General features: G+C 68.7%; 113 protein-coding genes and 2 pseudogenes (1 of these 115 cut by a window edge). 71 read left to right on the top strand and 44 right to left on the bottom strand.

Annotated elements, in window-relative coordinates; genetic code table 11:
- The 3 genes in view from AC5Y3P_RS15320 to AC5Y3P_RS15310 are tightly spaced (each overlapping or abutting the next) and all read right to left on the bottom strand, a layout consistent with a single transcriptional unit that may run on beyond the window.
- Positions 1–442, bottom strand: partial view of an ABC transporter permease gene (locus tag AC5Y3P_RS15320; RefSeq protein WP_500046762.1) — the 5' portion only. The gene continues 425 nt to the left of window position 1, outside the view; the window shows 442 of its 867 coding nt (coding positions 1–442); it begins with the start codon at positions 440–442; the stop codon falls past the left edge of the window.
- Positions 439–1,512 carry an ABC transporter permease gene (locus tag AC5Y3P_RS15315; protein ID WP_500046761.1) on the bottom strand — a complete coding sequence of 358 codons (1,074 nt, stop codon included), beginning with the start codon at positions 1,510–1,512 and terminating at the stop codon, positions 439–441. Before AC5Y3P_RS15315 ends, AC5Y3P_RS15320 begins: the two co-directional genes overlap by 4 nt.
- Positions 1,500–3,092: an ABC transporter substrate-binding protein gene (locus tag AC5Y3P_RS15310; protein WP_500046760.1), complete on the bottom strand. Its 1,593-nt coding sequence runs from the start codon at positions 3,090–3,092 to the stop codon at positions 1,500–1,502. The genes AC5Y3P_RS15315 and AC5Y3P_RS15310 overlap by 13 nt, the downstream gene beginning before the upstream one ends.
- Positions 3,093–3,276: 184 nt before the next feature.
- Between AC5Y3P_RS15310 and pyrH the strand changes: the two genes are divergently transcribed.
- The 5 genes from pyrH (at position 3,277) to rlmN (ending at position 7,932) form a co-directional block, all read left to right on the top strand.
- Positions 3,277–4,005, top strand: coding sequence for a UMP kinase (gene pyrH, locus AC5Y3P_RS15305; RefSeq protein WP_500046759.1), 729 nt, complete (start codon positions 3,277–3,279; stop codon positions 4,003–4,005).
- 48 nt (positions 4,006–4,053) lie between these two features.
- Positions 4,054–4,611, top strand: a complete 558-nt coding sequence (frr, locus tag AC5Y3P_RS15300) for a ribosome recycling factor (RefSeq protein ID WP_500046758.1) — start codon at positions 4,054–4,056, stop codon at positions 4,609–4,611.
- Between the two features lie 18 nt (positions 4,612–4,629).
- Positions 4,630–5,493, top strand: a complete 864-nt coding sequence (locus tag AC5Y3P_RS15295) for a phosphatidate cytidylyltransferase (RefSeq protein WP_500046757.1) — start codon at positions 4,630–4,632, stop codon at positions 5,491–5,493.
- A 91-nt stretch (positions 5,494–5,584) separates the two neighbouring features.
- A complete protein-coding gene (locus AC5Y3P_RS15290) occupies positions 5,585–6,688 on the top strand; it encodes a glycosyltransferase (RefSeq protein ID WP_500046756.1) in 1,104 nt (367 codons plus the stop codon).
- A 152-nt stretch (positions 6,689–6,840) separates the two neighbouring features.
- Positions 6,841–7,932, top strand: a complete 1,092-nt coding sequence (gene rlmN / locus AC5Y3P_RS15285) for a dual-specificity RNA methyltransferase RlmN (RefSeq protein WP_500046755.1) — start codon at positions 6,841–6,843, stop codon at positions 7,930–7,932.
- A gap of 162 nt (positions 7,933–8,094) precedes the next feature.
- Here rlmN and AC5Y3P_RS15280 read toward each other — a convergent pair whose 3' ends face one another.
- Genes AC5Y3P_RS15280 through AC5Y3P_RS15270 form a run of 3 tightly spaced genes read right to left on the bottom strand, consistent with a single transcriptional unit; the run spans position 8,095 to position 10,508 of the window.
- A complete protein-coding gene (locus AC5Y3P_RS15280; RefSeq protein ID WP_500046754.1) occupies positions 8,095–8,349 on the bottom strand; it encodes a DUF2631 domain-containing protein in 255 nt (84 codons plus the stop codon).
- 24 nt (positions 8,350–8,373) lie between these two features.
- Positions 8,374–9,675 carry a cryptochrome/photolyase family protein gene (locus tag AC5Y3P_RS15275; protein WP_500046753.1) on the bottom strand — a complete coding sequence of 434 codons (1,302 nt, stop codon included), beginning with the start codon at positions 9,673–9,675 and terminating at the stop codon, positions 8,374–8,376.
- 17 nt (positions 9,676–9,692) lie between these two features.
- The gene (locus AC5Y3P_RS15270) at positions 9,693–10,508 is read right to left on the bottom strand and encodes an N-acetylmuramoyl-L-alanine amidase (RefSeq protein WP_500046752.1); all 816 of its coding nucleotides are present in this window, start codon (positions 10,506–10,508) and stop codon (positions 9,693–9,695) included.
- A gap of 79 nt (positions 10,509–10,587) precedes the next feature.
- Between AC5Y3P_RS15270 and AC5Y3P_RS15265 the strand changes: the two genes are divergently transcribed.
- Positions 10,588–12,117, top strand: coding sequence for a serine/threonine-protein kinase (locus AC5Y3P_RS15265; protein ID WP_500046751.1), 1,530 nt, complete (start codon positions 10,588–10,590; stop codon positions 12,115–12,117).
- 14 nt (positions 12,118–12,131) lie between these two features.
- On the opposite strand, the gene AC5Y3P_RS15260 is transcribed toward AC5Y3P_RS15265, so the two are convergent.
- Genes AC5Y3P_RS15260 through AC5Y3P_RS15245 form a run of 4 tightly spaced genes read right to left on the bottom strand, consistent with a single transcriptional unit; the run spans position 12,132 to position 16,140 of the window.
- Positions 12,132–12,953 (bottom strand): M14 family zinc carboxypeptidase, encoded by an 822-nt coding sequence (locus tag AC5Y3P_RS15260; RefSeq protein ID WP_500046750.1) that lies wholly within the window; start codon positions 12,951–12,953, stop codon positions 12,132–12,134.
- Positions 12,947–14,392: a serine/threonine-protein kinase gene (locus AC5Y3P_RS15255; RefSeq protein WP_500046749.1), complete on the bottom strand. Its 1,446-nt coding sequence runs from the start codon at positions 14,390–14,392 to the stop codon at positions 12,947–12,949. The genes AC5Y3P_RS15260 and AC5Y3P_RS15255 overlap by 7 nt, the downstream gene beginning before the upstream one ends.
- 24 nt (positions 14,393–14,416) lie before the next feature.
- Entirely contained in the window at positions 14,417–15,058 is a 642-nt protein-coding gene (locus AC5Y3P_RS15250; protein WP_500046748.1) for a TetR/AcrR family transcriptional regulator, read from the bottom strand.
- Positions 15,055–16,140 carry an oxygenase MpaB family protein gene (locus AC5Y3P_RS15245; RefSeq protein ID WP_500046747.1) on the bottom strand — a complete coding sequence of 362 codons (1,086 nt, stop codon included), beginning with the start codon at positions 16,138–16,140 and terminating at the stop codon, positions 15,055–15,057. Before AC5Y3P_RS15245 ends, AC5Y3P_RS15250 begins: the two co-directional genes overlap by 4 nt.
- A gap of 94 nt (positions 16,141–16,234) precedes the next feature.
- On the opposite strand from AC5Y3P_RS15245, the gene dxr reads away from it, so the two are divergent.
- The 5 genes from dxr (at position 16,235) to AC5Y3P_RS15220 (ending at position 22,649) form a co-directional block, all read left to right on the top strand.
- A complete protein-coding gene (gene dxr / locus AC5Y3P_RS15240) occupies positions 16,235–17,410 on the top strand; it encodes a 1-deoxy-D-xylulose-5-phosphate reductoisomerase (protein ID WP_500046746.1) in 1,176 nt (391 codons plus the stop codon).
- Positions 17,407–18,624: a M50 family metallopeptidase gene (locus AC5Y3P_RS15235; protein ID WP_500046745.1), complete on the top strand. Its 1,218-nt coding sequence runs from the start codon at positions 17,407–17,409 to the stop codon at positions 18,622–18,624. Before dxr ends, AC5Y3P_RS15235 begins: the two co-directional genes overlap by 4 nt.
- A 9-nt stretch (positions 18,625–18,633) precedes the next feature.
- Entirely contained in the window at positions 18,634–19,806 is a 1,173-nt protein-coding gene (ispG, locus tag AC5Y3P_RS15230) for a flavodoxin-dependent (E)-4-hydroxy-3-methylbut-2-enyl-diphosphate synthase (RefSeq protein WP_500046744.1), read from the top strand.
- A gap of 42 nt (positions 19,807–19,848) precedes the next feature.
- Positions 19,849–20,703 carry a GNAT family N-acetyltransferase gene (locus AC5Y3P_RS15225; RefSeq protein WP_500046743.1) on the top strand — a complete coding sequence of 285 codons (855 nt, stop codon included), beginning with the start codon at positions 19,849–19,851 and terminating at the stop codon, positions 20,701–20,703.
- A gap of 131 nt (positions 20,704–20,834) precedes the next feature.
- Positions 20,835–22,649 (top strand): penicillin-binding transpeptidase domain-containing protein, encoded by a 1,815-nt coding sequence (locus tag AC5Y3P_RS15220; RefSeq protein ID WP_500046742.1) that lies wholly within the window; start codon positions 20,835–20,837, stop codon positions 22,647–22,649.
- A 10-nt stretch (positions 22,650–22,659) separates the two neighbouring features.
- Here the strand turns inward: AC5Y3P_RS15220 and AC5Y3P_RS15215 are convergent, their stop codons facing one another.
- Positions 22,660–23,445, bottom strand: coding sequence for an IS5 family transposase (locus AC5Y3P_RS15215; protein ID WP_500046775.1), 786 nt, complete (start codon positions 23,443–23,445; stop codon positions 22,660–22,662).
- Positions 23,446–23,566: 121 nt separating this feature from the next.
- Here AC5Y3P_RS15215 and AC5Y3P_RS15210 point away from each other — a divergent pair, with 121 nt between their 5' ends.
- Both AC5Y3P_RS15210 and AC5Y3P_RS15205 read left to right on the top strand, forming a co-directional pair.
- Entirely contained in the window at positions 23,567–24,991 is a 1,425-nt protein-coding gene (locus AC5Y3P_RS15210) for an RNA-guided endonuclease InsQ/TnpB family protein (protein WP_500046741.1), read from the top strand.
- A gap of 74 nt (positions 24,992–25,065) precedes the next feature.
- Positions 25,066–25,656, top strand: a complete 591-nt coding sequence (locus tag AC5Y3P_RS15205; RefSeq protein WP_500046740.1) for a DUF1707 SHOCT-like domain-containing protein — start codon at positions 25,066–25,068, stop codon at positions 25,654–25,656.
- Here AC5Y3P_RS15205 and AC5Y3P_RS15200 read toward each other — a convergent pair.
- Positions 25,646–26,101, bottom strand: a complete 456-nt coding sequence (locus AC5Y3P_RS15200; RefSeq protein ID WP_500046739.1) for a nuclear transport factor 2 family protein — start codon at positions 26,099–26,101, stop codon at positions 25,646–25,648. The two genes, AC5Y3P_RS15205 and AC5Y3P_RS15200, sit on opposite strands and share 11 nt — an antisense overlap.
- A gap of 19 nt (positions 26,102–26,120) precedes the next feature.
- Complete coding sequence (locus AC5Y3P_RS15195) at positions 26,121–26,504, bottom strand: PaaI family thioesterase (RefSeq protein WP_500046738.1); 384 nt, start codon at positions 26,502–26,504, stop codon at positions 26,121–26,123.
- A 101-nt stretch (positions 26,505–26,605) separates the two neighbouring features.
- Between AC5Y3P_RS15195 and map the strand changes: the two genes are divergently transcribed.
- The 4 genes from map to AC5Y3P_RS15175 are packed head-to-tail and all read left to right on the top strand — an operon-like array spanning position 26,606 to position 30,246.
- Positions 26,606–27,463: a type I methionyl aminopeptidase gene (gene map / locus AC5Y3P_RS15190; protein WP_500046737.1), complete on the top strand. Its 858-nt coding sequence runs from the start codon at positions 26,606–26,608 to the stop codon at positions 27,461–27,463.
- A gap of 1 nt (position 27,464) precedes the next feature.
- Positions 27,465–28,952, top strand: coding sequence for a cobyric acid synthase (locus tag AC5Y3P_RS15185; RefSeq protein ID WP_500046736.1), 1,488 nt, complete (start codon positions 27,465–27,467; stop codon positions 28,950–28,952).
- 9 nt (positions 28,953–28,961) lie between these two features.
- The gene (locus AC5Y3P_RS15180) at positions 28,962–29,621 is read left to right on the top strand and encodes a hypothetical protein (RefSeq protein ID WP_500046735.1); all 660 of its coding nucleotides are present in this window, start codon (positions 28,962–28,964) and stop codon (positions 29,619–29,621) included.
- Between the two features lie 58 nt (positions 29,622–29,679).
- Positions 29,680–30,246, top strand: coding sequence for an alpha/beta fold hydrolase (locus AC5Y3P_RS15175; protein ID WP_500046734.1), 567 nt, complete (start codon positions 29,680–29,682; stop codon positions 30,244–30,246).
- Positions 30,247–30,259: 13 nt separating this feature from the next.
- Here the strand turns inward: AC5Y3P_RS15175 and AC5Y3P_RS15170 are convergent, their stop codons facing one another.
- The 5 genes from AC5Y3P_RS15170 to AC5Y3P_RS15150 all read right to left on the bottom strand — a co-directional run bounded on the left by AC5Y3P_RS15170 (position 30,260) and on the right by AC5Y3P_RS15150 (position 37,912).
- Positions 30,260–31,252 carry an SGNH hydrolase domain-containing protein gene (locus AC5Y3P_RS15170; protein WP_500046733.1) on the bottom strand — a complete coding sequence of 331 codons (993 nt, stop codon included), beginning with the start codon at positions 31,250–31,252 and terminating at the stop codon, positions 30,260–30,262.
- A gap of 39 nt (positions 31,253–31,291) precedes the next feature.
- Entirely contained in the window at positions 31,292–32,554 is a 1,263-nt protein-coding gene (locus AC5Y3P_RS15165; RefSeq protein ID WP_500046732.1) for an acyltransferase family protein, read from the bottom strand.
- 138 nt (positions 32,555–32,692) lie between these two features.
- Positions 32,693–34,465, bottom strand: a complete 1,773-nt coding sequence (gene ngg / locus AC5Y3P_RS15160; protein WP_500046731.1) for an N-acetylglutaminylglutamine synthetase — start codon at positions 34,463–34,465, stop codon at positions 32,693–32,695.
- Entirely contained in the window at positions 34,462–36,267 is a 1,806-nt protein-coding gene (locus tag AC5Y3P_RS15155) for an N-acetylglutaminylglutamine amidotransferase (RefSeq protein ID WP_500046730.1), read from the bottom strand. The genes ngg and AC5Y3P_RS15155 overlap by 4 nt, the downstream gene beginning before the upstream one ends.
- 109 nt (positions 36,268–36,376) lie before the next feature.
- The gene (locus AC5Y3P_RS15150) at positions 36,377–37,912 is read right to left on the bottom strand and encodes an amino acid permease (protein ID WP_500046729.1); all 1,536 of its coding nucleotides are present in this window, start codon (positions 37,910–37,912) and stop codon (positions 36,377–36,379) included.
- Positions 37,913–38,063: 151 nt separating this feature from the next.
- On the opposite strand from AC5Y3P_RS15150, the gene AC5Y3P_RS15145 reads away from it, so the two are divergent.
- The 3 genes from AC5Y3P_RS15145 to AC5Y3P_RS15135 are packed head-to-tail and all read left to right on the top strand — an operon-like array spanning position 38,064 to position 41,540.
- A complete protein-coding gene (locus AC5Y3P_RS15145; protein ID WP_500046728.1) occupies positions 38,064–39,437 on the top strand; it encodes a glutamine synthetase family protein in 1,374 nt (457 codons plus the stop codon).
- Positions 39,424–40,179 (top strand): gamma-glutamyl-gamma-aminobutyrate hydrolase family protein, encoded by a 756-nt coding sequence (locus AC5Y3P_RS15140; protein ID WP_500046727.1) that lies wholly within the window; start codon positions 39,424–39,426, stop codon positions 40,177–40,179. Before AC5Y3P_RS15145 ends, AC5Y3P_RS15140 begins: the two co-directional genes overlap by 14 nt.
- A complete protein-coding gene (locus AC5Y3P_RS15135; RefSeq protein WP_500046726.1) occupies positions 40,176–41,540 on the top strand; it encodes an aldehyde dehydrogenase family protein in 1,365 nt (454 codons plus the stop codon). Before AC5Y3P_RS15140 ends, AC5Y3P_RS15135 begins: the two co-directional genes overlap by 4 nt.
- Positions 41,541–41,679: 139 nt before the next feature.
- On the opposite strand, the pseudogene AC5Y3P_RS15130 reads toward AC5Y3P_RS15135, so the two are convergent.
- Positions 41,680–43,037: pseudogene (locus tag AC5Y3P_RS15130) on the bottom strand (IS1380 family transposase).
- 125 nt (positions 43,038–43,162) lie between these two features.
- Between AC5Y3P_RS15130 and AC5Y3P_RS15125 the strand changes: the two are divergent.
- The 6 genes from AC5Y3P_RS15125 to AC5Y3P_RS15100 all read left to right on the top strand — a co-directional run bounded on the left by AC5Y3P_RS15125 (position 43,163) and on the right by AC5Y3P_RS15100 (position 46,960).
- Positions 43,163–43,936, top strand: coding sequence for a 3-oxoacyl-ACP reductase (locus AC5Y3P_RS15125; RefSeq protein WP_500046725.1), 774 nt, complete (start codon positions 43,163–43,165; stop codon positions 43,934–43,936).
- An 86-nt stretch (positions 43,937–44,022) separates the two neighbouring features.
- The gene (locus tag AC5Y3P_RS15120) at positions 44,023–44,349 is read left to right on the top strand and encodes an ArsR/SmtB family transcription factor (RefSeq protein WP_500046724.1); all 327 of its coding nucleotides are present in this window, start codon (positions 44,023–44,025) and stop codon (positions 44,347–44,349) included.
- Between the two features lie 70 nt (positions 44,350–44,419).
- A complete protein-coding gene (locus AC5Y3P_RS15115; protein WP_500046774.1) occupies positions 44,420–45,088 on the top strand; it encodes an energy-coupling factor ABC transporter permease in 669 nt (222 codons plus the stop codon).
- Positions 45,085–45,426 (top strand): PDGLE domain-containing protein, encoded by a 342-nt coding sequence (locus AC5Y3P_RS15110; protein ID WP_500046723.1) that lies wholly within the window; start codon positions 45,085–45,087, stop codon positions 45,424–45,426. The genes AC5Y3P_RS15115 and AC5Y3P_RS15110 overlap by 4 nt, the downstream gene beginning before the upstream one ends.
- A gap of 2 nt (positions 45,427–45,428) precedes the next feature.
- A complete protein-coding gene (cbiQ, locus tag AC5Y3P_RS15105) occupies positions 45,429–46,205 on the top strand; it encodes a cobalt ECF transporter T component CbiQ (protein ID WP_500046722.1) in 777 nt (258 codons plus the stop codon).
- Positions 46,202–46,960, top strand: coding sequence for an energy-coupling factor ABC transporter ATP-binding protein (locus AC5Y3P_RS15100; RefSeq protein WP_500046721.1), 759 nt, complete (start codon positions 46,202–46,204; stop codon positions 46,958–46,960). Before cbiQ ends, AC5Y3P_RS15100 begins: the two co-directional genes overlap by 4 nt.
- Before the next feature lie 93 nt (positions 46,961–47,053).
- Here the strand turns inward: AC5Y3P_RS15100 and mtr are convergent, their stop codons facing one another.
- Together mtr and AC5Y3P_RS15090 are read right to left on the bottom strand one after the other, a co-directional pair.
- Positions 47,054–48,469 carry a mycothione reductase gene (gene mtr, locus AC5Y3P_RS15095; protein ID WP_500046720.1) on the bottom strand — a complete coding sequence of 472 codons (1,416 nt, stop codon included), beginning with the start codon at positions 48,467–48,469 and terminating at the stop codon, positions 47,054–47,056.
- Entirely contained in the window at positions 48,466–49,464 is a 999-nt protein-coding gene (locus AC5Y3P_RS15090; RefSeq protein ID WP_500046719.1) for an alpha/beta hydrolase, read from the bottom strand. The genes mtr and AC5Y3P_RS15090 overlap by 4 nt, the downstream gene beginning before the upstream one ends.
- 114 nt (positions 49,465–49,578) lie before the next feature.
- On the opposite strand from AC5Y3P_RS15090, the gene mqo reads away from it, so the two are divergent.
- Genes mqo through AC5Y3P_RS15055 form a run of 7 tightly spaced genes read left to right on the top strand, consistent with a single transcriptional unit; the run spans position 49,579 to position 58,259 of the window.
- Positions 49,579–51,105: a malate dehydrogenase (quinone) gene (gene mqo / locus AC5Y3P_RS15085; RefSeq protein ID WP_500046718.1), complete on the top strand. Its 1,527-nt coding sequence runs from the start codon at positions 49,579–49,581 to the stop codon at positions 51,103–51,105.
- Positions 51,102–51,578: a GNAT family N-acetyltransferase gene (locus tag AC5Y3P_RS15080; RefSeq protein WP_500046717.1), complete on the top strand. Its 477-nt coding sequence runs from the start codon at positions 51,102–51,104 to the stop codon at positions 51,576–51,578. The genes mqo and AC5Y3P_RS15080 overlap by 4 nt, the downstream gene beginning before the upstream one ends.
- The gene (locus AC5Y3P_RS15075; protein ID WP_500046716.1) at positions 51,578–53,437 is read left to right on the top strand and encodes a magnesium chelatase subunit D family protein; all 1,860 of its coding nucleotides are present in this window, start codon (positions 51,578–51,580) and stop codon (positions 53,435–53,437) included. Before AC5Y3P_RS15080 ends, AC5Y3P_RS15075 begins: the two co-directional genes overlap by 1 nt.
- Positions 53,438–53,450: 13 nt before the next feature.
- Positions 53,451–54,065 (top strand): cob(I)yrinic acid a,c-diamide adenosyltransferase, encoded by a 615-nt coding sequence (cobO, locus tag AC5Y3P_RS15070; RefSeq protein WP_500046715.1) that lies wholly within the window; start codon positions 53,451–53,453, stop codon positions 54,063–54,065.
- Positions 54,062–55,432 carry a cobyrinic acid a,c-diamide synthase CobB gene (locus tag AC5Y3P_RS15065; protein WP_500046714.1) on the top strand — a complete coding sequence of 457 codons (1,371 nt, stop codon included), beginning with the start codon at positions 54,062–54,064 and terminating at the stop codon, positions 55,430–55,432. The genes cobO and AC5Y3P_RS15065 overlap by 4 nt, the downstream gene beginning before the upstream one ends.
- Positions 55,429–56,634, top strand: a complete 1,206-nt coding sequence (gene cobA, locus AC5Y3P_RS15060) for a uroporphyrinogen-III C-methyltransferase (RefSeq protein ID WP_500046713.1) — start codon at positions 55,429–55,431, stop codon at positions 56,632–56,634. Before AC5Y3P_RS15065 ends, cobA begins: the two co-directional genes overlap by 4 nt.
- A gap of 59 nt (positions 56,635–56,693) precedes the next feature.
- Positions 56,694–58,259: an MFS transporter gene (locus AC5Y3P_RS15055; RefSeq protein ID WP_500046712.1), complete on the top strand. Its 1,566-nt coding sequence runs from the start codon at positions 56,694–56,696 to the stop codon at positions 58,257–58,259.
- A 4-nt stretch (positions 58,260–58,263) separates the two neighbouring features.
- On the opposite strand, the gene AC5Y3P_RS15050 is transcribed toward AC5Y3P_RS15055, so the two are convergent.
- The gene (locus AC5Y3P_RS15050) at positions 58,264–59,430 is read right to left on the bottom strand and encodes an FAD-binding domain (RefSeq protein WP_500046711.1); all 1,167 of its coding nucleotides are present in this window, start codon (positions 59,428–59,430) and stop codon (positions 58,264–58,266) included.
- Positions 59,431–59,503: 73 nt separating this feature from the next.
- Between AC5Y3P_RS15050 and AC5Y3P_RS15045 the strand changes: the two genes are divergently transcribed.
- Together AC5Y3P_RS15045 and AC5Y3P_RS15040 are read left to right on the top strand one after the other, a co-directional pair.
- A complete protein-coding gene (locus AC5Y3P_RS15045) occupies positions 59,504–61,012 on the top strand; it encodes an MFS transporter (RefSeq protein WP_500046710.1) in 1,509 nt (502 codons plus the stop codon).
- Between the two features lie 28 nt (positions 61,013–61,040).
- Positions 61,041–62,810, top strand: coding sequence for a proline--tRNA ligase (locus tag AC5Y3P_RS15040; protein WP_500046709.1), 1,770 nt, complete (start codon positions 61,041–61,043; stop codon positions 62,808–62,810).
- 24 nt (positions 62,811–62,834) lie between these two features.
- Here AC5Y3P_RS15040 and AC5Y3P_RS15035 read toward each other — a convergent pair whose 3' ends face one another.
- The 4 genes from AC5Y3P_RS15035 to AC5Y3P_RS15020 are packed head-to-tail and all read right to left on the bottom strand — an operon-like array spanning position 62,835 to position 65,757.
- Positions 62,835–63,788 carry a hypothetical protein gene (locus tag AC5Y3P_RS15035; RefSeq protein ID WP_500046708.1) on the bottom strand — a complete coding sequence of 318 codons (954 nt, stop codon included), beginning with the start codon at positions 63,786–63,788 and terminating at the stop codon, positions 62,835–62,837.
- Complete coding sequence (locus AC5Y3P_RS15030; RefSeq protein WP_500046707.1) at positions 63,785–64,759, bottom strand: hypothetical protein; 975 nt, start codon at positions 64,757–64,759, stop codon at positions 63,785–63,787. Before AC5Y3P_RS15030 ends, AC5Y3P_RS15035 begins: the two co-directional genes overlap by 4 nt.
- 39 nt (positions 64,760–64,798) lie before the next feature.
- On the bottom strand, positions 64,799–65,266 hold the full coding sequence (locus AC5Y3P_RS15025) for a ferritin-like domain-containing protein (RefSeq protein WP_500046706.1): 468 nt from the start codon (positions 65,264–65,266) through the stop codon (positions 64,799–64,801).
- Positions 65,263–65,757 carry a hypothetical protein gene (locus AC5Y3P_RS15020; RefSeq protein ID WP_500046705.1) on the bottom strand — a complete coding sequence of 165 codons (495 nt, stop codon included), beginning with the start codon at positions 65,755–65,757 and terminating at the stop codon, positions 65,263–65,265. Before AC5Y3P_RS15020 ends, AC5Y3P_RS15025 begins: the two co-directional genes overlap by 4 nt.
- 154 nt (positions 65,758–65,911) lie before the next feature.
- Here AC5Y3P_RS15020 and rimP point away from each other — a divergent pair, with 154 nt between their 5' ends.
- Positions 65,912–66,439, top strand: coding sequence for a ribosome maturation factor RimP (rimP, locus tag AC5Y3P_RS15015; protein ID WP_500046704.1), 528 nt, complete (start codon positions 65,912–65,914; stop codon positions 66,437–66,439).
- Positions 66,436–67,446, top strand: coding sequence for a transcription termination factor NusA (gene nusA, locus AC5Y3P_RS15010; protein ID WP_500046703.1), 1,011 nt, complete (start codon positions 66,436–66,438; stop codon positions 67,444–67,446). Before rimP ends, nusA begins: the two co-directional genes overlap by 4 nt.
- Before the next feature lie 5 nt (positions 67,447–67,451).
- On the opposite strand, the gene AC5Y3P_RS15005 is transcribed toward nusA, so the two are convergent.
- Positions 67,452–69,233, bottom strand: coding sequence for a serine/threonine-protein kinase PknD (locus AC5Y3P_RS15005; protein WP_500046702.1), 1,782 nt, complete (start codon positions 69,231–69,233; stop codon positions 67,452–67,454).
- 180 nt (positions 69,234–69,413) lie between these two features.
- Here AC5Y3P_RS15005 and AC5Y3P_RS15000 point away from each other — a divergent pair, with 180 nt between their 5' ends.
- The gene (locus AC5Y3P_RS15000; protein ID WP_500046701.1) at positions 69,414–69,689 is read left to right on the top strand and encodes a type II toxin-antitoxin system Phd/YefM family antitoxin; all 276 of its coding nucleotides are present in this window, start codon (positions 69,414–69,416) and stop codon (positions 69,687–69,689) included.
- Positions 69,686–69,943, top strand: coding sequence for a Txe/YoeB family addiction module toxin (locus AC5Y3P_RS14995; protein WP_500046700.1), 258 nt, complete (start codon positions 69,686–69,688; stop codon positions 69,941–69,943). The genes AC5Y3P_RS15000 and AC5Y3P_RS14995 overlap by 4 nt, the downstream gene beginning before the upstream one ends.
- 27 nt (positions 69,944–69,970) lie before the next feature.
- Here the strand turns inward: AC5Y3P_RS14995 and AC5Y3P_RS14990 are convergent, their stop codons facing one another.
- Both AC5Y3P_RS14990 and AC5Y3P_RS14985 read right to left on the bottom strand, forming a co-directional pair.
- A complete protein-coding gene (locus tag AC5Y3P_RS14990; protein WP_500046699.1) occupies positions 69,971–70,963 on the bottom strand; it encodes an aldo/keto reductase in 993 nt (330 codons plus the stop codon).
- Positions 70,964–70,996: 33 nt separating this feature from the next.
- Positions 70,997–71,392, bottom strand: a complete 396-nt coding sequence (locus AC5Y3P_RS14985) for a MerR family transcriptional regulator (protein ID WP_500046698.1) — start codon at positions 71,390–71,392, stop codon at positions 70,997–70,999.
- Between the two features lie 129 nt (positions 71,393–71,521).
- Between AC5Y3P_RS14985 and AC5Y3P_RS14980 the strand changes: the two genes are divergently transcribed.
- The 7 genes from AC5Y3P_RS14980 to AC5Y3P_RS14950 all read left to right on the top strand — a co-directional run bounded on the left by AC5Y3P_RS14980 (position 71,522) and on the right by AC5Y3P_RS14950 (position 79,301).
- Positions 71,522–72,688 carry an ABC transporter permease gene (locus tag AC5Y3P_RS14980; protein ID WP_500046697.1) on the top strand — a complete coding sequence of 389 codons (1,167 nt, stop codon included), beginning with the start codon at positions 71,522–71,524 and terminating at the stop codon, positions 72,686–72,688.
- A complete protein-coding gene (locus AC5Y3P_RS14975; RefSeq protein ID WP_500046696.1) occupies positions 72,681–73,286 on the top strand; it encodes a TetR/AcrR family transcriptional regulator in 606 nt (201 codons plus the stop codon). Before AC5Y3P_RS14980 ends, AC5Y3P_RS14975 begins: the two co-directional genes overlap by 8 nt.
- Entirely contained in the window at positions 73,283–73,720 is a 438-nt protein-coding gene (locus AC5Y3P_RS14970) for a YlxR family protein (RefSeq protein ID WP_500046695.1), read from the top strand. The genes AC5Y3P_RS14975 and AC5Y3P_RS14970 overlap by 4 nt, the downstream gene beginning before the upstream one ends.
- Positions 73,721–73,821: 101 nt before the next feature.
- Positions 73,822–76,518: a translation initiation factor IF-2 gene (infB, locus tag AC5Y3P_RS14965; RefSeq protein WP_500046694.1), complete on the top strand. Its 2,697-nt coding sequence runs from the start codon at positions 73,822–73,824 to the stop codon at positions 76,516–76,518.
- Entirely contained in the window at positions 76,519–77,004 is a 486-nt protein-coding gene (gene rbfA / locus AC5Y3P_RS14960) for a 30S ribosome-binding factor RbfA (RefSeq protein WP_500046693.1), read from the top strand.
- The gene (locus tag AC5Y3P_RS14955; RefSeq protein ID WP_500046692.1) at positions 76,979–77,989 is read left to right on the top strand and encodes a DHH family phosphoesterase; all 1,011 of its coding nucleotides are present in this window, start codon (positions 76,979–76,981) and stop codon (positions 77,987–77,989) included. The genes rbfA and AC5Y3P_RS14955 overlap by 26 nt, the downstream gene beginning before the upstream one ends.
- Positions 77,982–79,301, top strand: a complete 1,320-nt coding sequence (locus AC5Y3P_RS14950) for an MATE family efflux transporter (protein WP_500046691.1) — start codon at positions 77,982–77,984, stop codon at positions 79,299–79,301. Before AC5Y3P_RS14955 ends, AC5Y3P_RS14950 begins: the two co-directional genes overlap by 8 nt.
- 9 nt (positions 79,302–79,310) lie before the next feature.
- Here AC5Y3P_RS14950 and AC5Y3P_RS14945 read toward each other — a convergent pair whose 3' ends face one another.
- Positions 79,311–79,691, bottom strand: a complete 381-nt coding sequence (locus AC5Y3P_RS14945; RefSeq protein ID WP_500046690.1) for a hypothetical protein — start codon at positions 79,689–79,691, stop codon at positions 79,311–79,313.
- 57 nt (positions 79,692–79,748) lie between these two features.
- Complete coding sequence (locus AC5Y3P_RS14940; protein ID WP_500046689.1) at positions 79,749–80,510, bottom strand: enoyl-CoA hydratase; 762 nt, start codon at positions 80,508–80,510, stop codon at positions 79,749–79,751.
- 48 nt (positions 80,511–80,558) lie between these two features.
- Here AC5Y3P_RS14940 and AC5Y3P_RS14935 point away from each other — a divergent pair, with 48 nt between their 5' ends.
- Positions 80,559–80,825 (top strand): DUF2277 domain-containing protein, encoded by a 267-nt coding sequence (locus tag AC5Y3P_RS14935; RefSeq protein WP_500046688.1) that lies wholly within the window; start codon positions 80,559–80,561, stop codon positions 80,823–80,825.
- Positions 80,826–80,836: 11 nt separating this feature from the next.
- Positions 80,837–81,382: a DUF1802 family protein gene (locus AC5Y3P_RS14930; RefSeq protein ID WP_500046773.1), complete on the top strand. Its 546-nt coding sequence runs from the start codon at positions 80,837–80,839 to the stop codon at positions 81,380–81,382.
- On the opposite strand, the gene AC5Y3P_RS14925 is transcribed toward AC5Y3P_RS14930, so the two are convergent.
- Positions 81,371–83,047: a CocE/NonD family hydrolase gene (locus AC5Y3P_RS14925; RefSeq protein WP_500046687.1), complete on the bottom strand. Its 1,677-nt coding sequence runs from the start codon at positions 83,045–83,047 to the stop codon at positions 81,371–81,373. The genes AC5Y3P_RS14930 and AC5Y3P_RS14925 overlap by 12 nt on opposite strands.
- 9 nt (positions 83,048–83,056) lie before the next feature.
- Positions 83,057–83,686 (bottom strand): TetR/AcrR family transcriptional regulator, encoded by a 630-nt coding sequence (locus AC5Y3P_RS14920; RefSeq protein ID WP_500046686.1) that lies wholly within the window; start codon positions 83,684–83,686, stop codon positions 83,057–83,059.
- A 50-nt stretch (positions 83,687–83,736) separates the two neighbouring features.
- On the opposite strand from AC5Y3P_RS14920, the gene AC5Y3P_RS14915 reads away from it, so the two are divergent.
- Positions 83,737–84,891, top strand: coding sequence for a sulfotransferase family protein (locus tag AC5Y3P_RS14915; RefSeq protein ID WP_500046685.1), 1,155 nt, complete (start codon positions 83,737–83,739; stop codon positions 84,889–84,891).
- Complete coding sequence (locus AC5Y3P_RS14910) at positions 84,872–85,948, top strand: DUF7064 domain-containing protein (protein ID WP_500046684.1); 1,077 nt, start codon at positions 84,872–84,874, stop codon at positions 85,946–85,948. The genes AC5Y3P_RS14915 and AC5Y3P_RS14910 overlap by 20 nt, the downstream gene beginning before the upstream one ends.
- Here AC5Y3P_RS14910 and AC5Y3P_RS14905 read toward each other — a convergent pair.
- Positions 85,936–86,499 carry a DUF3558 domain-containing protein gene (locus AC5Y3P_RS14905; RefSeq protein WP_500046683.1) on the bottom strand — a complete coding sequence of 188 codons (564 nt, stop codon included), beginning with the start codon at positions 86,497–86,499 and terminating at the stop codon, positions 85,936–85,938. The two genes, AC5Y3P_RS14910 and AC5Y3P_RS14905, sit on opposite strands and share 13 nt — an antisense overlap.
- Positions 86,500–86,604: 105 nt before the next feature.
- Here AC5Y3P_RS14905 and pptH point away from each other — a divergent pair, with 105 nt between their 5' ends.
- The 4 genes from pptH to AC5Y3P_RS14885 all read left to right on the top strand — a co-directional run bounded on the left by pptH (position 86,605) and on the right by AC5Y3P_RS14885 (position 89,612).
- Positions 86,605–87,564 carry an ACP phosphodiesterase PptH gene (pptH, locus tag AC5Y3P_RS14900; RefSeq protein ID WP_500046682.1) on the top strand — a complete coding sequence of 320 codons (960 nt, stop codon included), beginning with the start codon at positions 86,605–86,607 and terminating at the stop codon, positions 87,562–87,564.
- Positions 87,561–88,223, top strand: a complete 663-nt coding sequence (pptT, locus tag AC5Y3P_RS14895) for a 4'-phosphopantetheinyl transferase PptT (protein ID WP_500046681.1) — start codon at positions 87,561–87,563, stop codon at positions 88,221–88,223. Before pptH ends, pptT begins: the two co-directional genes overlap by 4 nt.
- Positions 88,220–89,110: a tRNA pseudouridine(55) synthase TruB gene (truB, locus tag AC5Y3P_RS14890; protein WP_500046680.1), complete on the top strand. Its 891-nt coding sequence runs from the start codon at positions 88,220–88,222 to the stop codon at positions 89,108–89,110. The genes pptT and truB overlap by 4 nt, the downstream gene beginning before the upstream one ends.
- A gap of 79 nt (positions 89,111–89,189) precedes the next feature.
- Positions 89,190–89,612, top strand: coding sequence for a CBS domain-containing protein (locus AC5Y3P_RS14885; protein ID WP_500046679.1), 423 nt, complete (start codon positions 89,190–89,192; stop codon positions 89,610–89,612).
- 10 nt (positions 89,613–89,622) lie between these two features.
- On the opposite strand, the gene AC5Y3P_RS14880 is transcribed toward AC5Y3P_RS14885, so the two are convergent.
- The gene (locus tag AC5Y3P_RS14880; protein ID WP_500046678.1) at positions 89,623–90,159 is read right to left on the bottom strand and encodes a DUF4333 domain-containing protein; all 537 of its coding nucleotides are present in this window, start codon (positions 90,157–90,159) and stop codon (positions 89,623–89,625) included.
- A 50-nt stretch (positions 90,160–90,209) separates the two neighbouring features.
- The gene (gene mntR / locus AC5Y3P_RS14875) at positions 90,210–90,932 is read right to left on the bottom strand and encodes a manganese-binding transcriptional regulator MntR (RefSeq protein WP_500046677.1); all 723 of its coding nucleotides are present in this window, start codon (positions 90,930–90,932) and stop codon (positions 90,210–90,212) included.
- A gap of 37 nt (positions 90,933–90,969) precedes the next feature.
- On the opposite strand from mntR, the gene AC5Y3P_RS14870 reads away from it, so the two are divergent.
- From AC5Y3P_RS14870 to AC5Y3P_RS14845, 6 genes are all read left to right on the top strand, one after another.
- Positions 90,970–91,944, top strand: a complete 975-nt coding sequence (locus AC5Y3P_RS14870; protein ID WP_500046676.1) for a bifunctional riboflavin kinase/FAD synthetase — start codon at positions 90,970–90,972, stop codon at positions 91,942–91,944.
- 95 nt (positions 91,945–92,039) lie between these two features.
- Positions 92,040–92,309: a 30S ribosomal protein S15 gene (gene rpsO / locus AC5Y3P_RS14865; RefSeq protein ID WP_500046675.1), complete on the top strand. Its 270-nt coding sequence runs from the start codon at positions 92,040–92,042 to the stop codon at positions 92,307–92,309.
- On the top strand, positions 92,306–92,803 hold the full coding sequence (gene lppU / locus AC5Y3P_RS14860) for an LppU family putative lipoprotein (RefSeq protein ID WP_500046772.1): 498 nt from the start codon (positions 92,306–92,308) through the stop codon (positions 92,801–92,803). The genes rpsO and lppU overlap by 4 nt, the downstream gene beginning before the upstream one ends.
- 263 nt (positions 92,804–93,066) lie before the next feature.
- On the top strand, positions 93,067–95,307 hold the full coding sequence (locus tag AC5Y3P_RS14855) for a polyribonucleotide nucleotidyltransferase (protein WP_500046674.1): 2,241 nt from the start codon (positions 93,067–93,069) through the stop codon (positions 95,305–95,307).
- On the top strand, positions 95,285–96,610 hold the full coding sequence (locus AC5Y3P_RS14850) for a M16 family metallopeptidase (RefSeq protein WP_500046673.1): 1,326 nt from the start codon (positions 95,285–95,287) through the stop codon (positions 96,608–96,610). The genes AC5Y3P_RS14855 and AC5Y3P_RS14850 overlap by 23 nt, the downstream gene beginning before the upstream one ends.
- 6 nt (positions 96,611–96,616) lie before the next feature.
- A complete protein-coding gene (locus tag AC5Y3P_RS14845) occupies positions 96,617–97,639 on the top strand; it encodes a nitronate monooxygenase (protein WP_500046672.1) in 1,023 nt (340 codons plus the stop codon).
- Positions 97,640–97,652: 13 nt separating this feature from the next.
- On the opposite strand, the gene AC5Y3P_RS14840 is transcribed toward AC5Y3P_RS14845, so the two are convergent.
- Positions 97,653–97,895, bottom strand: coding sequence for a hypothetical protein (locus AC5Y3P_RS14840; protein WP_500046671.1), 243 nt, complete (start codon positions 97,893–97,895; stop codon positions 97,653–97,655).
- Between the two features lie 265 nt (positions 97,896–98,160).
- Positions 98,161–98,673 (bottom strand): nitroreductase/quinone reductase family protein, encoded by a 513-nt coding sequence (locus AC5Y3P_RS14835; protein WP_500046670.1) that lies wholly within the window; start codon positions 98,671–98,673, stop codon positions 98,161–98,163.
- A 313-nt stretch (positions 98,674–98,986) separates the two neighbouring features.
- Here AC5Y3P_RS14835 and AC5Y3P_RS14830 point away from each other — a divergent pair, with 313 nt between their 5' ends.
- On the top strand, positions 98,987–99,373 hold the full coding sequence (locus AC5Y3P_RS14830; RefSeq protein ID WP_500046669.1) for a hypothetical protein: 387 nt from the start codon (positions 98,987–98,989) through the stop codon (positions 99,371–99,373).
- 35 nt (positions 99,374–99,408) lie between these two features.
- On the opposite strand, the gene AC5Y3P_RS14825 is transcribed toward AC5Y3P_RS14830, so the two are convergent.
- Together AC5Y3P_RS14825 and AC5Y3P_RS14820 are read right to left on the bottom strand one after the other, a co-directional pair.
- The gene (locus AC5Y3P_RS14825) at positions 99,409–100,134 is read right to left on the bottom strand and encodes an anti-sigma factor (protein WP_500046668.1); all 726 of its coding nucleotides are present in this window, start codon (positions 100,132–100,134) and stop codon (positions 99,409–99,411) included.
- Positions 100,124–100,699 carry a sigma-70 family RNA polymerase sigma factor gene (locus tag AC5Y3P_RS14820; RefSeq protein ID WP_500046667.1) on the bottom strand — a complete coding sequence of 192 codons (576 nt, stop codon included), beginning with the start codon at positions 100,697–100,699 and terminating at the stop codon, positions 100,124–100,126. Before AC5Y3P_RS14820 ends, AC5Y3P_RS14825 begins: the two co-directional genes overlap by 11 nt.
- 278 nt (positions 100,700–100,977) lie before the next feature.
- Here AC5Y3P_RS14820 and AC5Y3P_RS14815 point away from each other — a divergent pair, with 278 nt between their 5' ends.
- Positions 100,978–101,520, top strand: coding sequence for a fasciclin domain-containing protein (locus tag AC5Y3P_RS14815; protein ID WP_500046771.1), 543 nt, complete (start codon positions 100,978–100,980; stop codon positions 101,518–101,520).
- Positions 101,521–101,591: 71 nt separating this feature from the next.
- Here the strand turns inward: AC5Y3P_RS14815 and AC5Y3P_RS14810 are convergent, their stop codons facing one another.
- Together AC5Y3P_RS14810 and AC5Y3P_RS14805 are read right to left on the bottom strand one after the other, a co-directional pair.
- Positions 101,592–102,947 (bottom strand): TIGR01777 family oxidoreductase, encoded by a 1,356-nt coding sequence (locus tag AC5Y3P_RS14810; RefSeq protein WP_500046666.1) that lies wholly within the window; start codon positions 102,945–102,947, stop codon positions 101,592–101,594.
- Positions 102,948–103,001: 54 nt separating this feature from the next.
- Entirely contained in the window at positions 103,002–103,334 is a 333-nt protein-coding gene (locus AC5Y3P_RS14805) for a MerR family transcriptional regulator (protein ID WP_500046665.1), read from the bottom strand.
- Between the two features lie 135 nt (positions 103,335–103,469).
- Here AC5Y3P_RS14805 and AC5Y3P_RS14800 point away from each other — a divergent pair, with 135 nt between their 5' ends.
- Both AC5Y3P_RS14800 and AC5Y3P_RS14795 read left to right on the top strand, forming a co-directional pair.
- A complete protein-coding gene (locus tag AC5Y3P_RS14800; RefSeq protein WP_500046664.1) occupies positions 103,470–103,892 on the top strand; it encodes an Hsp20/alpha crystallin family protein in 423 nt (140 codons plus the stop codon).
- Between the two features lie 577 nt (positions 103,893–104,469).
- Entirely contained in the window at positions 104,470–104,823 is a 354-nt protein-coding gene (locus AC5Y3P_RS14795) for a J domain-containing protein (RefSeq protein ID WP_500046663.1), read from the top strand.
- Positions 104,824–104,876: 53 nt separating this feature from the next.
- Here the strand turns inward: AC5Y3P_RS14795 and AC5Y3P_RS14790 are convergent.
- Positions 104,877–105,375: pseudogene (locus AC5Y3P_RS14790) on the bottom strand (DUF4334 domain-containing protein).
- 93 nt (positions 105,376–105,468) lie between these two features.
- Here AC5Y3P_RS14790 and dapB point away from each other — a divergent pair.
- The 5 genes from dapB (at position 105,469) to AC5Y3P_RS14765 (ending at position 108,875) form a co-directional block, all read left to right on the top strand.
- Complete coding sequence (dapB, locus tag AC5Y3P_RS14785; RefSeq protein WP_500046662.1) at positions 105,469–106,206, top strand: 4-hydroxy-tetrahydrodipicolinate reductase; 738 nt, start codon at positions 105,469–105,471, stop codon at positions 106,204–106,206.
- The gene (locus tag AC5Y3P_RS14780; RefSeq protein WP_500046661.1) at positions 106,203–106,673 is read left to right on the top strand and encodes a hypothetical protein; all 471 of its coding nucleotides are present in this window, start codon (positions 106,203–106,205) and stop codon (positions 106,671–106,673) included. Before dapB ends, AC5Y3P_RS14780 begins: the two co-directional genes overlap by 4 nt.
- Positions 106,670–107,125: a flavodoxin family protein gene (locus AC5Y3P_RS14775; protein ID WP_500046660.1), complete on the top strand. Its 456-nt coding sequence runs from the start codon at positions 106,670–106,672 to the stop codon at positions 107,123–107,125. Before AC5Y3P_RS14780 ends, AC5Y3P_RS14775 begins: the two co-directional genes overlap by 4 nt.
- A 39-nt stretch (positions 107,126–107,164) precedes the next feature.
- The gene (locus AC5Y3P_RS14770) at positions 107,165–107,620 is read left to right on the top strand and encodes a hypothetical protein (protein WP_500046659.1); all 456 of its coding nucleotides are present in this window, start codon (positions 107,165–107,167) and stop codon (positions 107,618–107,620) included.
- Between the two features lie 91 nt (positions 107,621–107,711).
- Positions 107,712–108,875, top strand: coding sequence for a CynX/NimT family MFS transporter (locus AC5Y3P_RS14765; RefSeq protein WP_500046770.1), 1,164 nt, complete (start codon positions 107,712–107,714; stop codon positions 108,873–108,875).
- A 4-nt stretch (positions 108,876–108,879) separates the two neighbouring features.
- On the opposite strand, the gene AC5Y3P_RS14760 is transcribed toward AC5Y3P_RS14765, so the two are convergent.
- Complete coding sequence (locus AC5Y3P_RS14760; RefSeq protein WP_500046658.1) at positions 108,880–109,614, bottom strand: dienelactone hydrolase family protein; 735 nt, start codon at positions 109,612–109,614, stop codon at positions 108,880–108,882.
- An 87-nt stretch (positions 109,615–109,701) separates the two neighbouring features.
- On the opposite strand from AC5Y3P_RS14760, the gene AC5Y3P_RS14755 reads away from it, so the two are divergent.
- Both AC5Y3P_RS14755 and AC5Y3P_RS14750 read left to right on the top strand, forming a co-directional pair.
- Positions 109,702–110,502, top strand: a complete 801-nt coding sequence (locus AC5Y3P_RS14755; RefSeq protein ID WP_500046657.1) for a thymidylate synthase — start codon at positions 109,702–109,704, stop codon at positions 110,500–110,502.
- A complete protein-coding gene (locus AC5Y3P_RS14750) occupies positions 110,499–110,981 on the top strand; it encodes a dihydrofolate reductase (RefSeq protein ID WP_500046656.1) in 483 nt (160 codons plus the stop codon). Before AC5Y3P_RS14755 ends, AC5Y3P_RS14750 begins: the two co-directional genes overlap by 4 nt.
- Positions 110,982–111,034: the final 53 nt, after the last annotated feature.

Genomic DNA, 111,034 nt, shown 5'->3' with positions numbered 1-111,034 from the left:
CCAACGGGGCGCCGCGCCACATCGCAGCGATCACAATGCCCACCACCAGGTGCGGCAGCGCGTTGAAACCGTCGACCACCCGCATGGTGACGGCGTCGAACCAGCCGCCGACCAGCGCGGCCACCGTGCCGATGGTGACCCCGATCAAGGTGGCCGCCACCGCGCAGATGGCCGCGATCAGCAGCGAGATCTGCAACGCCTGCGCGCAGCGGACCACCAGGTCGTAGCCGAAGTGGTCGGTGCCGGCCAGGTGCGTGGCGCTCGGCGGCTGCAGGGCGGCGGCGAAGTCCGCGGACTGCGGGCCGGCCAACGCCGGGATGGCCAGCGCGGCGGCGGCGATCAGCAGCAACACCAGCGCCGGCCACGCCCACAGCGCTGCGCGGAGCCGACCCAGCCGGCCCGCGCCGACGTCGGGGGCAGTCGGCAGGAAGGTCGCGGTCATGCGCGCATCCCGATCCGTGGATCGATGAACACTGCGGCGGCATCGGAGAGCGCCGAACCCAGCAGCACCGCGGCGGCAGCGCCCACGGTGAGCGCGGCCAGCAGCGGGAAGTCAAGCGCGGCAGCTGAATCCACCAGCACCGCGGCCACCCCCGGCCAACCGAACACGGTCTCGACGATCGCGGCGCCGGCGATCAACTCCGGCAGCCGGGTGCCCAACAAGGCGAACGTCGGCAACACCGACACCGGTGCGATATGCCCGCGCAGCAGCGGCCAACCGTGCACCCCGCGGGCCCGGGCGGCCAGCACGGCATCCGAAGCGCACGCGTCGAGCACCGCCGCGCGGGTGGTCAGCAGCAGCCACGGGATCTGCGAACAGACCAGCGCGATCAGCGGCAAGATCAGGTACGTCGGCAGGGTCGCAGCGCTGTAGTCACCGCCCGGCGGGCGGGCACCCGAGGTGGGAAACCAGCGCAGCGCCACCGCGAACACCGTCACCAGAGCCAGCGACACCACAAACGGCGGCACCGAGGCGAACACCACGGCGATGTTCGAGCACAACCGGTCGACCCAGCCGCGGCGCATGCCGGCGATACAGCCGAGCAGGATGGCCAGTGTCGCGGCCAGCAGCAGCGCGGTGCCGGACAGCAGCACGGTGAACGGCATCCGGTCGGCCAGCACCGCGGCCACCGGCTGCGACTGCGTCGAGGACCAGCCCAGGTCACCCTGTACGGCGCCGCTGAGCCACTGCCACCAGGCCTGCCACCACGGCTGATCCAGGTCGTAGGCAGCGCGCATGGCTTCGCGCTGGGAGGGGGTGGCGCGCTGATAGTTCGCACCCAGATGGGCCGCCAGCGGGTCGAACGGCGACAACGACGCCACCGCGAACATCGCGAAGGACACCGCCGCGGTCACCGGGACCGCGATCGCGGTCCGAATCACCAACAGCCGCAGCGCCAAACGCATTCGGCGCGGGGTTCGCGGTGCCGGTCCGCCCGGCGGTGCGGGGCCGCCCGGCGGTGCGCCGGCAGCGCCCTTGGCCGCGGGTTGCCGCCGGGTCAGCGTGTCCATGCGTCCAGCCGCCACCACGGGCCCCAGGCCACGCCGTGCGAGTGCGGCTCCAGGATCGGCGGGGTCTGATTCCAGCCCAGATTCCGGTAGGCGTAGGTGTGGTCCAGGAAGGTCAGGAACACGCTGGAGGGCTGCTCGACGTAGCGGGCCTGGATGTCGCGGTAAAACTGATCCTTGGCTGGGCCGTCGGGGGACTGCCGGGCCTTGTCGAGCAGATCGTCCAGGCCGGGCGCGGTGAAGTTGCCCGGATTGGAGTACGGCGAGGAGTCCGGCAGCCGGGTGTGCAGGGTGTCGTACACCTGGGCGTCGATGCTGTAGGGCGTGGCGCCACCGCCGAGCAGCACCGCGGCGTCGGCGAACCGGGTGTCGATCTCGTCCCAGCTGGTGCCGCGGGTGCGCACCGTGATGCCCAGCGGCTGCATGGCAGCAGCGAACGCCACCGCCAGGTCCCGGCGCAGGCTGTCCGATGCGTTGTAGAGCAGCTCGAATTCGGCTGGCTGGCCGTCCTTTTCGCGCAGGCCGTCCGGTCCGGCAGTCCAGCCGGCGTCGTCGAGCAGCGTCGCGGCGCGTTCGGGGTCGAAGGCGAAAGTGGCCTCGGGTTGGTAGGCCGGACCGTAGATCGCGGCGACCGGGGTGTGCGCGGGCCGGCCGTGACCGTCGAGCACATCGGCGATGACCGTCTCTCGGTTCACCACGTAGTTCATCGCGAGCCGGGCCTGCGGGTCGGCGGTGAACGGGTTGCCGGCCGGGAACGACACCGCGCGCCAGTCCGCGGATTTCACCGCCACGGTTGCCACGTCGTCGCTTCGGACCGACTCGATCAGCTTCGGCGGCAGGTTGGCGCCGTCGACCTCACCGGTGCTGATGCGCTGCGCGCGGGCGTTGTCGTCGGGGGTGTGGCTGTAGACGATCCGGGCGAGTTGCGGGCGGGTACCCCAGTAGTCGTCGCGGGCCACCAACACAGCTTGGTCGGGCCGCAGGCTTTCCAGTCGGTACGGACCGGTGCCCACCGGTTCGGTGTTCAGCGCCCAGTCGGCGGCCGGTTCGTCTTCGACCCGCTCGGAGGGTGCGATGCCGACCAGCAGATAGGGCGCCGGGTCGGCCTCGGTGTCCATCGTGACGATGACGGCGTCGGGGCCGTCGGCGCGCACCTCGGTGACCGGGGCGACGTCGGTCGCGATCTCGGAGGCCACCGTCGGGCTCTTGAGCGCGGCGTAGGTGGCGACGACGTCGGCGGCGTCGAAGCTGGTGCCGTCGGAGAAGGTCACCCCGCTGCGCAGCGGTAGCCGCCAGGTGCGTGGCGCGACCTTGGTGGGGAGTTCGGCGGCCAGCGCCGGCACCAACTCGGGCAGGTGGTCGTCGGAGTCGGCCTCGGGCCGCAGCAACCCCTCGTAGATCGGGGACACGCCGAGCTGGGCGTACCCGGACAGCGGGTTGTAGCCGCCGAGGTCGTAGGCCTCGGCCAGGACGATCTGATCGGTGGGCCGGTCGCCGGCCGGCGAGCATGCGGTCAAGGCCAATGCCGCGGCTGCTGCCGCGGTGAGGAACGCGCGGGCCGACATGGCCACCTTTCGATTCATCTGTTCAGGTAGACAGGCGATGTTACCCGGTTCGACGCTGCCCACCGGGTCCGGATCCGACACGTGCGCCCCGCGACATGCCGAGCGCACTCGATGAGGCAGGATGATGCCTGGCCGTCCTGGCCGGGCCGGGATGGTTCTCGTTCCGTACGGACTTCTTCGAGCCTGATGGGGGCCGCGACTGATGACCACTGCCGCCGAAATCCGTCCCAAGTACACGCGGGTGCTGCTCAAGCTCGGCGGGGAGATGTTCGGCGGCGGCGAGGTGGGACTGGACCCGGATGTGGTGTCCCAGGTGGCCCGTCAGATCGCCGAGGTGGTCCGCAGCGGTGTGCAGGTGGCGGTGGTGATCGGCGGCGGCAACTTCTTCCGCGGCGCGCAGTTGCAGCAGCGCGGGATGGAACGCACCCGCAGCGACTACATGGGCATGCTCGGCACCGTGATGAACAGCCTTGCGCTGCAGGACTTCCTGCAGAAGGAAGGCATCGACACCCGGGTGCAGACCGCGATCACCATGGGCCAGGTGGCCGAGCCCTACATACCGTTGCGCGCGGTGCGGCACCTGGAGAAGGGCCGCGTGGTCATCTTCGGCGCCGGCATGGGTCTGCCGTATTTCTCCACCGACACCACCGCCGCGCAGCGCGCCCTCGAGATCGGTGCCGAGGTGGTGCTGATGGCCAAGGCGGTCGACGGGGTGTTCACCGACGATCCGCGGTCCAATCCGGATGCCGAACTGCTCACCGCGATCAGCCATCGTGAGGTCATCGACCGCGGCCTGCGGGTGGCCGATGCCACCGCGTTCTCGCTGTGCATGGACAATGGCATGCCGATCCTGGTGTTCAACCTGTTGACCGACGGCAATATCGCGCGCGCCGTGGCAGGTGAGAAGATCGGAACACTGGTCACCACCTGACCCCAGGTGGCTGATGGCAACAGTTGGGCGGCGACGGGAGAGGGAACAGTGATCGACGAGGTGCTCTTCGACGCCGAGGAGAAGATGGAAAAGGCCGTCGCGGTGGCCCGTGAGGATCTCTCCGGCATCCGTACCGGCCGCGCGAATCCGGGCATGTTCAACCGGATCAACATCGACTACTACGGCGCGATGACTCCCATCACCCAGCTGTCCTCGATCAACGTGCCGGAGGCCCGGATGGTCGTGATCAAGCCGTATGAGGCCAGCCAGCTGCGCAACATCGAAGATGCGATCCGCAACTCGGATCTGGGCGTGAACCCCACCAACGACGGCACCATCATCCGGGTCACCGTCCCGCAGCTGACCGAGGAGCGTCGCCGCGACCTGGTCAAGCAGGCCAAGGGCAAGGGTGAGGACGCCAAGGTGGCCATCCGCAACATCCGTCGCAAGGCGATGGAGGAGCTCAACCGGATCAAGAAGGACGGCGAGGCCGGCGAGGACGAGGTCGGCCGCGCCGAGAAGGATCTGGACAAGTCCACCCACACCTACACCGACCAGATCGACGAGTTGGTCAAGAGCAAGGAAGGCGAGCTGCTGGAGGTCTGAGACCGCCAGTGAGTCACCGTGTCTGAAACCGAGAGCGGCTCGGCCGCCGCGCCGCCACCCAAGGCATCGCGCGCCGGGCGTAACCTGCCCGCAGCCATCGCCGTCGGCGTCGCGCTGGGCGGGTCGCTGATCGCGATCCTGCTGCTCAAGCCCTACATCTGGATCGGCGTGGTGGCCGTCGCGATCGCGATCGCCACCCACGAGGTGGTGCGCCGGCTGCGCGAGGGCGGATTCTCCATCCCGGTGATCCCGCTGCTGATCGGCGGCCAGGCGATGATCTGGCTGACTTGGCCGTGGGGTCCGGCCGGCGCACTGGGCGCGTTCGGCGGCACGGTCCTGGTGTGCATGGTGTGGCGGCTGCTGTCCCAAGGGCTGAGTGAGGCGCCGCAGAACTATCTGCGCGACGTATCCGTCACGGTGTTCCTGGCCGCCTGGATCCCGCTGTTCGGCGCGTTCGGCGTGCTGCTGGTCTATCCCGACGACGGCTGGGCCCGGGTGTTCTGCGTGCTGCTGGCCGTGGTGTTCTCCGACATCGGCGGCTACACCGCCGGGGTGCTGTTCGGTAAGCACCCGATGGTGCCGGCGATCAGCCCGAAGAAGTCCTGGGAGGGCTTCGCCGGGTCGCTGATCTGCGGCACCGGGATGGCGGTGCTGGCGGTGACGTTGCTGATGGACAAGCCGTTCTGGGTCGGCATCCCGCTGGGCATCTTCCTGGTGATCACCGGAACCCTGGGCGATCTGGTGGAGTCCCAGGTCAAGCGTGACCTCGGGATCAAAGACATGGGCACGCTGCTGCCCGGGCACGGCGGCATCATGGACCGGATCGACTCGATCCTGCCGGCCGCGGCGGCCAGCTGGATCGTGCTGACGCTGCTGGCCTGACGCGGGGGTGACGCGGTAGTTCACCGGCGCTTCGCATGGCGGACGCGGCGGCGTCACCGCGGCCACATCCGGTTCCGGTCTGCTGGACCGAGTGCGTGTGGTTCAGGTGGCCAACTTCTACGGCCCGCGATCCGGCGGTCTGCGGACCGCCGTCGACCAACTCGGGGCGCAGTACAGCGCGGTCGGCCATCAGGTCTTCCTGGTGGTGCCGGGCGCGCGGCGAGAACACCGCGTGCTGCCGTCCGGGGTGACTCGAATCTCGGTGCCGGCCCGCCAAATTCCATTCACCGGCGGCTACCGGGCCGTGCTGCCCGGGCCGGTGACCGAGATCCTGGACGAACTGGCACCCGATGCGTTGGAGGTCTCCGACCGGTTCACGTTGCGCTCGCTGGGCCGCTGGGGCGCGCGCCGCGGGGTGCGCACGGTGATGATCTCGCATGAGCGGTTGGACCGGCTGACCGGCCAGATTCTGCCGCGGACCATGGCTCGCTTGCTGGCCGACGTCGCCAATCGGCGCACCGCTCGCGACTACGACACCGTGCTGTGCACCACCGCGTTCGCGCGCGCCGAGTTCGACCGGATCGGCGCCGACAACGTGATGACCGTCCCGCTGGGCGTCGATCTCGACGTGTTCCACCCCGTACATTTCTCCACCGCGCTGCGGGACCGCTGGGTTTCGCCCGGCCAACTGCTGTTGGTGCACTGCGGTCGGCTGTCCATCGAGAAGCGGGTCGACCGCAGCATCGCGACTGTGGCCGCGCTGCGGGATCGCGGTGTGGGCGCCCGGTTGGTGATCGCCGGGGACGGCCCGCTGCGCTCGCGGCTGCAACGGCAGGCCGCCGGGCTGTCGGTCGAGTTCACCGGTTTCCTCGGTGAGCGCACGGACGTCGCAACGCTTTTGGCGTCCGCGGACGTGGTGCTCTCACCCGGCCCGCACGAAACGTTCGGCCTCGCCGCGCTGGAGGCGCTGGCCTGCGGCACCCCGGCGGTGGTGTCGCGCACCTCGGCGCAATCGGAGATCCTGTGCCCGGACAGCGGGGTCTGCGCCGACAACGACCCGCGGGCGTTCGCGGCCGCGGTGACCGGCCTGATCGAACGGCCCGAAGCGCAGCGCCGCAGTGCTGCCCGCTCCCGGGCCGAGAAGTTCAGCTGGCCGTCGTCGGCGGCCGGCATGCTGAGTGCGCTCGGGGCATGAGGCGTCGGCGCTGACCTCTGCACGCGAAATTTTCAGAAGAAACCGGTGCGCAGGTACCGTGATGTGGTGAGTCAGATCCCGAACACCGCCCTGCGGCGCACCGTCGTCGCGGTGTTCGGTTGCGTTCAAGGCGATCCCACGGCAGTGACGCCGTGAAGCAGGAACTGGTCTTCGAGGCGCCTCGCCGGGCGTTGCCGCCACGGCATTTCGCCGATCTGGACGCGGCCGGGCGGGTCGCGGCGGCTGCCGAATTGGGGTTGCCGGCATTTCGGGCCAAGCAGCTGGCCAACCAGTACTACGGGCGGCTGATCGCTGACCCGGCGCAGATGACCGATCTGCCCGCCGCGCTGCGGGAACAGGTTGCCGCAGAACTGTTTCCGGCGTTGTTGACCCCGGTCCGGCAGGTCCAGTGTGATGCCGGGGAGACCCGCAAGACGCTGTGGCGGGCACACGACGGCACCACCTTCGAGTCGGTGCTGATGCGTTATCCGGATCGGGCCACGGTGTGCATCTCGTCACAAGCCGGCTGCGGGATGGCCTGCCCGTTCTGCGCCACCGGTCAGGGCGGGTTGACCCGCAACCTGTCCACCGCCGAGATCCTCGAGCAGGTCCGGGTGGCCGCGGCCACCATGCGCGACGAGTTCGACGGCCGGCTGTCCAACGTGGTGTTCATGGGCATGGGTGAACCGTTGGCCAACTACTCGCGAGTGCTTGCGGCCGTGCAACGCATCATCGACGCGCCGCCGAACGGTTTCGGGATCTCGGCGCGTTCGGTGACGGTGTCCACCGTCGGCCTGGCACCGGCGATCCGTCGGCTGGCCGATGAACGGCTCGGCGTCACGCTGGCGCTGTCACTGCACACACCCGACGACGAGTTGCGCGACACCCTGGTCCCGGTGAACAACCGCTGGGCGGTCGACGAGGCACTGGCCGCCGCGCGCTACTACGCCGACGTCACCGGGCGGCGGGTGTCGGTCGAGTACGCCTTGATCCGGGACGTCAATGACCAGCCCTGGCGGGCCGATCTGCTGGGCAAGAAACTGCACGCGGTGTTCGGTCCGCTGGTGCACGTCAACTTGATTCCGTTGAACCCGACGCCGGGCAGTGAGTGGGACGCCAGCCCCAAGCCGGTCGAGCGGGAGTTCGTCCGACGGGTGCGGGCCAAGGGGGTGTCGTGCACGGTGCGGGACACCCGCGGCCGGGAGATTGCAGCGGCGTGCGGCCAGCTAGCGGCGGAAGGGTAGCGGTCAGCGGTCAGTGCGCGTCAAAAGTGTGCACAGATGACACCGCTGCGGGCCGGCATTTGCAATATGCACATGCCGCCGCTCAGCGGTGACACTAATGCACGCAACTCGGTCCCTGGCGACCAAGGTTCGCTAGCCGCCGACGCAGCAGACGGTCAGCGGTCAGCGGATGAAGCCGCGCCGACGACCCCACCAGTCGCGGAAGATCATCCCGAGGATCGCGATGACGAAGCCGAGCACCCAGATGTTCTCCACGTTGCTCTCGTGGTGGCCATCCAGCGTCAGCAGCAGGAATGCGACGATCAGAAATCCGGCGACGTACCAGGTGCGGTGGCTGAACTTGCTCCAACCCCACTTCGCCGACGGAACCTCGGCCTCGTCGACATCGCTGTACCGCTCGACTTCAGTGCTGACCATGCCCGACATTGTGGCATACCGGTTTCAGCCGATCGCGGCGTAGCGGCGCAAAGCCTCCGCGCGCTCCACTGCGTGGTCGACGATCGGCTCGGGGTAGTCGACGGTCCCGGCCTCCGGCACCCAGCGCCGGACGTAGTCGCCGGTGGGATCGAACTTGGATTGCTGGGTGGTGGGGTTGAACACCCGGAAGTAGGGGGCGGCATCGGTGCCGCTGCCGGCAGCCCACTGCCAGCCGTGCTGATTGCTGGCCAGATCAGCGTCGAGCAACTGCTCGAGGAACCACCGCGCGCCCCACTGCCAGGGCAGATGCAGATCCTTGACCAAGAACGACGCGGTCAGCATTCGGACCCGGTTGTGCATGAACCCGGTCTGACGCAGCTCGCGCATGCCGGCATCGACCAGTGGGAAACCGGTGCGGCCCGCTGTCCAGGCCGCGAACACCTGCTCGGCTTCGGGGCCGACGTCCACTTCGATGCCGTCGAAAGCCGGGTTGAAGTTCTGCCACGCGGTGTGCGGCCAGGCCGCCAGTACCGACCCGTAGAAGTCCCGGAATGCCAGCTCGCGCAGGTAGGCCTGCGGACCCGGCTCGGCTGCGCCGAGATCGGCGGCCAGGGTGCGCGGGTGCACGACCCCGAAGTGCAGGTACGCCGACATCCGGCTGGTGGTGTCCAGATCGGGGCGGTCCCGATCGGTGGCGTAGCCGGCGAGGTGCTCGGCGACGAACTGTCGCCAGCGTTGCCGGCCGGCCTGCTCGCCGGCCGGCAGGCTCAGTGCGACACCCTCATCGGGCAGCTCGCAGCTGTGCAACCCGAGCTCAGCCGGGTCCACCCAGTCGGCCGATGCCACATCGGTGTCGGCGGGCCGGCGCCAACCGTGCTCGCACCAACGCCGGTAGAACGGCGTGAACACCCGGTAGTGCGAGCCGTCGTCCTTGACCACACGCCCCGGCGACACCAGATACGGCGAGCCGGTCGCCACCAGCGGTGTCGGGCCGAGACGAGCGCGAACGGCGTCGTCGCGGCGGACGCCGAACGGGGTGTATTCAGCCGAGATGTGCACCGACTCGGCGCCGATAGCGTCGGCCAGCTGTGGGATGCGCCGCTCCGGGCGACCGTCGAGGATCAACAGCCGGCCGTGGAGGTCGTCGCGCAGTGCACGCAGGCAGTCGTAGAGGAACTGGCGCCGGCGCGGACCCGCCGAGGCGATCAGCCGAGGATCGAGTACATGGCAACCCAACACCCGCGCGCCGTCGGCGCCGGCTTCGGCCAGTGCCGGCAGATCGTGCAGGCGCAGATCGCGGCGAAACCACAGCAGCCGCACCGGCATTGCGCTCCCGACCCGGCTCAGCGGCCGGCCTGGATGGCGGCGATCCGGTTGTCGGCGTCCGGTCCGCAGATCATGTTCATGGTGATCGTTCCGGCGTCCATCTGTTCTTTGACGCGGGCCTGGAGATCACCGGACTTCACGTGGGCGTCCAGGCTGGCGCCCGGGCAGGCGGTGCCGGCGAAATCCTTGTGCGCACCCAGGGTGTCCGGCGAGACCGCGATGCCGTAGGTCTGCGCGGCCCAGGCGAACACCTTGGCGGCAGCGTCGAGTTGGGCTTCGGAGACCTCTTCTTCGTCGAAGTTGCCCTCGGCCACCACCAGGAAGTGCCCGGTCGGGTCGTACTCGGTGGCGGTGTCACCGACCAGCAGTGGGTCGCGCAGTTCGTAGACGTTGCCGTTGCGGTCGACGCTGAAGTGGTAGGCGATGTCGATCCAGCCCTGTTGATCCTGGTGGTAGCTCTGATGCTGTTGCAGACGCGCGACCGCGTTGCTGTTGGAGCCGAGGAACGCCGCGGTGTGATGGATCGTCATCCGGACCGGTGTGTGCGGGGTGCCCGCGCCGCGCGGCGGTTGGGCGCCCCAGGACTCCCGGCACAACACATCGAGCGAAACCGGCGCTGCCGGTGGGGGAGGCTCGGGGCTCGCGGCGGGCTCTGGTGCCGGCTCAGGTGACGGCGACGCGGGCTGCGGTGAGGTCTCGGTCGGCGTTGCGCGGGCCTGCTGATCATTGCGCGCGCATGCCGCCATGACCGCGGCCAACCCGGCGCCGGTGGCCAGCAACAGCCGGCGACGAGTCAGCGGTTGCAGGCGGGTGATCTGCTCGGAAGCGTCCACGCCGTCACCCTACGCAACCGCGGTCTCCGGTACGGCGCGACCGCGCCGGAATGTCGCTGCCGCTGGGTAGGATCCGGCCATGGACTTGGCCGAGGGGGCGGTGTTCGCCGGGTACACGATCGTGCGACCGCTGGGGCGCGGCGGAATGGGGGAGGTTTACCTTGCCCGACATCCACGGCTACCACGGCAGGAGGCGCTGAAGATCCTGTCCGCGAGCGTGAGCGCCGATGCCGAATATCAGCAGCGGTTCGTGCGGGAGGCTGACATCGCGGCATCGCTGTGGCATCCGCACATCGTGGCGGTGCACGACCGGGGTGAATTCGAAGGTCAGCTTTGGATTGCGATGGACTACGTCGAGGGCACCGACGCGGCCCGGTTACTGCGTGACCGTTACCCGCGCGGGCTGCCGCCACACGCGGTCACCGAGATCGTGTCGGCGATCGCCGAAGCGCTGGACCATGCGCACCAGCGGCGCCTGCTGCACCGCGACGTCAAACCGGCGAACATCCTGCTCACCGAACCGGATTCCGGGCCGCGCCGGATCATGCTGGCCGACTTCGGAATTGCCAAAGCGGCCAATGAGAGCAACAACCTGACCGCGACCAACATGGCGGTCGGCACGGTCGCCTACGCTGCGCCTGAACAGCTCACGGGTGATCCGATCGACGGGCGGGCAGACCAATACGCGTTGGCCTGCACGGCGTTTCAGCTGCTCTGCGGTCAGCAGCCCTACGCCAGCTCCAACCCGGTCGTGGTGATCGGTCACCACTTGTCTTCGCCGCCGCCGCGTCTGGCGAGTCTGCGGCCCGACCTTGCGCCGTTCGATGCGGTCCTGGCCAGGGCGATGGCCAAGGACCGTGATCAGCGCTACGGCAGTTGTCGCGAGTTCGCGGCTGCGTTGGCGGCCGCACAAACCACGACCGCGGCGGCCGCCGCGCACACCCTGCTGGCCGCCGGGCCACCTCCGGCACCGGTATCGGCACCGCCGGCTTACCCGCCGCAGAGCTATGCACCGCCCCCGGCGGCCGCGCCGCCGTCGTCGGGGATGCGGCCCGCGGTCCTGGTCGCCGCGGCGGCGGTGGCACTGTTGGCGGTCGGCGTGGTGGCGTTCATGGGAACCAAGCTGGCGCAGACGAATTCGGATTCCTCGGCGTCCACCGTCCGGCAGACCGCCACGCACACCATCACCGACCGGCGTACTTCAGAGCCGGAGCAGACCAGGACGACCACCGCCACGCCGACCCGCACGCCGACCAGCACCCGGCCCGCCAAACCGTACGGGGATCTGGGGCTTTCGACGCCGATGAGCCAACCGGCCTGCGACGGTCAGGGCATCGTGATCCTGGGTTCGGTCACCACGCCGGGGCAGTATGCGCAGGGTGTGCAGCGGCTGCTCAACGCCAACCCCGGCGCGTCGTATCTGCGCACCGACCAGACCTGCCCGTCGTTGCGGGCCACCGACGACAGCGGCAATGCGATCTATGCGGTGTACCGCCCCGGTGGCCGCACCGAGGGCCAGCTGTGTTCAGCGGTTCGTAGTGCCGGCGGTGACGCGTACGGCAAGTGGCTCGACACCACGACCGACCCGAATTTCTACCTGACCTGCTGAAAGCGCGCCTCGGCTCAGCCGGCGATCGCCTGCAGCAGCCCGGGACGGACGCGGTCCCAGGCCTGCTGCTGGTCAGTTCCTCTGCGCAATTCGATGGTGAGCAGCGCGATGCCTTGGTCACGTCCGATGTAGGAACCCAGTGAGCCCGGAGTCGCGGCGAAGGAGCTCGAATCCTGAACCGGCAGCCCCGTCGCTGTGCCAAATCTTTCGGCGATATCGCGCGCCGGCCCGTCGAAGTTGATGAATTCGTCGTCCACCCACGAATGCGCCGAGACCACCAGGTCGGGTTGGATCCGAGCGATGGTGTCGGCCAGCAGCTCGGCTTCTGGTTCGCTCAGAGGTTCACCGGTGCTGGAGTTTGCGGCGTCGAAGTTGCTCGCCGGGAAGTTGCGGTTGATGTCGATGCCATTGGCGTTGCCGCGGGTGCCGGCTGCTCGGCCATCGGGGTTGGCATCTTCGATCACGGTCAGGGTGACCTCGTCGGCGAGATGATCGGTCAGAAAAGCAGCGGGCAACTGCGTTGCCACGAACCGACCTTCGGGCTCATCGCCGTGCACGCCGCCGATCACCAGGACCCGTCTGGGGCCGTGGCCCAGCGTGCGGGCCGTTATCGGCTTGCCTTGCACCGAGTTTCCAAGAACTTCTGTCTGATCGTGGACGGCTTCGGTGGGGCGCGGTTCAGACTGAGTGGCCACGGGTGACGCGGCCGAGACCGATGAACTCGACGGTTCGGCCGGTGGACTGTCCGGAGCCGTTGGGCCGCACCCGATTACCGTCGAGATCACACCCGTGACCAGCAGCAGAGACGGCCACCGTCTGGTACCCGAGGTCAACATGGTGCGACGCCCGGGCCGCTCACCTGCAGGTACACCGAGTTCACGTAGGCGCCATTGGCCAATCGGTACCAGAGATCACTGGCACCCTGACCGTCACTGGAACGCTCGTCGCCGCGCACCGTGCACACCAGCGCCACGGAGTTGCCGTCGTACAGATCCTTCGGCACCAGCCGCGGCGCCTCGACGTACGGAGCGGTGCGCTGCTTGACACCGCAGGTGCCGCCTTCATCGCAGGTACCGACAACCACGCCGCTGGGCTTGGTTGCCGTCGGTGTGACGGTGGTGGCCGCCGCGGCCGTCTCCGTCGGATCGACCGTCATGGTGTGGGTGACCACCGAGGGACGCTGCGGGCTTGGGGTGGTCGCGGGTTTGGCGGCGGTTTCGGTCGTCGTCTTTTGCGTCAACAGCACCGCTACCAAGCCGACCAGGACCAGTGTCAGAAGCGCGCCTGCGGCACCAAGCACGATCAAGGTCTTGTTCGTACTGTGGCCGACGGGCCCGGGTGCCGGGACGGTGGGGGACGAAACCGCAGCTTGCGGGGGTGTCCACGGGGCGGCCGCCATCGTGGGTGCCGCGTGTGGTGAAACGGCCGGGCCGCCCTGGGCGCGCTGAGCCAAGGCGCGCGCGAACTCGCCGCAGTTGGCGAAGCGGTCTGCGGGTCGTTTGGCCAAGCCGCGAGCAAGCACGTCGTCGAGCGCCGTGAGCTCTGGACGTTTGGTAGCCAACGACGGGGGAGGAGCGTTGAGATGGCGGCCGATGACCACCGCGGCGTTCGAGTCGCGAAACGGGGGCGTGCCGGTCAGCAACTGATACGCCGTCGCGGCTAGCGCGTACTGATCGGCCCGTCCGTCCAGCTGTTCCCCGGTTAACTGCTCGGGCGCGGCGTAGTCGACCGTCCCGACCGTCATGTTGGTCTGGGTCAAGCCGCTTTGGTCATCGGTGCTGCGAGCGATTCCGAAGTCGGTCAGCAGGATTCGTCGCTCGGTGCCGTCGTCACCACGAGTCAACATGATGTTCGCCGGTTTGACGTCGCGGTGCAGCAGGCCCTTGTTGTGCGCGTGGTCCAGCGCCGAGGCAACCGCCGTAACGATCTCAACGGCCAGGTCGACCGGCATTCCGCCGGGGTACTGGTGGGTCAGCAGGTCGCCGGCGTCCTGACCGTCGACGAAGTCCATCGCGATCCACAGCTGCCCGTCGTGTTCGCCGCGGTCATGGACCCCGACGATGTGCGGATGCCACAAGGTTGAGGCCAGGTCGGCTTCCCGTAGGAACCGTTCCCGGAACATGCTGTCGGCCGAGATGCTGGTGGACAACAACTTCAGGGCGTCCTGTCGAGGTAATCGCGGGTGTTGCGCCAAGTACACCCGGCCCATCCCGCCGGAGCCGAGCTGCCGCACGATGGTGTATCCGGCAAACGATGCACCCACCCCCAACTGCATTTCCGGATCGTACCGCCGAATCGCTCAGCCGGGCGCCGGTCCCGCTTTGGCGCGCAGCGCCCGATAGGCGGCCGGCCCGACGATGCCGGCCAGCTCGTCGGGATCCCATTCGGTGTCCGAGTCGAGCATCACCCGGGTCGCGGTCTCACACATGCCCAAGAACAGCTCGGTCATCACCGGCAGTATCCGGTCGAGGTCATCGACGCCCCAGCGTTCGAACAGTGGCCGCATGACCGCCGCAACCCTGTCGGCAAGCTCGGCGCGACCGCGTGAGATGGCTTGGGCGAGAACCGGATCGGGATCCGACGTGTAAATGATGCGCCAGGACGCCGGACGTTCGCGCACGTCGGTCAGCAGCGAAGCGAAGCCGTCGACGAACATCTGCTGCACCGAACTGGTCTTGAGCGGCGGCAAGATGGCCAGCAGCCGGCTCAGCGCGACCTCGGATTCGCGCTCCAGCAGGGCGGCCAGGATGTCGCCGCGACTGGGATAGCAGTCATAGATGACCGGTCGGCTCACCCCCATCCGGGCTGACAGTGCGGCCATGGTGACCGCCGAAAGTCCTTGTCGGGCAGCGATGTCCAGCGCCGCGTCGAGGACCTGCGGCCTTCGTCGTTCCGGGCCCAGGTGCGCGGCGCGGGCGCCGGTGTTCGGTTTGGGTGTCACCCGATGGCACCCAACAGTGGCTGGGATTCGATGATGCCCTCGTCGCTGGGTGGCTCACCGTGCCCGAACACCCGATCGCGTTGCCGGGCGCGCAACTCCTGGTGTGCCACCCGCGGATCGTCGTAGCCGAACCGGCCCTGGGCGGCGCGCGGGGTGGTGATCACCGGGTCGATCGGCGGTACCGAGCGCAGCACCGGAGCCACCACCGACACCGTGGACGGCGACAGCAGCCGCAACAGCATCAACTCCGCGCGGCTGCTGCGGCTGACCACGGCGAAGCTGACCCGCAGCGGCAGCACCACCAGGGCGTCCAACACGGGCGAGACCGGCAGGCCGGACATCTCGCGCATCCATCGCGGCATGGTGGCGAGCGTGCCGCGGCGCAGGAAGGCCGTCAACACCCGGGCTCCCGGACGAAGCCAGCGCGGCATGTCCGGCAGCATCACCTCGGCTTCCAGCAGATGGTTCATCGCCTGCTTGGCGATGTCGGAACCGATCAGCTGTGGGCGCATCCGGTCGAAGTAGGCCTGCACCCCGGCGCGGGAGTTGGGTACGTCGGCGGGATCGCAGGTCTGGAGTTCGGCGGCGCGCGCACAATCGGCCCAGTACCGCGCTTCGTCGGCGGCCGAAAGCGGTCCCGGTCCGTAGCGTTCGTAGGCCTTCAGGATCGAATGCCAGGCGGTCAGGTGGATCCACAGCTGCGAGTCCGGGTCGTTGGCGTCGTAGCGCCCTCCGGTCACCGGGTCGGTCCCGATCGCCTTGGAGTGGATCTTGACCAGGACGTCGGCGACTTCGGCGGCCGGGCGGCTGGCGCCGAAGGCCACCGTGGCGAAGTAGCGCAGCGTGCGGTCGTACCGCGTGCGGGGGCGCTGGTAGATGCCCTGGGTCTTGTCGACCGCGGCCACCAGGGCGGGATCGAGTTCCTCGATGACGACGGCGCGCTGGAATCCCACGGTCAGGCCGGTGGGGTAACTCCACACCTGCCAGGTCACCGAGTCCGGGCCGAAGAACCCGTAATCCTCGGCCGGGGTGATCTCGGGCAGGGCGAACCAGTGGGTCAAGCGGTTGCGCAAATTGCTCATGCCGACAGCTTCCTACACTCTGTCGGAAAGTCCAACACTCTGTAGGAAAATTCTCGATGCCGTGCATACGCTGGGGACACGGCACAATGAACGGGTGGCAGGTGAGCGACTCAAGGTTCTGATCCTCGGTAGCACCGGGTCGATCGGGACCCAGGCCTTGGAAGTGATCGCCGCCAACCCGGACCGGTTCGAAGTGGTCGGGTTGGCAGCAGGTGGCGGCAGTCCGGAGTTGTTGGCGGCCCAGCGAGCCCAGACCGGGGTGACCAACGTGGCCGTCGCCGACGTCGACGTCGCCGCCCAGATCGGCGACGTCCGCTACACCGGGCCCGAGGCCGCCACCCGAATCGTCGAGAACACCGAGGCCGACGTCGTACTCAATGCCCTGGTCGGCGCGCTGGGCTTGGCGCCCACGCTGGCCGCGCTGGCCAGCGGCGCGCGACTGGCGCTGGCCAACAAGGAGTCGCTGGTGGCCGGCGGGCCGCTGGTGCTGGCGGCGGCCGCGCCCGGCCAGATCGTGCCGGTGGACTCCGAGCACTCCGCGATGGCGCAGTGCCTGCGCGGCGGCACCGCCGACGAGGTGGCCAAGATCGTGCTGACCGCCTCCGGTGGGCCGTTCCTGGGCTGGTCGGCCGCCGATCTGGAATCCGTCACCCCGGAACAGGCCGGCAAGCATCCCACCTGGTCGATGGGGCCGATGAACACGCTGAACTCGGCGACCCTGGTGAACAAGGGTCTCGAGTTGATCGAGACGCATCTGCTGTTCGGCGTCGACTACGACCGCATCGAGGTGGTGGTTCACCCGCAGTCGATCGTGCACTCGATGGCCACCTTCACCGACGGCTCCACACTGGCCCAGGCCAGCCCGCCGGACATGAAGCTGCCGATCGCGCTGGCCCTGGGTTGGCCGGCGCGGGTCCCCGGAGCGGCGCTGGCCTGCGATTTCAGCACGGCCAGCAGCTGGGAATTCCTACCGCTGGACCACCAGGTCTTCCCGGCCGTGGAGTTGGCCCGGCACGCCGGAAAGACCGGCGGATGCCTGACCGCGGTTTACAACGCCGCCAACGAAGAAGCCGCCGAGGCGTTCCTGGCCGGCCGGATCTCGTTCCCGTCGATCGTGGCAACCGTGGGTGATGTACTGCACGCTGCCGACGAATGGGCCCGTGCACCAGTTACCGTGGAAGATGTACTCGACGCACAACGATGGGCCAAGGACCGGGCACGGCGTTTGGTCGAACAGAAATCCGTGAGAAAAGGGCTCGTCAGCAAATGATGTTCGGAATTGGCATTGCGCTGTTTGCGCTGGCCATCCTCATTTCGGTGGCCCTGCACGAATGCGGGCACATGTGGGTGGCGCGGGCCACCGGCATGAAGGTGCGTCGCTACTTCGTGGGCTTCGGTCCCACGCTGTGGTCCACCCGCCGCTCCAACAAGCTCGGCCACACCGAATACGGCGTGAAGGCCATCCCGCTCGGCGGGTTCTGCGACATCGCCGGTATGACCGCGGTCGACGAGATCGATCCGGCGGACCGGCCGTATGCGATGTACAAGCAGAAGGTCTGGAAGCGCGTCGCGGTGCTGTTCGCCGGGCCGGCGATGAACTTCGTCGTCGGGCTGGTCCTCATCTACGGCATCGCGCTGGTGTGGGGCTTGCCCAACCTGAACCCGCCGACCACCGCGGTGGTCGGCGAAACCACTTGCGTGGCAGCCGAAGTGACCCCGGGCCAGCTGGGGGAGTGCAGCGGTGTGGGGCCGGCCGCCCAGGCGGGCATACAGGCCGGCGACGAGATCGTCAAGGTCGGTGACACCCCGGTGGCCAACTTCGCCGAGATGGCTGCCGCGATCCGCGAGTCCAGCGGCCCGGTGTCGATCGAACTCGTCCGGGACGGCCAGACCGTCACCACCACCGTCGACGTCGCCGCCACCCAGCGTTACCTGAGCGCCGAGGCCGGCGCGCCGGAGACCGTCGGGGCGATCGGCGTCGCCGCGCCGGCCGGCATGACCCAGTACAACGTGCTGACCGCGGTGCCCGGCACCTTCGGGTTCACCGGTGACCTGGCGGTGCACCTGGGCGAGGCGCTGCTCAAGATCCCGACCAAGGTCACCGCCCTGATCGAAGCGATCGGTGGAGGTGAGCGGGACCCGGAAACCCCGATGAGCGTGGTGGGCGCGAGCATCATCGGCGGGGAGACCGTGGAAGCCGGTATCTGGCCGCTGTTCTGGCTGGTGCTCGCGCAACTGAACTTCGTGCTCGGCGTGGTCAACCTGGTACCGCTGCTGCCGTTCGACGGCGGGCACATCGCGGTGGCGGTCTACGAGAAGCTGCGCAACATGTTCCGTGCGGCTCGCGGCATGGTGCCCGCCGGCCCGGTGGACTACATGAAGCTCATGCCCGCAACGTATGTGGTGTTGATCCTGGTGGCCGGTTTCATGCTGCTGACCGTCACCGCCGATGTGGTCAACCCGCTCAGCATCTTTCAGCAGTAGGAGTTCGCAATGACCACCTCAATCGGATTGGGAATGCCGGCAGCGCCGCCACCGGTGTTGGCGCCGCGGCGCAAGACCCGTCAGCTCGACGTCGGCGGCGTGGGTGTCGGCAGTGAGCACCCGATCGCGGTGCAGTCGATGTGCACCACCAAGACTCACGACGTCAACTCGACGCTGCAGCAGATCGCCGAACTGACCGCGTCCGGCTGCGACATCGTGCGGGTGGCCTGCCCGCGTCAGGAAGACGCCGACGCGCTGGCCGAGATCGCCCGGCACAGCCAGATCCCGGTGATCGCCGACATCCACTTCCAGCCCAAGTACATCTTCGCGGCGATCGACGCCGGTTGCGCAGCGGTGCGGGTCAACCCGGGCAACATCAAGGAGTTCGACGGCCGGGTCGGCGAGGTCGCCAAGGCGGCCGGTGCGGCCGGCATCCCGATCCGGATCGGCGTCAACGCCGGTTCGCTGGACAAGCGCTTCATGGAGAAGTACGGCAAGGCCACACCCGAGGCGCTGGTGGAATCCGCGCTGTGGGAGGCCTCGCTGTTCGAGGAACACGGTTTCGGCGACATCAAGATCAGCGTCAAGCACAACGATCCGGTGATCATGGTCGAGGCCTACACCCAGTTGGCCGAGCAGTGCGACTATCCGCTGCACCTCGGCGTCACCGAGGCCGGGCCGGCCTTCCAGGGCACCATCAAGTCCGCGGTCGCCTTCGGTGCGCTGCTGTCCCGCGGGATCGGCGACACCATCCGGGTCTCGCTGTCGGCGCCGCCGGCCGAAGAGGTCAAGGTGGGCAACCAGATCCTGGAGTCGCTGAACCTGCGGCCCCGTGGGCTCGAGATCGTGTCCTGCCCGTCCTGCGGACGTGCCCAGGTCGACGTCTACACCCTGGCCAACGAGGTCACCGCCGGTCTGGAGGGGATGGACGTCCCGCTGCGGGTTGCGGTGATGGGCTGCGTGGTCAACGGTCCGGGTGAAGCCCGCGAGGCCGACCTCGGCGTCGCCTCGGGCAACGGCAAGGGACAGATCTTCGTCAAGGGCGAAGTGATCAAGACCGTGCCGGAAGCCAAGATCGTCGAGACGCTGATCGAAGAGGCGCTGCGCTTGGCCGGTGAGCACCTGGACGGGGAAACAGCGGGGACAAGTCCCAGCGGCCCGCCGGTGGTGACCGTAAGCTAGGCGGTACCACCGGGTCCTGAGCGCACAGATTCGAGTAACTGCATGTCGGCTCCGCCGCTGTTTCGCCTTGTCGACGAACGACGGGTATCGGTGGTGCGTGACGCCGTCGCGGTGCAGCAGGTCCTCGACGCCGACCCGGTGGCGTCCTGCATGGTGGCCGCTCGGGTCGCCGACCACGGGATCGATCCGCATGCCATCGGCGGTGAACTGTGGACCCGCCGGCAGGCGGCGGAATCCCTGTGTTACGCCGGAGCCAATCTGATTCCGTTGCGCGGCAACTCCGATGACCTCAATGCGTTTGCCGACAAGGCGATGGCGAGCGCGCGGCGCTGTTCGTCGTTGGTCGGCCGCGCCGAGTTGGTGCTGCCGATGTGGCAGCGGCTGGAACCGGCCTGGGGCCCGGCCCGCGACGTGCGCGACCAACAGCCGCTGCTGGCCCTGAAGACGGCACCGGCGTGCGCGGCGGACCCCGCGGTGCGACGGGTGCGGGCCGATGAGCTCGACGCCTACCTGGTGGCGGCCATCGACATGTTCATCGGCGAGGTGGGGGTGGACCCACGCCTGGGCGACGGTGGACGCAGCTACCGGCGGCGGATCGCCAGTCTGATCGCGGCCGGCCGAGCCTGGGCCCGGTTCGAGCACGGCGAGGTGATCTTCAAGGCCGAGGTCGGCTCGCAGTCACCGGCGGTCGGCCAGATCCAGGGCGTCTGGGTGCACCCGGAACGGCGGGGTCACGGCCTGGGGGCGGCCGGCACCGCAACGCTGGCCGGCGCGGTGGTGGCCGGCGGTCGGATCGCCAGCCTGTACGTCAACAGCTTCAACACCATGGCGCGCGCGGCCTACGAACGCGTGGGTTTCCAGCCGGTCGGAACCTTCGCGACCGTGCTGTTGGACTGAGTCTCCCGGCGTTGAGATAGCGGTGGCGTAGGCGCCCACTCGCGAAACGCCTACCTGGGTACTAACTCGATGCCGTAGGCCCGCGCGTCGCTGCCCGGCGCTACCACGCAACCGTTCTAACATCAGCCTCAATGGTCACAATGAGATCAACAGTCACACACGTTTCGGTCATGGCGGCGGCTGCTGTGCTCGCGAGCGGAATCTCGGCGTGCACACCGCGACCCGACGGCCCGGCCCCGGCCGCCGAGCAGTTCCTGGCCCGGCTGTCGACCGGCGACACCTCCGGGGCCGCCGAACTGACCGACCGCCCCGAGGCTGCCCGCGAGTCCATCAACGCCTCCTGGTCCGGGCTGCAGGCCACCGGTCTGGACGCCCAGGTCACCGGCGCTAAGTTCACCGAGGACACCGGAACGGTGGGCTATCGCTACACCTGGCAGCTGCCCAAGGACCGCAGTTGGAGCTATGACGGACAGCTGAGCATGGTCCGCAACGAGGGCCAGTGGGAGGTGCGCTGGGCCGGAACCGCTCTGCATCCGCGCCTGGGTGAGAACCAGACCCTGGAACTGCGCGCCGATGCGCCGCGGCGCGCATCGGTGAACGAGGTGGGCGGCACCGACGTGCTGGTGCCGGGCAACCGGTACAACTACGCGCTGGACGCCCGGCTGGCCGGCGCCGAGTTGATGAACACCGCCCGGGTCGTCGTCGATGCGCTGCGGCCGTTCGACGACACCCTGGATGCGCAGCGGCTGGCCGAGCAGGCCAGCGCCACCGCCACCCCGATGTACCTGATGACGCTGCGCAAGGATGACCACGACCGGATCGCCCCGACGCTGGAGCACCTGCCCGGCGTCGTGGTCACCACTCAGCCCGACCTGCTGCCCACCGATCCCAGCTTCGCCCCGGCCGTCATCACCGAGGTCAAGAAGGCCGTGATGGATGACCTGGTCGGCGAACCGGGCTGGCACGTGGTCAGCGAGAACCAGAACGGCGTGGAGGTCGGCGTGCTCGAGGAGGTGCAGCCGGCACCGGCGCCGTCGGTGTCGATCACCTTGGACCGCGCGGTGCAGGAGGCGGCGCAACGCGCGGTCGACGGCCAGGGCCGCAAGGCCATGCTGGTGGTGATCCGGCCGTCCAACGGCGACATCCTGGCCATCGCGCAAAACGCTGCTGCCGACGCCGACGGCCCGACCGCCACCATGGGCATGTACCCACCCGGATCGACCTTCAAGATCGTCACGGCCGGTGCCGCCATTGCGCGCGACATGGCAACGCCCAACACGGTTTTGGGTTGCCCGGGCACCATCGACATCGGGCACCGGACCATCCCCAACTACGACCGCTTCGACTTGGGTGCGGTGCCACTGTCCAAGGCGTTCGCCAACTCCTGCAACACCACGTTCGCCGAGCTGGCCAGCCGGATGCCGCCGCGCGCGCTCAACCAGACCGCGACCAATTTCGGTATCGGCCCGGACTATCTGGTCGCCGGCATCCCGACAGTGTCCGGCTCGGTGCCCCCCACGGTGGACCTGGCCGAGCTCACCGAAGACGGCTTCGGCCAGGGCAAGGTGCTGGCCAGCCCGTTCGGCATGGCACTGGCCGCGGCCACCGTGGCGGCCGGTCGGACACCGGTGCCGCAGCTGATCGTGGGTCGGCCCACCCAGGTCGAAGATGCACCCGGCGAGGTCGACCCCGGGGTGCTCGAAGGCCTGCGCTCGATGATGCGCATGGTGGTCACCAACGGCACCGCCAAGGATTTGATCGGCTACGGCGACGTGCGCGGCAAGACCGGTGAGGCCGAATTCGTCGGCGGCTCGCACGCCTGGTTCGCCGGCTACCGCGGCGACATGGCGTTCGCGGCGCTGATCGTCGGGGGCGGTAGTTCGGAGTACGCCGTGCGGATGACCAAGCAGATGTTCGACAGCATGCCCGACGGCTACCTGACCTGAGACGTCGCACCTAAAGCGTGTCGAACAATTGGCTGCGGTCGAGCCGTCGGAGTAGTAGGGCGGTTTGGCTGAGGTAGACGAGGCCTTCGTGCGCAACCGGGGTCATTTCGTAGTGGCGGTCGATGCGGCGGCGGTGATTGATCCAGCCGTTGGTGGGTTCGACTACGCAGCGTCGTGTTGGACGATGAACCCGTGGCTGGGTTTTGGCCCGGTCACCACCTCTGCTGTGACGCCTGCTTTCGTCCTTGCGGTGGTGACGGCCTGGCCGGTGTAACCCGTGTCGACCCACACGTGACCGGTGGTCGGGGCGATCGGCTTCGCCTTGCCGAGCAGCTTCGCCGAGTGCTGCCCGATCCTGGACATTGGCCTCGGTGACGACCGCGGCCATCAGCACACCGGCTGAGTCGACGAGCACATGGCGTTTGACGCTGTCGACCTTGTTCGCCCCGTCGAAGCCGGGCGGCCCGGCCACCGCCGAGGCATTGACCGACGAGGAATCAACGACGGCGGCGGTGGGCCGTTGGCTCGGCCCGGATCGGGTGCGGACCTCGCCGCGGACCGTGGTAAGGATTGGCGCCCAGGTGCGGTTGGGGCACCAGCGCAGGAAATGCTTGTGCGCCGTTGACCACGACACGGTGAAGCCGTGCGGCAGATGCCGCCAGGGGCATCCGGTGCGCAGCACGTACAAGATGGCCTCGAGGTACTCCCGCCGCCGCTGCGGTGGGCAGGGCCGCCCACCGCGTGGATGTTTCGGCACGAGGAAGCGGGCGATACGAGCCCACGTGGTGTCAGACAGATCGCAGCGCTACCGGCGCCGACCGGGTCTTGGGGCACCAGACGATCGATGGTGAGCGAAGGGAGCATCACGTCGTCGCCCTCGAGGGTGTTGTCAGTGGTGGGTGGGAGGCTGATCGTTGATGGCGCGGCACACGACATTCCGGTTCTGTCTCGATCCGACGGTCGAGCAGCACGCGGTGCTGGCCCGGCATGCCGGGGCGTCGCGGTTCGCGTTCAACCAGTGCCTGCGGATCGTGAAATCTGCGTTGACCCACCGCAGAACGGTCCCGGACACTGAGGTGCCGTGGACGGGGTTTGATCTGATCAACGCGTTAAACGCGTGGAAGAAAACCGAGGGCGCCGGCCGGGTGTTCACCGTCGATGCCGACGGCGGCGTCGAGGTGGTGGTGACGGGACTGTCGTGGCGGCGTGAGGTGTGTCAGCAGGTGTTCGAGGAAGCCGCCGTCGACCTGGGCAAGGGTCTGAGAGCGTGGTCGGATTCTCGGGCCGGCAAACGGAAAGGCACACGGGTCGGGTTCCCTCACTTCAAGAAGAAGGCCGGGGGCATCGCGTCGTTTCGGCTGCGCAACAAGCACCCCAAGGGCAAACCTGCCGCGATCCGGGTTGGCGACAACAATCGCCCACAGTCGGTCACGCTGCCCGGCATCGGGCAGGTCGCCGTGCACGACGACACCCGCCGACTGCGCCGCATGCTCGCCAAACACCGGGCGAAAATCCTGTTTGCCACCATCAGCCACCACGGCGCACGGTGGTGGATCTCGTTGAACGTCGAGGCCAGCGATCTACACCCCAGCCACCAGCACAACCGCGACGATGAGGGCGGCTGGGTGGGCGTGGACCGCGGCCTGTCGGTGTTCCTGGTGGCCGCCACCGCCGACGGTACCGAGGTGGCCCGGATCAGCGACGCCCCCAAAGCGCTGGCCACCGAACTCAAGCAGCAGCGACGATTGTCGAAGTCGTTGTCACGCAAGAAGAAAGGATCACACAACCGCAAAGGTGCCGCCGCCCGGCTGGGCAGGCATCACTATCGTGTCGCCAACGTGCGCCGCCATTTCCTGCACCAGGTATCAAGCGAGCTTGTCAAGACCCACGACCGGCTGGTCATCGAGAACCTGAATGTGGCGGCAATGCTGCGCAATCACCGGCTTGCTCGCGCTATTTCTGATGCGGGCTGGTCGGAGTTCGCCCGCCTGCTCACCTACAAGCAGGCGTGGCGCAGTGGGCAGCTCATCGAAGCCGACCGATGGTATCCATCGACTCGCCTATGCCCCGAATGCGGTGTCGTCGACAGTGCGATGACGCTGGCGGATCGGGTGTTCACCTGTGGTTGCGGGCGGACTGCCGACAGAGATACCAACGCCGCGGTGAATCTGGCCCGCTGGGGCGATACCCACCACGATGACCTTCATCGATCCCCGGACCCCCAAGCAGGAGGCCGGGCCACCAACGCCCGCCGACGAGACGGCGCTGGCCAACACCCTCGTGTTGGTGAAACCAGCTCGGATGACGCGGGAACCGACGTTCACACCGCACCCGCGGCCTGAACCGACGACGCCCGAGAAGGGCGGTGCGAACCACTCAACCGAGTTGTTCGACACGCTTTAGACTGGGATCCGCCATGTCTGAGATCGACCACCAACCGGTGCCGATGCGGGTGTCCGACGCCGACCGCAACGGCACGCTGCGCCGGCTGCACAACGCCGTCGCGATGGGCCTGCTCGACATCGCCGAGTTCGAGGAGCGCTCGCTGCAGGTGTCGACCGCGCGGATGCGTGACGAGCTCGACGTGCTGGTCGACGATCTGCCCGGGCCGGGTGCCATCGTCACCTCGGCCACCGACCGGGTCGAACTGCGCGGGGTGATGGGCTCGCTCAAGCGGCAGGGCAACTGGATGGTGCCGACCCGGCTGGCGCTGGTGCGCCGGATGGGGTCGGTGGACCTGGATCTGACCCGCGCCCGGTTCGCCGGACCGATCGTGGTGATCGAACTCGACCTCAAGGCCAGCTCGCTGGATCTGCGGCTGCCCGAGGGGGCCAGCGCTTCGATCGACGACGTCGAGGTGGTCGTCGGTAGCGCACACGACCACCGCAGCGACGCCCCCGGCGAAGGCCGCCCGCACGTCATCCTGACCGGCAAGGTGGTCTGGGGTTCGGTCGACATTCGCGGCCCGCGCCGGCGCACCTGGTTCGGGCGCTCGCTCAGGTCTTGAACAGGCGTACCCCGGTGCGCGCCAGGCGCGACCAACCCCGGGGCCGGCCAAGGAGTTTCAGCGCCACCGGGGTGGCATCGAAGTAGGACACCCGCTCGGCGATCAGGCCGTCGGTGAAGGTGAACCGGTCCACGGCAGCCCAGGCGATCGGCTTGCCGCCGTAGGTTCCGCTCAACGTGAATTCGATGAACACTTCGTGGTTGCCGCGACCGACCCGGTGCACGTCGGCGTGTAAGTCGGGGATCAACGCGAACAGTCGGCGAAACGAGGCGCGACAGGCCGGTTTGCCGCGCAGCGTGCCCATCAGCGGCTGGATCAACACGATGTGCTCACTCCACAGCGATTCGTGTTTGACCAGATCGGGCGTGCGCCAGGTGTCGGCGAACCGCTCGGCGAACACCGCGGCGAATTCGTCGTCGACCTCGTCGAATCCCTCGAGGCTCATAGCACTGAGGGTAACCAGATCAGCGGCGGTCCAGCACGGCAAAGCTCAAGGTGGCCCGGGCGGCCAACCGGCCGCGGGCCACGTCGTACAGATCGACCGCGGTGATGATCAGTCGCCTGCCGGCACGCACGATGGTGGCCTCGGCGCGGGCCGGGCCCTCGACCACCGGTGCCAGGTAGTGGATGTTCAGATCGGCGGTGGTGACGTCCTGGTCGGCGCCGACGTGTCGGCCGGCCAGCACACCGGCCGCGATGTCGATCTGGGTGGCCAGCAACCCGCCCTGGATGGCGCCCCGGACATTGACCAGATCCGGGCGGTTGGCCATCTCGATCACCACACGCTCGTCGGTTTCCTCGACCGTGCGATAGTCGAGCAGGTGCAGCACATGAACGGTCTCGGTCACCCCGTCACGGTAGCACCATTCTCCGATCGAGAGATTGTGATTCTCGCCGGGCTGGGTGCACTCCCGGCGGTATGCAGCGGCAGGCCGGTTAAGCTGGGCTGATGCCCGTTCGTAGTGCCCTTCGCCCCGGTGTGATCAGCCCGACGCTGGCGGTGCCCAAGTCCATCCCGCGGCCGGAGTACGCCTGGCAGCCGACCGTGCGCGAGGGCAGCGAGCCGTGGGTGCAGACCCCCGAGGTGATCGAGAAGATGCGGGTGGCCGGCCGGATCGCGGCCGGTGCGCTGGCCGAGGCCGGCAGGGCCGTCGCGCCCGGGGTGACCACCGACGAGCTGGACCGGATCGCCCACGAGTACATGATCGATCACGGTGCCTACCCCTCGACGCTGGGCTACAAGGGCTTCCCCAAGTCGTGCTGCACCTCGCTGAACGAGGTGATCTGCCACGGCATCCCGGATTCCACCGTGGTTTCCGACGGAGACATCGTCAACATCGACGTCACCGCCTACATCGACGGTGTGCACGGCGACACCAACGCCACCTTCCAGGCCGGCGACGTCGCCGAAGAACACCGGCTGCTGGTCGAGCGCACGCACGAGGCCACCATGCGCGCCATCAAGGCGGTCAAACCGGGCCGGCAGCTCTCGGTGGTCGGCCGGGTGATCGAGGCATACGCAAACCGGTTCGGCTACAACGTGGTTCGTGACTTCACCGGCCACGGGATCGGCACCACCTTCCACAACGGGCTGGTGGTCCTGCACTACGATCAGCCCGCCGTGGAGACCGTGATCGAACCGGGGATGACCTTCACCATCGAGCCGATGATCAACCTGGGTTCACTCGACTACGAGATCTGGGACGACGAGTGGACCGTGGTCACCGCCGACCGGAAGTGGACCGCGCAGTTCGAACACACCCTGGTGGTCACCGACGACGGTGCCGAGATCCTCACCCAACTCTGACGTGGGCGGCGCCCTGCTGATCGCCGGCACCACCTCGGATGCCGGCAAGTCGATCGTGGTGGCCGGGCTGTGCCGGCTGTTGGCGCGCAAGGGGATTCGGGTGGCGCCGTTCAAGGCGCAGAACATGAGCAACAACTCGGCGGTGACCGTCGAGGGTGGTGAGATCGGCCGCGCCCAGGCCATGCAGGCCCGCGCGGCCGGCCTGGAACCCAGCGTGCGGTTCAACCCGATCCTGCTGAAACCGGGCAGCGACCGCACCTCTCAATTGGTGGTGCGCGGTCAGGTGGCCGGCAGCATGGCCGCGCGCGACTACCTGACCAACCGGGCGGAACTGGCCGCCGTGGTCGCCGAGGAACTGGCCGGACTGCGGGCTGAATTCGACGCCGTGATCTGTGAGGGCGCCGGATCACCCGCCGAGATCAACTTGCGAGCAACCGATTTGACCAACATGGGGCTGGCCCGGTCAGCTGATCTGCCGGTGCTGGTGGTCGGCGATATCGACCGCGGGGGAGTGCTGGCGCACCTGTTCGGCACGCTGGCGGTGCTCGAACCCGACGATCAGGCACTGATCGCCGGCTTCGTGATCAACAAGTTCCGCGGTGACCCAGGCCTGCTGGCCCCCGGCCTGCGCCAACTCGAAGAGCTCACCGGCCGGCCCACCTACGGGGTGATCCCGTTCGCCGATGAACTCTGGCTGGACAGCGAGGATTCGGTCCCGGTGTTCGCGCATCGGATCGTCGGCATCCCGCGTCCGGCACTGGGCCGCGACACCCTGCGGGTGGCCGCGGTGCGGATGCCGCGCATCTCCAACAGCACCGACATCGAAGCGCTGGCGTGTGAGCCCGGCGTGCAGGTGCACCTGGTCAGCGACGCCGGCGAGCTGGCCGACGCCGACGCGGTGGTGCTGCCCGGGACCAAGGCCACCGTCGCGGACCTGGCCTGGCTGCGCGAGCGTGGATTGGACACCGCGATCATCGAGCACGCTCGCGCCGGCCGCGCGGTGCTGGGCATCTGCGGTGGATTCCAGATGCTGTGCCGGCACATCGACGACACCGTGGAATCGGGCGCCGGTCGGGTGCCCGGTCTGGGACTGCTGGACGCCGACATCGAGTTCGCGGCGGACAAGACCCTGCTGCGGCACTCGAATCCGCTATCCGGCTACGAGATCCACCACGGACAGGTGGTGCGCAGCGCGGCGGCGGACTGGCTCGGCCTCGGGGCGCGAGCCGGGCAGGTGTACGGCACGCACTGGCACGGCCTGCTCGACAACGACGTGCTGCGCCGGACCTGGCTGACCGAGGCCGCCGCGGCGGCCGGCCGGACCGGTTTCGTGGTCGCCGACGACGTGAACGTGACGGCGCGCCGGGACGCCCAACTCGACGCGATCGCCGACCTGCTCGACGCGCATCTGCAGCTGGAGCAGATTCTGGCCCTGCTGGACGCGGGGGCGCCGAAGCTGCCCACGGTGCACTCAGCGTTGCGCCGGTAGCCTGAGCCGATGAAGCTGGTGTTGGCGCTCGGGTCTGCAGTCGCCGTGTTGCTCACGGCCTGTCAGAGCACCGTCGCGGGTACCGTCACCTGGCCGGGCGCCACCCTGGAACGCGTCGTGCTGACCGCAGCCGATCTGCCCGACGGGGTGCGCTATGAACGCATCATCGACGAGCCGGCCGATGTCGGCGGCGACGCGCTGGCGGCCTCGGCGCTGCCCTCGGAACCGGCGGGCTGCACCGACGGGATGACCCAGGTGATCGAGGCCAACGCCGAGCGCGGCCCGGGTGCGGCCATCGAGTACAGCGTCGGCTACGACGGCGCCCGGGTGCTGACCACCGTGCTGTCCTTCCCGCTGGACCTGGACGGGCTGGCGGCCACCGCGGCCCGCTGTGCCCGGTTCGAAGCCTTCTTCGATCGGCAGTCGACGGGCATCCCGATGACCACCGCCGAGCTGCCCGGCCCCGACGGCGCACTGGTCTATGAGCAGACCATGAGCCTGGCCGGTGCCGCCCGCAGCGTCTACATGGCCTTCCAGAATGTCGGGACGCTGGCCGTGTTCGCCATGGCGGTGCCGGAGAACAATGCTGACGTCAGCGTCAAAGCCGCACTGCCACAAACGTTTCTGGAACAGTTCGAGCGGCAGGCCGACAAGCTGGCGACCGGTTGAGGCCAGGGTGCTGCACTGAAATGACCCGAGTCACCAGACGGACAGGTAGCGTGGCGCAATGCCTCCGACGACTTTGACCACCGTGGACGGGTTTCCGGTTCCGGTTGACGTCTCCGGCCCAGAGACGGGTTCGGTGGTGGTCATGTTGTGCGCAGCCAACCAGGCCACCGCGGCCTACGACGGGCTGTGCCAGCGGCTGCACACCGCGTCGCTGCGCACCGTGGTGATCGGTCCGGATCCGCGGCTGAGCACCAAGTCGGTGCTGGGCATCATGGACTGGGTCGGGGTGCGCTGGGCGGTCCTGGTCGGTGACCGGCTCGGCGCCGAGTTGGCCTGGGAGCTGGCGGCCACCCGGCTGGACCGCTTCACGGCGCTGATCGTGGTGGACCGCGGGCATCCGCGGGTGGCCGATGCCAGTGGCATGATCCGCGACGAGCACTGCCCACCGGTCGAGATCAACACCACCGCGCTGGTGAGCTCGCCGGCCACCCGCGCGGTGGTGCAGGCCAGTCAACGCTATGTGTACGGCGACTTCCGGCTGGTCGACCTGCTCGGCCGGCGCAATGCCGCGGAGTCCACCGCGCAATTGGCCGCCGAGATCGTGCTGCGCACCAGTACCTGGTGAATCAGCGCGGCGCCTACAGGGCCGGCGCCATGGCCTCCTCGATCGCCCCCGACAGGTACTGGGCGTACTCACCGGTGATGTGGTACCTGCCGGTGTAGACGAGTTGATCGGCGATCACCGCCGGGCAAACCTCCTCGGTGCAGAACCACGGGTCGATGTCGACGTAGATCTGCCCGGTCTGCGCTGCGGCTTCGGCCCACGGTGTCTGCTCCGGCAGTGCGTCGGCTGCCGGCGTCGCACACCGGGTGAGGTCGGTGGGGTTGTCGACGATACAGTCCGACGGGCCTTGCTCCGGGCGCGGAATGTTGCCGAGCAGCACGGCCCGCGTGCCCTCGGGTAGTTGATCGATGGTCTGCACCAGGGCCTCGCGCCAGATCTGCGGGGTCGTGTGGGTATCAGGACCCTGATTGCCGCCATCGTAGGCCCCGGTCATCACGACGATCTCGGCCATTTCCTGGTGGATGGTCTGCATCCGCCAGTCCTGCCAGGCATCGCACTCGGTGTAGGGGCGCTTGAGTTGGTACTGGTAGTAGGTCAGCGCCGCGGGACCGCAGTTGCTCTTGGTCAGCATGAGCACTCGCCAGCCGGCGCGCTGGCCGATCAGGTCGAAGCCCTTGTGCCACATCGATGCCGCGGAGTCGCCGATTACCACCATGGTTCGCTCGCTGGTGGTATCGCCGAGAGTGCACGGATCGATGTCATCGAGCCGAGTCGTTTCCAACTCGGGTTTACATCCCGGGACCCCCCACTGTTCGGTGTAGTCGCCGCTGGTGGCCAGCAGGTCATCAGTGGTGATGCTGGGGGGAAGGTCACGCAGTGTGCTCGCGGCCCGCACCGCCTCGAGCACTTCGGCCGGCGGCACCGCGGCCGGAACTTCGGTCGACGCCTGCTCGCCGACCAGATCCGGAACCGGTTCCGACGCCTTGCCGGCCTGGCATCCGGACAGCATCAGCGCGGCGCACATCGCCACGCCCGCAACGGTTTTAGTGGTGAATCGGCTCGCCACGTGCAAGGTCCTTTCCTGGAACTGTTGAGCACGAACTACTCAGAACAACTGCTGAACCAGCGGGACCGGCAGGTCCCATCGGTAACGCTCGAATGCCGCGACCGCGAACACGACGGCAACGCTGGCCGGGACGATCACCAGACTCAGCCAGGGCCGGGCTGCCAGCGCGGACGACCGCCGGATCGGGTTCTCGAACGCGTGGTACATCACGGCTGCCCCGACGAAGGTCACACCGACCAGCAGCAACTGCATCGGCAGTGCGAAGTCGTCGCCGATCCGGACCGCGGTGATGGTGAACACCGGCCAGTGCACCAAATAGAGCGAGTACGAGATGTCACCGATATAGCGGGGCACCCGGCTGCCCAGCACGGTGGTTGGCAGCGTGCGCTGAACACCCATCCCGGCGATGATGATGCCCGCGGTACCGAGCACCGGCACTGCGGCGACCCACCCCGGGAAGCGGCTGGTGTCACCCAACGCGATGACCGACCAGGTGATGGCCGCAACACCGGACCAGCACAGCATCGTGGCCACCGACCGCGAGGTGTTGGCGAGCTTGCTGGCCAGCCACGGCTGGGCTACCGCGATCAGGCAGCCGATCGCCAGCTCCCAGGCCCGGGTGAGCGGCGAGAAGAACGCCGCGGTTCCGTTGACGGAGGTCAACCCGATCGAATGCAGATAGCTGGCCGCCACGATCGCCACCAGCACTGCGACCAACACCTGCGACTGCGTGACCCGCCGCGATCGGACCGCGATGGCGATCGCCAGCAACATCAGCAGTGGCCAGATCAGATAGAACTGTTCCTCGACCGCCAGCGACCAATAGTGCTGCAGGGGAGACGGGTCCGCGCCGAGCCGGGCATAGTCGGTGCCGGTTGCGATGAAGTGGAAGTTCGCCAGGAACAAGGACGTCGCGGTCGCGTCGGGCAGCACCCGGGCGCCGCGCAGGAAGTTGGTCACCTCGAAGGTCGCGATGACGGTCAGGACGATCACCAGGGTCGCGGCCGGGACGATCCGTCGCGCACGCTTGGCGTAGAAGTCGAGGAGTGCGCCGCCGAGGTGGCGCACCCCGCGCGGTTGCGTCGACGTCCGCAGCAGCATCCGGGTGATCACGTAACCGGAGATCACGAAGAACACATCGACGCCGACGAAACCGCCGGGGAAACCCGGCATGCCGACATGGTCGAGGATGACCACCAGCACCGCGACCGCACGCAGGCCCTGGATGTCGAGACGATGGCCCGAGCCGGACGGAACATCCCGGGCGGGCGGCTCGCCTCGGGCGGTGTCAACCGCAACCACCAACCAGCCCTACCTTCGCATCAGCCGCCACCTGCGTAGCCCTTGCAGAATCAAGATCTTGAAGAGGTTAGCCTAGCCTCAGTCCGAGGCGAGTTGGGGGCTACTGCCGCGGCCACGGCGCCCGGTCGGGCCGCCGTTTCAGGCGCTCTCGGGAACCGGTTCGGGGGTCCAGGCCTGCGGCAGCCCCGGTTGACCCGGGAACAGGAAATCGACGAATGCCGCGGCCGTGGGCTGCGGTTCGTGGTTGGCCAGGCCGGGCCGTTCGTTGGCCTCGATGAACACGTAGTCCGCGCCGGTGACGTCGGGCACCAGCAGGTCGATGCCGGTGACCGGGATGCCGATCGCTTCGGCGGCGCGCACCGCGACGTGGCACAACTCCGGGTTGACCTGCGCGGTGACGTCGTGGATGGTGCCGCCCTGATGCAGGTTGGCAGTGCGGCGTACCCGCAACCGCTCGCCCTCGGGCAGTACGTCGTCGAAGTCCCAGCCGGCTTCGGCGACCGTGCCACGGGTGACATCGTCGACCGGGATGCGCGATTCGCCGCCGGTGGCCGCCGCCCGGCGCCGGCTCTGCGCCTCGATCAGCTCGGCGATGCTGTGCTTGCCGGTGCCGACCACTTCGGCCGGCATCCGCAACGCCGCGGCCACCACCTTGCCGTCGATCACCACCAACCGCAGATCATCGCCGGGAGCGCGTTGCTCGATCAGCACCTCGGGATGTTCTTCCCGGGCGCGGGCCAGCGCGGCGTCGAGATCCTCCGGGCTGCTGACGCCAACCGTGATGCCCTTGCCCTGCTCGCCCCGGGTGGGTTTGACCACCACGTCACCCACGTCGGCGAGGAACGCGTGATCGGCCGAGTCGAAGGTGGCCAGTCGGCCCCGCGGCACCACCACGCCGGCTTCGCTGACGATCCGGCGGGTCAGCCGTTTGTCGTCGCAACGGCTCATTGCCACCGCAGAGGTGTACTCGGACAACGACTCTCGGGTGATCACGCTGCGACCGCCATTGGACAGCCGCATCTCGCCCGTCTCGGCGTCGAGCACCTCGACCCGGATGCCGCGGCGCAGCGCCTCGTCGGCGATGATGCGCGCGTACGGATTGAGGTCGTCCACGGTTTCCGGGATCGGGGTGAACAGCGCCTCGTTGATCGCGTTCTTGCGTTTGACCGCCAGCACCGGCACCCGGCTGAAGCCCAGCTTCTCGTACAGGGCGATCGCGGCGGTGTTGTCGTGTGCGACCGACAGGTCCAGGTACGCGCGGCCGCGGCTCTGCAGGATCTGGGCCAGCGTCCGGGTCAGCGCCTCGCCGACGCCGGGCAGTCCGGCGGTCGGGTCTACGGCCAGCGTCCACAGGCTTGAGCCCGATTCGGGATCGCCGAACAGCCGTTCGTGGTCGACGCCGGTGACGGTGCCGATGATCTCGTCGTCGTCGTCGCGGACGGCCACCAGGTAGTCGATGGCTTCGACGTTGCAGTGGTTGCGCCAGATCACCTCGGTGGGCGCCGGGACCATGCCGCAGCGCACGTAGACCCGGTTGATCTCGTCGGCGTCGGCGCGGCTTCGCAAGGTGCGCACCGTGATGCCCAACGACGGCGCCGGATCCACGGCCTCGTAGAACCGCCACCGGTAGGTGTGGCTGGGATCGATGAACAACTCGTGCGGGGCCATGGCCACCAGCACGTGCGACTCGCGGGCATAGATGCAGATGTCGCGTCGGCCCGGGCCTTCCCGGCGCAGCGCTTCGGCGAGATCGGCCGGGTCGGCGAAGGTTTGGCCGAAGATCAGCCGGCCCCAACCCATTTCCAGCTCGACGTCGTCGGCCATGACATCGACGAGTTCGGGCGGTGATGCATCGTGCAGGCCCAGGGTGATGGCTTCGGTGGGGTGGGCCTCCTCCTGCGGTGCGCTCATGCCGGCGGTCCGCTGATGCCGTGCCGCTGCAGCCACAGCTCCAACAGGGCGATCTGCCACAGTTCGTTGCCGCGCAGCGGAGTCAGGCGGCCGTTCGGGTCGGCCAGCAAGCGGTCGACCGCCTCCGGTCGGAACAGGCCGCGTTCCTTGGCTTCCGGAGCGAACAGTGCGTCGCGCACCATGTCCAGGTACGGGCCTTCCAGGTGGGTCAGCGCCGGCACCGGAAAGTAGCCCTTGGGCCGGTCGATCACTTCAGACGGAATGACTTGGCGGGCAGCCTGCTTGAGCACACCCTTGCCGTCGTGCGCGGTCTTGAGTTCCGGTGGGCAACTGGCGGCCAGTTCGACCAATTCGTGGTCCAGGAACGGCACCCGGCCCTCCAGGCCCCACGCCATCGTCATGTTGTCCACCCGCTTGACCGGGTCGTCGACCAACATCACCGTGGTGTCCAACCGCAACGCGCGATCCACCCCGGTTTCGGCGCCGGCCCGGGCGAAGTGTTCTGTGACGAAAGCACCGCTGGGGTCCTCGGCGGCCACCTGGCCGGGGGTGATCAGCGCCTCGATGCCGGCCTGGTCGCGGTCGAAGAACGCCGCGCGGTAGCTGGCGACCGAACCGTCCAGGGTGGCCGCGGCGGGCGCGCCCATCGGCGGGTACCAGTGGTAGCCGGCAAACACCTCGTCGGCGCCTTGGCCGGACTGCACCACCTTGACGTGCTTGGACACCTCTTGGGAGAGCAGATAGAACGCCACACAGTCGTGGCTGACCATCGGTTCGCTCATCGCGGCGATCGCACCGTCGAGTGCGGGCAGCATCCGGGCGGTGTCGATTCGGATCTGGTGGTGGTTGGTGTCGAACCGCTTGGCGATGATGTCCGACCAGCGGAATTCGTCACCGGCCACGCCGCCGACCGATTCGAAGCCGATCGAGAAGGTTTGCAGGCCGTGCTGGCCGGCTTCGGACAGCAAGCCCACGATCAGGCTGGAGTCCACCCCGCCGGACAGCAGGCAACCCACCGGGACGTCGGCGACCAGGCGGCGCTCCACGGCGCGGCGCAGCGAATCCAGGACCGCGTCTTCCCAGTCTCGCTCGGTCCAGTCCGAACGCTCGGTGCGCCGGCTGAAGTCCGGCTCCCAGTAGATCTTTTCGGTGCGCCGACCGTCGGGCTCGAATGCGACCAGGGTGGCCGGCGGCACCTTGGTCACCCCGCGCAGGATGGTGCGCGGCGGCGGCACCACCGAGTGGAAGCTCAGGTAGTGGTGCAGTGCGATCTGGTCGATCCGGGTGTCCACGCCGCCGCCGGCCAGCAGCGCCGGCAGGCTCGACGCGAACCGCACCCGGTGCGCGTCCTCGGTCAGGTACAGCGGTTTGATGCCGAGTCGGTCGCGGCCCAGCAGCACCCGGCCGCTGTCACGTTCGACGATCGCGAAGGCGAACATGCCGAACAACCGGTCGACGAACCGGTCACCCCAGTGGTGGTAGGCCTTGAGCAGCACCTCGGAGTCGCTGTGCGAGAAGAACCGGTAGCCGACCGCGATCAGCTCGTCGCGCAGCTGCCGGTAGTTGTAGATGCAGCCGTTCCAGGCGATCGACAGCCCCAGGTCGGCGTCGACCATGGGCTGCGCGCCGGCTGCCGTCAAATCGATGATGGACAGTCGACGATGGCCCAGTGCGACCCGTCCCTGCGACCAAACGCCGGCCCCGTCAGGGCCGCGCGGCACCATGACGTCGACCATCGCGGCAACTGCCGCGACGTCGGGTACCCGGCCGTCGAGGCGGACCTCGCCGGTGGCTCCACACACCTTGATTTCTCCTAAGTGGCTTACTGCGACCCTACCGCGCGGTGTCGTCGCACGAAGGTCTTGGGGGAATGCTACCGGGCTGAGCTGGTCAAACCTCGAGGTGAGAGCGTCAGTCGGTGTGACCCTTGAGGATCTCGTCCTCGATGGTGCCGCCCAGGCCCTCGGCGGCCGGATCGTAGCCGTGCAGGCCGCCGGTGACGGCGTACTCCTCCTCGGGCGAGAGCACCAGTCGGTGGCGCCCGTACAGGCCGAACACCAGCAGGCCCAGTGCATAGAGCACGACGATCGCGATCACGGCCGGCCGGTAGGTCGGGTTGATCAACACCCCGACGAACGTGATCGCCGCGATCACGAACGCGACGATCGCGCCGGTGTTCCCGGTCGGGCTGACCCAGGGCCGGCGCGCGGTCGGAAACTTGCGGCGCAGCAACACGAACGACACCATCTGCAGCATGTAGGCCAGCACCGCGCCCCACACCGCGATGTTGAGCACGATCGCGCCGGCGCTGGCGATCCAGTACTGCACGATCAGCAGCGCGATGAAGCCGATCACCGCGCCGACGATCAACGCCACGTACGGGGTTTGTCGGGAACCGGTCAGCGACAAGGTCTTCGGGTAGTAGCCGGCCCGGCTCAGCGAATACAGGTTGCGGCCGTAGGCGTACATGATGCCCTGCAGGCTGGCCAGCAGGCCGATCAACGCGAACGCCGACAACACGGCGGCCCAGCTGGCCGGTAGGAACGCCCGGAAGCCGTCGAGCAGCGGCTCATCGGAGCTGCCCAGCGCCTGCGCACCGGTGACCGCCGGGTTCAGGAAGTACACGATGGCCCCGCAGCCGACCAGCGAGACCATGCCCCACAAACCGGCCCGCGGGATGTCGCGGGCCGGGTCATGGGCTTCTTCGGCGGCCAGCGGCAGCTCCTCGATGCCCAGGAAGAACCACATGGCGAAGGGCAGCGCGTACAGCACGGCCAGCACCCCGAACGGCAGGAATGCACTGGACCCGGCCGCGGCCGGATCGGGGGCGATGTCGAACAGCTTGGAAAAGTCGACCGCGCCGTGCCCGATGGCCAGCACCGCGAACAGCACCAGGATGCCGATCGACACGATGGCCACCACCAGGGCGAACTTGAACGAGATCGCCGCGCCCCAGGAGTTCAGTCCGACGAAGGCGACGTAAAGGATCAGCCACCACAGCCACATCGGTAGCGAGAGGTCGAACAGGTCGGTGGTGACGGCGTTGGCGTAGCTGGCCGAGAAGAACACCACCACCGCCGTGGTGAACACGTACTCGATGGTTTCGGCGAACCCGGTGATGAACCCGCCCCACGGGCCCATCGCGGCGCGGGCAAAGGAGTAGGCGCCGCCGGTGTGCGGCATGGCCGCTGACATCTCGCCGATCGAGAACAGCATGCCGAAGTACATGATCACGATCAGGACGGCCGCGATGCCCAGCCCGCCCCAGCCGGCTTCCCCGATGCCGAAGTTCCAGCCGGAGAAGTCACCGGAGATCACCGCGGCGATGCCGATACCCCACAGCCCCCAAAAGCCTGCCGTGCGAACCAAAGTGCGCTTCTCGAAGTAGTCCGCGCCGGCCTGCCGGTAGGTGGCACCTGAACGCTTGAGGCTTTCCTCTGCCGGCATGACCTCTCCTCGCGTCGCGGGTGTGCTGTGCTGCGTGCCGGAGTGGAGGATATGCGGCCAAGGGCCTGCCGCCCTACCTTTGGACGTGACAACTGCGTAAAACTCCGGGACGAGGACGCGGTGAAGTGGCGCCAATGGTTGACTTCACGTCATGAGCGACGGCACGAACCCGGGGATGCTGACCCGGCTGGAACTGCAGCGCATGGTCGCGGCCGGCGAGATCGACACCGTGATCGTCGCATTCGCCGACATGCAGGGTCGGCTGACCGGTAAGCGGGTCTCTGCGCGGCTGTTCGATGAAGAGGTCGGCGCGCACGGTTCGGAGTGCTGCAACTATCTGTTGGCCGTCGACGTCGAGATGAACACCGTCGACGGCTACGCGATCAGCAGCTGGGACACCGGCTACGGCGACATGGTGATGGTCCCGGACTTCGCCACCTTGCGGCTGCTGCCGTGGCTGCCCGGCACCGCGCAGGTGATGGCCGATCTGACCTGGACCGACGGCCGGCCCGTCGAGCAGGCGCCGCGTGCCATCCTGGCGGCCCAGACGGCCCGGTTGGCGCAGCGCGGTCTGCGCGCCTACGTGGGTACCGAACTCGAGTTCATGGTGTTCGACGACGACTACCGCGCGGCCTGGAAGTCCGGCTACCGCAACCTCACCCCGGCCAGCGACTACAACGTCGACTACGCGATGCTGGGCTCGACCCGGATGGAGCCACTGCTGCGCGACATCCGGCTGGGCATGACCGGCGCCGGCATGTACTGCGAAGGCGTCAAAGGTGAATGCAACCGCGGCCAGCAGGAGATCGCCTTCCGCTACGCCGAGGCCGTGGTCACCTGTGACAACCACACCATCTACAAGAACGGCGCCAAGGAGATCGCCGATCAGCACGGCAGGTCGCTGACCTTCATGGCCAAATTCGACGAACGTGAAGGCAACAGCTGTCACGTGCACATCTCGCTGCGCGCCGACGACGGCACCCCGGTGTTCGCCGACGACGCCGCACCGCTGGGGATGTCGACGCTGTCGAGGCAGTTCGTGGCCGGCGTGCTGGCCACGCTACGTGAGCTGACGCTGCTGCACGCGCCGAACATCAACTCCTACAAGCGATTCGTCGACGGCAGTTTCGCGCCGACCGCGCTGGCCTGGGGGATCGACAACCGCACCTGCGCGCTGCGGGTGGTGGGACACGGCAGCGGTCTGCGAATGGAATGCCGGGCACCCGGTGGCGATGTGAACCCGTATCTGAGCGTGGCGGCGCTGATCGCCGGCGGGCTGCACGGTATCGAGGAGCAGCTGGAGCTCGAACCGCCCTGCACCGGGAACGCCTACAGCGCTGGTGCGCAACGGCTTCCGACCAGCCTGGCCGAAGCGGCCGAGTTGTTCGAGAACTCGGCGGTCGCGCGTGCGGCGTTCGGCGACGCCGTCGTCGAGCACTATCTGAACAACGCGCGCGTCGAGTTGGCCGCATTCGGCGCCGCCGTCACCGACTGGGAGAGGGTGCGAGGCTTTGAACGACTCTGAATTGCGGCCGGTGCTGGGCCTGACCACCTACCTGCAGCAGGCGCAGACCGGGGTGTGGGACGTGCGTGCCAGTTTCCTGCCGGACATCTACCTGCAGGGCATCATCGGCTCCGGCGGCATCGTCACGCTGCTGCCGCCGCAGCCGGTCGACGACGCGATCACCGACCGGGTGTTGGCCGGCCTCGACGCTCTGGTGCTCACCGGCGGTATGGACATCGACCCGGCCAGCTACGGGCAGCGCCGGCACCCGGCCACCGACGCGCCCGGAACCGATCGGGACGCCTGGGAATTCGCCTTGCTGCGTGGTGCTTTGGCGCGTGGTCTGCCGGTGCTCGGGATCTGCCGCGGCGCGCAGTTGCTCAACGTCGCCTTTGGCGGGACGCTGCATCAACACCTGCCCGACGTGCTCGGCCACAGTCGGCACCAGGCCGGCAACGCGGTGTTCAGCACCTCGACGGTGGCGATCGAACCCGGCACCCGGCTGGCCGAAATACTCGGGGAGCGCACCGACGTGCAGTGCTATCACCATCAGGCGATCGCCGAGTTGGGCACCGGGCTGGTGGCGGCGGCCCGCGACGACGAAGGCGTGATCGAGGCCATCGAAACCGACCGCAGCACCGACGCGACGCAGCCCTGGGTGCTGGCGGTGCAGTGGCATCCGGAAGAGCGCCTGGACGATCTGCGGCTGTTCGCCGCAGTGGTCGGCGCGGCCCGCGACTACGCCCTGGAGCGGGTGCGATGAGCGGATTCGAGGTGATCAACCCGGCGACCGAAGAGGTGCTGCGCACCGTCGAGCGCCTGGACGTGGCGGCCGTGGACGACGCGGTGGGCCGGGCCAAGGTCGCGCAACGCCGGTGGGCGGCGCGCCCGCCGGCCGAACGGGCCGCGCTGCTGCGCTCGTTCGCTGCCGCCGTCGACGCGCACATCGATGAGCTGGCCGCGCTCGAGGTGGCCAACTCCGGGCATCCGATCGGCAACGCCGAATGGGAGGCCGGCAATGTGCGCGACGTGCTGCAGTACTACTCGGCCAGTCCGGAACGGTTGTGCGGCAAGCAGATTCCGGTGGCAGGCGGCCTGAACGTGACGTTCCACGAGCCGCTCGGCGTGGTCGGCGTGATCACCCCGTGGAACTTCCCGATGCCGATTGCGGCCTGGGGATTCGCGCCGGCGCTGGCGGCCGGTAACGCGGTGCTGGTCAAACCAGCCGAGTGGACCCCGCTGACCACGCTGCGGATCGGTGAACTGGCGATCGCGGCCGGCCTGGACCCGGATCTGCTGCAGGTGTTGCCCGGGCAGGGCTCGGTGATCGGACAGCGTTTCGTGACCCACCCCGATGTCCGCAAGGTGGTGTTCACCGGCTCCACCGAAGTGGGCACCAGCGTCATGGCGGGTGCGGCCGCACAGGTCAAACGGGTCACGCTGGAACTCGGCGGCAAGAGCGCCAACATCATCTTCGCCGACTGCGATCTGCAACGCGCCGCGGCCACCGCACCGTATGGCGTGTTCGACAACGCCGGGCAGGACTGTTGCGCACGCAGCCGGATCCTGGTGCAGCGCAGCGTCTACGACAAGTTCATGGAGCTGCTCGAACCCGCGGTCAAGGCGGTGGTGGTCGGTGATCCGACCGCGCGCGACACCGAGATGGGTCCGCTGGTGTCCAAGGCGCACCGAGAATCGGTGCGCGGCTATGTGCCCGACGACGCCCCGGTGGCGTTCCGCGGTTCGGCGCCCACCGGTGCCGGCTACTGGTTCGCGCCCACCGTGCTGACCCCGGCGCGCACCGACCGCACGGTCACCGAGGAGATCTTCGGCCCGGTGGTCGCGGTGCTGCCGTTCGACGACGAAGCCGACGCGATCGGGTTGGCAAACGCCACCGAATACGGTCTGTCCGGCTCGATCTGGACCGACAACCTGTCCCGAGCACTGCGGGTGTCGCGCGCGATCGAGGCCGGCAACCTGAGCGTCAACTCGCATTCCTCGGTGCGCTACAACACGCCGTTCGGCGGGTTCAAACAATCCGGTTTGGGGCGCGAGCTGGGCCCGGACGCACCCGAGCATTTCACCGAGACCAAGAACGTCTTCATCGCAGTAGGAGAGAACTAGCCTCGATCTTTCGTGTGACCGGTGATTGATGGTGTTCTTGGGTTGCGGTCAACGGTTGTGGTGGTGGGCGGCGCGGGGTTCCGGCGTTGCGTTCTCACCGGTGCTCCTGGTCCTTGGGTCGTCGGGATAGTGCTGGTTGTCAGGCGGTTTGCAGCGTGGTCCAGCCGGTTTGGATGAGGTCGCTCCACGGCCAGCCTCGGGGTAGGCGTAGGTAGCGGCGTCGTCCTGATCGGATGATGCGCCCTGCCACGCTGAGTAATCGCAGGCGTAGCCGTTTGGGTTCCCAGCGTCGTGCCGGCTGTTCGGTGAAGGCGAGGACTTGGGTCCAGACCAGCAGGTCAGCGGCCAGCAGGGCGATTTCGAGCCAGATCTGGTTCTGGTCGAAACCATGAAATGGCAGGTTGGTCAGGCCGGTGTCTTTGAGGTTGCGGATGCGGTCCTCGGCGCGGGCGCGTTGGCGATGGCGGACTTCCAGGTCGGGGATCGACCATCCTGGGGTGTTGGTGGCAAAGCAGGTGATGCGCCAGCCGTTGTCGTCGGTCAGGCGCAGTTGGGCTCCGGGATGGGGCGTTCGCGGCGGGCGATGACCCGCATCCCGGCGGGCCAGCCGCGCAGTGTCTCGGGTAGGTGGCGGGTCAGCTCGGCGACTTGTGCGCCCTCGCGTGGTGTCCCGTCGCCGTCGAGGGCAGCCCGCCAGGCCTGCTTGGGCACCCGTGACAGGGCCTCGACGATCGGGGACGTGCCGTAGAACCCGACCGAGTACTGCAGTCCGAGGTTGGTGATGTGGTGCAGGAAGTCTTTGACCCCGCCGCCGGTGTCGGTGCGCACCAGCACCTGGGCACGTTGGTGTTCGGGGAGTTGGGCCAGCGCAGCGTCTAGGACGCTGATGTGGTCAGCGGCGCTGTTGGATCCGGCCGAGCCGGGTCGCAGCATCCCGGCCAACGCTTCCCCGGATCCGGCCTCGCCGTGATCAGCGAAGGCCAGCATCGGGTGAAAGCCATACCCGTACTTGAACGTCGGTGTCGCGCCCTGTTTGTCACTGTGGGCGGTAACCAACGTGGCATCCAGATCGATGATCACCTGAGCGCCTTCAGCGCCGGCCAGCGGCCGCTGCCGGCGCCAGACCTGGTCACGGGCGCTGGCCCGCGCAGCGCGGATCGCGGCTATCGCGGCATCGACATCGCCGGCCAAAGCGGTGATCAGCCGCGACACCGTGGCATCGGAGGCCACCTGACCGAACAACTCGGGCTGAGCCCGCACTACGGCGAGGTCGGCGGCGCAATCACCGCCCAGCGCCACCGCGATCGCCACATCGGTGACGACCTTGGCCGGGTCATGGACCGCACGCGGCGCTCGCCACGGCGCCAATGCTGCTGACATGGCCTTTTCCAGTCCTGAACAGCGCAGAGTCTGAGCCAACAACACCCCGCCGGCTGAGGACACCAACGACTCGCGACCCGAATCCACCACCACCGAACCAACCGCGCTACGCTTCACCTGCGGAGTGCCTTCCCACTTGAAGAAACGTTGACCTTCGACAAGCCAATGTTCTCAAGCAGGACAGGCACTTCCGTGCATTACAGGCCGTGTCAACAGCCCAACTCACGAAAGATCGAGGCTAGATGGACCTGACGCAGCGGCTGGCCGGCAAGGTCGCAGTCATCACCGGCGCCGGCAGCGGCATCGGCTTGGCCGCCGCCCGGCGGATGCACGCCGAGGGCGCCACCGTCGTCGTCGGCGACGTCGATCCGGCCGCCGGGGCCGCGGCCGCGGCCGAAGTGGACGGGCTGTTCGTCGAGGTCGACGTCGCTGACCCGGCCGCCGTGGACGCGCTGTTCGACACCGCGGCACAGACTTTCGGTGCGGTCGACATTGCGTTCAACAACGCCGGGATCAGCCCGCCGGACGACGACCTGATCGAGAACACCGAGCTGGATGCCTGGCAGCGGGTGCAGGACGTCAACCTCAAGAGCGTCTACCTGTGCTGCAAGGCCGCGCTGCGGCAGATGGCGCCAGCCGGTCGCGGGTCGATCATCAACACCGCATCGTTCGTGGCGGTGCTGGGCTCGGCCACCTCGCAGATCTCCTATACCGCCTCCAAGGGCGGGGTGCTGGCGATGTCGCGTGAACTCGGCGTGCAGTACGCCCGGCAGGGCATCCGGGTCAACGCGCTGTGCCCGGGTCCGGTGAACACCCCGCTGCTGCAGGAGTTGTTCGCCAAGGATCCCGAACGCGCCGCGCGCCGGTTGGTGCACGTACCGCTGGGCCGGTTCGCCGAACCCGAGGAACTCGCGGCCGCGGTCGCGTTCCTGGCCAGCGACGACGCCTCGTTCATCACGGCCTCGACGTTCCTGGTCGACGGCGGCATCAGCTCGGCCTACGTCACGCCGCTCTGAAGCCGGGACCGCCGCGGCGGCGATGTGAGCACACGCCGAGGCAGCGTGGCCCTACCGCACGGTTTCCTGGACTAAATTGAACAGGTATGGACGCCGCTGCAGCACCGCAGATCGAACGGGCGTCGGCCGCTCTGGAAGACGTCGACATCGCGAGCTGGACGCTGCGCTTCGACCTGCTGCGCGACCCGAACCGGCTGGAGATCCTGTTGGTGCTGCACAAGGCGCCCGGAATCTGCGTCTCGGATCTGGCCGGGGTGCTGGGCCGTTCGGAGAACGCGGTGTCCCAGGCGCTGCGGGTGTTGCGGCAGCAGGGCTGGGTGGCCGCCACCCGGGTGGGCCGCCAGGTCAGCTATCGGCTCGAGGACCACACCGTGCATGACATCCTGCACTGGATCGGCGCCCGGCACGGCTGAACATCTGTTCAGCTAGACAGGAGATACTCGCCAGTTCTAGGGTTTCGATGTGGTCATCTCGACGCAGGCAATGCACATGAGCGACGGCATTGTCGATGCCCGCACGTCTCTGCTGTTCGGTGTGCTGGCGGTGCTGGCGCTGGCGGTGTGCGCGTGGCGGGCCCGCGGCGAACTGGACGAACGCACGGTGCCGTTGGCCGGCCTGGTGGCCGCGTTCATCTTCGCGGTGCAGATGGTCAACTTCCCGATCCTGCCCGGGGTCAGCGGTCACCTGCTCGGCGGTGCCCTGGCCGCGATCCTGGTCGGGCCCTATACCGGCGCGCTGTGCATCGCGATCGTGCTGGTGGTGCAGTCGCTGCTGTTCGCCGACGGCGGGGTGACCGCGCTCGGGATGAACATCGTCAACATGGGCGTGATCGGCGTGGCCGCCGGTTACGGCACCGCGGTGGCGCTGCGTGCGCTGACCGGACGGCGCGGCGGGCCCGGCGTCGTCGGGATCATCGCCTTTGTGGCCGCACTGGTCGGTACGGTCTGCGCGGCAATGGGTTTCGTGGTCGAGTATGCGATCGGCGGGGCCGCGGGGGTGTCGCTGGGCACGGTCGCGGCGTTCATGTTCGGTACGCACGTGTTGATCGGCATCGGTGAGGGCGTGATCACCGCGCTGACCGTGCTGGCCGTCGCCAAGGCCCGGCCCGACCTGGTCTACCTGCTGCGGGACCGGGAGCAGGTGCCGGCATGAGCGCGAAGTCCCGGTTCTGGCTGGTGTTCGGTGTGGCAATCCTGATCATCGCCGGCGGCGTGTCCTATCTGGCCAGTGCGAGCCCGGACGGCCTGGACTCGGCCACGCTGCGCGGCTGCGAGGTGCTCACCGTGGAGGACACCGAGCAGTTGCACGGCGACTGCATTGCTCAGCACGCCCGGGAGCATCCGTTGGCGGACTCGCCGCTGGCCGACTATGCGATCGGCGGCAACTCGGCCACCGGCGGGCTGGCCGGGATCCTGGGGGCCGCCGTCGTCCTGGTGCTGGCGTTCGGCGGGTTCTGGTTGATCGCGCGCACCCGCCGAACCAAGGACTGAGAGTGGGCGCCGGGCATGCGCACCCGCTCTACCGTGATGGCGACTCCGCGGTGCACCGGGCGCCCGCCGAGGTCAAACTGGCCGGGCTGCTGCTGTTCGTGCTGGCCGTGGTCGCCACCCCACGGGAGATGGTGTGGCCGTTCGCCGGTTACGCACTGATCGTGCTGGCGGTCTGGCGCGCCGCGGGGATTCCGCTGCGCTGGATGGCGCCGCGGATGCTGATCGAGGCACCATTCGTGGTGCTCGCGGTGCTGCTGCCATTCGCCGAAGGCGAGCCGCGGGTGCAGGTGGCGGGGTTGCTGCTCTCCCAACCCGGATTGTGGGCGGCCTGGGGCATCGTGGTCAAAGGCACCTTGGGCGTGGCGGCGTCGCTGACGGTGGCCGCGACGACGTCGGCGCGGGAGTTGCCGCTGGCGCTGAGCCGGCTCGGGGTGCCGGCCATGATGACCTCGATGCTGGTGTTGATGATCCGGTACGTCGACGTGCTGGCCGCCGAGGCGACCCGGATGCGTACCGCCCGGGTGTCGCGGGGCGACTCGCCGCGCGCGCTGCACCAGATCGGCGCGACCGCGCGCGGGGTCGGTGTGCTGTTCCTGCGGTCCTACGAGCGCGGCGAGCGGGTGTATCTGTCGATGCTCTCCCGCGGCTTCGACGGCCGGGTCCCTGATCTGGCCGGGGTGGGTGCTCACCCGCGGGCGAGTGCCCGGCAGTGGACCGCAGCGCTGGCGCCGGCAGCCGCGGCGGCAGTGCTGCTGACCGGTGCGTGGGTGCTGCGATGAACGCACCTGCGGTCGCGGTGTCGGGCCTGAGTTACGTCTATCCGGGTGGGCACGTCGCGCTGTCGGACATCGACCTGACGGTGGCGCCGGGGGAGCGGGTTGCGCTGCTCGGCCCCAACGGGGCCGGCAAGACGACGCTGATGCTGCACCTCAACGGCGTGCTGACGGCCACTTCGGGCAGCGTCGAGATCAGCGGAATCCGGTTGACCCGCAAGACGGTTCGCGATATTCGCCGCCGGGTCGGGCTGGTGTTCCAGGACCCCGATGACCAGTTGTTCATGCCCACCCTGGCCCAGGACGTGGCGTTCGGCCCGGCCAACTTCGGGGTCACCGGGGCGGATCTGGCGGCCCGGGTGGCGCACGCCCTCGAGCTGGTGTCGATGACCGAGCTGGCCGACCGCAGCCCCGCGCACCTGTCCGGCGGGCAGCGCCGCCGCGGCGCGCTGGCCACCGTGCTGGCCTGTGAGCCCGAGATCCTGGTGCTCGACGAACCGTCGGCGAACCTGGACCCGGTAGCCCGGCGCGAGCTCGCCGAAACCCTGCAGGGCCTGGCCGCCACAATGCTGATCGTCACGCACGATCTGCCCTATGCCGCCCAGCTGTGTGACCGCGCGGTGGTGATCGACGGCGGTCGGGTGGTGGCCGACGACGCGATCGACGCGATCCTCGGGAATGCCGAGTTGTTGGCCGCGCACCGGTTGGAGCTGCCCTGGGGTTTCGACGTCCGCGCGGCGCTGCAGGCGCGGGTGCGCTGACCTGTCCTACCCCTCGATTTTTCCCGCTGCTGACCGCACCGACCACCCTCGACCTGCCTGCCCGCCCCCGAACCCGCGGCTTTTCTAGTCGGCTCAGTGTCGTTTGGGCGGCGGCCAGGCCGGCTCACCGCACAGCGCCAGCAGCGCGTTCTCGATGACCTCGGGCAGTGCCGGGTGGATCCAGTACTGCCCGCGGGCCATGTCCTGGGCGCCCAGCCCGAAGCTCATCGCCTGGATCAAGGGCTGGATCAACGTCGAAGCCTGATGCCCCATGATGTGAGCGCCCAGAATCAGCCCGGTGTCGGCATCGACGATCACCTTGGCGAAGCCGGTGGTGTCCTCCATGGCCCAGCCGTAGGCCACGTCACCGAAGTCCTGGATTTTCACCTTGATGGTGAAACCCTTTGCCCGGGCTTCGTTTTCGGTCAATCCCACCGAGGCGATCTGCGGGTCGGTGAACACCGCCGCCGGTACGTAGCGGTGATCGGACGGCATCAGCGCCTCGGTGTCGTCCCAGTCGGCGAGCAGGTTGCGCGCCACCACCCGGGCCTCGTGGTTGGCCACGTGCTTGAGCTGATAGTCCGAGCTGACGTCGCCGAGCGCGAAGATCCCGCGCGCGGTGGTGCGCTGGTATTCGTCGACCACCACCTGGCCGCGCTCGGTGACCTCGACACCGGCCAACTGCGCGTCGAGCAGGTCCCCGTTGGGTCGCCGGCCGGTGGCCACCAGTACCGCATCGGCGTGCAGCGTGGAACCGTCGTCGAGTTCCAGCGTGGTGCCGTTGGCGTCGGTGTGCCCGCCGACCACATTGCAGTGGCTGCGCACCGACCACTTGCGGGACGCCAGGTCGGTGAAGCGTTCGCAGATGTCGTCGTCGGCGTGCGACAGCAGCGTCGAACCGCGCACCACCAGTGTGACCTGCGAGCCCAGCGCGGAGAACACGTGCGCGAACTCGGCGGCGATGAAGCCGCCGCCGATGATCACCAGGTGTTCGGGTAGCTGCGGGCAGCGCATGATGGTGTCACTGGTGTGAAACTCGATGCCGCAGTTGGCGATCGCGGGCGGGATGGTGGCCCTCGAGCCCGCGGCGATCACCACCTGATCGGAGCTGAACTCGTCGCCGGCCTCGGTGCGCAACAGGTAGCGGCCGTCCGGCCGGGTCGGACCGAACCGGGTGGCCGACGCGTACACCGTGACGTTTGGCGAGGACTCCCGGTAGTGCCGACCGCCGCGCGCGATCGGATCGATCCGGCCGAACACCCGGGAAACGATGTCGGACCAGCGGACCCCGTCGACGTGCGCGTCCACCCCGAACCGGGATCCGTCCCGCACGGTGGCCGCCACCTCGGCGGCGTAGACGAACATCTTGGTCGGGATGCAGCCCACGTTCAGGCAGGTGCCGCCGAACTCGCCCTGCTCGCAGATCGCCACCTGCTTATCGGCATAGCGTTCGTCGAGAATGGTGTTGCCCGAACCGGTTCCGATGATGGTCAGGTCGAAGTGTTTCATCGGCGCGTCCCCAGGTAGTAGTCCAGCCAGCGGTCCAGCTCGGCGTAGGCGGCGTCCCGTGGTTCGGCCAACGACAAGAAGACATCGTGTTTGGCATCGACGATCGGGGCGACGGTGGTGTGGGTGCCGCCCACGCAGCCGGCCAAGCGGGCGATCAGCGCCACGTCCAGCACGGCGTCACCGCGCTGGATGTGCTCGGGGCCGCTGGCCTCGGACACGCTGCGGTCCGAGCGCAGGATCAGGTTGGGCACCCCGACATCCAGTCCTCGGTGCAGCCGGGCCTGGCCGCGGCGTACCGCGTTGATCCAGCCGAAGGTGACCGGGAAACCGCCGACCGGCTTCCAGTCCAGGTTGTAGTCGAACTCGCCGTCGAAATCGCGGTGCAGCGTGGTGCCGTAGCCGCCGACGGTGGGTTTGCGCGCCACCCGGGTCTTGCGCACCCGGGCCAGGGCGCGCAGCGCGGCCGAGGTGGGTGCGGCGCGCAGGATCGCCGGGCCGTGCAGGTCGAAGAACGGGCTGTTGAGCACCAGGCCACCGACGCCCAGCGCGGCGGTCAGGTCACGTCGGCGCAGGTCGTCGAGCCACAGCGTGACGATCAGACCGCCGGCGCTGTGCCCGTACACGCACACCTGAGTCTGGCGCTCCGGCGTCGAGCATTCGTTGCCGATGACGGCCAGCGCCCGCTCCAGCTCGCCGTGGTAGCGGCTCAAGTCGGTGGTGAAGTGCGCGGTCTGTCCCTCCCGCCGGGACCGGCCGCATTTGTTGAGGTCGAGCGCATAGAACGCGAACCCGCGCGCGGCGAACCGGTCGGCGAGCTCGGTGTTGAAGAAATAGTCGGTGTAGCCGTGCACGGCCAGCACGGCGTGCCGGGCAGTGGCAGCCGGTCCGCGCCGGACCAGCGTGGCAACCAGATCACCTTCACCGTCGGGGTCGGCCCCGAGTTCGATGATGTGCTGCTGGTAACCGGACAAGACATCGGTCTCCCATGCCGTCACACCGCTCACTTTAGCTGTGGCGAACGCCTCGGTCCGGCTGGCTGGGCCGAGGTTCGGGTCGCGGGATAACCTTGAATGCGGTATATCCGCGCGAAGGCAAGGACAAGCGAACCGGTGGCAGACTCCAACGTGACCAAATCCGATGTGGTGCTGATCGGCTCCGGCATCATGAGTGCGACGCTGGGCGCATTGCTGCGACTGGTCGAGCCCAGTTGGTCGATCACCCTGATCGAGCGGTTGGACGCGGCGGCTGCCGAGAGCAGCGACCCGTGGAACAACGCCGGCACCGGGCACTCGGCGCTGTGCGAGCTGAACTACACCCCCCAACAGCCGGACGGCTCGATCGACATCACCAAGGCCGTCACGGTCAACGAGCAGTTCCAGGTCTCGCGCCAGTTCTGGGCGCATGCGGTGGAGAACGGCGTGCTCAGCGATGTGCGCAGCTTCCTCAACCCGATCCCGCATGTGTCCTATGTCGCCGGTGCCGAGCGGATCGACTACCTGCGCCGGCGCCGCGACGCGCTGGCCTCCAACCCCCTGTTCGCCAGCACGGAGTTCATCGACGATCCCGACGAGTTCGCCCGGCGGCTGCCGTTCATGGCCGAAAAGCGGGACTTCTCGGTGCCGGTGGCGCTGAACTGGACCACCGACGGCACCGACATCGATTTCGGTGCGCTGTCCAAGCAGCTGATCGGTTTCGGCGCACGCAACGGCACCGACACCCTGTTCGGCCATGAGGTCACCGATCTGGACAAGGAGTCCGACGGCAGTTGGACGGTCAAGGTGCGCAACCGGCGCACTGGTGAAGACCGCAAGATCGTCGCCGGTTTCGTGTTCGTCGGGGCCGGCGGGGACGCGCTGCCGCTGCTGCAGCGCTCCGGCATCCCCGAGGCCAAGGGTTACGGCGGCTTCCCGGTCGGCGGGCAGTTCCTGCGCACCGCCAACCCGGCGGTCACCGCGCGGCATCAGGCCAAGGTGTACGGTTTCCCGCCGCTGGGCGCCCCGCCGATGTCGGCACCGCACCTGGACACCCGGTTCATCAACAACCAGCCCTGGCTGATGTTCGGCCCGTTCGCCGGCTGGTCACCGAAATTCCTCAAGCACGGCAAGGTGACCGACCTGCCGCTGTCGGTCAAGCCCAACAACCTGGCCTCGATGATCGGGGTCGGCCTGACCCAGATGAGCCTGGTGAACTACCTGCTCGGCCAGCTGCGGCTGTCGCACGGCGCGCGGGTCGACATGCTGCGCGAATTCGCACCCAGCGCAGTCGATTCCGATTGGGAGTTGTCGGTGGCCGGCCAGCGGGTGCAGGTGATCAAGCCGGCCAAGGGCAAGGGCGGCACGTTGGAGTTCGGCACCACGGTGCTGACTGCGGCCGACGGCAGCATCGCCGGCCTGCTCGGCGCCTCTCCGGGGGCGTCCACCGCGGTGCCGGCCATGCTCGAGGTCATGGAGCGCTGCTTCGTCGACCGTTACAGCACCGCCTGGCAGCCCCGGCTCAAGGAGATGATTCCCTCACTGGGAGTTGCGCTTTCGGACAATCCGGGGCTGTTCGACGAGGTGTGGGACTGGGGTACCCGGGTGCTGGAACTGCAACCGGGAAACGTCGCTAGGAGCACCGAGTCGGTGGCCGTACGGTGACCGTTGCGCTGCGTCGCAGCCGTGCTGGCGACCTCGACGCGGCGACCCTGTACGAACTCCTCAGACTGCGGGTCGAGGTGTTCGTCGTCGAACTGGCGACCCCCTACCCGGAACTCGACGGCCGCGACCTGCTGCCCGAGACCCGGCACTTCTGGTTGGAGCAGACCGACCCGGCCGGTGCGCCCGAGGTGATCAGCACGTTGCGGCTGATGGAGGAGCATCCCGGCGGCGAGAAGCAGTTCCGGATCGGACGGGTGGCGACCAAACGGGGGGCACGCGGCGCCGGGCACGCCACCCGACTGCTGCAGGCCGCGCTGGCCGAGGTGGGCGACTACCCGTGCCGGATCAACGCCCAGATCTATTTGGAACCGCTGTACCGTAAGCACGGATTCGTCCGTGACGGTGCGGAATTCCGCGACGACGGCATCCCGCATGTCCCGATGCTGCGAGTACGCGGCGGAGTGGAGAAGTAGTGAGCACGCAGAGCCCGCCGCCGTTCCCGTTCAGCGCCGTGGTCGGCCACGACCAGTTGCGGCTGGCGTTGCTGCTGTGTGCGGTGCGACCCGAGATCGGCGGAGTGCTGATCCGCGGCGAGAAGGGCACCGCGAAGTCGACGGCGGTGCGCGGCCTGGCGTCGATCCTGGCGAGCATCGATGACGCGGCCCTGGTCGAGCTGCCGATCGGCGCCACCGAGGACCGAGTGGTCGGCTCGCTGGATCTGCAGAAGGTGCTGCGCGACGGCGAACATGCGTTCTCCCCGGGTCTGTTGGCCCGCGCGCACGGCGGCGTGCTCTACGTCGACGAGGTCAACCTGCTGCACGACCACCTGGTCGACGTACTGCTGGATGCCGCGGCGATGGGCCGGGTGCACATCGAACGCGACGGCGTGAGTCATTCGCACGACGCGAGATTCGTGTTGATCGGCACCATGAATCCCGAAGAGGGCGAACTGCGTCCGCAACTGCTGGATCGGTTCGGCCTGACTGTCGATGTGCGGGCGTCCCGCGACGTCGACGTGCGCAGCGCCGTGATCCGCACCCGGTTGGCCTATGAAGCCGATCCGGTCGGGTTCGCCGCGCGCTACGCCGAGGCCGACGCCGATGTGGCCCGGCGGATCGCGGCTGCCCGCGACCGGTTACCGGCCGTCGAGTTGGCCGACACCGAGTTACACCGCATCGCAGCACTGTGCGCGGCCTTCGACGTCGACGGGATGCGCGCTGATCTGGTAGTGGCCCGCACCGCGGTCGCGCACGCGGCCTGGCGCGGCGCGGACCGGGTCGACGTCGAAGACATCCGGGTCGCGGCCGAACTCGCGCTGCCGCACCGCCGTCGCCGCGACCCGTTCGACGATCCGGGCCTCGACCCGGGGGTGCTCGACGACGCGCTGGCGCAGACCGACCCGGACCCGGAGCCCGACCCGGACGGCCCAGATGGCCCGGAAGGGCCGGATGGCCCGGACGGTGGCAGAGCGCCGTCGTCGCCACCAGAAAGCGGTGCGCCACAGCAGAATCCGAACGCCCCGGCGCCGAGCGGGCAGAGTGCGGACCCGACGCCGGTGTTCCGCACCCGCGCGCTGCGGGTACCCGGCGTGGGGGAGGGCGCCCCGGGCCGGCGCTCGGTGGCGCGCAACCGCACCGGCGCGGTGGTCGGAGTCAGTCCCGACGACCACGGCGACGGTCTGCACCTGTTCGCCACGCTGCTCAACGCCGCCGGCACCGCGTCCGGGCCGGGCCGGATCCGGCCGGCGCCCGAGGACGTGCGGCGCGCGATCCGGGAAGGCCGGGAAGGCAACCTGGTGATCTTCCTGGTCGACGCCTCCGGGTCGATGGCGGCCCGGGACCGGATGTCGGCGGTCGGCGGTGCCGCACTGTCGCTGCTGCGGGACGCTTATCAGCGTCGCGACAAGGTGGCCGTGATCGCCTTCCGGGGCGACTCGGCGCAGGTGCTGCTGCCGCCGACGTCGTCGGCCTACATCGCCAGCCGCCGCTTGGCGCGCTTCGACACCGGCGGCAAGACCCCGTTGGCCGAAGGTCTGTTGGCGGCCCGGGATCTGGTGGCCCGCGAAAAGGTACGCGACCGCAGTCGCCGCTCCCTGGTCGTGACGCTCACCGACGGCCGCGCCACCGGCGGGCCAGACCCGCTGGGCCGCACCAAGATTGCCGCCGCCCGGCTGGTGGCCGAAGGCGCCGCCGCGGTCGTGGTGGACTGTGAGACCTCCTACGTCAAACTCGGCCTGGCCGCCGAGTTGGCGCACGCCCTGGGCGCCCCGGTGATCCGGGTGGATCAACTGCGCGCCGAATCGCTGACCGCCGCCGTGCGCAACGCGGCCTGACCGAAGGAACACCATGCCGCAGGGACGCCCGACTTCGGTTCCCGACGACGGTCTGAGCACCCGCGCGCGACGCAACCAACCGGTGCTGGCCGTGCATACCGGCGAGGGCAAGGGCAAGTCGACCGCGGCGTTCGGCATGGCGCTGCGGGCCTGGAACGCCGGAATCGACGTCGCGGTGTTCCAGTTCGTCAAGAGCGCCAAGTGGAAGGTCGGTGAGGAATCGGCGTTCCGGGCGCTCGGCGCACTGCACGACGAGCAGCGGCTCGGCGGGGCGGTGGAGTGGCACAAGATGGGCTCGGGCTGGTCGTGGTCGCGCAAACAGGGTGACGACGCCGACCACGCCGCGACCGCTGCCGAGGGTTGGGCGGAGATCCGCCGTCGGCTCGAGGCCGAGCAGCACGGCTTCTATGTGCTCGACGAGTTCACCTATCCGCTCAAATGGGGTTGGGTGGACACCGCCGAAGTGGTCGAGGTGCTGGTCGGCCGGCCCGGTTCGCAACACGTGGTGATCACCGGCCGGGACGCGCCGGCGGCCCTGGTCGAAGCCGCTGATCTGGTGACCGAGATGCGCAAGGTCAAGCATCCGATGGACGTCGGCCGCAAGGGGCAGAAGGGCATCGAGTGGTGAACGTGCCGGCCGTGGTGCTGGCCGCTCCGGCTTCGGGCAGCGGAAAGACCACGGTGGCAACGGGTTTGATGGGTGCGCTGCGCCGGGCCGGGCACCGGGTGGCCGGGTTCAAGGTGGGCCCGGACTTCATCGACCCCGGTTACCACGCGCTGGCCACCGGCCGGCCGGGCCGCAACCTGGACCCGGTGCTGGTCGGCGAGGAGCTGATCGGGCCGCTGTACGCGCACGGCGCGGCCGGGGCCGACGTCGCCGTCGTCGAAGGTGTGATGGGACTGTTCGACGGGCGCATCGACCCGGCCGGGGACGGACCGGCCCGCGGCTCGACCGCGCAGGTCGCCGGGTTGCTGGGCGCACCGGTGGTGCTGGTGGTCGATGCGCGCGGACAAAGCCACAGCATCGCCGCGCTGCTGCACGGATTCGCGACCTTCGACCCGGCCGTGCGACTGGCCGGGGTGATCCTGAACCGGGTCGGCAGCGAGCGGCACGAGCAGGTGCTGCGCCAAGCCTGCGCGCAGGCCGGGGTGCCGGTGCTGGGCGCGCTGCCGCGCGTCGAGGAACTGGCGGTACCGTCGCGGCACCTGGGCCTGATCACCGCCGTCGAACATGGTGAGCAGGCCCGCGCGGCAGTCACCGCGATGACCGACCTGATCGCCCAGCACGTCGAGGTGGCCGCGGTGCTCGCGGCCGCGCGCCCGGCCAAGCCGGCCACGGCGTGGTCGCCGCAGCAGGCGATCGGGACCCCGGTCGACGGGGCACCGGTGGTGGCGGTGGCCGCCGGCAAGGCGTTCAGCTTCGGCTACGCCGAGCACACCGAGCTGCTGGCCGCCGCCGGAGCCCGGGTCGCCGAATTCGATCCGCTCGGCGACGAATTGCCCGACGGCGCGGCCGGGCTGATCCTGCCGGGCGGTTTCCCCGAGCAGTACCCGGGTGAGTTGTCGGCCAACACCGCCCTGCGCACCGGGATCGCCGAACTGGCCGGCCGCGCGCCGGTGTCCGCCGAATGCGCGGGCCTGACCTACCTGATGACCGACTTGGACGGGCACCCGATGTGTGACGTTCTGCACGGTTCCGCGCGGTTCACCCAGCGCCTCACGCTGGGCTACCGGGACGCCGTGGCGGTCGCCGACTCGTCGCTGCACACCTGTGGGGAACGCGTGGTCGGGCATGAATTCCACCGCACCACAGTTGATTTCGCTGACGACTACGTCGCGGCCTGGGGGTACCGCGGACCCGACGGCAGTCCCCGGCGGGACGGCGCGATCAGCGGCGGGGTGCATGCGTCCTACCTGCACACCCACCCGGCCGCGCACCCCCGGGCGGTGCTCCGCTTCGTCGGACACGCGGCAGGCTCTAAGCTCGGTCGGTGACCGAGAACGCCTACCTGGTTGGCCTACGCCTGGCCGGCAAGCGAGTCGTCGTGGTCGGCGGCGGTTCGGTGGCGCAGCGTCGGCTCGGCCTGCTGATCGCCAGCGGCGCCGACGTACACGTCATCACCCGCACCGCGACTCCGGCCGTAGAGGCGATGGTCGGCATCAGTTTGACCGTGCGCGAATACCAAGACGGCGACCTGGACGGCGCCTGGTACGCGATCGCGGCGACCAACGACCCGGACGTGAACGCGGCCGTGGCCGCCGAAGCCGACCGGCGCCGCATCTTCTGTGTGCGCGCCGACGTTGCGGTGCAGGGCTCGGCGGTCACCCCGGCCACCTTCGACCACGACGGGTTGACCGTCGGTGTGCTCGCCGGCGGTGCCTACCGCCGCTCGGCTGCCATCCGCACTGCGATCCAGGAGGGACTGCAGAGCGGCGTGATCACATCCGCGGTCGCCGCCGAGGAGCTCAAGGGCACGGTGGCGCTGGTGGGCGGCGGACCGGGGGACCCGGAACTGATCACGGTGCGCGGACGTCGGCTGCTGGCGCAAGCCGACGTCGTCGTCGCCGACCGGCTGGCCCCGTCGCAACTGCTGGCTGAATTGGGACCGCACGTCGAGGTGATCGACGCCGCCAAGATCCCGTACGGCCGGGCGATGGCGCAGGAAGCGATCAACGACGTGCTGATCGACCGGGCCCGCGCCGGACAGTTCGTGGTGCGGCTCAAGGGCGGCGACCCGTATGTGTTCGCGCGCGGTTATGAAGAGCTGCTGGCCTGCACCGACGCCGGCGTCGCGGTGTCGGTGGTGCCGGGTGTGACGAGTGCCATATCGGTGCCGGCAATGGCCGGTGTGCCGGTCACGCACCGCGGCGTCAACCACGAATTCGTGGTGGTCAGCGGTCATGTTGCGCCGGGGCATCCGGAATCGTTAGTAAATTGGGATGCACTGGCGGCGATGTCGGGCACCATCGTGCTGCTGATGGCCGTGGAACGCATCGAGCTGTTCGCCGAAGCCCTGTTGAAGGGCGGTCGACCTGCGGAAACGCCAGTCGTGGTGGTTCAGCACGGCACCACGTCCGCGCAACGATCGGTGCGCTCGACGCTGGCCGAAGTGGCCGAAACCGTCCGCGCCGAAGGGGTGCGCCCACCGGCGATCATCGTGATTGGCCAGGTAGTGGGCCTGCAGCCGAGTGTGTGAGCTGATCGACGCCAGACGCCGCTTAAACAATTCTTAATATTACTGTAGGGTAGCCCGCTATGACGGCTCTCAACGACGCGGAGCGGGCATTGTCTGAGGCTGCGCCCGACGAGCACACGCTCCCTGCTCGGCAGAACCCGTCGGCCCTGGCACGTCCCGGGCTGTCCTGGCTGCCGTCGCCCCGGTTCATCGCCGCGGTCGTCGCGATCGGCGGCATGCAGCTGCTGGCGACCATGGACAGCACCATCGCGATCGTTGCGCTCCCGGCGATCCAAGACGAACTCGGGCTCTCGGATGCCGGCCGCAGCTGGGTGATCACGGCCTACGTGCTGACCTTCGGCGGTCTGATGCTGCTCGGCGGTCGACTCGGCGACACCATCGGACGCAAGCGCACCTTCATCGTCGGCGTGGCGCTGTTCACCATCGCCTCGGTGCTGTGCGGTATCGCCTGGGACGAGGCCACCCTGGTCATCGCCCGGCTGCTGCAGGGCGTCGGTGCGGCGATCGCGAGCCCGACCGGCCTGGCCCTGGTGGCCACCACATTCCCCAAGGGACCGGCCCGCAACGCGGCCACCGCGGTGTTCGCCGCCATGACCGGCGTCGGCTCGGTGATGGGTCTGGTGGCCGGCGGCGCCCTGGTTGAGGTGTGGTGGCGGTTGGCGTTCTTGGTCAACGTGCCGATCGGCCTGCTGGTGATTTACCTCGCCTACACCACGCTGCGGGAGACCCACAAGGAGCGGATGAAGCTGGACGCGCCCGGCGCGCTGCTGGCCACGCTGGGCTGCACCGCCGCGGTGTTCGGCTTCTCGCAAGGCCCGGAGAACGGCTGGCTGACCCCGCTGACCATCGGTTCGGGCGTGGCTGCGTTGGCGTTCTTCGTGGCGTTCGTGATCGTCGAACGCAGCGCGCTCAACCCGGTCGTGCCGTTCGAGCTGTTCCGCGACCGCAACCGGGTCGCAGTGTTCGCCGCGATCTTCCTGGCCGGCGGCGTGATGTTCACCCTGACCGTGCTGATCGGCCTGTACGTGCAGGACATCATGGGCTACACCCCACTGCAGGCCGGCATCGGTTTCATCCCGTTCGTGATCGCCCTGGGTATCGGCCTGGGCGCGTCGACCGCGCTGGTGCCGAAGTTCCCGCCGCGGGTGCTGGTGATCGGCGGCGGCATCCTGGTGCTGGCCGCGATGATCTACGGCTCGACGCTGCACGGCGACATCCCCTACTTCCCGAACCTGGTGCTGCCGATCACGGTGGGCGGCTTCGGCATCGGCATGATCGTGGTGCCGCTGACCGTCTCGGCGATCGCCGGGGTGGGCTTCGACCAGATCGGTCCGGTCTCGGCGATTGCGCTGATGCTGCAGAACCTCGGTGGCCCGGTGGTGCTCGCGATCATCCAGGCCGTGATCACCTCGCGCACGCTGTACCTGGGCGGTACCACCGGCCCGGTCAAGAACATGGACTCCGCGCAGATAGCGGCCCTGGACGCCGGTTACACCTACGGCCTGCTGTGGGTGGCTGCCGTCGCGGTCCTGGTCGGGGCGGCCGCGCTGTTCATCCGCTACACCGCCAAGGAAGTTGCGCACGCCCAAGAGGTCAAAGACGCCATGGACGCCGGCGAACTGTAGTTCGTCAGAGCGGGTAGTGGGGCAACTCGACATCGTCACGGAAACCGTGCGCCGCCACATACCGGGTCACTGGCGCCACTCCGGCCGCACGCAGGGCCAGGTTGCGCAACGCGACGCCGGCACGGGTGCGCCCGGCGAAGAACGACACATATCGTCGCGCGGCCGCCTGCTTGTCGGCGAGAAACGGCTGTAGTCGACGCTGATAGGCGTCGAACGCCGCGCGGTGATCGTCGTCGGCCCGTTGCAGCTCACCGGCCAGCACGTAGGCCTGCGCCATCGCCAGCCCGGTGCCCTCACCGGCCAGCAGGGAGACCGCCGCGGCTGCGTCACCCAGCAGCGCCACCCGGCCGCGAGCCCACTGGTCGAGCTGGATCTGGCTGACCGCGTCGAAATAGAGGTCCTCGGCGTCGTCGAGACTGGCCAGGATCGCCGGGCCCTCGCCGCCGACGTCGGCGAACTTCTCTCGCAACCAGGCCGGGACGTCGCGGTGTTCGGGAACGGGCCGCGCGGACCGTGCCACGAACAGCAACAGCGTGCGGTCATCGTGCAGGCTGACCCGGCCGAGCTGGCCGCCGGCCAGGTTGCACATCAGATAGGTGAGCTCCTCGCGGGGGCGGTAACCGCGCACCACGGCGACCGCGACCATGGCGCCCAGATAGCGCTCGACGGCCTGCGGGAACACCAAGGCACGCACCTGGGAATGCAGGCCGTCTGCGCCGACCACCAGATCGAAATCGCGGGTTCGGTTGCGCTGGAACCCAACCGTGATGCCGTCGGGCCGTTCGTCGAGGCCCACGATGGTGTCATCGAAGACCATCTCGACGTCGTCGGCGATGCTCGCGCAGATGGCGGCCGCAAGGTCGGAGCGGGCCACCGTGATGTAGCGCCCGGCCTGGGCGCGCTCGAACGCGGTGACGTCAATGTCGGTCAGGACCGAACCGTCGCTGCGTACCACCCGCAGGGTGCGCATCGGGTAGCCGACCGCGCGGATCGCGGTCTCCAGACCCATCTGCTGGGCGACCCGGTAGCCGATACCCCAGAAGTCGACTACGTAACCGCCGGTGCGCAGCGCGGGTGCGCGTTCGATCACCGTCGGGGTGTGTCCGCTGCGGTGCAGGAAATAGGCCAGGGTGGGGCCGGCGATACCGGCCCCGCAGATCGCGACCCGCATGATGACTTCACGCTACTCCCGGCAGCGCGTCTGGCGGTGCCCAGCGCGTAGCGCAAAGTAGTCTCGGGCCAAGATGTCTGGCTCTGATCGCGCGGCAGCGCGGCCCTCCGAACGCGCTGTCTCGAGATTGTCCGACAGGGTGCTCGGCGTCGCGATCCTGGCGATCACCGGCATGCAGCTGATGGCCACGCTGGACGGCACCATCGTGATCGTGGCGCTGCCGCGGATGCAGGCCGATCTGGACCTCACCGACGCCGCCAAGAGTTGGGTGATCACCGCCTACGTGCTGGCCTTCGGTGGGCTGCTGCTGCTGGGCGGCCGGGTCGGTGACGCGATCGGGCACAAACGGGCGTTCGTCTCCGCGGTCGGGGTGTTCACGATCGCCTCGCTGGTCTGCGGGCTGGCCACCGACCAGTGGACGCTGATCGTGGCGCGCGCCGTGCAGGGTGTGGGAGCGGCGGTGGCCGCGCCGACCGGGCTGGCGTTGATCGCCACCACCTACGCCGTCGGGCACGCCCGTAATCAGGCGATGGCGATCTCGGCGGCCATGCAGGGGCTGGGCTCGGTACTCGGGCTGATCCTGGGCGGGGCGCTGACCGTGATCAATTGGCGGCTGGCGTTCCTGGTCAATGTGCCGATCGGCATCGTGATCATCGCGATCGCGCTGACCCGGCTCGCCGAGACCCGGCATGAGCGGCTCAAACTCGACGTCACCGGGGCGGTTTTGGCCACCCTGGCGTGCTCGTCGGCGGTGCTGCTGTTCACCCAGGGACCGCCGCGGGGCTGGACCGACCCGGCGGTGATCGGTTCCGGGGCGGCCGCCGTGGTGTTCCTGGTCGCCTTCCTGGTGGTGGAGCGCCGAGCCGATCATCCGTTGGTGCCGTTCGCGGTGTTCGCCGAACGCAACCGGGTGGGCGCGTTCGCCGCCTACTTCCTGGCCGGCGGGGTGATGCTGACGCTGTCGGTGATGATCGGCCTGCTGGTGCAGGACGTGCTGGGCTATTCGCCGCTGCAGGCCGGCATCTGCTTCTTGCCGTTCGCGGGCGGCTTCGTGGCCGGCAACGTGCTGGCCACCCGGCTGGCGCCGCGGATCGCGCCGCGCTGGCTGATCATCGGTGGTGGCGCGTTGGTGCTGGCCGCCATGCTGTACGGCTCGACCCTGGATCGCAGCATCCCCTACTTCCCGGACCTGTTGGCGCCGTTGGTGATCGGCGGGCTGGGCATCGGGCTGATCTCGGTGATTCTGCCGCTGTGCACGCTGGCCAACGTGGGGCCGCGCGAGATCGGACCGGTGTCGTCGATCACGCTGATGGTCTACAACCTGGGCGGACCGCTGGTGCTGGTGGTGATCCAGGCGGTGCAGGCCTCCCGCACGTTGTATCTGGGCGGCACCATGGGACCGGTCAAGGACATGACGCCGGCGCAGCTGGATGCGTTGGGACACGGGTACACCTATTCGCTGCTGTGGGTAGCCGCGATCGCGGTGCTGGTCGGGGTGGCCGCGCTGTTCATCGGCTTCTCGGCGCGCGACATCGCCCGGGCACAGCACACCCGGGAGGCCGTGGAGGCCGGCGAGCTGTAGTCCTACGCGGTCAGTAAGCTTGCCCGCTGTGATCACCCGCATGTCGGAGCTGTTCTTGCGCACGCTCCGCGACGACCCCGCCGACGCCGAAGTTCCCAGCCACAAGCTGCTGATCCGGGCCGGTTACGTCCGGCCGGTCGGCCCGGGGCTGTACAGCTGGCTGCCGCTGGGCCTGAAGGTGCTGCGCAAGATCGAAGCCGTGGTGCGCGAGGAGATGGCCGCGATCGGCGCCCAAGAGATCCAGTTCCCGGCGCTGCTGCCGCGCGGGCCGTATGAGACCACCAACCGCTGGACCGAGTACGGCGACAACCTGTTCCGGTTGCAGGACCGGCGCGGCAACGACCATCTGCTGGGACCCACCCACGAGGAACTGTTCACCTTGACCGTCAAGGGGGAGTACAGCTCCTACAAGGACTTCCCGCTGATCTTGTTCCAGATCCAGAACAAGTACCGCGACGAGGCCCGACCGCGGGCCGGCATCCTGCGCGGCCGCGAGTTCCTGATGAAGGACTCCTATTCCTTCGACGTCGACGACGAGGGCTTGAAGAACGCCTATCACGCCCACCGCGAGGCCTACCAGCGGATCTTCTCCAGGCTCAACGTCGAATACGTGATCGTCTCGGCGGTCTCCGGGGCGATGGGTGGCAGCGCTTCCGAGGAGTTCCTGGCCGAAAGTCCGGTCGGCGAGGACACTTTCGTGCGCTGCCTGCAGTCCGGGTATGCCGCCAACGTCGAAGCCGTCATCACCACAGCGCCGCAACCGCTGCCGGCCGAACAGATCGCGACACTGCCCGAAGCCGTCGTGCACGACACCGGGGACACCCCGACGATCGTGACTCTGGTGAACTGGGCCAACGGCGCGGGCTTGCCGCAGTTCGCCGGTCGCGAGGTGACCGCGGCCGACACCCTCAAGAACGTCCTGCTCAAGACCCGGCTGCCGGGGGAGCAGGACTGGGAGTTGCTGGCCATCGGTGTGCCCGGGGACCGCGAAGTCGATGACAAGCGGCTCGGCGCGGCACTCGAGCCGGCCGAGTACGCCATGCTCGACGACGCCGACTTCGCCCGTTACCCGTTCCTGGTGAAGGGCTACATCGGCCCGAAGGGGCTGCAGGACAACGGCGTTCGTTACCTGGTGGACCCGCGGGTGGTGGACGGCACGACCTGGGTCACCGGTGCTGACGCGCCCGGCAAGCATGTCGTCGGCCTGGTCGCCGGACGGGACTTCACCCCGGACGGCACCATCGAAGCCGCCGAGGTGCGCGACGGAGACCCGTCGCCGGACGGGGCCGGACCGTTGGTCAGTGCCCGCGGCATCGAGATCGGCCACATCTTCCAGCTCGGCCGCAAGTACACCGATGCGTTCTCCGCCGACGTGCTCGGCGAGAACGGCAAGCCGGTGCGGCTGACCATGGGCTCCTACGGTGTCGGCATTTCCCGGCTGGTGGCGGTGCTGGCCGAGCAGCACCACGACGAGATCGGTCTGCGCTGGCCGGCCACCGTGTCGCCGTTCGATGTGCACCTGGTGATCGCCAACAAGGACGAGCAGGCCCGCGCGGGTGCCACCGAGTTGGCCGCCGACCTGGACCGACTGGGCCTGGACGTGCTGCTCGACGACCGCGGCGCCTCGCCGGGGGTGAAGTTCAAGGACGCCGAGCTGCTCGGGGTGCCGTGGATCGTGGTGGTCGGCCGGGGTTGGGCCAACGGCGTGGTGGAACTGCGCAACCGGTTCAGCGGTGAGACCTTCGAGATCCCGATCGCCGACGCGGCCACCGGGATCGACGCGGCGCTGCGCGGCTAGGTTTGCTCCGGCGCAGCCCGGCGGTCATTCGGGCTCGGGTGCGGCCGGGGTCGGCGCCACCAGCAGCCACACCAATGTGGTCAGCCCGGTGAAGATGCCCTGCACGGTCGCGACGAAGGTCAGGTACTCATGCCAGTCGGCGAGGATGTCGTCGCACCCGATGCCATCCCACGGCAGCGTGGACAGGGCCAGCATCAGTCCGGCGGACATCAGAGCGACGGTCGCGGCGGTCGCTGCGCGCTCGGCCGGATCGGTCATGGTCCGGCGGAAGTAGTTGAACTCGATGCCCAGCGTCAACAGCAGGATCGGCATGACTTCGACGACCTTCTGGAAGAACACCGGGCTGATCGCACCCTCGCACAACTGCGAGAGCACGCCCAGTTGCTCGGCGAAATCCAAGCCGTCGACCTCGGCCGCGGTGGCGGCGTCGAGCACCCGCACGGTGTCCAGGTCGAAGTAGTCGGTGAACGCGGTGGCCGCGACGTAGCCGGCCAGGATGCCGAGGATCAGCGGAACCAGTGACCGCACCCGCGCCCAGTCCCGTGGAGCGGCCAAGCGGCGGGCACTGCTGAACAGCGTCAGTGGATCGGCGTTGAGCGAGGCGGCCATGACCAGACCCACCACCGCGGCGTACACCGTCGACACCAGCAGATCCAGCCCCACCGAATGCGCGGTCAGGGTGCGGGTCACGTCGATGCCGATCAGCACGGCAAAACCCGACCACCACCAGATACGCAACCGCGGGGAGTCGCCGTCGCCGCGGGTGATCGAACGTTTGAGCAGCGCCACCGCGATGAGCACGGAGAGATCGACGAGCAGCACCGCCGGTCGCCAGGGCAGGCGGTCACCGGCACCCAAGGCCTCGAACAGCGTCCACGCCGCCACTTCGCTGTAGGAGAAGACGAACAGCAGCAGGAACACCACGGCGTAGACGGCTCGCGTGGACACGGCGGGGGTTCGAGTTCCGGCAGCGGTCATCGTCGGTCTCCTCTGCGGTCGGAATCGCTGGTCACCAGCAGCCAGATCAGGGCAGCGATGCCGGCCACCACGCCCTGCACGCACAGCGAGAACGCGGCGTACTCGTGCCAGTACGACGGCACCCGCGAACACCGCGAGCCGGACCACGGGGTGACCGACAGGGCCAGCACCAATCCGGTGCACAGCAGGAACACGGTGGCCGCCGCGGCGGCGCGCTGGGCCGGCTCGGCCAGCGTGCGCCGGAAGAAATTGAATTCGACGCCCAGCGTCAGCAGCACCATCGGAATGAAATTCACCATCTGCTGCAGGAACGCCGGGCCGACCGCGCTTTCACACAGCGCTGTTTCGGCTGCGCTGGCCAGCGGTGCGCTGAGCTCACCGAAGTCGACGGTTTCGGGCGTCACCTCGCGCAGGGCGTGCAGGTCGAAGAAGTCCTCGAATGACGTGGCAGCCAGATAGCAGGCGAACGTGCCGATCATGAGCGGCACGATCGCGCGGGCCCGCAGCCAGTCGGTGGGCAGCGCCTGCCGTCGGGTCGCGCTGACCAGAGTGAGCGGGTCGGCGTTGAGTGCCACCATCATCAGCACGCCCATCACCACCGCGAACACCACCGAGGCGGCGAGGTCGATCGCCAGCGGGTGCTCGTCGGGCAGCAGGCACAGCGTGGCATCCACCGCGACGGTGACGGCGACCGCGGCCCAGTACCACCGCCACAGCCGGGGGCCGGTGTCGTCGGCGCGCGCGATGACGACTTTGAGCACCCCGACCACGGCCAGGATCGCCAGGTCGAGGCCGACCAGAGTGGTCAGCCAGTCGAGGACGGTGCCCCGGTCGGTGATCTCGAACGCGACGGCGATCAGGTCCTCGCTGTAGGAGAACGCCAACAGCAGCAGGAAGACCGACGCGGTGACCGCGCGATCGCGCCGGGCACGGGTCAGTGCTCCGTGTTGCCCGACGACGATTCCGGCCACAAGGCCCCCCGATTCGACCTGGTGGGCCAACGGTAGCTGCTACTCGGTGCCGCCGGGGAAGGCTTGCGTCACCGGCCACTCCTCAAGCCGTTTGCGCCATCGCGCCGCGAGCACCGCGCACTGGGTCAGCGCGTCCACTCCGAATGCGCGTACCTGCTCATCGGTGGCCTGTTCGACGACCGCGCGCCATGCGGTGGCGGCGTCCGCCTCCATCCGGATGGCGAGTTTGACCGCGGCGTCCGGGTTGTTCACGTCGAACGGCAGCGTGTAGCCGGCGGCCGGCAGCGGCACGCCCCACGACTTGTCGGCCAGCAGCGCCAGACCACCCTCGCGCAGCCGGCGATGAGTCGCCATCGCCTCGGCCACCAGGGTGTTGTCCGCGGGCGTGGAGTGCGCCGAGACGATGCCGTAGCCGTAGATGGCGGCGTGTTCGATGGCCACCGCGTCATAGAGGGCGCCGCCGTCGAGGCTGTCCGGGCGGTTGGGGGTGGGGGCAGGAGTGGTCACCGGTCGGCCTTCGTCTCGGGCAGCATCACCTGGGCGGCCGTGCAGGAGGCCGCGATCGAGGCCAGCAACCCGGCCCGGTAGCCGGACAGCGAGGTCGCCAGCCGGCTCGCATCCTCGGCGGCGCGGCGCAGTGCGTCGGAGACCTGCGCGGCCGTCGGCGCGGGCTTCGGCTCGGCTGCAGTCGCGCTGGTGGTGGTGCTGGTCTCGGGCGTCGTCGTGCGTCCGGCGGCGCGCGCGATCTCGGTGGCCAGCGCCTGGGCGTGCTGGGTGCGTTCGGCGGCGATCTGGGTCAGCGCCGGAACCAGGGCCGGCGCGGCCGCAGCGGCTGCGGCGCTGGCCTGATCGGCATCGGCGCTGGCGGCGGCCTGGGCGGCCTGCAAGGGGTCGATCTCGGGTTCATCGCTGCCGGCGCAGGCCGACGCGGTGACTCCGACCAAGGTCAATCCGAGGGCGGCGCGGCCTGCCGCCACCAATACCTCTCGCCTGCGCACCCCGACATCCTGCCATCGTCGGAGTGCACAGCGCGCAGCGCGCCGCACCGTGTTTGCCGCAACGGCCCGGATTCCTGGCGTATCGTAGGTGGCTGATTCGCGGTCGCAGGCCCGCGCGCAGCTGAAGAACAACTCAAGATGGGAGCTCGCTGTGATGAAGCGGTCCCCTGGTCTTCCCGAGCCGACGCAGGTCGTCGAGCTTCTCGATGGGGAGTTCGCGCGCGCTGGGTACGAGGTCGACGACGTCGACATCGACACCAACTCCCGACCGCCCCGCATCATCGTGGTCGCCGACGGCGACACCCCGTTGGACCTCGACGCGATCTCCGCGCTCTCCCGAACCGCGGGCGAGTTGCTCGACGGGCTGTCGGGCCTGACCGACGAATACGTGCTCGAGGTCACCTCGCGCGGTGTGGATCGGCCGCTGACCGCCGAGAAGCACTACCGCCGGGCGCGTGGCCGCAAGGTCGAGTTACAGCTCGCCGACGCCACCGTCACCGGCCGGATTGCCGGTGTCGCCGATGGGGTGCTGGCCGTGGTGGTGCGGGATCGCTCGGATTGGTCGGTGCAGCGGGTGCCGTTGGCTGACGTCGTGAAGGCTGTCGTTCAGGTTGAGTTCTCGTCGCCGAGCCGTCGTGAGCTCGAGCTGGTCGACGAGATCGGAAGGGATGCTTCGCAATGAACATCGACATGGCTGCGCTGCACGCGATCGAGGTGGACCGGGGGATCCCGGCGGGTGAACTGCTCGAAACCATCAAGTCGGCACTGCTGACCGCCTACCGGCACACCGAGGGGCACGCGGCCGATGCGTTCATCGACATCGACCGCAAGACGGGCGAGGTCAAGGTGATGGCCCGCGAGCAGGATGAAGACGGCAACGTCATCAGCGAATGGGACGACACCCCAGAAGGTTTCGGCCGGGTGGCGGCCACCACCGCACGGCAGGTGATGCTGCAACGGTTCCGCGATGCCGAGAACGAGAAGATCTACGGCGAGTTCTCCGCACGCGAGGGCGACATCGTGGCCGGGGTGATCCAGCGCGACGCCCGGGCCAACGCCCGCGGTGAGGTGGTGCTGCGGATGGGCAGCGAGACCAAGTACTCCGAGGGTGTCATCCCGCCGTCGGAGCAGGTGCCCGGCGAGTCCTACGAACACGGTAATCGGTTGCGCTGCTTCGTACTCGGTGTAACCCGGGGTGCCCGGGAACCGCAGATTCGGCTGTCCCGGACGCATCCGAACCTGGTGCGCAAGTTGTTTGCGCTCGAGGTACCCGAAATCGCCGAAGGCTCAGTCGAAATCGTCGCGGTGGCCCGGGAGGCCGGGCACCGCTCCAAGATTGCGGTGGCTTCGCGAGCACCCGGCCTGAACGCCAAGGGTGCGTGCATCGGGCCGATGGGGCAGCGGGTACGCAATGTGATGAGCGAGTTGAGCGGCGAGAAGATCGACATCATCGACTATGACGAGGATCCGGCGAAGTTCGTGGCCAATGCGCTCTCGCCGGCCAAGGTGGTCTCGGTGACGGTGATCGACGCCAACACCCGCGCGGCGCGGGTGGTGGTGCCGGACTTCCAGCTGTCCCTGGCGATCGGCAAGGAAGGCCAGAACGCCCGGCTGGCAGCGCGGTTGACCGGGTGGCGGATCGACATCCGCAGCGACGCCGAAGCGCCGGCGGATCAGCCGACTGCCTGACCGGGTTACGCCACCGGCAGTTTGACGATGCGGTTGTTGCCCGCGTCGGCAACGTAGACATTGCCGTCCTTGTCTACCGCGATGCCGTCTGGCTCGCTGAGACCGGTGAAGGGCAACTCTGTTTGGGTGCCAGAGCCCGCATCCAACTTGACCACCCGGTCGAAATCGTCGGTGGCGTAGACGCTGCCGGCGGAATCCACAGCTACGCCGCCGGGTGAGTTCAGCCGAATAAACGGTACTTCGACAAGTTCGCCACGGTCCGGTTCGAACTTCACGATCTGGTTGCGGCCCGAGTTGGCGATGTAGAGCTGCCCGTCCGGGCTGACGGTGACGTCGCAGGGCAGGCCCAAGGTTTGCTGGTCGAGCTTGAGTGGTTGGTCGGCTCCGGCGGGAAGAACGAGAAGTTGATGATGGTAGGAGTCCGTGACGAATACGTTGTCCTGCGCATCCACCGCAATGCCGGTGGCAAAGTCCATATCCTCGAGGTTGAACGGGAGCTCGACGGGAGTGGTCGAACCGGCGTCGAGTTTCAAGACACGATTGTTGTAGGAATCTGCGACATAGACGTTGTTCTGGGCGTCGACCGTCAGACCCTTCGGGCGATCAAGCCCGGTGAATGGGGCATCGACGGCTGCATCGGCTGCCGAATCGAGACGCAAAATGCGACTGTTCTCGGTGTCAGCGACATAGACCGAACCGTCCGTGCTGACGGCCACGCTTTCCGGGTAGCTCAGATCAGCGAATGGCAGCGTGATCTGTTCGCCATAGGACCGTTCGGCGGTGGATGACGGGGCGGTAGCGGCTGGCTCTGGTGTTGACCCATCCTTGGGTATCGCCACGAACGCAGCGGTTGCCGCCGCGGCGACCAATACCGCGCCACCGATGAGTAGGGACTTGCGCCGCGACGGCTTGGCCGGCTCGGCCGCGACATGTTGAGCGGCCACCGGTCGCGCTGCTGCTCGAGTGCGCGCCGAGGCCGCCCCGCTCAGGGCGTCGCGGGCCGCGTCGGCGAGTTCTTTTGTGGTGGGGTAGCGGTTTTCCGGGTGTTTGGCCATGCCGATGGCGATCACGTGATCGAGCCCGGCGGGCAGGTCCGCTCGTACGGCTGAGGGTTTCGGTGCCGGGGCGTTGAGGTGTCCGGCGAACTGTCGCTCCAAGGTGTCACCGGGGAAGGGCTTTGTGCCGGTGAGGCTTTCGTAAAGCACACAGGTCAGGGCGTAGGTGTCGCTGCGGGGGTCGATGGTGTCGGTGGTGAAGCGTTCGGGCGCCATGTAGGCCCAGGTGCCCAGCGTGTTGCCGGTGCCGGTCAGGCCGGTGTCGGAGGCGGCGCGGGCGATGCCGAAGTCGATCAGGTAGGCGGCGTCGTCGTCGCCGATCAGGATGTTGGACGGTTTGACGTCGCGGTGCACCAGACCGGTTTTGTGGGCGGCAGTCAGGGCGCGGGCGATCTGTTCGACGATGCTGACGGCCCGTTCGGGCGCCAACGGTGCGTTGCTGATTTCCGTGGCGAGGTCGTGGCCTTCGATCAGGGCCATGTCGACGTAGAGGCGACCGTCGATCTCGCCGAAGTCGTGGATCGGGACGATGTGGGCGTTGTGCAGGCCGGCGGCGGCATGGGCTTCGCGGCGGAAGCGTTGTTCGAAGGTGGGGTCTTGCGCGAAATGTGCAGGCAGCAGTTTGAGCGCGACGACGCGGTCGGTGCCGGTGTCGTAGGCCCGCCAGACCTCGCCCATGCCACCGCGGCCCAGCAAGTCGATCAACCGGTACCGCCCGAACGTCTCGGTCATGTCCGCATCCCCCTGTCAAGCAAACATGTGTGACAGTAGACGACACCCTGAGCGGGCGGCGCGGTGCGGCTACACCCCTCGGTTGTCGAGGGCAATCGATACCCGTCCGGGTGAGAGCGAGACGCGGGATGTAATTATCGTACTGTTGTTGTACGAGATTCCCGTACGAGAGGTCGCGATATGAGCATCAGCGCCAGTGAGGCCCGACAGCGGCTGTTCCCGCTGCTGGAGCAGGTCAACGTCGATCACGAGCCCGTGCGTATCACGTCCAAGGCCGGCGATGCCGTGCTGATGTCGGCCGACGACTACGACTCCTGGCAGGAGACGGTCTACCTGCTCCGCTCGCCGGAGAATGCCCGCCGGCTCATGGAAGCCGTCGCGCGCGACAGGGCGGGTGCGGCGAGCCATCCCGTGTTGATCGACGAACTGCGGCAGATGGCCGGCGGGGATCAGTGAGGAGCGCCTGCTTCGACCCCGACGGCTGGGAGGACTTCCTGCACTGGCTGGCCACCGACCGCAAGACCGCGCGACGCATCGCCCGGCTGATCGGCGAGATCCAACGTGACCCCTTCACCGGTATCGGGAAGCCCGAGCCACTGAAGGGTGAGCTCTCCGGCTACTGGTCTCGTCGCATCGACGACGAACACCGACTGGTCTATCGGGCCGACGACACCGAGGTCAAGATCCTCAAGGCGCGATATCACTACTGACGCTGGCGCCGGCCGGCCCGCCCGCGCTCACGCGTCGATGCTGCTCATGTCGCCGTAGCGGGCGCCGGCCACCGCGTCGCGCGGCACCGCGGCATCGAGCGCGGCGAGGTCGTCGGGCGAGAGCGTCACGTCGAGCGCTCCGACGTTCTCTTCGAGGTAGCGCACCCGCTTGGTGCCCGGGATCGGAGCGACGTCGTCGCCCTGGGCCAGCACCCAGGCCAGCGCGAGTTGGCCGGGCGTGCAACCGTGCCCGTCGGCCAGCACACGGATCCGCTCGACCAGCGCGAGGTTGGCGGCGAGATTCTCACCGGTCGACCGCGGGAAGTACGCCGAGCCGCGGCTGTCGCCGGCATCGAAGCCGGCCGTCGTCACCGCGCCGGTGAGCAGGCCGCGGCCCAGGGGCGAATACGGCACCAGCCCGATGCCCAGTTCCCGCAGCGTCGGGCGGATCTCGTCGTCGAGATCCCTGGTGAACAAGGAATATTCGGATTGCAGCGCGGTGATCGGGTGTATCGCGTGGGCCCGCCGAATGGTCGACGGCGACGCCTCCGAGAGCCCCAGGTGGCCCACCTTGCCCGCCGCGACCAACTCGGACATGGCGCCGACGGTGTCCTCGATCGGCACGGTCTGGTCCACCCGGTGCTGGTAGTAGAGGTCGATGTGGTCGACGCCGAGGCGCTGCAACGACGCGTCGCAGGCCGCGCGGACGTAGTCGGGATGCCCGTTGACGCCGATCCGGGTCCCGTCGGGCAGTCGTTCGTTGCCGAACTTCGTGGCCAGCTGCACCCGATCGCGGCGGTCGGCGATGGCGCGGCCGACCAACTTCTCATTGGTGAACGGGCCGTACATGTCGGCGGTATCGAGGAACGTGACACCCAGGTCGAGGGCGCGGTGGATGGTGGCGATGCCGCCGGCCTCGTCGGGCGTGCCGTAGAACTCCGACATGCCCATGCAGCCGAGGCCGAGAGCCGACACGGTCAGGGGAGCGGTGCTGCCAAGTGTGCGCGTGGGGATCGTCATGACACCAGCCAACCTGCTGGAGTACACTCCAGGTCAAGTCCCCGTTCTCAGGGCGTCCCGTTCCAGGCGGTCGACGTAGACGCCGATCTTGTGGTCGATGGCGCCGAGGTGCGCGGTGACCTGGGCGAGTTGACGCAGCACCTCCTCGCGGTGCGCCTGCAGCAGCGCGAGCCGCTCCTGCTCGTTGCCGTCGCCCGCGCGCACCAGGTCGGCGTAGCGGCGGATGTCGCGAATCGGCATGCCGGTGGACCGAAGTCGGGTGACCAGTTCGATCCACCGCAGGTCGGCGTCCTGGTAGCGGCGTTGCCCGCTGGCCGAGCGGGGCACGGCGCGCAGCAGTAGTCCGTCGCGCTCGTAGTAGCGCAAGGTGTCGATGGACAGGCCGCAGCGCGCGGCGGCGTCGGCGATGAGGATTCCGGAGACGGGCACACCCTAAGTATCACTCGTGGAGTTCACTCCAGGTCAAGTATGCACCCATTAGATTCATGAATAAATCTGATATATTTATGAATGTAGTGAGCGGGCCGAGTCGGTTCGCGTATCGATCGAAGGACCCCCATGGCCAACAAGCACGTCGCTCCCGAGCCGCCCGAGACCTGGCGGCACCGGTTGCGCGACGCCATCGCACCGCGCACCCTGATGCTCGCCGGCGGCGTGCTGCTGCTGCAGTTCGCGTTCATCCTGTCCTATCTGGGTGCCTTCCATTCGCCTGTACCACACCAGATTCCGGTGCTGGTGGTGGCGCCCGACCAGACCGCGACACAGCTGGTCGACCGGGCCAACGCGGCAGAAGGCGAGCCGCTGGCCGCCGGCGTTGCCGCCGACGAACAGAGCGCGCGGGCCGCCCTGCTGCGGGGCGACACCTCCGCGGTGTACCTGGTGGACCAGGCCGGCGGGACCGACACGCTGCTGGTCGCCTCCGGGGGCGGAACGTCGGTGGCCTCGGCCGTACAGCAGATCGTCACGACGGTGGCGGCGCAGGAGCAGCGCAGCGTGACGACGCAGGACGTGGTGCCGTTGCAGCCCGGTGACGGCCGCGGACTGACCGGTTTCTACCTGATCATCGGCTGGGCCGTGGGCGGCTATCTGTTCGCCGCGATGCTGGGCGTCGCGAAGGGGGAGCGGCCCGCCACGCCGCCGCGGATGTGGTGGCGCCTGGGCGCGACCGTGCCGTACGCGGCGATCTCGGGGGTGGGCGGCGCGCTGATCGCCGGCCCGTTGCTGCACGCCTTCGACGGGCACTTCGCCGCGATCGCGGGCGTCGGGACGCTGGTGGCGCTGTCCGCGGCGACGGTGACCGTGGCCTTCCAGACGCTGTTCGGATCACTGGGCATCGGGCTGACCGTGCTGGTGTTCGTGGTGCTCGGCAACCCGTCGGCCGGCGGCGCATATCAGGCCAGCCTGCTTCCGCCGTTCTGGCGGACGGTGGGCACGACGCTGCCCAACGGCGCGGGCACCGAGGCCATCCGGCGCATCGTGTACTTCGACGGTTACGGCGTCGGGGCGCATCTGGCCGTGCTCGGCGGGTGGACGCTGGGCGGCGCGCTGCTGGCGATCGCCGCCACGATCGGCCGTGCCGCGGTCTCCGAACGGCGCCGCGCTTCCCGCCGGGCCGCCCTGCATGCCGAGACGCAGGCCGAGACGGCGGGCGGGGCCGAGGCCGCGAGCCAGGCCGGTGCCGCGGCGCATGCCCACGCCGCGAACCATGCCGAGGCCCATGCCTGAGGGCGCCGCGAAGCCGCCGCGGGTGACCAAGCGGCGCGCCGAGACGCGAGCCCGGTTGCTCGACGCCGCCTTCGGCGTGTTCGCCGAACGGGGCTTCGGGCACGCCCGCATCGACGACGTCTGCGCGGCGGCGGGCTACACGCGCGGGGCGTTCTACTCGCAGTTCGGCAGTCTCGAGGAGCTGTTCTTCACGCTCTACGACCAGCGCGCGGGCGTGCTGGCCGAACAGATGACCGGCGCCATGGCCGCCGGACCCGAACCGGCCGACGTTGCCGCCACCCTGGACCGGATCGCGGCGGTGCTGCTGCTGGACCGCGACTGGCTGCTGGTCAAGACCGATTTCCTGCTGTATGCCGCCCGTCATCCCGAGGTGGCCCAGACCCTGGTCGCGCATCGCGAGCAGCTGCGCGCGGTGGTCGAGGAGCGGCTCGCGGACTCGGAGATCGCGCTGCCGGAGGCGCTCGGCAGCCGTGCCGAGGCCGCCCGCGCCGTCGTCGCGGCCTACGAGGGCGTCGGCACCCAGCTGATCCTGGACGGCGACCTGCCCGCGGCGCGCGCCTGGTTGCGGCGCCTGCTGCTGGTGATCCTGGGCCGATGACGTGCGCAGGAAGCGGTCCCGGGCCACGTCAGCCCCGGCCGTCACAACAGCCCCACTGCCGTGGTCGGCGCAGCCCCGGGAGTGTCGTAGACTGTGCCGTGATCCAGCGCGAGACTTTGACTGCCGATATGGGACCGATCCGGACCTGTATCGGATGTCGTAGACGAGAGCTGGCCGTCGATCTGCTTCGCGTCGTGGCGGTGTCGAACGGGAATGGCGAGACAGCCGTGACCGTTGATACTTCCCGCAGCATGCCGGGGCGGGGTGCCTGGCTGCACCCCGATCCGCAGTGTCTGAGCGCAGCGATTCGTCGGCGAGCCTTCGGCCGAGCGTTGCGCATCGCCGGTTCACCGGACACCTCCGCGGTGGTCGAGAGCTTCGACGCCCTACCGGGCGCTGAAACCTCGCGGCCGTCGCGGCAACAGAACAGGTAGCGAAGAACATGAGCACACCGTGAAGTCCCGATGACCATGCGTCATAGCTAAACCCGAGGCGTCGGCCTACCACCCGCTGCCGCCTCCAGACAGGAGAAGTAGTGGCAAAGGCCCGCGTACACGAGTTGGCCAAGGAACTCGGTGTAACCAGCAAGGAAGTACTCGCTCGGCTGAGCGAGCAGGGCGAATTCGTCAAATCAGCCTCGTCGACGGTGGAGGCGCCCGTCGCGCGGCGGCTCCGGGAGTCCTTCGGCGGCGGTGAGGCCGCGCCGGAGAAGGCACCCGCCAAGAAGCCGGCCGCACCGGCCAAGCCGGCGGCCGCCGGCCCCAAACCAGGAGCTCCCAAGCCTGCGGCACCCGCGCCGGAGCCGGCTCCGACCCCCACCCCGCCGCCGGCTGCCCCGGCAGCTCCGGCAGCCCCGGCCGCGCCCGCGGCCCAGGCGCCGACCCCGGCAGCTCCGAGCCGGCCCGGCCCGACCCCGGGCCCCACGCCCGGCCCCAAGCCCGGCGGCCCGCGTCCGCCGCGGGTGGGCAACAACCCGTTCTCCTCACAGCAGCCGGTGGAGCGTCCGGCCCCGCGTCCGATGGGCCCGCGGCCAGGACCTGGCGGACCTCGCCCCGGTCCGGGTGCTGTGCGTCCCGGCGTCACGCCGGGCAACATGCCGCCGCGTCCGGCGACCGGCGCGCCGGGCCGCGGTGGCCCGCGTCCGGGTCCCCGTCCCGGTGGCGGCCCACGCCCAGGTCCCGGTCAGGGCGCACGCCCCGGTGCCGGTGGCGGTGGCGGTAACTACCGCGGCGGTGGCGGCGGTGCACCCGCCGGTGCCGGTGGCGGCTTCCGTGGCCGCCCCGGCGGTGGCGGTCGTCCCGGTCAGCGTGGCGGCACAGCCGGTGCGTTCGGACGTCCCGGCGGCGCCCCGAAGCGTGGTCGCAAGTCGAAGCGCGCGAAGCGGGCCGAATACGAGAACATGCAGGCGCCGATCGTCGGTGGCGTGCGGTTGCCGCACGGCAACGGCGAAACCATCCGGTTGGCCCGGGGCGCGTCGCTGAGCGATTTCGCCGACAAGATCGACGCCAACCCGGCCGCGCTGGTGCAGGCACTGTTCAACCTCGGCGAGATGGTCACCGCCACCCAGTCGGTCGGCGATGACACGCTCGAACTGCTGGGCAGTGAGATGAACTTCAAGGTTCAGGTCGTCTCCCCGGAGGACGAGGACCGCGAGCTGCTGGAATCCTTCGACCTGACCTACGGCGAAGACGAGGGCGGCGAGGAGGACCTCGAGCAGCGTCCTCCGGTGGTCACCGTCATGGGTCACGTCGACCACGGCAAGACCCGCCTGCTGGACCGGATCCGCAAGGCCAACGTGGGTGAGGGCGAAGCCGGTGGCATCACCCAGCACATCGGTGCCTACCAGGTGGGCGTCGAGCACGACGGCGAAGAGCGCCTGATCACCTTCATCGACACCCCCGGTCACGAGGCGTTCACCGCCATGCGTGCCCGTGGTGCCAAGGCCACCGACATCGCGATCCTGGTGGTCGCGGCCGACGACGGTGTGATGCCGCAGACGGTGGAGGCGATCAACCACGCGCAGGCCGCCGATGTGCCGATCGTGGTGGCGGTCAACAAGATCGACAAGGAAGGCGCCGACCCGGCCAAGATCCGGGCGCAGCTCACCGAGTACAACCTGGTGGCCGAGGACTACGGCGGCGACACCATGTTCGTCGACATCTCGGCCAAGCAGGGCACCAACATCGAGGCGCTGCTGGAAGCCGTGGTGCTGACCGCGGACGCCGCGCTGGACCTGCGGGCCAACCCCGAGATGGAAGCCCAGGGTGTGGCGATCGAGGCGCACCTGGACCGCGGCCGCGGCCCGGTGGCCACCGTGCTGATCCAGCGCGGCACGCTGCGGGTCGGTGACTCGGTGGTGGCCGGCGATGCCTACGGCCGCGTCCGCCGGATGGTCGACGAGCACGGCGAGGACGTCGAAGAGGCACTGCCGTCGCGTCCGGTGCAGGTCATCGGCTTCACGTCGGTGCCCGGTGCCGGTGACAACTTCCTGGTTGTCGACGAAGACCGGATCGCCCGGCAGATCGCCGACCGGCGCAGCGCGCGCAAGCGCAACGCGCTGGCCGCGCGCAGCCGCAAGCGGATCAGCCTGGAAGACCTGGATTCGGCGCTGAAGGAAACCAGCCAGCTGAACCTGATCCTCAAGGGCGACAACTCCGGTACGGTCGAGGCGCTCGAAGAGGCCCTGATGGGCATCCAGATCGACGACGAGGTGCAACTGCGGGTCATCGACCGCGGCGTCGGTGGCATCACCGAAACCAACGTCAACCTGGCGTCGGCCTCGGATGCGATCATCATCGGCTTCAACGTCCGGGCTGAGGGCAAGGCCACCGAACTGGCCAACCGCGACGGCGTGGAGATCCGCTACTACTCGATCATCTACCAGGCGATCGAGGAGATCGAGAGCGCGCTCAAGGGCATGCTCAAGCCGGTCTACGAGGAGAAGGAGCTCGGTCGCGCCGAGATCCGCGCCATCTTCCGGTCGTCCAAGGTCGGCAACATCGCCGGCTGCCTGGTGCAGTCCGGGATCATGCGCCGCAACGCCAAGGCCCGGCTGCTCCGCGACAACGTCGTGGTCGCCGAGAACCTCACGGTGTCCTCGCTCAAGCGGGAAAAGGACGACGCCACCGAGGTGCGCGAGGGCTACGAGTGCGGTCTGACGCTGACCTACAGCGACATCAAGGAAGGCGACATCGTCGAAACCTACGAGCTGGTCGAAAAGGCGCGCGTGTAGATGGCTGATCCGGCACGGGCCAAGCGGCTCGCCAAGCGGATCTCGACCATCATCGCTTCGGCGATCGAGTACGAGATCAAGGACCCGCGGCTGGCCGGCGTGACGATCACCGACGCCAAGGTGTCCGGTGATCTGCACGACGCCACGCTGTACTACACGGTGCTGGGTCGCTCGCTCGAGGACGAGCCCGACTACGCGGGTGCGTCCGCCGCGCTGGAGAGCGCCAAGGGCGTGTTGCGCTCCAAGGTCGGCGCCGGCACCGGCGTCCGGTTCACCCCGACGCTGACCTTCGTGCGGGACACCGTGCCGGATGCGGCGCACCGGATGGAAGAACTGCTGGCCCGGGCGCGGGAGGCCGACGCCGAACTCGCCCGGGTGCGCGAAGGCGCGGTGCCGGCCGGTGACGCCGACCCGTACCGTGTGGTGGACGACGACGAACGAACGGACGCTGAGGAGACCAGTGACCGCGACCGACCCGTTGACTGACGGGTCTACCAGCACAACCCGGGCCGGCGCGCGGGTGGATGCGCACCGTGCCGCGGATGTGCTGGCGGCTGCCCAGCGGATCGTCGTGGTGTGCCACGTCTTCCCGGACGCCGACACCATCGGCGCGGGTCTGGCGCTGGCGCAGGTGCTCGAGGCGGGCGGCAAGTCGGTCGAGGTCAGCTTCGCTGCCCCGGCCACCTTGCCGGAGTCGCTGCAGACCCTGCCTGGTGGGCACCTCTTGGTCGGGCCGGATCGGGTGTGCACCGAGCCGGATCTGGTGGTCACCGTCGACATCCCCAGCCCGGGGCGACTGGGCGCGCTGCGTGCGGTGATCGGTCCCGAAACCAAGGTGCTGGTGATCGACCACCATGCCTCCAACCAGCTCTTCGGTACTGCCAATTACGTTGATGCATCAGCGGATTCCACCACCCTGTTGATCGCAGAGCTGCTCGACGCGTGGGGCAAGCCGATCGAATTACCGGTCGCGCACTGCCTGTACGCCGGGCTGACCACCGACACCGGTTCGTTCCGTTGGGCCAGCGCCCGGGCGCTTCGGCTGGCGGCCCGGTTGGTCGATCTGGGCGTCGACAACGCCGAAATCAGCCGCGCCCTGCTGGACACCCATCCGTTCAGTTGGCTGCCGATGCTCTCGGCGGTGTTGGCCTCGGCGCAGCTGATTCCCGAGGCGGTCGGGGGAGCCGGATTGGTCTACGCCGTCGTCGAGCATGCGCAGTTTGCCGCGGCCAGGCCCGAGGAAGTCGAGAGCATCGTCGACATCGTGCGGACCGCACAGCAAGCCGAGGTCGCGGTGGTCTTCAAGGAGACCGAACCGCAGCGCTGGTCGGTGTCGATGCGGGCCAAGTCGTTCGACCTGACCCCGGTGGCACTGGGCTTCGGCGGCGGCGGGCACCGGTTCGCCGCGGGCTATTCGACCACCGGCTCGGTGGCCGACGTGGTCGCCGAGTTGTGCGCCGCCGTTGGCTGAGTCCACGCCGCAGGCGCCGTCGAGCAAGACCATCGCCGGGCTGGCGCTGCCCGCGTTGGGGGTGCTGGCCGCCGAACCGGCCTACCTGCTGTTCGACGTGGCCGTGGTCGGCCGGCTTGGTGCGATGGCACTGGCCGGGTTGGCGATGGGCGCGCTGATCCTGAGTCTGGTTGCCTCCCAAGGCACCTTCTTGTCCTACGGCACCACCGCGCGGGCGGCCCGGCACTACGGCGCCGGCGACCGGGCCGCGGCGGTGCGCGAAGGCGTGCAGGCCACCTGGCTGGCGGTCTGGCTGGGACTGTTGATCATCGCGGTCGTGCAGGCCGCCGCGGTTCCGATACTGGCAGCGCTGGCCGACGGCGGCGAGATCGCCGCGACCGCACTGCCGTGGCTGCGGATCGCGATCCTGGGGGCGCCGGCGATCCTGATCTCGCTGGCCGGCAACGGCTGGATGCGCGGCGTGCAGGACACCCGCCGGCCGCTGCATTACGTGATCTTCGGATTCGCGGTCTCGGCGGTGCTGTGCCCGCTGCTGGTGTACGGCTGGCTGGGTTTGCCGCGGCTGGAATTGGCCGGCTCGGCGGTGGCCAACGCGATCGGGCAGTGGCTGGCCGCACTGCTGTTCGGCCGCGCGCTGCTGACCGAACATGTGGCGCTGCGTCCGGACCGTGCAGTGCTGCGCGCCCAATTGAGCATGAGCCGCGATCTGCTGGTGCGCTCGTTGGCCTTCCAGGCCTGCTTCATCTCGGCAGCGGCGGTGGCGGCCCGGTTCGGGGCGGCGGCGGTGGCCGCGCATCAAGTGGTGTTGCAGCTGTGGAGTTTCCTTGCCCTGGTCCTGGATTCGTTGGCGATCGCTGCCCAAGCCTTGGTCGGTGCGGCGCTCGGCGCGGGTCAGACCACGCACGCCAAGACCGTCGCTGCCCGGGTGACGCTGTTCTCCACTGCTGCGGCGGTGGTGCTGGCCGCGCTCATCGCACTCGGTGCGCAGGTGCTGCCCGCGTTGTTCACCGCCGATCGTTCGGTGCTCGACGCGATCGGGGTGCCGTGGTGGTTCCTGGTCGCGCAGTTGCCGATCGCCGGGGTGGTCTTCGCACTCGACGGTGTGCTGCTCGGGGCCGGGGATGCCGCCTTCATGCGCAACGCGACCATGGCCAGTGCGTTGATCGGTTTCTTGCCGCTGATCTGGTTGTCGCTGGTGTTCGGCTGGGGTCTGGTCGGGATCTGGGCCGGGTTGTCCACGTTCATGGTGCTGCGGCTGGTATTCGTCGGCGCCCGAACGCTTTCGGAGCGCTGGTTGGTTCCCGGCAGTTAGCGCCGGAAGTCAGTTGCCCAATCCGGCGTTGAGCATGAAACCGCCGATGATGTAGGTAGCCAGGAAGATGACCCAACCCAGAATCGGCCAGCCGACCATGACGCGGCGTCGCTTCGCCGCGGTGACGATACCAACTGCGGCCACCGCCAATGCCAGCACGATGCCGCCCCACGCCACCAGATAGGCGTCGTTGATCAGGGCGTGGTTGCAGCGGTCGGTGCCTGAACAGACAGCGGTGGACATCCCGGCGAACAGTGAGTACATCGCGCCCAGTCCGCACGCTCCGACCAGCAGGATGCCCAGCACCGCGGTCGACGCCACGTCCCATCCCGGCCGCCGCGGTGCCGGTGGCTGCGGGTAGGGCGGGTAGTGCGGATAACCGGAGGCCATGGTCCCTCATCTTGCCTGCCGGAGGCTCTGAGCACGCGCAGGTGTGGTGGCCTCCCGCTACCTGACCTGGCCGCGTCCGCGCTCCATCACCGAGGCGCGGCTCTCGGCGATGTCGTCACCGGTGGCCGTGCGCATCCACTCGCGGGCGGCTTCGGCTTCCAGCCACAGCGCGGCGCTGGTCTGTTCGGCGTCGATCCGGTGGTAGGAATCCAGCAGCGTCCGCACGGCCTTCTGGTTGTTCCCGACGATCGAGGCGGCCACCGCGCGGGCGGCCGGCAGCAGCTGATCGTGGGCCACCACCTCGGTGACCAGTCCGGCCCGCAGTGCGTCCTCGGCAGACAAGTAGTCCCCGGTCAGGCTCATCCGGCGGGCCAACCCAACCCCGACCTTCTGCGGCAGCCGCACCGAGAGCCCCCAGGTGGGCAGCAGCCCGACCCGGGCGTGCGTGTCGGCGAACCGGGCCTGCTCGGAGGCGATCAGTACATCGCAGTACAGCGCGATCTCCAGCCCACCGGTGACCGCGGCACCGTTGATCGCGCCGATTACCGGCTTGCGCATCGACGGCCACTTGGGCGAGATGTCGGGCAGGTCGGTGGTGTCGCCGAGCTCCTTGAGGTCCAGTCCGGCGCAGAACACCGGGTCGGCCCCGGTCAGGATCACCACGTCGACGTCGTCGTCGGCTTCGGCGGCCGCCAGCGCGGCAAACAACGCCTTGCGCAGCGCCGCGGACAGCGCGTTGCGCGACTGCGGGCGGTTCAAGGTCAGGGTGCGAACCCGGTCGGTGGTGTCGATCAACAGGACTTCGGCTTCGACGCTCATGGACCATCACGGTAGCGACCCATCTGATCGAGGCCTACCTTGGTGCCCATGTGCCGGAACATCACCGAGTTGCGTGGGCTCGAACCCGCCGCCACCGCCGCCGAAATCGAGGCCGCCGCGCGCCAGTACGTGCGCAAGGTCAGCGGCCTGACCCGGCCGACCGAGGCCGGCGCGCAGGCTTTCGAACGCGCCGTCGCCGAGGTCAGCGCCGCCACCACCCGATTGCTGGCCGACCTGCCGGCCCGCCGGCAGCCGCCCAAGACGGTGCCACCGCTGCGCCGGCCCGAGGTGCGGGCCCGGCTCGGCCTGTCATGACCACCGGGGTGCTGGCCACCGCACTCAAGGAGTGGAGCGCGGCGGTGCACGCGCTGCTCGACGGCCGGCAAACCGTGCTGCTGCGCAAGGGCGGCATCGGCGAGAAACGCTTCGACGTCAACGCCGAGCAGTTCTACCTGTTCCCGACGGTGGCGCACAGCCACGCGCCGCGGGTGCGTCCCGAGCATCGCGATCTGCTCGAGTTGGCCGCGGCCGACAGCGACGATGAGCACGTGGTGCTGCGGGCCGCAGCGAAAGTGGTTGCCGCCGTTGAGGTACACCAACCGGACCGGATCGAGGAGATCGAAGACCTCCACATCTGGACCGCCGAATCGGTGCGAACCGACCGGCTGGACTTCCGGCCCAAACATCGGCTCACCGTGCTGGTGGTTGCGGCCGCCCCGCTGCCGGCTCCGGTGCAGCTGGCCCGGGTTCCCGAATACGGCGGCTGCAAGAGCTGGGTCGATCTGCCGGTGCACGCGGATTTCGGTGCCCCGGTGCATGATTCGCAGGTGCTGCAGGCAGTCGCGCAGCGGGTGCGCGAGTCAGTCGGCTGACGGCCGGGGCAACCCGACCGGCAGCAGCAGCCGCGACGCGCCGCCGTGCGACACGGTGTGGGTGGCCGGTGCCAGCGCGCTGCCGTCGGCCTGCGTGGCGCCGGTGCCCAGGTTGCGGGAATACCGGGGATGCGACCCGCCGGCGATCAGGACCCGCAACCGTGATCCGGCCCGGAAGCGGTGTGCGATCTCGTCGAGTTCGAGCCGGATCAGCTGCGTGCCCGGTTCGTGGCGTAACCGCCGGTACCCGTCGGTGACGCTGCGCGAGCGGCCTTTGGCGTCGACCTCGCTGACCCGGACGAACACGTCGACGTGCGGATTGTCGGTGGCGTGCGACAACTCGATCACCGGGGCGCCGTACACGTACAGGTCATGACCCAGTGGCGGGCTGGTGTAGCTGAGCACATCGGCGCGGCGCGCCAACCGGTCGTCGCGGCGGATCCCACCGCGGGCCAGCAGTCGGCCGCCGACCGTGGGGGTGGGCCGGGCCGGGTCGAACGTGAACGACGAACTGTCGGCTGCGCCCGGCTCGGCACTCAGGCCGTCGCGTTCCAGAAACCACACCTGCTCGGCGGTGGTCGGCGGCCAGTTCGCAAGATCGAGCCACCCGCTGCCGCCGGTGACGAAAACCCGCACCCGGCTGGATCGTCGGGGCGGCCGGTCACCGAAGTGCGCGTCGAGCCAGTCCAAGGATTCCCGCAGCACCGTGGGGGAGGCCTTGCCGACCATGTGGGTGTGCGTCCACGGCCCGACGGTCAACGCCACCTCGACGTCGCGGCGGTCCAACCGGCGGAACTGCTCGAGGGTCTGCTCCAAGAACAGGTCCTGCCAGCCGCCGATCAGCAGCACCGGGACCCGGCCATGATCCAGCCCGCCGTAGAACTTGTAGGAGTCCCAGAACGGGTCGTCGGGATCGGCGTGTTCGAGCCATTTCTCCCACCACGGCGCGCCGCGGCCCAGCAGTCGACGTCCGGCCGCTGCCAGCGGCACCTGCAGCGCGGCCCGGGCCACCCGCCGGCGAGCGGTCAGCTGGTGGAACCCGACCTTGAGTTTGTTGGGTTCCTCCTGGTTTCGGACCATGTTGCTCCAGCCAAGGAAGTCGCTGACCGAGAACGCCCCGGTGCCCCAGCAGGACTTGGCGAAATCGTGCACCCCGACCACCACGACCGCGGCCACCATGTCCGCTGGCGGGTCCTCGAGTAGCGCCCATTGGGTCTGGCCCAGATAGGACAACCCGACGGTGGCGAATGATCCGGTGTACCAAGGTTGTTGGCGCAACCAGGCGACGGTGTCGGCGCCGTCGGCGGCTTCGTGGATTGGCGGGTCGAACTCGCCTTCGGAGCCGAAGGTGCCGCGCACGCTCTGCAGGATCACGTGGTAGCCGCGCCGGGCGTACACCGAGGCATACAGCGTGGTGAATGGCCAGCGGCGTCCGTACGGGCAGCGCACCAGCAGCGTGCCGGCCGGTGCGTCGGTGTTCGGGATGAAGTGGTCGGCCAACAGCTGCACACCGTCACGCATCGGCACCGGCAGACCGGTCTCGACCCGGTAGTCGGTGCTGGGTGCGGGGACCCGGAGCAGCCGGCTCACCAGCCGAATGCTGCGCTGGCGTGCGATCTGACGAAGGGCCGACGGGCTCTGTTCCTGGGTGCGGATCGAGGACACCCGACCAGGCTACGTGCCGGCCAGCGGCGGTTGGTCGGCGCGGACCGCGGACACCATGCGGTCCAACAGCCAGGTCAGTGCCGAGCTGGCCTCGGTGTCGGTCAGCTCCCACACGCCGACCAGCCGCTCATAGGAGGGCAGGTGCCACAGCACGTCGAGGAGTCCGGCGGCCGCCCGCAACTGCGGCTCCGACCAGTGTGGGTTGGCCTCGGTCACGGTCCGCAACAATGCGTCGCGGCGTCGCTGATCCACCCCGGTGAAGGTCGGATCCTCAGGTAGATCGGTGCTCTGGCGCACCGAGAATCGCTGCAGCGACGCAAATACCCGGGCCGTGACTGCGCTCAGGTTCTCCAGGTCGACGTCGTCATAGGTGACGCCGGCATCGTGTTCCAACCGAGCCATCACGGCGTCGTGCAGGTGCCGTTCGGTCCGGAAGTAGCGATACACGGTCCGTTCACCCACCCCGGCGCGCGTCGCGACTGCCTTGAAGGTCAGTTCGCGCCAATCCCAGCTGGCGAAACCGTGCACCAGGTCGGTACCCGCGGTGATGATGCGTTCGCGGGTCTCGGCGGCCTGGCGTCGTCGGGCCGGGCTGTCATAGCGGCGCCGTTCGGGATCGGTGCTTGACCGTTCGCTCATAATGGTGGCAGTGTACTGCCTCAAATTGCTGGGCGGTCGACGGAGGTGTCATGCAAGATCTGCTCGACCAGGCGCGGGCCGCCACCGGCCTGGACGACTTCGGCGACGATGCCTTCCGGGAAGGACTCGAAATCCTCGTCCGGGCGCTGCGCGAGGAAGCCAAACTCAACACCCGCGGCGAGGCCTACCTCTATCCCCGCATCGTCGGGCACCTCGGGCAACGGCTGCAGGTCGAGGAGTGGTACCGCCGGCACCCTGAGATCGCCGACGTCGAGATCATCGGCCCGCTGTTCGGGCTGGGACTGCCCCGGACCGGGTCGACGGCCCTGTCGTTCCTGCTGGCCCAGGATCCCGGTGTGCGCTACCTGCGCAGCTGGGAATCCGCGCAGCCGTGCCCGCCGCCGGCGACCGTGGTGGGCCGGGATCCGCGCATCCCGGCCGACGTCGAGACCGTCGAGGCCGGCAGCAGACGGCACGTGCCCCGCGACGTGCAGGGGCCGATGGAATGCCTGGACCTGATGGCGCTGGACTTCAAATCCCAGATCTTCCAGGCGTTTGCCCAGATCCCGAGCTACTCGGAATGGCTGCTCGGTACGGCCGACTTCACCTCCACCTATCGCTATCAGCGCCGGGTGCTCAAACTGTTGGCCTGGCGCGAACCGACGCGACCCTGGCGGCTCAAGTCGCCGTCGCACGTGCTGTCCCTGGATGCGTTGGCCGACGTGTTCGGCGCGGCGCGGTTCGTCATGACGCACCGCGATCCCACCGACGTGCTGCTGTCGGTGGCCGACGTCTATGCCGACATCGTCGGCGGCTTCACCGATCATCTCGACCGCCGCTATCTGGGCCGCCTCAACGTCGAGCAGTGGTCCGAGGGGATGGCGCGGGTGTGCAGATTCCGCTCCGGCGCGCCAGCGGAGCGGTTCTTCGACATCGGTTTCGAGCAGATGACCGCTGATCCGATCGGCGAGGTGCGTCGGCTCTACCGCTGGCTCGGTGAACCGGTCGGCAGCGCATTCGAGACCAACATGCAGCGCTGGTGGGCGCACAACGCCGCGACCCGGGAACCGAGCAGTCCGGCCGACCCGGCGGATTTCGGCTTGGAATTGGACCGCATTCGACCGCTGTTTGCCGACTACGTCTCGGCGGTTCGAACCTGGATTTCTTCGGAAGGTGCACCGACAGATGACAACTCAACAACCTGACCTGACCGGCGGCGTCGACCCAGAGCGGGAATTGGTCTTCGCCAGCCGACCGGCGGATCCCGAAATGCGGGATTCGGCCAGTTTCTGGGTATTCGACGACAGCGGTGAGTTCGGTCTGCCGCGGGTCGGTATCGAAGCGGTCGCTTCACATTGGGACGCCCACCAGATCCAACTCAACCTCGCGTTCGACGACGGTCGCGTCTACCGCTTGCGGGCCGACGGCCCGACCTGGCCGGCCACCGGGGCCGACGGGCGCCCGACGGTGTTGGGCGCAGGTCCACTGGCGTTCAGCTGCGAGCAGCCTTTTCACACCTGGCGGCTGCGTTTCGACGGACAGGCACAGGCCTGCACCTCGGCGGATCTGGTCGACGGACGCACCGACGGACCGCTGGTCGACGTGAAGTTCGACATCGAGGCGACGATGGCCGTGCCACCCTGGATTCAGGGCGCGCTGCGGGCGGATGCCGGTGCGCAACTGGAGAACTCGATCGTCGGTGACCTGATGGGCGGACCGCGTTATGAGCAACTGTTCCGGGCCACCGGAACGGTGCGGATCGGTGCCGATGAGCAGCGCACACTGCGAGGGACCGGCCTGCGCATCCGTCGACAAGGCGTCCGCCGTCTGGAGGGCTTCTGGGGGCACTGTTGGCAGTCGGCGCTGTTCCCCAGTGGCCGGGCCTTCGGCTACATCGCCTACCCGCCCCGGCCGGACGGCGAACCGCAATACAACGAGGGGTACGTCTACTACCCGGAGGACGGCGAGCTGCTCGCGGCCCGGGTCGTCGAGGCGCCGTGGCTGACCACACTGCAGGCTCTCGGTGAACGGGTCCCGTTGGTGCTGGAAACCAGTCGCGGTGTCGAGCGCATCGACGGTGTCACGGTGTTGTCCACCCACCACATCCAGCGCGGTGCGGTTTCCGCGGACGAGGCCGCCAAGACTGCCAACTGGAGCTTTCCGCCGTTGCAGCAGGCCGGGGTGCGCTACACCTGGAACGGCGAGCAGGCCATCGGCATGCTGGAGCGATCGAATATGCCCGAGCGGGTTCAGAACTTGTAGTGCGGTACCAGCTGGTGGGCCCGCATCATGTTCTCCGACATGCACTCCGGGGCGTTGGGGGAGTAGATCGGCGAGTAGAACAGCGACTGCTGGATCACGCCGTAGCTGGTCTTGAACGTGATCATGCAGCTGATCCACCAGCGGTCGTTCCAGTCGGTCGGCTTCATCACCCAGTACTGCGCGGCGCGATGGCCGGCGATGTCGAGCTCAGCGGCCTCCGGCGGCAACGAGTTCTCGTATGCGCGCCAGGTGTAGGCCTGCACGGCCATCTGGTAGTGGCCGGCGTCGTAGTGGCAGCGCAGTCCACCTTCATCCTCGGGCGGGGTGAAGCCCAGACCCAGGCCGTTGGTGACGTCGACCGGGATGTCGCGGCACGGGTCGAACGGCGACGGGTCGGTGAGCTCGACCACCGGGCTGGGCGCGGGCTCGTCGGTGGAGCGCAGCGCCACCTGCGGGCTGGCGGTCTGCTCGGGCGGCGGCGTCTGCAGCACCGCGACCATGGCGGCCACGAGAGCTGCCAGCACAGCGGCCATCCGCAACCTGGCGATCATGACCACTCCCTCTAGTGCCTCGTGTCCGGCTCCGACCCTGCGGAGAGTGTACAAGCCGACAACGAGAACATGTTCTCGTTGCGCGGTTAAGTAGGGTGGTCAGTCGTGGCACACCAGACGGCGAGCAGGACCCGTCCCACCCTGTGGGCGGTCAGTGACCTGCACACCGGACACACCGGCAACAAGCCGGTGACCGAATCGCTGTACCCCGCCACGCCGGATGACTGGTTGATCGTCGCCGGCGATGTCGCCGAGCGCACCGATGAGATCCGCTGGGCGCTGGACCTGCTGCGCAAGCGGTTCGCCAAGGTGATCTGGGTGCCGGGCAACCACGAGTTGTGGACCACCGGCAAGGACCCCATGCAGGTGTTCGGTCGGGCCCGCTACGACTACCTGGTCAACCTGTGCGATCAGATGGGCGTAGTCACCCCCGAGCACCCGTTCCCGGTGTGGACCGAGGAGGGCGGCCCGGCCACCATCGTGCCGATGTTCCTGCTCTACGACTACACCTTCTTGCCCCAGGGTGCCGGCACCAAGGCCGAGGGATTGGCGATCGCCAAGGACCGCAACGTGGTGGCCACCGACGAGTACCTGCTGTCCAGCGAGCCCTATCCGACCAAGGACGCGTGGTGTGCTGACCGGTTGAAGTACACCCGTAAGCGTCTGGAGGATCTGGATTGGATGACGCCGACGGTGTTGGTGAACCACTTCCCGCTGGTCCGTGAACCCTGCGACGTGATGTTCTACCCGGAGTTCTCGCTGTGGTGCGGCACCACCGAAACCCGGGACTGGCACACCCGCTACAACGCGATCTGCTCGGTGTACGGGCATCTGCACATTCCCCGCACCACGTTCTATGACGGTGTGCGGTTCGAGGAGGTTTCGGTCGGCTACCCGCGAGAATGGCGGCGGCGCAAGCCGTATCGGTGGCTGCGTCAGATCCTGCCGGATCCGCAGTACGCCCCCGGCTACCTCAATGAGTTCGGCGGACACTTCATGATCACCCCGGAGATGCGGGAGCAGTCCGAGAAGTTCCGGGACCGGTTGCGCAGCAGGCGATCATGAGCGCACTGATCTCGCTGATCCTGCCCGCATCGGTGGCCGCGGCCGAGGTCTTCACCGACCCGCCGGGTCTGGAGCCGCTGCCCGAGGAGGAGCCGCTGGTGGCCCGGTCGGTGGCCAAACGGCGCAACGAGTTCGTCACGGTGCGGCACTGCGCGCGTCGAGCCCTGGCCGAGCTGGGGGTGCCGGCCGCTCCGATCCTCAAAGGCGACAAGGGTGAACCGCGCTGGCCCGACGGCGTGGTGGGCAGCTTGACGCACTGCGAGGGCTATCGCGGTGCGGTGGTCGGCTCGGTCCGGCAGGTCCGCTCGGTGGGCATCGACGCCGAACCGCACGACGTGCTGCCCGACGGTGTGCTGGAGGCGATCAGCCTGCCGATCGAACGTCATGAGATCTCGGCACTGGACAGTGGCCTGCACTGGGACCGAATCCTGTTCTGCGCCAAGGAAGCCACCTATAAGGCGTGGTATCCGCTGACCCAGCGCTGGCTGGGCTTCGAGGATGCCCACATCAGCTTCGAGGTCGATGCCAGCAGGGCGGCGGGCACCTTCCGGTCCCGGATCCTGGTGGACCCGGCCGCCCGGTCCGGCCCGCCGTTGCAGGAATTGGCCGGACGCTGGTCGGTCGCCGAGGGTCTGGCGCTGACCGCGATCGTGTTATGAGCACACCGCCGCCGGCCGGGATCGTCGTCGTCGACAAACCCGGCGGAATGACCAGTCATGACGTGGTCGGCCGGTGCCGGCGACTGTTCGGCACCCGCAAGGTGGGCCACGCCGGGACGCTGGACCCGATGGCCACCGGGGTGCTGGTGGTCGGCATCGAACGCGCCACCAAGATCCTGGGGTTGATCGCCGGTACCTCGAAGAGCTATGACGCCACCATTCGGCTGGGCCAGTCCACCAGCACTGATGACGCTGAAGGTGAACTGCAGCAAGAACATTCGGCAGCACATCTCGACGATGCGGCGATCGAGGCGGCCGTGGCTGCGCTGCGCGGTGACATCGAGCAGACGCCGTCGGCGGTGAGCGCCATCAAGATCGGTGGCAAGCGGGCCTACCAGTTGGCCCGTGCGGGCCAGGCCCCGGAGTTGGCGGCACGGCCGGTGCGCATCGATGCGTTCGACATCGTCGCTATCCGCCGGCCCGGCGACCTGATCGACGTCGATGTCCGGGTGGACTGCTCTTCGGGAACCTACATTCGGGCGTTGGCCCGCGACGTCGGTGCCGCGCTCGCGGTGGGCGGGCACCTGACTGCGTTGCGCCGCACCCGGGTTGGGCGGTTCGGGCTGGAACACGCCCGCACCCTCGAGTCCCTCGCCGAGCAACCTCGGTTGAGCTACTCGCTGGACGACGCCTGCCTGCAGTCCTTCGCCCGCCGGGACCTGACCGCTGCCCAAGCCGAGGACGTCGCGCACGGCCGGCCGCTGGAGCCGGCCGGGTTGACCGGTATCTACGCCGCGGTCGGCCCGGACGGCGCGGTGATGGCGCTGCTGCAGGATTCCGGACGACGCACCAAGTCGGTGGTAGTGATCCGGCCCGCGACGTTGTGACTCACCGGCGCAGAAGGTCCCGGTCACCGACGACGTAGGTCCCTACCCGCTCGGTGGAATCGGTGGCAGCATCGGGGTCATGACAGGTATCGATGTTCCCAAGGCAGGCTCCATCGTCGTCGCGGATCTGATCGGCGAACCGGTTGTGCGGGTGCCCACCGATGCCACCGTCGCCGCGGCGGCGGCACAGATCGTCGGCGCCCAGGTCGGCCTCGTCGTGGTGGGAGATCAGGACCGGCCCACTGCGGTGGTCAGTGAACGGGACATCGCCCGGGTGGTGGCGGCCAACCGAGATCCGGCCGCGGTGTCGGCCGCCGAGGTGGCCAGCCGCAACCTGGTGTGGTGTGAGGCGCACGAAACCGTGGACGTGGCCGCGGTGCGGATGACCGACAAGCACATCCGGCACATCCTGGTCGAGCGGGACGGCGTCCTGGTCGGGATCGTCTCGGCGCGTGACCTGTTGGGTGTGTACGCCTCGGATGCCGAGCTGGAGACCAAGTAGCCGGACGGCCTTAGTCGAGCAGCTCCCAGCGGTCGCCGCCCTCGGCGCCGAAAGCGGCCGCGGTGACCCGCACGGTGCGGGTCGCGCCGTCCTGGTCGGCAGCGGTGCAGTCGAATGACGAGCCCACCGCAACGATCTCGAGCCCGTCCCCGCAGGTCACCGTCACCGGAAAGCCGAGCTGGTCGGATACCTGGGTGGTCAGGTTCTCGCCGACCATCGGCAGATCGTAGGCGTTGTCCAGGGTTTCGAAGTTGACGTCCTTCTCGTTGTCGGCGACCTTCACCTGCACCCGGACCGGGTTGTCCTCGAGTTCGGCGGTACAGACGAAGGTGTCGCCGGCCTTCGGGTCGTCCTTCAGACGTGGGCAATCCACGCTGCTCACCTCGCGCGATATCGTCGCGTAGCTCTCGTTGAGCGTGGTGGTGATCTCGTCTTCCAGTTTGTCGTAATCCAGCCCGCTGCTGTTGCCGATCGAGGCCGAGAAACTACAGCCCACCAGAGCGAACCCGAACGCCGGCACGGCCAGCCACCCGCGATGTGTTTTCATCATCGGAGCCTAGCGGCGCAGACGGCCCGTGCGGAGCGAAAACCGCCAGCTCAGTTACCCGCGACCACCCAGATCGCCGCGGCGGCCGGGCTGCCGAGATCCACCGTGGTAGCTGCGTCGTCGTCGCCGGATCCCGGTGATTGCACCGCCACCGAGATCAACCCGGCGAAGTCGCGGCGGGCCAGCACCCGCAGCCGGGCATCCAAACTGATCCCGACGCTGTCGAAGTACCGCAGCATCTCCGGGTCGGCATCGGAGATCCGCGCCACCGTCGCGGCATCCCCGTCCTGGCAGTCGGAGAGCTGACGGGCCGGCGGGGTGGGCACCCGACCGTCGGCGGCCGGAATCGGGTCGCCATGCGGATCCCGGGTGGGGTAGCCGAGTTTGGCCTCCATCCGGGCCAGCATCCGGTCCGAGACCGCGTGCTCGAGCACCTCGGCTTCGTCGTGCACCTCGTCCCAGGAGTAGCCCAACTCGTTGACCAAGAAGGTCTCCAGCAGCCGGTGCCGGCGCACCATGGCCAGCGCGGCGCGTCGACCGGCGTCGGTCAGCGTCACCGCGCCGTACTTCTCGTGGTGCACCAGGCCCTGTTCGGCGAGCCGGCGGATGGATTCCGAGGCCGTGCTGGCCGACACCCCGATTCGGTCGGCGAGCAACTTGGTGCTGACCTTGTCCGGGGACCATTCCTGGGCCGTCCAGATGCATTTCAGGTAGTCCTGGGCCACCGTGGACAGCTCGCCGGCATCGGGGTCTGGCGCACCGTCAGGACTCACGTGTGAGAGTTTAGGCGGCCCGTCGTAGGCTTGCCCCGTGCAGCGGTGGCGGGGACAAGACGAAATCCCCACGGACTGGGGCAGATGCGTACTCACCGTCGGCGTGTTCGACGGGGTACATCGCGGACACGCCGAGTTGATCGCCCGTGCGGTCAAGGCCGGCCGGACCCGCGGTGTACCGGTGGTCTTGATGACCTTCGACCCCCATCCGATGGAAGTGGTGTTCCCGGGTAACCACCCGGCACAGCTCACCACGCTGACCCGGCGCGCCGAACTGGTCGAAGAACTGGGCGTGGACGTGTTCTTGGTGATGCCGTTCACCGCCGACTTCATGAAGCTGACCCCGGAACGCTATGTGCACGAACTGCTGGTCGAGCGGCTGCACGTGGTCGAAGTGGTGGTGGGGGAGAACTTCACCTTCGGCAAGAAGGCCGCCGGCGACGTCGACTTCCTGCGCAAGGCCGGTGAGCGGCTGGGTTTCGCCGTCGAGTCGATGTCCTTGGTCGCCGAGCACCATCAGAGCGAGACCGTGACTTTCTCGTCGACCTACATCCGCTCGTGCGTGGACGCCGGCGACGTGGTCGCCGCCACCGAGGCACTGGGCCGGCCGCACCGGGTCGAGGGCGTGGTGGTGCGCGGCGACGGGCGCGGCCGGGTGCTGGGCTTCCCGACCGCCAACGTCGCGCCACCGATGCACTCGGCGATCCCGGCCGACGGCGTCTACGCCGCCTGGTTCACGGTGCTCGGCCACGGGCCGGTGGTGGGCACCGTCACGCCCGGTGAGCGGTACCAGGCCGCGGTGTCGGTGGGCACCAACCCGACGTTCTCCGGCCGGACCCGCACCGTGGAGGCGTTCGTGCTGGACACCGCCGCCGACCTGTACGGTCAGCACGTCGCGGTGGACTTCGTGGCCCGGTTGCGCGGCCAGGAACGTTTCGAGCGGGTCGAGGACCTGGTGGTGGCGATGGATCGCGACGTCGAGCGGGCTCGCTCGATTCTGAGTTCGACCTGATCACTGCTAGACTTCCGCGCCGACGACGGTGTGTGCTGCAGTCTGCGGTGGCCGCGCCCGATCTTTGTTCGCAGACCGATTGATGGAGTGAATTCGTGGCGCTTACCGCCGAGCAGAAGAAAGAAATCCTGTCCAGCTACGGCCTGCACGAGACCGACACCGGTTCGCCGGAGGCCCAGGTCGCGTTGCTGACCAAGCGGATCACCGATCTGACCGAGCACCTCAAGGCGCACAAGCACGATCACCACAGCCGTCGCGGTCTGTTGCTGCTGGTGGGTCGCCGTCGTCGGCTGCTCAAGTACGTCGCCGACGTCGACGTCAACCGCTACCGCTCGCTGATCGAGCGCCTCGGTCTGCGCCGCTGACTTTCGTCCGGATCGCGGCCACGGTCGCAGCGGCCGCAACGCTGACGGCCTGTTCGACGCTGTTCGAACCGACCGTCAGTTCCGACCTGCAGGTCGGCGACTGCCTCCGGTACGGGGGCACCGCCGACCGTCCGGAGGTCGCCGAAGTTCCTTGCGGCAGTGGCGATTCCGCGTTCCGAGTGGTCGCCACCGCACCCGATGCGCGGCAGTGCCCCAGTGACGTGGATTCGTCCTACACCCAACGGCATCCGTTCTCCGATGAGTCCGGCACGGTGTGCCTGGACGTGGACTGGGTGGTGGGGCACTGCATGAACATCGATCCGGACCTGCACGTCGATCCCCGCCGGGTGGATTGCGCCGACACCTCGGCGGTGCATCGGCAACGTGTCACCCAGATCATGGCGGGCGTGGCCGCGGTGGACCAATGTGTCAGCGGCCAGGGCTATCCGTATCAAGAGCGGCAGTTCACGGTGTGCGTCGAAGATGTCAGGTGAGGAAACGGCGGCAGTGTAGAGTGAGGCCTGTTCTGCGGCTCAAGCCCGCGAGCAAACCGGTGCGGTTCGCGCAGTCCCGCGCGCACCGTTCCAGCGCGTCACCTTCCGCAGCGGGGTTCACCACGTGGTTGGACGGTCCTCGGTAGTGGCTGCCGCGAGTCAACTCATCCGGCAGCTTCGATCGATGGCCGTAGGCCACCGGAACCTCTGGACGCGTGACAGCGCAAAAAAGCTGAATATCCAGAGAGGCTGTACGGACGCATATGTCTGCAGTTGAAACCGATGAAGGCGTGTTCGAATCCACCGCCACCATCGACAACGGGAGCTTCGGCACCCGCACCATCCGCTTCGAGACCGGCCGGCTGGCCCAGCAGGCCGCCGGCGCCGTCGTCGCCTACCTCGACGACGAGACCATGCTGCTGAGCGCCACCACCGCCAGCAAGTCCCCCAAGGACCATTTCGACTTCTTCCCGCTGACCATCGACGTCGAAGAGCGGATGTACGCCGCCGGGCGCATCCCCGGGTCGTTCTTCCGTCGCGAAGGCCGGCCGTCCACCGACGCGATCCTGACCTGTCGGCTGATCGACCGCCCGCTGCGCCCGACGTTCGTCTCCGGCCTGCGCAACGAGATCCAGGTCGTGGTGACCGTGTTGAGCCTGGATCCCAAGGATCTCTACGACGTGCTGGCGATCAACGCCGCGTCGGCGTCCACCCAGATCTCCGGCCTGCCGTTCTCCGGCCCGGTCGGTGGCGTGCGGGTGGCGCTGATCGACGGTCAGTGGGTGGCGTTCCCCACCGTCGAGCAGCTCGAGCGCGCAGTGTTCGACATGGTGGTCGCAGGTCGCGTGGTCGGTGACGACGTCGCGATCATGATGGTCGAGGCCGAGGCCACCGACAACGTCATCGAGCTGGTCGCCGCCGGCGCCGGGGCGCCCACCGAGACCGTGGTGGCCGAGGGTCTGGAGGCCGCCAAGCCGTTCATCGCCGCGCTGTGCAAGGCCCAGCAGGAACTGCATGAGGCTGCCGGTAAGGAGACCGCCGAGTACCCGCTGTTCCCGGACTACCAGGACGACGTCTACGAGTCGGTCGCCTCGGTGGCCACCGACGCGCTGTCCGCGGCGCTGACCATCGCCGGCAAGGCCGAACGCGACGAGCGCACCGACGAGATCAAGGTCGAGGTGCTCGAGCGGCTGGCCGACACCTACGCCGGCCGGGAAAAGGAGATCGGCGCTGCCTACCGGTCGCTGACCAAGAAGCTGGTGCGGCAGCGCATCCTGACCGACCACTTCCGTATCGACGGTCGCGGCATCACCGACATCCGGGCGCTGTCCGCCGAGGTTGCGATCGTCCCGCGGGCGCACGGCAGTGCGCTGTTCGAGCGCGGCGAGACCCAGATCATGGGCGTCACCACGCTGGACATGGTCAAGATGGCCCAGCAGATCGACTCGCTGGGGCCGGAGACCTCCAAGCGCTACATGCACCACTACAACTTCCCGCCGTTCTCGACCGGTGAGACCGGCCGCGTCGGTTCGCCCAAGCGCCGCGAGATCGGCCACGGCGCGCTGGCCGAGCGGGCCCTGATGCCGGTGCTGCCCAGCGTCGAGGAGTTCCCGTACGCCATCCGTCAGGTCTCGGAGGCGTTGGGTTCCAACGGCTCCACCTCGATGGGTTCGGTGTGCGCCTCGACCCTGTCGCTGCTGAACGCCGGTGTGCCGCTCAAGGCCCCGGTGGCCGGTATCGCGATGGGTCTGGTCTCCGACCAGGTCGACGGGGAGACCCGCTATGTGACGCTGACCGACATCCTCGGTGCCGAGGACGCGTTCGGCGACATGGACTTCAAGTGCGCCGGCACCAAGGAGTTCGTCACCGCGCTGCAGCTCGACACCAAGCTGGACGGCATCCCGTCCCAGGTGCTGGCCGGTGCGCTGAGCCAGGCCAAGGACGCCCGGCTGACCATCCTCGAGGTGATGGCCGAGGCGATCGATGCCCCCGACGAGATGAGCCCGTACGCGCCGCGGATCACCACGATCAAGGTGCCGGTCGACAAGATCGGCGAGGTGATCGGGCCCAAGGGCAAGATGATCAACTCGATCACCGAGGAGACCGGCGCGTCGATCTCGATCGAGGACGACGGCACCGTGTTCGTCGGCGCCTCCAACGGCGAGGCGGCCCAGGCTGCCATCGACAAGATCAACGCGATCGCCAACCCGCAGTTGCCCAAGGTCGGCGAGCGGTTCCTCGGCACGGTGGTGAAAACCACTGATTTTGGAGCCTTCGTTTCCTTATTGCCCGGCCGGGACGGCCTGGTGCACATCTCCAAGCTGGGCCGCGGCAAGCGCATCGCCAAGGTCGAGGACGTGGTCAAGGTCGGCGACAAGCTGCGCGTCGAGATCGCCGACATCGACAATCGTGGCAAGATTTCGTTGATCCTGGTCGACGAAGAGGAGTCAGGCGATTCTGCACCGGAGTCCGTGCCCGCAGATGCTGCGACCGCCGACGCCTGACGTCGACGGCACCTCCAACGAACAGACCGTCCGGCGCAGCACGCTGCCGGGCGGTCTGCGCGTGGTGACCGAAGCCGTTCCTTCGGTACGGTCGGCTTCGGTCGGGGTGTGGGTCGGCATCGGCTCGCGCGACGAAGGCCGGTCGGTGGCCGGCGCCGCGCACTTCCTGGAACATCTGCTGTTCAAGTCGACGCCGACGCGCAGCGCCTTCGAGATCGCCCAGGCCGTTGATGCCGTCGGCGGTGAACTGAACGCGTTCACCGCCAAGGAACACACCTGCTACTACGCGCACGTGCTGGACAGCGATCTGGCGCTGGGCCTGGACCTGGTGGCCGACGTGGTGCTGCGGGGCCGCTGCGCACCCGAGGACGTCGAGATCGAACGCGACGTCGTTCTCGAAGAGATCGCCATGCGCGACGACGACCCGGAAGACACCCTCGGTGATGCGTTCCTGACCGCGATGTTCGGGGCGCACCCAGTGGGCCGGCCGGTGATCGGCAGTGTCGAGTCGATTTCGGCGATGACCCGCTCGCAACTGCATTCGTTCCACATGCGTCGCTACACCCCGGAGCGGATGGTGGTCGCGGTGGCCGGCAACTTCGACCACGACGACGTGGTGGCACTGGTTCGCGAGTACTTCGGACCCCGGTTGAGTACCGGGCGCACCCCGCAACCGCCGCGGGGCAGCACCGGCCGGGTGCCGGGCAAGCCCACGGTGCAGGTACTGGCCCGGGACGCCGAGCAGACGCACCTGTCGCTGGGGGTGCGAGCCCCCGGCCGGCACTGGCCGCACCGCTGGGCGCTGGCGGTACTCAACGGTGCCCTCGGTGGCGGGCTGAGTTCCCGTTTGTTCCAACAGGTTCGGGAGAACCGCGGACTGGCGTACTCGGTCTACTCAACGGTGGATACCTTCGCCGACACCGGCGCACTGTCGGTGTACGCAGGTTGTCTGCCGGAACGTTTCGAGGAAGTCGCCACGGTGGTGACCGACGTCCTCGACGAGGTGGCGCGCGACGGCCTGACCGAAGCCGAATGCCGAACCGCCAAGGGCTCCTTGCGCGGCTCGATGGTGCTGGGCCTGGAAGATTCGGCGTCCCGGATGAACCGGCTGGGCCGCAGCGAAATCAACTACGGTGCGCACCGCAGCCTGGCCGACAGCCTGGCGCAGATCGACGCCGTCACGCTCGACGAAGTCAACGCGGTGGCACGTCAACTGTTGCGCAAGCCGTTCGGGGCGGCGGTGTTGGGTCCGCTGCCCCGGGGCGGCGCGTTGCCGTCCCGACTGGCCGCGCTCTCCGGGTAGCGCGCGATGTCCTGGCCCGAGCTGACGGTGCCCATCTGCGGGGCGCCGATGGCCGGTGGGCCGAGCACACCGGCGTTGGCGGCCGCGGTCACCGAGGCCGGCGGCCTGGGGTTTCTGGCCGCCGGCTATCTGAGTGAAGCGCGGCTGGCCGAGGACATCGTTGCGGCGCGTCGGCTGACGACGGGTCCGCTGGGCGTGAACCTGTTCGTACCGCAACCCAGTGTGACGGTGCCCGGCGAACTGGACGCGTACCGAGAAGCGTTGCAGCCGTTGGCCGAACACTACGGCGTCGCGGTGGGGGAGCCGCGGGTCGACGACGATGACTGGGCCGCCAAGCTCGAGGTGGTTGCCGACCTGCGCCCGGAGGTGGTTTCGTTCACCTTCGGTGCGCCGAGCCCCGCGGTGCCGGCGCGGCTGCGCGAGCTGGGGATCACCACCCTGATGACCGTGACCACGGCGGCCGAAGCCGTCGCGGCGGTCGACCTCGGGTTCGATGCGCTGGTGGTGCAGGGACCCGAGGCCGGTGGGCATCGGGGCAGCTGGCAGCCCGACGTGCAGCCACCGGTGCAGCCGCTTCTCGAACTGTTGGCGGCCGTGCTGGCGCACACCGAGGTTCCGGTGATCGCCGCGGGCGGGCTGGTGGACCCGAAAGAGATCGCCGGGGTGCTGAGGGTCGGTGCGCGCGGCGTTCAGGTGGGGACCGCACTGTTGGCGACCGACGAGGCGGGCACGAACCCGGTGCATCGCAGTGCGTTGCTCGGTGGCCGGTTCGGCGAAACCGCGGTGACCCGAGCGTTTTCCGGGCGCTACGCCCGCGGACTGGTCAACGAGTTCATCGTGCGCTACGACCAGAGTGCACCGTCCGGCTACCCGCAGGTGCACTATATGACCGCCCCGATCCGGCGCGCCGCGGTCGCCGCCGGTGACCCGCATGGGACAAATCTGTGGGCCGGTACGGGTTTCGGCATGGTGCGCAGCGGACCTGTCGCCGCGGTGCTCGCGCACCTGGCTGCTGGGCTGGCCGGTTAGCGACCGTCGGGACTCAGAATCGCGGTGGCTCGTCGGGGTCGGAATCCGGTGCCGGCGGGGGTAACCAGTCGGCGCTGATGTATTCGGGTTCGGGCGGGTCGTTGACCCAGCGACACCACGGGCTGGTACTGGGCGTGGCCTTCAACAGGAACAGGTCCTTGCGCATGCCGTTGCGTTGCCGGCGGGTGTCGATCTCCTTGCGGCGGCCCTGGTTGATCCGGCGCCGTTCGCGATCGGCGCGGCGATGTTCGCGCATCCGTTTTCGGCTGCGGGTATATCGGGCTGTCTTGTCCTGCAGCGGATTTCGGGGATTATCGGGCGGTGTGCTGCAGGGTGACCGGAGCTGGCCGAACAGTTCCGGGCGGTCGGGGGTGGTGCGGTTCTGGCGTCCGGTCGGCGAGGTGATCAGCAGAACGCCGTTGGACAGTTGACGATCCCGCCACCCGCCGGCGCCGATGCCAAAAGTCTTCAAACGGTGATGTCACCTATTGGCTTAAGAACGCTTCAACGCGACGCGTCTATTAGGACGGCGTAAATGCGAGCAGTGGAATCTGGCGACCTCCGGCGGAGAGTTCATATTGCTCGTAACCCGGGTTCCATTTCTTGGCAAGCGCCCAGAGCCGTTCATGCTCTGCTCCGGTTACCTCCTCACCAAGGAATCGGCCTTCAAAGCCGCCACCGAGGAGAGTCACCTCCGGATTCGCTTTCACGTTGTGATACCAAGCCGGATGTCTTGTGCCGCCGTAGTTAGACGCGACGAGAATGACACGGTCACGGTCGGTGAAGTAGATCAGCGGTGTCGTGCGCTCGACCCCCGACTTCGCCCCCGTAACGGTCAGCAAGACAGCACGAGGAAAAGTACCTACCGAACTCAATCGCCCTCGCGTCAGCCGCATCAGTGCGGGATCGACGCGCGGTGAGATGTGCCGGAGGAACCACTGCCCTCCCGGTGAGAGGGCCGCCTTAATCTTCATGCGCTTGGCAGGGCTGCCCACGAGGCTGTCGGCGACTGGGTCCATGCGCGGGATGGGCATTGCGAGATGCTATCCGTTTCGGGTCGAACGTTTTCGTCAAGTGATGGCACCGGATTGCCAAAGAACATTTTGCAGCACGGAGCTGCGCGGCTCACTTCATCGTCATCCACCTTCTGCTCGTTTCGCCAACGCCGCCGCTAATCGGGTGATCAATGTCCGCAGCATGAACCGGAGCGGCTTGCCGAGGCCGGGGACGGGCGATACGAAGACGTGCGCCACAAAGTTGGCGGGGCATCCAGAGTTTTCGGTGTTCCCGAGAAGGCATCGTCATCCCCGCCCGGGTCGAGACGAAGCCGGCGGTAGCCTACGTCGGGTGAGTGCGCGTAATTACGTCCTCGAGTGGGGACTGATCGACTGGGTCGCCCTGGACCGGGTCGACGATTATGTGCGGGAGGAGTTCCCCGAGGCGCCCGACGACGTGATCCACCAGAAAGTGCTCGACCTCATCGCCGAGTTGGTGACCGAGGGGCTGTTCGTGATCGGCCACCTCACGGCGGGCAACGGTCGGTTCATCGCCTGGGACCTGCCCCTGGACGAGGCGTTGGACCGGATCCGGTGGGCCTACGTGGACAACCACGACGACAAGGGTCTGTGGGCGTGGTACACCTGGCTCGAACTGACCGAGAAAGGCACGCCGATCGCCGAGGCGATCCAGGAGGCGCGGCTGGCCGCCGAGGACGCTGCGGAGGGCGCTCACTAAGGCACGGCCCCGACGCTGCTCGACCAGATAACCACTCAGGTCAGCGGCAACTCGGCGAACAGCGCCGTCGGCTGCGGTGACCCGCCGGTGGGTTCCACGCTGAACCCCAGCGCGGTGGCGTCGGCGAGCTGCCCAAGCACCGCGGTGGTCGACGGCGCCACATCGGCCGGTGCCATGGTGCCGGCAGCCGCCGGTCCCTGCGGTCGCATCAGCCAGATCTGGTAGACGGTGCCCTCCGCCGGCGGGGTGACGTTGTTCATCACCAGGACTCCGGCGCCGACCTGTTTGGAGTACATCACCGTGGCGGTGCCGCCGCCCTCGATGTTGCCCGACACGGTGCGCACGTCGTCGGCGGCGAAGATCCGTTCGGAGGTGGACGGCGCCTCCGGGTTCAGCTGGCTGATCACGGTGATGCCGGCCAGCGCGACCACGATTGCCGCGGCGGCCGCCAGCAGAAAGTTGCGTCGCCGGCTGCGCCGCGCTGCCAACGAGACCGGCGGCTCGGGTGCTCCCGTTTCGCCGACCGCGGCGAGCAGGCGATCCCGCGCCCCGGCCGGGGGTTCGACCGCGGTGGCCGAAGACACCTGCGCCATGGTTTCGCGGACCTCGCGGACCTCGCGCTCGAACGCCGCCACCAAGTCGGGGTCGGCGGTGGCCAGCTGCGCCTCAAGCGCACGGCGCTCGTGGTCGGACATCGCGTCCAGCGCGTAGACGGCGGCCAGCTCGAGCAGGTCGCCTTCGGGCGGCACGCTACTGGTCATCGCTGCTCACCCCCAAGCACTCCTTGAGTCGACGCAGACCGTCGCGGATCCTGGATTTCACCGTCGGCAACGTCGCCGAAAGTTGTTCGGAGACCTCCTGATACGTCAGCCCCCGGTAGTAGGCCAGCTCGACGGACTGGCGTTGCAGGTCGGTCAGCGTACCCAGACAGTGCACCACCTGGCGGGTGTCGTCGCGGCGCAACGCCTCGTCGCTGACCGTGTCGAACACCGGCTCGGCCGACAGTGCCCCGTAGCGCGCCTCCCGGTCCGCGCCGGACTGCTCGGCGCGGACCCGGTCCACTGCGCGGCGATGGGCCAGCGTGATCAGCCACGACAACACCGACCCCCGGCGCGGGTCGAAAGCCGACGCGGTGCGCCACACCTGCAGGTAGACCTCCTGCAGGGTCTCCTCGCTGTAGCCGGGGTCGCGCAGCACCCGCAGGATCATCCCGTAGACCTGCGCGCGGGTCCGGTCGTAGAGCTCAGCGAACGCCGCCCGGTCGGCCGCACTCACCTGTGCGATCAGCACGTCGAGCGTCGCGGTGCGGCCGCCGACGCCGGTCATGGGGTCCGTTCGATCATCAGCGTCAGCATAGCCCGGGTCCACGGCGGCCTCGCCGCGAGAAAAAATTTTCCCCATCCCACCCATCCGCGGGCCGCGCTGCGCCGAATGACGAGCGACAAACCCCGCTGCGGCCGCCCGGTCGCAGGTCGAGAAAGGACACGTCCATGTCACTGCGGATGCGAAACAGCTTGCTGCTCGTCGGTATTGGTGCCCTGGCCACCGTCGGGCTGACCGGGTGCTCGACCGAGACCCGCGACAGCGCCACCGAGACCAGGGTGATGAGCTCGGAGACCACCATTGCCGCTACGTCGACCAGTACCGACCCGGTCGGGTCCGGGCTGGTCGGGCCGGGCTGCGCGGCCTATGCCGAGCAGGTTCCCACCGGGCCGGGCTCGGTGGCGGGCATGGCCAAGGATCCGGTGGCCACCGCGGTGTCCAACAGTCCGCTGCTGACCACCCTCAACGCGGCGATCTCCGGTCAGCTCAACCCGCAGGTCAACCTGGTCGAGACGCTCAACGGCAGCCCGTTCACCGTGTTCGCGCCGGTCGACGACGCGTTCGCCAAACTCGACGCGGCCACCGTCGAGACGTTGAAGACCGACGCCACCCTGCTGACCGACATCCTCACCTACCACGTGGTGCCCGGCCGGGCGGCGCCGGCCGACATCGCCGGTGAACACACCACGGTGCAGGGCGGCACGGTCACCGTCGCCGGCTCGGGGGAGGACTGGACCGTCAACGACGCCACGGTGATCTGCGGCGGCGTGCAGACGGCCAACGCCACGGTGTATCTCATCGACACGGTGTTGACCCCGCAGTAAGCACTCGGTAGGGGCGGAGGATGCCGGCAGGCGTCTTCCGCCCCTACCCGTTGTGCCCCCGCCCGGCTCGTTCAGTCCCGCAGGTGGCCGAGCTGGTGGCGCAGGCAGTCCTCGAGGACGGGCCGGCGGAATCGCTGCCCGGCGGCGAGCAGCCGTCGTGGCATGACCCGTTGGTCGGCCTCGGCCAACTCCCGAGAACCCTGCTCGCCCAGCAGAAGTCGCGGACCGAGGCTGGGTACCGGCAGTAGTGCGGGACGGCGCAGCACGCGCGCCAGTATCCGGGTGTAGTCGCTGTTGCGGACCGGGTTGGGCGCTACGGCGTTCACCGGTCCGGACAACGACTCGTCGACCAGGGCGCGGTGGTAGACATCGACCAGGTCGTCCAGGTCGATCCAGGACAGCCACTGCCGGCCGGTACCCAACCGGCCACCCAGCCCGGCCCAGAACAACGGACGCAGCAGCCGCAGCGTGCCACCGAGCGGGGACTGCACGATCCCGGTGCGCACGGTGACCACCCGTAGCCCCCCGTCGGCGGCCGGCGCCGTCGCGGCCTCCCAGTCCTCGACCACCTCGGCCAGGAAACCCGTTCCGGGTGCGGCGGTTTCATCGAGGAGCTCGTCGCCACGGTCGTAGCCGTAGATGCCGACGGCCGAGGCGGACACGAACACCGCGGGGGTGTCGGCGGCCGCCGCGCATGCGGCGAGCCGCTGCGTCGGGTTGATCCGACTGTCCCGCACGGTGGCCTTGTGGTCGTGGCTGAACCGGCCGGCGATCGACGCTCCGGCCAGATGGATCACCGCGTCGACCCCGTCGAACAGGCCGGGCGCCGGGTCGTCGGGATCCCACCAGCGTTCGTCGGCGCCGCGCGGCTCGCGCCGGACCAACCGGATCACCCGGTGGCCGCCGGTAGTCAGGAACGCCGTAAGCGCGGTGCCCACCAACCCCGATGCGCCGGTGACCGCGACGGTGCGCGCCCCCACGCCCTGCTCGATGCGCCGGCGGTGGCGGTCCAGGTCGTCGGCGACCTGGCGGTGGCGGTAGCGAAACATCTGGCGAAGCGCGGCCTCGGGGATCCGGCTGTGCACGGTGTCGGTCATCCGGGTGCGGTGTTCGTCGATCGCCTCGAAGCGGTGTTCATGGCGCCACGGTCCGCCGAGTTTGCTTGGCAAGGAACGCAATCCGGGCTGCGTCAGGGTGTCGACGAACAGGTTGGGCGGGGCGAAGTCGGCTGGCTGGTGATCCGAGACCAGTTGCAACCCGCCGGGCAGCCCCAGCACTGCGCGACCGTCGGCCAGCGATTCGGCCTCCGCCGCGATCCGCACCGGCTGCCATGGCGGCAGCAGTCGAGCCAACGCGCCGGGGCGGCTGTGCCAGGCGAAGACCTGCTCGCAGGGCGCCTCGACGACGGTGCTGTAGCTGATGCCCATAAAGCCTCCGTAGCGGTGGGGACGGTGTCACTGTCTACCCGCCGCGGGGCGCGGTCACTCCGGTCGGGGCGGATTGCCACGCAGCCGCGCGTTTTCCGAGGCCAAATGGTTGTTGGCGGTCTCGAGCTCGGCGTTGCGGCACTGCAGGTCCAGGATCTCGGCGATACCGGCGATATTGATCCCCTGAACGGCCAACTCCGAGATCCGCTCGAGGAGTTCGAGGTCTTCGTCGCTGTAGCGGCGGGTGCCGCCGTCGGTGCGGGCCGGAGTCAACAATCCGCGGCGTTCGTAGAGCCGCAGTGTCTGCGGATCGATCCCGCTCAGCTCGGAAGCCACCGAGATGGCGTAGACACCGCGCGTCGAGCGCGTCGGGGATTCGTCGGGCACTGGGCTGCTTTCGTGGTCGTCAACATTTCAGATACCACCATCCTTGCATAGATCAGAAACCAGTGCTATAAGAAATATGTGACAGATGACATAGATCATCTGTCTTCACAACAACAGGGTAGGAGGTTAGAGGTCATGTTGATGCGCAGCGATCCGTTCCGCGACTTCGATCGCCTGGCCCAGCAGGTGCTGGGCACCACGGCCCGTCCCGCGGTGATGCCGATGGACGCCTGGCGCGACGGCGACCGCTTCGTCGTCGAGTTCGATCTGCCCGGCGTGGACGCCGAGTCGCTGGACATCGACGTCGAACGCAACGTGCTCACCGTGCGGGCCCAGCGCCCGGAGGGCGACCCCGAACGGGAAATGGTCTCGGCCGAGCGCCCGCGCGGGGTGTTCAGCCGGCAACTGTTCCTGGGGGAGACCCTCGACACCGAACGCATCGAGGCCAGCTACACCGGCGGGGTGTTGCGGCTGACGATCCCGGTCGCCGAGAAGGCCAAGCCGCGTCGGATCGAGATCGCCACCGACGAAAAGGAGAAGACGCCGATCAGCGCCTGACGCGCGCCGTCCGCTACTTGGCCAAGGCGCAAAACGTCGAAAGTGGTTGAGTCAGATGGCAACCAATGTCCAATGCCCCAGTGTCCCGCTCGACGAAGCGGCGGTGGCCCTCGAGGCCGAGTGGATCTGCCTGCAGCAGGACTACGCGCAGAGGGAGCAGGAACTCGCCGAACTGCGCGCCGAGCTCCCGGTCCCTCGCCGGACCCCGGGACGCGTCGGGACCGCCCTGGACCGGTGGGTCTGTGCGCGGCCGGCGGACCGAGACCGACGGTGTCCACCGGAACGCTGGCGTGCGGGGCCGGTGTGGGCGACCCAGCGGTCTCCTCCGTCGGGCCGCTGATCTCGTCCAGAGCGGTTAGCTCACACGGGAGGTGATGCCGAAGCGGTGCGCATCGGAAGGCAACGAATCGCGCGCAGCCCGTACTGCGAGTAGGCGGGGTGCGGCCGACCGGGTCAGTGCCCGGGTCGGTCCGCGTACGCGCCGCCACCGGGAGTGGCATGGCGAACGGGCGGCGTGCGATTCGTTGCCGCTACCCGCGCGAGCGTTCGGCATCACCGCAGATTCGGAGAGGCAGCGGTGGTCAGCGGCACACCCGATCCCTACCACGTCCTGGGGGTGGCCCCCGACGCCACTCAGGCCGAGATCACCCGTGCGTATCGGGTCCGGTTGCGGGCGCAGCATCCCGACACCCGGGGCGCCTCGTCATCGCGCGGCGCCGACGAAGACGTGCGCCAGATCCTGGCAGCCTATGCAATCCTGCGCGACCCGGCCCGGCGCGCCGACTATGACCGCGCAGCCACGGTCCGCCGCGACTCGGCGGTCCAGATACCAATCACGCGTCGGCGCAACCGAAATCACCGACCGGGTGCCGAGCCGCCGCTGCGGGCCGGCCCGACCCGGTGGCATCACCACCCACCGCAGCCGTCGTGAACTCGGCCAGCGTGACCGGCGGCGGCGATGAGTCCGTCCGGTACCGAAGTTGGCTACTGCACCGGCAGCGACGAATCCCGGCGCAAGACGAAGAAGTACGGCCGTGGCGAGCCGCGCAGGTCCATTGCGCCCAGCACGGTGTCGTCGTCGATCCTGCGGAAGACGTCGTTGATCGGCAACTGGTCGTAGAGCATGGTGGCGCTGTCCACGCCCCGGAACCGGGTGGTCCGCAGCCGGGCCTTGGGCCCGCGGGCGCGCAGGGCCGGGCGCAGCGCGGCGATGGGCTGGCCCGAATTTCATCCGTTTGAGCGCGGGTACCTTGGTGGCCGGGCCGACACCGGCGAAGGCCACCGTCGGATTCAGTGGCCACAGCGCGGACCCATCGCGGTTGGGAAACAGCAGCGGATGCACGGTTTCGGCGTCGATGAACTGCTTACCCCACCACCCGCTGGCCGCGAGTAACCCGTCCATCGGGTGGTCGGTGGGAACTTCCGCACCCCGCCAGGTGCCGATCATGGCCTCTGGTTCCACCGCGGGCGCGGCGTCGAACATCGCGAGTGCGGCCGCGCTGGTCACCGGGACCTCGGGCAACACCTCTTCTGGCAGCATGACGCCAGCTTAGGCGCCCCGACTAGGCTGCTGACCATGCGAGTGGGAGTGCTGGGTGCCAAGGGCAAGGTCGGAGCGACGATGGTTGCCGCGGTCGAGGCCGCCGACGATCTGAGTTTCACCGTCGGCGTCGACGCCGGCGACGCGCTGGCACAGCTGGTCGACACCGACACCGAGGTGGTGATCGACTTCACCCACCCGGACGTGGTGATGGACAACCTGAAGTTCTTGATCGACAACGGTATTCACGCCGTCGTCGGCACCACCGGCTTCACCCAGGAGCGCCTCGACCAGGTGCAGGCCTGGCTGGGCGCCAAACCCGGTGCGCATGTGCTGATCGCACCGAACTTCGCCATCGGCGCGGTGCTGACCATGCATTTCGCCCAGCAGGCGGCCCCGTACTTCGAATCGGTCGAGATCATCGAACTGCACCACCCACACAAGGCGGACGCCCCGTCGGGAACCGCGGCCCGGACCGCCAAGCTGGTGGCTGCGGCGCGAAAGGACCTGCCGCCCAACCCCGATGCCACCAGCACCGGGATCGAGGGGGCCCGCGGCGCCGACGTCGACGGCGTCCCGGTGCACTCGGTGCGGGTGACCGGGCTGGTGGCCCACCAGGAGGTGCTGTTCGGCACCCAGGGCGAGACGCTGACCATCCGGCACGACAGCCTGGACCGCACCTCGTTCGTGCCCGGTGTGCTGCTGGCGGTACGCAAGGTCAAGGAGCATCAGGGTCTGACCATCGGCCTCGAGGCGCTGCTCGACCTGCAATGAAGGCCTACCGCGCGCAACTGCTGATCGGGTTCCTGTGTCTGGCCCTGATCGTCTACTTCGTGCTGCTGGGCCGGATCGCCGTCGCACTGATCGCCGACGGCCGCGCCGCCCCGGTCGGGATGGGGCTGGCGCTGCTGATCCTGCCGGTGATCGGGGCGTGGGCGATGGTCGCCACGCTGCGGGCCGGGTTCGCGCACCAACGGCTGGCCCGGCTGGCTGCCGAGCAAGGCATGGAACTCGATGTCAGCGAACTGCCGCGGCGCGCCTCCGGCCGGATCGAAAGGGCCGCCGCAGACCAGCTTTTCGACACAGTGCGGGCCGAACTCGACGCCGACCCGGACAACTGGGTGCGCTGGTATCGGGTGGCCCGGGCCTACGACTATGCCGGTGACCGAACCCGCGCGCGGGAGGCGATGAAGAAGGCCGTCGCCTTGCAGGAGGGCAGAGCAGTCGGGGAGGGCAGATGAGCCGCACCCTGCTGATCGTGCATCACACCCCGTCGCCGGCCACCCGGGAACTGTTCGAGCAGGTGCTGGCCGGCGCCCGGGACCCCGAGATCGTCGACGTCGACGTGGTGGTGCGCCCGGCGCTGGCCGCGACCGTGCCCGACGTGCTCGACGCCGACGGGTATCTGTTCGGGACGCCGGCCAACATCGGCTACATGTCCGGTGCGCTCAAGCACTTCTTCGACACCGTGTACTACCCGAGCCTGGACCACGTCGCCGGCCGGCCGTACGGGTATTGGGTACACGGCAACGACGACACCGGCGGCGCGGCCAACGCCATCGAACGCATCGCCGGCGGGATGGGGTTGACCAAGGCGGCCGACCCGCTGCACGTTGTGGGTGCGCTGACCGGCGTGGTGCGCGAGCAGGCCTATGAGCTGGGCGGCACACTGGCTGCCATGCTGATGGATTGACGCGGGCCCACCGACGTCGACCGACTCGAGGGAGAAGCCATGCCGGGGATCGCAGAACTGGCCTTGGGGGCCGCGCCGATCGCCGGCGGGGCCCTGCTCGGGATTGCTGCCGGGACCTTCAAGGGCCCCGACGTGCGGGCCGCGATCAAGGCCGACATGGACCTGCTGGACCGGCTGCCACCCGAGCAGACCGAGCGCCGGGCCGCCCTGCAACGTTCCATCGATATTCGGGTCGACGAGATCGTCTCCGGTGTCGAACGCTCGCGTGAGATCCGCTCGCTGGCCGCGTCCTACAGCGGAAACTGGCGCGACATCGTGGTGTTCATCTGCGCGGTGTTGTTCACCGTGGTGTGGTGGAACGTCGACCACGACCGCACCAACTGGGTGCTGATGTTCGTCGTGCTGATCGGTCTGTCGATCATCGCGGCGATCTACGCGACCCGCGGAATCTTCCGCGCCGCCGCGACATTCATGCACTCGCGGCGGCGCACCTGAGTTGGGTACCGAACCCGCACGGCGCCGGGACAGCTACCGGCGTGACCTCGAATGCGAGTTGGACGGCGCGGTAGAACTGCGGCCCGGCGCGATGGTCGCCGGCGGGACGCTGTTGGTGGTCGCAGTGGTGCTGACCGCGCTGAACCTGCGCCCGGCGATCACCAGTGTGGGCCCGCTGCTCGGCGAGATGCAGACCTCGCTGGGTGCCTCGGCCACCTGGGCCGGTGTGCTGACCACGCTGCCGTGCCTGTGTTTCGCCGGTGCCGGCCTGGCCGCGCCGTGGCTGTCCCGGCGGATCGGGTTGGGCCGGGCCATCTCGGTGGCACTGGTGGTGCTGTGCATCGGTCTGCTGGTCCGGGTGCTCGCCGGCGCGGCCGTGGTGATCGGCGGAACCCTGGTCGCCTGTGCCGGCATCGCGCTGGCCAACGTGCTGATCCCGGTGGTGATCAAGGGTTCGTTCCCGGCCCGGATCGGGTTGATGACCGGGATCTACACCGCCGCCCTGCAAGGCGGCGGCGCACTGGGGTCGGCGGCCACACCGCTGCTCGACGATCTGCTCGGCGGCTGGCGCGGCGCGCTGGCCAGTTGGGCGGTGCTGGCCGCGCTGGCGTTGGTGCTGTGGCTGCTGGGTGCGCGGCCGATCGCCGCGGTGCGGATGGACGACGCCGGAGCTTCGGCGCACACCGGCCGGTCACTGCTGCGCAGCCGGCTGGCCTGGACCATCACGCTGTTCTTCGGCTGCCAGTCGTTCTTGGCCTACATCGTGATGGGTTGGCTGCCGGAGGTCTTCATCGACAGCGGGGTCGGGCAGACCGAGGCCGGGTTATTGGTCGGCTTCGTGTCGGTGCTGGCGGTGCCGATCAGCCTGGTGATCGCGCCGTGGGCGGCCGCACAACGCGCGCAAAGCGGCTGGATCGTGGGCCTGGGTGTGCTCGGTTTCATCGGGATGATCGGTTTGGCGGTCGACCCGGGCTTCTCGCCGCTGCTGTGGAGCGTGCTGGTCGGTTTGGGGATGAGCGTGTTCTCGCTGGCGCTCGCGGTGATCGCGCTGCGGGCGCGCACCGCCGAGGACACCGCCCCGCTGTCCGGCATGGTGCAGGGTTTCGGCTATCTGCTGGCCGGGGTGGGGCCGCTGCTGTTCGGCCTGCTGCACGACCTGACCGGTGGCTGGACCGTGCCCTGGGTGATGGCCCTGACGGTGTACGCCGTGCAGATGGTCGCCGGTGCGCTGGCCGGGCGGGACCGCTACGTCTGACCCGTCATAGGTGGGCCGCGAGGAACTCGCCGGTGGCCTGCCTGTGTCGGGCCGCGGCGTCGGCGTCGTACGGTCCGTTGTCGGGGACGGCGAAACCGTGTCCGGCCGGGTAGTGCTCGATCACGTGCGTGACGCCGGCCGCGGTCAGCGCCTCGTCGAGGGTCTCGGCCTGTGCCTTGGTGAACGAGTTGTCGTTGTGCGCCGCGCCGACGTAGACCGCGGCTTGGGTCGCGTCGGCCAGCAGGTGCGGGCTGGCCGGATCGTCGGCCACCAGCCCGCCGCCGTGGAAGCTCAATGCGGCCCCGACCCGCTCGGGTACCCGGCCGGCCACGATCAGCGAGATCCGGCCACCCATGCAGTAGCCGGTGGTGCCGAACCGTTGGCCGCGCACCTCCGGGCGGGCCGCCAGGTAGTCGAAGAACGCGTTGGCGTCGGCGGCCATCATGTCGGCGGTGACCGAGGCGATCATGCGGTAGATCCGGTTGCGCTCGGCGGCATCGGCGAACACCGCCGCCATGTCGAATGGCGCCCAGCCCGGGGTGCGGTAGTACACGTCCGGGGTCAGTACCGCAAAGCCCAGGCCGGCCAGGTGTTCGGCCATCTCGGTGATCGTCGCGCGCGCACCGCCGGCGTCCGGGTAGAGCACCACACCCGGCCACGGGCCGGCGCCGTCGGGGGTGGCGAAGGTGATCGGGCAGCTGCCGTCGGCGGTCGTGACGGTATCGGTGATGGTCGGCATGGCATCTGTTCTACCGGGTCAGGACTGGCCTGACAGCCCCGCGTGTGCCGGAGGCCTGCGCGCAGCGGGTCGCAGTAAGCTGAGGCCGTGCCTGTGCCCACGCCCTACGAGGACCTGTTACGGCTGGTGCTGCAGACCGGAACCCCGAAAGCGGATCGCACCGGAACCGGCACCCGCAGCCTGTTCGGCCACCAGATGCGTTACGACCTCAACGCCGGTTTCCCGCTGATCACCACCAAGAAGGTGCACACCAAGTCGGTGATCTACGAGCTGCTGTGGTTCTTGCGCGGTGACTCCAATGTGCGCTGGCTACAGGACCGCGGCGTCACGATCTGGGATGAATGGGCCTCGGAGACAGGTGATCTGGGCCCGGTCTACGGCGTGCAGTGGCGATCCTGGCCGACCCCGTCGGGCGCGCACATCGACCAGATCAGCGCCGCGCTGGAACTGCTGAAATCCGACCCGGACAGCCGCCGCAACATCGTCTCGGCCTGGAACGTCGGCGAGATCCCGCAGATGGCGTTGCCGCCGTGCCATGCGTTCTTCCAGTTCTACGTGGCCGACGGCCGGCTCAGCTGCCAGCTCTACCAGCGCAGTGCGGATTTGTTCCTCGGTGTTCCGTTCAACATCGCCAGCTACGCGCTGTTGACCCACATGATGGCCGCGCAAGCCGGCCTGGGCGTGGGGGAGTTCGTCTGGACCGGCGGGGACTGCCACATCTACGACAACCACGTCGAACAGGTGAATTTGCAGCTCGGCCGAGAGGCCCGGCCGTATCCGGAACTCGTTTTGGCGCACCGTGATTCGATATTCGACTACGTCTACGAGGACATCGAGATCAAGGGCTATGACCCGCACCCGGGGATCAAGGCTCCGGTAGCGGTGTGACCCTCGGACTGATCTGGGCGCAAGCGAGCTCGGGTGTGATCGGGCGGGACAACAGCATTCCGTGGCGACTGCCCGAAGACTTGGCGCACTTCAAGGAAGTCACACTCGGGCACACCGTGGTGATGGGACGGCTGACCTGGGAATCGCTGCCCGCTGCGGTGCGGCCGCTGCCCGGGCGGCGCAACGTGGTGATCAGCAGGCGGGCCGGGTATGCCGCCGACGGGGCAGAAGTGGTCAGTACTTTGTCGGCCGCGCCGACGGAGGATGCCTGGGTGATCGGCGGCGCGCAGATCTACGCGTTGGCGTTGCCGCAGGCCACCCGCTGCGAGGTGACCGAGATCGAGCTGGATCTGCCGGTCACCGAGGGTGATGCGCTGGCCCCGAAACTCGATGACAGCTGGACGCTGAGCGCAGGGCAATGGCAGACCAGTTCGACCGGGCTGCGCTACCGGTTCTGCAGCTATCGGCGCCCGGCATAACGCACATTGATGACACCGCTGAGCGCCGGCATTTGCAATATGCACATGCCGGC

The organism is Mycobacterium sp. NGS45 (genome assembly GCF_059812645.1).
The sequence above is the reverse complement of the archived record's forward strand: the minus strand, read 5'-3'. Positions and strand labels throughout refer to the sequence as shown.

Excerpts from the sequence above, each read along its gene's own strand:
- dapB (WP_500046662.1), top strand. The coding sequence starts at position 105,469 with ATGCGAGTGGGAGTGCTGGGTGCCAAGGGCAAGGTCGGAGCGACGATG.
- AC5Y3P_RS15135 (WP_500046726.1), top strand. The coding sequence starts at position 40,176 with ATGAGCGGATTCGAGGTGATCAACCCGGCGACCGAAGAGGTGCTGCGC.
- AC5Y3P_RS14970 (WP_500046695.1), top strand. The coding sequence starts at position 73,283 with ATGACGTGCGCAGGAAGCGGTCCCGGGCCACGTCAGCCCCGGCCGTCA.
- AC5Y3P_RS14935 (WP_500046688.1), top strand. The coding sequence starts at position 80,559 with ATGTGCCGGAACATCACCGAGTTGCGTGGGCTCGAACCCGCCGCCACC.
- AC5Y3P_RS15210 (WP_500046741.1), top strand. The coding sequence starts at position 23,567 with ATGGCGCGGCACACGACATTCCGGTTCTGTCTCGATCCGACGGTCGAG.
- AC5Y3P_RS14840 (WP_500046671.1), bottom strand. The coding sequence starts at position 97,895 with ATGCGCGAACATCGCCGCGCCGATCGCGAACGGCGCCGGATCAACCAG.
- AC5Y3P_RS14775 (WP_500046660.1), top strand. The coding sequence starts at position 106,670 with ATGAGCCGCACCCTGCTGATCGTGCATCACACCCCGTCGCCGGCCACC.
- AC5Y3P_RS15235 (WP_500046745.1), top strand. The coding sequence starts at position 17,407 with ATGATGTTCGGAATTGGCATTGCGCTGTTTGCGCTGGCCATCCTCATT.
- AC5Y3P_RS15260 (WP_500046750.1), bottom strand. The coding sequence starts at position 12,953 with ATGTTGACCTCGGGTACCAGACGGTGGCCGTCTCTGCTGCTGGTCACG.
- rimP (WP_500046704.1), top strand. The coding sequence starts at position 65,912 with ATGAAGCGGTCCCCTGGTCTTCCCGAGCCGACGCAGGTCGTCGAGCTT.
- AC5Y3P_RS15110 (WP_500046723.1), top strand. The coding sequence starts at position 45,085 with ATGAGCGCGAAGTCCCGGTTCTGGCTGGTGTTCGGTGTGGCAATCCTG.
- pptT (WP_500046681.1), top strand. The coding sequence starts at position 87,561 with ATGAGCGCACTGATCTCGCTGATCCTGCCCGCATCGGTGGCCGCGGCC.
- AC5Y3P_RS14765 (WP_500046770.1), top strand. The coding sequence starts at position 107,712 with ATGGTCGCCGGCGGGACGCTGTTGGTGGTCGCAGTGGTGCTGACCGCG.
- AC5Y3P_RS14910 (WP_500046684.1), top strand. The coding sequence starts at position 84,872 with ATGACAACTCAACAACCTGACCTGACCGGCGGCGTCGACCCAGAGCGG.
- AC5Y3P_RS15245 (WP_500046747.1), bottom strand. The coding sequence starts at position 16,140 with ATGAGCAATTTGCGCAACCGCTTGACCCACTGGTTCGCCCTGCCCGAG.
- AC5Y3P_RS14915 (WP_500046685.1), top strand. The coding sequence starts at position 83,737 with ATGCAAGATCTGCTCGACCAGGCGCGGGCCGCCACCGGCCTGGACGAC.
- AC5Y3P_RS14990 (WP_500046699.1), bottom strand. The coding sequence starts at position 70,963 with ATGACGATCCCCACGCGCACACTTGGCAGCACCGCTCCCCTGACCGTG.
- AC5Y3P_RS14880 (WP_500046678.1), bottom strand. The coding sequence starts at position 90,159 with ATGAAAACACATCGCGGGTGGCTGGCCGTGCCGGCGTTCGGGTTCGCT.
- AC5Y3P_RS15180 (WP_500046735.1), top strand. The coding sequence starts at position 28,962 with ATGAAGCTGGTGTTGGCGCTCGGGTCTGCAGTCGCCGTGTTGCTCACG.
- AC5Y3P_RS14815 (WP_500046771.1), top strand. The coding sequence starts at position 100,978 with ATGAGCTCGGAGACCACCATTGCCGCTACGTCGACCAGTACCGACCCG.
- AC5Y3P_RS15225 (WP_500046743.1), top strand. The coding sequence starts at position 19,849 with ATGTCGGCTCCGCCGCTGTTTCGCCTTGTCGACGAACGACGGGTATCG.
- truB (WP_500046680.1), top strand. The coding sequence starts at position 88,220 with ATGAGCACACCGCCGCCGGCCGGGATCGTCGTCGTCGACAAACCCGGC.
- AC5Y3P_RS14760 (WP_500046658.1), bottom strand. The coding sequence starts at position 109,614 with ATGCCGACCATCACCGATACCGTCACGACCGCCGACGGCAGCTGCCCG.
- AC5Y3P_RS14885 (WP_500046679.1), top strand. The coding sequence starts at position 89,190 with ATGACAGGTATCGATGTTCCCAAGGCAGGCTCCATCGTCGTCGCGGAT.
- AC5Y3P_RS15175 (WP_500046734.1), top strand. The coding sequence starts at position 29,680 with ATGCCTCCGACGACTTTGACCACCGTGGACGGGTTTCCGGTTCCGGTT.
- pyrH (WP_500046759.1), top strand. The coding sequence starts at position 3,277 with ATGACCACTGCCGCCGAAATCCGTCCCAAGTACACGCGGGTGCTGCTC.
- AC5Y3P_RS14845 (WP_500046672.1), top strand. The coding sequence starts at position 96,617 with ATGTCCTGGCCCGAGCTGACGGTGCCCATCTGCGGGGCGCCGATGGCC.
- AC5Y3P_RS14855 (WP_500046674.1), top strand. The coding sequence starts at position 93,067 with ATGTCTGCAGTTGAAACCGATGAAGGCGTGTTCGAATCCACCGCCACC.
- AC5Y3P_RS14945 (WP_500046690.1), bottom strand. The coding sequence starts at position 79,691 with ATGGCCTCCGGTTATCCGCACTACCCGCCCTACCCGCAGCCACCGGCA.
- AC5Y3P_RS14980 (WP_500046697.1), top strand. The coding sequence starts at position 71,522 with ATGGCCAACAAGCACGTCGCTCCCGAGCCGCCCGAGACCTGGCGGCAC.
- AC5Y3P_RS15035 (WP_500046708.1), bottom strand. The coding sequence starts at position 63,788 with ATGACCGCTGCCGGAACTCGAACCCCCGCCGTGTCCACGCGAGCCGTC.
- AC5Y3P_RS15310 (WP_500046760.1), bottom strand. The coding sequence starts at position 3,092 with ATGAATCGAAAGGTGGCCATGTCGGCCCGCGCGTTCCTCACCGCGGCA.
- cobO (WP_500046715.1), top strand. The coding sequence starts at position 53,451 with ATGCCGCAGGGACGCCCGACTTCGGTTCCCGACGACGGTCTGAGCACC.
- map (WP_500046737.1), top strand. The coding sequence starts at position 26,606 with ATGCCCGTTCGTAGTGCCCTTCGCCCCGGTGTGATCAGCCCGACGCTG.
- AC5Y3P_RS14780 (WP_500046661.1), top strand. The coding sequence starts at position 106,203 with ATGAAGGCCTACCGCGCGCAACTGCTGATCGGGTTCCTGTGTCTGGCC.
- AC5Y3P_RS14835 (WP_500046670.1), bottom strand. The coding sequence starts at position 98,673 with ATGCCCATCCCGCGCATGGACCCAGTCGCCGACAGCCTCGTGGGCAGC.
- AC5Y3P_RS14905 (WP_500046683.1), bottom strand. The coding sequence starts at position 86,499 with ATGATCGCCAGGTTGCGGATGGCCGCTGTGCTGGCAGCTCTCGTGGCC.
- AC5Y3P_RS15150 (WP_500046729.1), bottom strand. The coding sequence starts at position 37,912 with ATGCCGGCAGAGGAAAGCCTCAAGCGTTCAGGTGCCACCTACCGGCAG.
- AC5Y3P_RS14770 (WP_500046659.1), top strand. The coding sequence starts at position 107,165 with ATGCCGGGGATCGCAGAACTGGCCTTGGGGGCCGCGCCGATCGCCGGC.
- AC5Y3P_RS15115 (WP_500046774.1), top strand. The coding sequence starts at position 44,420 with ATGCACATGAGCGACGGCATTGTCGATGCCCGCACGTCTCTGCTGTTC.
- AC5Y3P_RS15315 (WP_500046761.1), bottom strand. The coding sequence starts at position 1,512 with ATGGACACGCTGACCCGGCGGCAACCCGCGGCCAAGGGCGCTGCCGGC.
- AC5Y3P_RS15100 (WP_500046721.1), top strand. The coding sequence starts at position 46,202 with ATGAACGCACCTGCGGTCGCGGTGTCGGGCCTGAGTTACGTCTATCCG.
- AC5Y3P_RS15050 (WP_500046711.1), bottom strand. The coding sequence starts at position 59,430 with ATGCGGGTCGCGATCTGCGGGGCCGGTATCGCCGGCCCCACCCTGGCC.
- AC5Y3P_RS15055 (WP_500046712.1), top strand. The coding sequence starts at position 56,694 with ATGACGGCTCTCAACGACGCGGAGCGGGCATTGTCTGAGGCTGCGCCC.
- rbfA (WP_500046693.1), top strand. The coding sequence starts at position 76,519 with ATGGCTGATCCGGCACGGGCCAAGCGGCTCGCCAAGCGGATCTCGACC.
- AC5Y3P_RS15265 (WP_500046751.1), top strand. The coding sequence starts at position 10,588 with ATGGACTTGGCCGAGGGGGCGGTGTTCGCCGGGTACACGATCGTGCGA.
- AC5Y3P_RS15125 (WP_500046725.1), top strand. The coding sequence starts at position 43,163 with ATGGACCTGACGCAGCGGCTGGCCGGCAAGGTCGCAGTCATCACCGGC.
- AC5Y3P_RS14820 (WP_500046667.1), bottom strand. The coding sequence starts at position 100,699 with ATGACCGGCGTCGGCGGCCGCACCGCGACGCTCGACGTGCTGATCGCA.
- ispG (WP_500046744.1), top strand. The coding sequence starts at position 18,634 with ATGACCACCTCAATCGGATTGGGAATGCCGGCAGCGCCGCCACCGGTG.
- AC5Y3P_RS15255 (WP_500046749.1), bottom strand. The coding sequence starts at position 14,392 with ATGCAGTTGGGGGTGGGTGCATCGTTTGCCGGATACACCATCGTGCGG.
- AC5Y3P_RS15200 (WP_500046739.1), bottom strand. The coding sequence starts at position 26,101 with ATGAGCCTCGAGGGATTCGACGAGGTCGACGACGAATTCGCCGCGGTG.
- AC5Y3P_RS15275 (WP_500046753.1), bottom strand. The coding sequence starts at position 9,675 with ATGCCGGTGCGGCTGCTGTGGTTTCGCCGCGATCTGCGCCTGCACGAT.
- AC5Y3P_RS15205 (WP_500046740.1), top strand. The coding sequence starts at position 25,066 with ATGTCTGAGATCGACCACCAACCGGTGCCGATGCGGGTGTCCGACGCC.
- AC5Y3P_RS15145 (WP_500046728.1), top strand. The coding sequence starts at position 38,064 with ATGAGCGACGGCACGAACCCGGGGATGCTGACCCGGCTGGAACTGCAG.
- AC5Y3P_RS15120 (WP_500046724.1), top strand. The coding sequence starts at position 44,023 with ATGGACGCCGCTGCAGCACCGCAGATCGAACGGGCGTCGGCCGCTCTG.
- AC5Y3P_RS15280 (WP_500046754.1), bottom strand. The coding sequence starts at position 8,349 with ATGGTCAGCACTGAAGTCGAGCGGTACAGCGATGTCGACGAGGCCGAG.
- AC5Y3P_RS14800 (WP_500046664.1), top strand. The coding sequence starts at position 103,470 with ATGTTGATGCGCAGCGATCCGTTCCGCGACTTCGATCGCCTGGCCCAG.
- AC5Y3P_RS15220 (WP_500046742.1), top strand. The coding sequence starts at position 20,835 with ATGGTCACAATGAGATCAACAGTCACACACGTTTCGGTCATGGCGGCG.
- mtr (WP_500046720.1), bottom strand. The coding sequence starts at position 48,469 with ATGAAACACTTCGACCTGACCATCATCGGAACCGGTTCGGGCAACACC.
- ngg (WP_500046731.1), bottom strand. The coding sequence starts at position 34,465 with ATGAGCGCACCGCAGGAGGAGGCCCACCCCACCGAAGCCATCACCCTG.
- AC5Y3P_RS15045 (WP_500046710.1), top strand. The coding sequence starts at position 59,504 with ATGTCTGGCTCTGATCGCGCGGCAGCGCGGCCCTCCGAACGCGCTGTC.
- AC5Y3P_RS14850 (WP_500046673.1), top strand. The coding sequence starts at position 95,285 with ATGCTGCGACCGCCGACGCCTGACGTCGACGGCACCTCCAACGAACAG.
- AC5Y3P_RS15005 (WP_500046702.1), bottom strand. The coding sequence starts at position 69,233 with ATGACCGAGACGTTCGGGCGGTACCGGTTGATCGACTTGCTGGGCCGC.
- AC5Y3P_RS14940 (WP_500046689.1), bottom strand. The coding sequence starts at position 80,510 with ATGAGCGTCGAAGCCGAAGTCCTGTTGATCGACACCACCGACCGGGTT.
- AC5Y3P_RS14975 (WP_500046696.1), top strand. The coding sequence starts at position 72,681 with ATGCCTGAGGGCGCCGCGAAGCCGCCGCGGGTGACCAAGCGGCGCGCC.
- AC5Y3P_RS14810 (WP_500046666.1), bottom strand. The coding sequence starts at position 102,947 with ATGGGCATCAGCTACAGCACCGTCGTCGAGGCGCCCTGCGAGCAGGTC.
- AC5Y3P_RS15000 (WP_500046701.1), top strand. The coding sequence starts at position 69,414 with ATGAGCATCAGCGCCAGTGAGGCCCGACAGCGGCTGTTCCCGCTGCTG.
- AC5Y3P_RS14920 (WP_500046686.1), bottom strand. The coding sequence starts at position 83,686 with ATGAGCGAACGGTCAAGCACCGATCCCGAACGGCGCCGCTATGACAGC.
- nusA (WP_500046703.1), top strand. The coding sequence starts at position 66,436 with ATGAACATCGACATGGCTGCGCTGCACGCGATCGAGGTGGACCGGGGG.
- AC5Y3P_RS14825 (WP_500046668.1), bottom strand. The coding sequence starts at position 100,134 with ATGACCAGTAGCGTGCCGCCCGAAGGCGACCTGCTCGAGCTGGCCGCC.